This is a genomic window from Pseudoalteromonas obscura (assembly GCF_030135505.1).
Lineage (GTDB): Bacteria > Pseudomonadota > Gammaproteobacteria > Enterobacterales > Alteromonadaceae > Pseudoalteromonas > Pseudoalteromonas obscura.
The window spans coordinates 342,535-457,877 of record NZ_JASJUT010000002.1 but is presented as its reverse complement, the minus strand read 5'-3'; the positions used below and the strand labels follow the sequence as shown (position 1 = coordinate 457,877).

At 43.2% G+C, this 115,343-nt stretch carries 94 protein-coding genes and 2 pseudogenes (2 of these 96 only partly in view); 57 read left to right on the top strand and 39 right to left on the bottom strand.

The window, feature by feature from the left end:
- The 19 genes from QNM18_RS06150 to QNM18_RS06060 all read left to right on the top strand — a co-directional run.
- Window positions 1-587: the 3' portion of a baseplate assembly protein gene (locus QNM18_RS06150; RefSeq protein WP_284136677.1), read on the top strand. It extends 313 nt beyond the left edge of the window; 587 of the gene's 900 nt are visible here — the last part of the coding sequence; its start codon lies off the left edge, out of view; the stop codon is at window positions 585-587.
- Entirely contained in the window at window positions 580-1,794 is a 1,215-nt protein-coding gene (locus tag QNM18_RS06145) for a phage tail protein I (protein ID WP_284136676.1), read from the top strand. Before QNM18_RS06150 ends, QNM18_RS06145 begins: the two co-directional genes overlap by 8 nt.
- Window positions 1,794-2,363: a phage tail-collar fiber domain-containing protein gene (locus QNM18_RS06140; protein WP_211009762.1), complete on the top strand. Its 570-nt coding sequence runs from the start codon at window positions 1,794-1,796 to the stop codon at window positions 2,361-2,363. The genes QNM18_RS06145 and QNM18_RS06140 overlap by 1 nt, the downstream gene beginning before the upstream one ends.
- Before the next feature lie 13 nt (window positions 2,364-2,376).
- On the top strand, window positions 2,377-3,186 hold the full coding sequence (locus QNM18_RS06135; RefSeq protein WP_211009761.1) for a hypothetical protein: 810 nt from the start codon (window positions 2,377-2,379) through the stop codon (window positions 3,184-3,186).
- Between the two features lie 2 nt (window positions 3,187-3,188).
- A complete protein-coding gene (locus QNM18_RS06130; RefSeq protein ID WP_211009760.1) occupies window positions 3,189-3,413 on the top strand; it encodes a phage tail assembly chaperone in 225 nt (74 codons plus the stop codon).
- 62 nt (window positions 3,414-3,475) lie between these two features.
- On the top strand, window positions 3,476-4,261 hold the full coding sequence (locus QNM18_RS06125) for a hypothetical protein (protein WP_284136675.1): 786 nt from the start codon (window positions 3,476-3,478) through the stop codon (window positions 4,259-4,261).
- Window positions 4,262-4,276: 15 nt separating this feature from the next.
- Window positions 4,277-4,558 (top strand): hypothetical protein, encoded by a 282-nt coding sequence (locus tag QNM18_RS06120; RefSeq protein ID WP_211009759.1) that lies wholly within the window; start codon window positions 4,277-4,279, stop codon window positions 4,556-4,558.
- A gap of 88 nt (window positions 4,559-4,646) precedes the next feature.
- Complete coding sequence (locus tag QNM18_RS06115; RefSeq protein WP_284136674.1) at window positions 4,647-5,219, top strand: hypothetical protein; 573 nt, start codon at window positions 4,647-4,649, stop codon at window positions 5,217-5,219.
- 8 nt (window positions 5,220-5,227) lie between these two features.
- The gene (locus QNM18_RS06110; RefSeq protein ID WP_284136673.1) at window positions 5,228-6,082 is read left to right on the top strand and encodes a phage baseplate assembly protein V; all 855 of its coding nucleotides are present in this window, start codon (window positions 5,228-5,230) and stop codon (window positions 6,080-6,082) included.
- 3 nt (window positions 6,083-6,085) lie between these two features.
- Window positions 6,086-6,388 carry a PAAR domain-containing protein gene (locus QNM18_RS06105; RefSeq protein ID WP_284136672.1) on the top strand — a complete coding sequence of 101 codons (303 nt, stop codon included), beginning with the start codon at window positions 6,086-6,088 and terminating at the stop codon, window positions 6,386-6,388.
- On the top strand, window positions 6,388-6,723 hold the full coding sequence (locus QNM18_RS06100) for a GPW/gp25 family protein (RefSeq protein WP_284136671.1): 336 nt from the start codon (window positions 6,388-6,390) through the stop codon (window positions 6,721-6,723). The genes QNM18_RS06105 and QNM18_RS06100 overlap by 1 nt, the downstream gene beginning before the upstream one ends.
- A 166-nt stretch (window positions 6,724-6,889) precedes the next feature.
- Window positions 6,890-8,242 (top strand): phage tail sheath C-terminal domain-containing protein, encoded by a 1,353-nt coding sequence (locus QNM18_RS06095; protein ID WP_284136670.1) that lies wholly within the window; start codon window positions 6,890-6,892, stop codon window positions 8,240-8,242.
- A complete protein-coding gene (locus QNM18_RS06090; RefSeq protein WP_023397066.1) occupies window positions 8,242-8,757 on the top strand; it encodes a phage major tail tube protein in 516 nt (171 codons plus the stop codon). The genes QNM18_RS06095 and QNM18_RS06090 overlap by 1 nt, the downstream gene beginning before the upstream one ends.
- A 3-nt stretch (window positions 8,758-8,760) precedes the next feature.
- A complete protein-coding gene (locus QNM18_RS06085; RefSeq protein ID WP_023397065.1) occupies window positions 8,761-9,018 on the top strand; it encodes a phage tail assembly protein in 258 nt (85 codons plus the stop codon).
- 5 nt (window positions 9,019-9,023) lie between these two features.
- A complete protein-coding gene (locus QNM18_RS06080) occupies window positions 9,024-9,149 on the top strand; it encodes a hypothetical protein (RefSeq protein ID WP_282099480.1) in 126 nt (41 codons plus the stop codon).
- Window positions 9,150-9,295: 146 nt separating this feature from the next.
- The gene (locus QNM18_RS06075; RefSeq protein WP_284136669.1) at window positions 9,296-12,931 is read left to right on the top strand and encodes a phage tail protein; all 3,636 of its coding nucleotides are present in this window, start codon (window positions 9,296-9,298) and stop codon (window positions 12,929-12,931) included.
- 37 nt (window positions 12,932-12,968) lie between these two features.
- Entirely contained in the window at window positions 12,969-13,421 is a 453-nt protein-coding gene (locus QNM18_RS06070; RefSeq protein ID WP_211009753.1) for a phage tail protein, read from the top strand.
- Complete coding sequence (locus QNM18_RS06065) at window positions 13,418-13,633, top strand: tail protein X (protein WP_155250696.1); 216 nt, start codon at window positions 13,418-13,420, stop codon at window positions 13,631-13,633. Before QNM18_RS06070 ends, QNM18_RS06065 begins: the two co-directional genes overlap by 4 nt.
- Window positions 13,634-13,639: 6 nt before the next feature.
- The gene (locus tag QNM18_RS06060; protein ID WP_284136668.1) at window positions 13,640-14,650 is read left to right on the top strand and encodes a phage late control D family protein; all 1,011 of its coding nucleotides are present in this window, start codon (window positions 13,640-13,642) and stop codon (window positions 14,648-14,650) included.
- Window positions 14,651-14,811: 161 nt separating this feature from the next.
- Here QNM18_RS06060 and QNM18_RS06055 read toward each other — a convergent pair whose 3' ends face one another.
- Entirely contained in the window at window positions 14,812-15,705 is an 894-nt protein-coding gene (locus QNM18_RS06055) for a DMT family transporter (RefSeq protein WP_284136667.1), read from the bottom strand.
- 276 nt (window positions 15,706-15,981) lie between these two features.
- Between QNM18_RS06055 and QNM18_RS06050 the strand changes: the two genes are divergently transcribed.
- From QNM18_RS06050 to QNM18_RS05985, 14 genes are all read left to right on the top strand, one after another.
- Window positions 15,982-16,128 (top strand): hypothetical protein, encoded by a 147-nt coding sequence (locus QNM18_RS06050; RefSeq protein WP_284136666.1) that lies wholly within the window; start codon window positions 15,982-15,984, stop codon window positions 16,126-16,128.
- Between the two features lie 390 nt (window positions 16,129-16,518).
- The gene (locus QNM18_RS06045; protein ID WP_284136665.1) at window positions 16,519-17,466 is read left to right on the top strand and encodes a homoserine O-succinyltransferase; all 948 of its coding nucleotides are present in this window, start codon (window positions 16,519-16,521) and stop codon (window positions 17,464-17,466) included.
- A 58-nt stretch (window positions 17,467-17,524) separates the two neighbouring features.
- Window positions 17,525-18,547: a homocysteine S-methyltransferase family protein gene (locus QNM18_RS06040; protein ID WP_417714792.1), complete on the top strand. Its 1,023-nt coding sequence runs from the start codon at window positions 17,525-17,527 to the stop codon at window positions 18,545-18,547.
- A gap of 11 nt (window positions 18,548-18,558) precedes the next feature.
- On the top strand, window positions 18,559-21,186 hold the full coding sequence (metH, locus tag QNM18_RS06035) for a methionine synthase (protein ID WP_284136664.1): 2,628 nt from the start codon (window positions 18,559-18,561) through the stop codon (window positions 21,184-21,186).
- Between the two features lie 248 nt (window positions 21,187-21,434).
- Window positions 21,435-22,130, top strand: a complete 696-nt coding sequence (locus QNM18_RS06030) for an ABC transporter ATP-binding protein (protein ID WP_284136663.1) — start codon at window positions 21,435-21,437, stop codon at window positions 22,128-22,130.
- 600 nt (window positions 22,131-22,730) lie between these two features.
- Window positions 22,731-24,062, top strand: a complete 1,332-nt coding sequence (locus tag QNM18_RS06025) for an ABC transporter permease (RefSeq protein ID WP_284136662.1) — start codon at window positions 22,731-22,733, stop codon at window positions 24,060-24,062.
- Window positions 24,063-24,071: 9 nt separating this feature from the next.
- Window positions 24,072-25,280: an ABC transporter permease gene (locus QNM18_RS06020; protein WP_211009745.1), complete on the top strand. Its 1,209-nt coding sequence runs from the start codon at window positions 24,072-24,074 to the stop codon at window positions 25,278-25,280.
- Window positions 25,281-25,614: 334 nt separating this feature from the next.
- Complete coding sequence (locus QNM18_RS06015; RefSeq protein ID WP_023397052.1) at window positions 25,615-26,298, top strand: ABC transporter ATP-binding protein; 684 nt, start codon at window positions 25,615-25,617, stop codon at window positions 26,296-26,298.
- Between the two features lie 11 nt (window positions 26,299-26,309).
- Window positions 26,310-27,644, top strand: a complete 1,335-nt coding sequence (locus QNM18_RS06010) for an ABC transporter permease (protein ID WP_211009744.1) — start codon at window positions 26,310-26,312, stop codon at window positions 27,642-27,644.
- 9 nt (window positions 27,645-27,653) lie between these two features.
- Window positions 27,654-28,862, top strand: a complete 1,209-nt coding sequence (locus QNM18_RS06005) for an ABC transporter permease (protein WP_284136661.1) — start codon at window positions 27,654-27,656, stop codon at window positions 28,860-28,862.
- A 240-nt stretch (window positions 28,863-29,102) separates the two neighbouring features.
- Window positions 29,103-29,996: a hypothetical protein gene (locus QNM18_RS06000; protein ID WP_211009742.1), complete on the top strand. Its 894-nt coding sequence runs from the start codon at window positions 29,103-29,105 to the stop codon at window positions 29,994-29,996.
- Window positions 29,993-31,846: a tetratricopeptide repeat-containing diguanylate cyclase gene (locus QNM18_RS05995; RefSeq protein ID WP_284136660.1), complete on the top strand. Its 1,854-nt coding sequence runs from the start codon at window positions 29,993-29,995 to the stop codon at window positions 31,844-31,846. Before QNM18_RS06000 ends, QNM18_RS05995 begins: the two co-directional genes overlap by 4 nt.
- A 72-nt stretch (window positions 31,847-31,918) precedes the next feature.
- Entirely contained in the window at window positions 31,919-34,354 is a 2,436-nt protein-coding gene (gene hrpB, locus QNM18_RS05990; RefSeq protein WP_284136659.1) for an ATP-dependent helicase HrpB, read from the top strand.
- Between the two features lie 138 nt (window positions 34,355-34,492).
- A complete protein-coding gene (locus tag QNM18_RS05985; protein WP_284136658.1) occupies window positions 34,493-35,698 on the top strand; it encodes an MFS transporter in 1,206 nt (401 codons plus the stop codon).
- Window positions 35,699-35,755: 57 nt separating this feature from the next.
- Here the strand turns inward: QNM18_RS05985 and QNM18_RS05980 are convergent, their stop codons facing one another.
- Window positions 35,756-37,471: an alkaline phosphatase D family protein gene (locus tag QNM18_RS05980; RefSeq protein WP_284136657.1), complete on the bottom strand. Its 1,716-nt coding sequence runs from the start codon at window positions 37,469-37,471 to the stop codon at window positions 35,756-35,758.
- Between the two features lie 955 nt (window positions 37,472-38,426).
- On the opposite strand from QNM18_RS05980, the gene QNM18_RS05975 reads away from it, so the two are divergent.
- Window positions 38,427-39,071, top strand: a complete 645-nt coding sequence (locus QNM18_RS05975) for a hypothetical protein (RefSeq protein WP_284136656.1) — start codon at window positions 38,427-38,429, stop codon at window positions 39,069-39,071.
- A 402-nt stretch (window positions 39,072-39,473) separates the two neighbouring features.
- Here QNM18_RS05975 and QNM18_RS05970 read toward each other — a convergent pair whose 3' ends face one another.
- Together QNM18_RS05970 and QNM18_RS05965 are read right to left on the bottom strand one after the other, a co-directional pair.
- Window positions 39,474-41,006 (bottom strand): hypothetical protein, encoded by a 1,533-nt coding sequence (locus tag QNM18_RS05970; RefSeq protein ID WP_284136655.1) that lies wholly within the window; start codon window positions 41,004-41,006, stop codon window positions 39,474-39,476.
- A 148-nt stretch (window positions 41,007-41,154) separates the two neighbouring features.
- Window positions 41,155-41,850, bottom strand: a complete 696-nt coding sequence (locus tag QNM18_RS05965) for an SOS response-associated peptidase family protein (RefSeq protein ID WP_284136654.1) — start codon at window positions 41,848-41,850, stop codon at window positions 41,155-41,157.
- Window positions 41,851-41,972: 122 nt separating this feature from the next.
- Here QNM18_RS05965 and imuA point away from each other — a divergent pair, with 122 nt between their 5' ends.
- The 4 genes from imuA to QNM18_RS05945 all read left to right on the top strand — a co-directional run bounded on the left by imuA (window position 41,973) and on the right by QNM18_RS05945 (window position 51,220).
- Window positions 41,973-42,677, top strand: coding sequence for a translesion DNA synthesis-associated protein ImuA (gene imuA / locus QNM18_RS05960; protein ID WP_211009735.1), 705 nt, complete (start codon window positions 41,973-41,975; stop codon window positions 42,675-42,677).
- Window positions 42,678-42,681: 4 nt separating this feature from the next.
- Window positions 42,682-44,097: a Y-family DNA polymerase gene (locus QNM18_RS05955; protein ID WP_284136653.1), complete on the top strand. Its 1,416-nt coding sequence runs from the start codon at window positions 42,682-42,684 to the stop codon at window positions 44,095-44,097.
- The gene (locus tag QNM18_RS05950) at window positions 44,097-47,165 is read left to right on the top strand and encodes an error-prone DNA polymerase (protein WP_284136652.1); all 3,069 of its coding nucleotides are present in this window, start codon (window positions 44,097-44,099) and stop codon (window positions 47,163-47,165) included. Before QNM18_RS05955 ends, QNM18_RS05950 begins: the two co-directional genes overlap by 1 nt.
- A 194-nt stretch (window positions 47,166-47,359) precedes the next feature.
- Window positions 47,360-51,220: a two-component regulator propeller domain-containing protein gene (locus QNM18_RS05945; protein ID WP_284136651.1), complete on the top strand. Its 3,861-nt coding sequence runs from the start codon at window positions 47,360-47,362 to the stop codon at window positions 51,218-51,220.
- 34 nt (window positions 51,221-51,254) lie between these two features.
- On the opposite strand, the pseudogene QNM18_RS05940 reads toward QNM18_RS05945, so the two are convergent.
- From QNM18_RS05940 to QNM18_RS05905, 8 genes and pseudogenes are all read right to left on the bottom strand, one after another.
- Window positions 51,255-51,910, bottom strand: a pseudogene (locus QNM18_RS05940) (hypothetical protein).
- Window positions 51,911-52,032: 122 nt separating this feature from the next.
- Complete coding sequence (locus QNM18_RS05935; protein ID WP_211009730.1) at window positions 52,033-53,070, bottom strand: GGDEF domain-containing protein; 1,038 nt, start codon at window positions 53,068-53,070, stop codon at window positions 52,033-52,035.
- Between the two features lie 275 nt (window positions 53,071-53,345).
- Entirely contained in the window at window positions 53,346-53,876 is a 531-nt protein-coding gene (locus QNM18_RS05930) for a methylated-DNA--[protein]-cysteine S-methyltransferase (protein ID WP_284136650.1), read from the bottom strand.
- A complete protein-coding gene (locus QNM18_RS05925; protein ID WP_284136649.1) occupies window positions 53,873-55,234 on the bottom strand; it encodes an AlkA N-terminal domain-containing protein in 1,362 nt (453 codons plus the stop codon). The genes QNM18_RS05930 and QNM18_RS05925 overlap by 4 nt, the downstream gene beginning before the upstream one ends.
- 151 nt (window positions 55,235-55,385) lie before the next feature.
- Window positions 55,386-56,759: a nicotinate phosphoribosyltransferase gene (locus QNM18_RS05920; RefSeq protein ID WP_247687280.1), complete on the bottom strand. Its 1,374-nt coding sequence runs from the start codon at window positions 56,757-56,759 to the stop codon at window positions 55,386-55,388.
- 58 nt (window positions 56,760-56,817) lie between these two features.
- Window positions 56,818-57,879 carry a bifunctional nicotinamide-nucleotide adenylyltransferase/Nudix hydroxylase gene (locus QNM18_RS05915; RefSeq protein ID WP_284136648.1) on the bottom strand — a complete coding sequence of 354 codons (1,062 nt, stop codon included), beginning with the start codon at window positions 57,877-57,879 and terminating at the stop codon, window positions 56,818-56,820.
- Between the two features lie 116 nt (window positions 57,880-57,995).
- Window positions 57,996-58,448, bottom strand: coding sequence for a hypothetical protein (locus QNM18_RS05910; RefSeq protein ID WP_284136647.1), 453 nt, complete (start codon window positions 58,446-58,448; stop codon window positions 57,996-57,998).
- A gap of 225 nt (window positions 58,449-58,673) precedes the next feature.
- Complete coding sequence (locus QNM18_RS05905) at window positions 58,674-59,045, bottom strand: hypothetical protein (RefSeq protein WP_284136646.1); 372 nt, start codon at window positions 59,043-59,045, stop codon at window positions 58,674-58,676.
- A gap of 334 nt (window positions 59,046-59,379) precedes the next feature.
- Between QNM18_RS05905 and QNM18_RS05900 the strand changes: the two genes are divergently transcribed.
- From QNM18_RS05900 to QNM18_RS05880, 5 genes are all read left to right on the top strand, one after another.
- The gene (locus QNM18_RS05900) at window positions 59,380-60,282 is read left to right on the top strand and encodes a DMT family transporter (RefSeq protein WP_284136645.1); all 903 of its coding nucleotides are present in this window, start codon (window positions 59,380-59,382) and stop codon (window positions 60,280-60,282) included.
- Window positions 60,283-60,456: 174 nt separating this feature from the next.
- Window positions 60,457-60,945, top strand: a complete 489-nt coding sequence (locus QNM18_RS05895) for a winged helix-turn-helix domain-containing protein (protein ID WP_284136644.1) — start codon at window positions 60,457-60,459, stop codon at window positions 60,943-60,945.
- Between the two features lie 276 nt (window positions 60,946-61,221).
- A complete protein-coding gene (locus QNM18_RS05890) occupies window positions 61,222-61,692 on the top strand; it encodes a proteasome subunit alpha (RefSeq protein WP_211009722.1) in 471 nt (156 codons plus the stop codon).
- Window positions 61,693-61,762: 70 nt separating this feature from the next.
- Entirely contained in the window at window positions 61,763-62,494 is a 732-nt protein-coding gene (locus QNM18_RS05885) for an SIR2 family NAD-dependent protein deacylase (protein WP_284136643.1), read from the top strand.
- Window positions 62,472-63,086, top strand: a complete 615-nt coding sequence (locus tag QNM18_RS05880; RefSeq protein ID WP_284136642.1) for a GNAT family N-acetyltransferase — start codon at window positions 62,472-62,474, stop codon at window positions 63,084-63,086. Before QNM18_RS05885 ends, QNM18_RS05880 begins: the two co-directional genes overlap by 23 nt.
- Here the strand turns inward: QNM18_RS05880 and QNM18_RS05875 are convergent.
- Window positions 63,078-63,791, bottom strand: coding sequence for a hypothetical protein (locus QNM18_RS05875; protein ID WP_211009719.1), 714 nt, complete (start codon window positions 63,789-63,791; stop codon window positions 63,078-63,080). The two genes, QNM18_RS05880 and QNM18_RS05875, sit on opposite strands and share 9 nt — an antisense overlap.
- 151 nt (window positions 63,792-63,942) lie before the next feature.
- Here QNM18_RS05875 and QNM18_RS05870 point away from each other — a divergent pair, with 151 nt between their 5' ends.
- Window positions 63,943-64,164, top strand: a complete 222-nt coding sequence (locus QNM18_RS05870) for a hypothetical protein (RefSeq protein WP_284136641.1) — start codon at window positions 63,943-63,945, stop codon at window positions 64,162-64,164.
- Window positions 64,165-64,242: 78 nt separating this feature from the next.
- Window positions 64,243-64,653 (top strand): ACT domain-containing protein, encoded by a 411-nt coding sequence (locus tag QNM18_RS05865; RefSeq protein ID WP_211009718.1) that lies wholly within the window; start codon window positions 64,243-64,245, stop codon window positions 64,651-64,653.
- 65 nt (window positions 64,654-64,718) lie between these two features.
- On the opposite strand, the gene adhP is transcribed toward QNM18_RS05865, so the two are convergent.
- Window positions 64,719-65,732, bottom strand: a complete 1,014-nt coding sequence (gene adhP, locus QNM18_RS05860) for an alcohol dehydrogenase AdhP (RefSeq protein ID WP_284136640.1) — start codon at window positions 65,730-65,732, stop codon at window positions 64,719-64,721.
- Window positions 65,733-66,029: 297 nt separating this feature from the next.
- Here adhP and QNM18_RS05855 point away from each other — a divergent pair, with 297 nt between their 5' ends.
- Window positions 66,030-67,424, top strand: a complete 1,395-nt coding sequence (locus QNM18_RS05855; protein WP_211009716.1) for an MATE family efflux transporter — start codon at window positions 66,030-66,032, stop codon at window positions 67,422-67,424.
- Window positions 67,425-67,442: 18 nt separating this feature from the next.
- On the opposite strand, the gene QNM18_RS05850 is transcribed toward QNM18_RS05855, so the two are convergent.
- From QNM18_RS05850 to QNM18_RS05825, 6 genes are all read right to left on the bottom strand, one after another.
- Window positions 67,443-68,918 carry a sensor histidine kinase gene (locus QNM18_RS05850; protein ID WP_284136639.1) on the bottom strand — a complete coding sequence of 492 codons (1,476 nt, stop codon included), beginning with the start codon at window positions 68,916-68,918 and terminating at the stop codon, window positions 67,443-67,445.
- Entirely contained in the window at window positions 68,915-69,646 is a 732-nt protein-coding gene (locus QNM18_RS05845; protein ID WP_211009714.1) for a response regulator transcription factor, read from the bottom strand. Before QNM18_RS05845 ends, QNM18_RS05850 begins: the two co-directional genes overlap by 4 nt.
- 74 nt (window positions 69,647-69,720) lie before the next feature.
- Window positions 69,721-70,503: a spondin domain-containing protein gene (locus QNM18_RS05840; RefSeq protein ID WP_211009713.1), complete on the bottom strand. Its 783-nt coding sequence runs from the start codon at window positions 70,501-70,503 to the stop codon at window positions 69,721-69,723.
- Between the two features lie 10 nt (window positions 70,504-70,513).
- On the bottom strand, window positions 70,514-71,215 hold the full coding sequence (locus tag QNM18_RS05835; RefSeq protein ID WP_211009712.1) for a spondin domain-containing protein: 702 nt from the start codon (window positions 71,213-71,215) through the stop codon (window positions 70,514-70,516).
- 151 nt (window positions 71,216-71,366) lie between these two features.
- Window positions 71,367-73,157: an alpha-keto acid decarboxylase family protein gene (locus tag QNM18_RS05830; RefSeq protein WP_284136638.1), complete on the bottom strand. Its 1,791-nt coding sequence runs from the start codon at window positions 73,155-73,157 to the stop codon at window positions 71,367-71,369.
- 70 nt (window positions 73,158-73,227) lie between these two features.
- A complete protein-coding gene (locus QNM18_RS05825; RefSeq protein WP_211009710.1) occupies window positions 73,228-75,189 on the bottom strand; it encodes an FAD-dependent L-amino acid oxidase in 1,962 nt (653 codons plus the stop codon).
- Between the two features lie 386 nt (window positions 75,190-75,575).
- Between QNM18_RS05825 and QNM18_RS05820 the strand changes: the two genes are divergently transcribed.
- On the top strand, window positions 75,576-77,210 hold the full coding sequence (locus QNM18_RS05820) for a winged helix-turn-helix domain-containing protein (protein ID WP_284136637.1): 1,635 nt from the start codon (window positions 75,576-75,578) through the stop codon (window positions 77,208-77,210).
- Here the strand turns inward: QNM18_RS05820 and QNM18_RS05815 are convergent.
- From QNM18_RS05815 to QNM18_RS05805, 3 genes are all read right to left on the bottom strand, one after another.
- Window positions 77,207-78,133 (bottom strand): glycoside hydrolase family 16 protein, encoded by a 927-nt coding sequence (locus QNM18_RS05815; RefSeq protein WP_284136636.1) that lies wholly within the window; start codon window positions 78,131-78,133, stop codon window positions 77,207-77,209. The genes QNM18_RS05820 and QNM18_RS05815 overlap by 4 nt on opposite strands.
- Before the next feature lie 183 nt (window positions 78,134-78,316).
- Window positions 78,317-79,402: an efflux RND transporter periplasmic adaptor subunit gene (locus QNM18_RS05810; RefSeq protein WP_284136635.1), complete on the bottom strand. Its 1,086-nt coding sequence runs from the start codon at window positions 79,400-79,402 to the stop codon at window positions 78,317-78,319.
- Between the two features lie 10 nt (window positions 79,403-79,412).
- Window positions 79,413-82,535, bottom strand: a complete 3,123-nt coding sequence (locus QNM18_RS05805; RefSeq protein ID WP_284136634.1) for an efflux RND transporter permease subunit — start codon at window positions 82,533-82,535, stop codon at window positions 79,413-79,415.
- A gap of 563 nt (window positions 82,536-83,098) precedes the next feature.
- Here QNM18_RS05805 and QNM18_RS05800 point away from each other — a divergent pair.
- Window positions 83,099-83,557, top strand: coding sequence for a hypothetical protein (locus QNM18_RS05800; RefSeq protein WP_211009706.1), 459 nt, complete (start codon window positions 83,099-83,101; stop codon window positions 83,555-83,557).
- A gap of 39 nt (window positions 83,558-83,596) precedes the next feature.
- Here QNM18_RS05800 and QNM18_RS05795 read toward each other — a convergent pair whose 3' ends face one another.
- The 7 genes from QNM18_RS05795 to dinG all read right to left on the bottom strand — a co-directional run bounded on the left by QNM18_RS05795 (window position 83,597) and on the right by dinG (window position 89,433).
- Window positions 83,597-84,391 (bottom strand): NPP1 family protein, encoded by a 795-nt coding sequence (locus QNM18_RS05795; protein ID WP_284136633.1) that lies wholly within the window; start codon window positions 84,389-84,391, stop codon window positions 83,597-83,599.
- Window positions 84,392-84,512: 121 nt separating this feature from the next.
- Window positions 84,513-84,686: a YbaM family protein gene (locus QNM18_RS05790; RefSeq protein ID WP_211009704.1), complete on the bottom strand. Its 174-nt coding sequence runs from the start codon at window positions 84,684-84,686 to the stop codon at window positions 84,513-84,515.
- A complete protein-coding gene (locus QNM18_RS05785; protein WP_023397007.1) occupies window positions 84,683-84,955 on the bottom strand; it encodes a late competence development ComFB family protein in 273 nt (90 codons plus the stop codon). Before QNM18_RS05785 ends, QNM18_RS05790 begins: the two co-directional genes overlap by 4 nt.
- Window positions 84,956-85,072: 117 nt before the next feature.
- Window positions 85,073-85,984, bottom strand: coding sequence for a histone deacetylase family protein (locus QNM18_RS05780; RefSeq protein ID WP_284136632.1), 912 nt, complete (start codon window positions 85,982-85,984; stop codon window positions 85,073-85,075).
- A 1-nt stretch (window position 85,985) separates the two neighbouring features.
- Complete coding sequence (locus QNM18_RS05775) at window positions 85,986-86,585, bottom strand: primosomal replication protein (protein ID WP_023397005.1); 600 nt, start codon at window positions 86,583-86,585, stop codon at window positions 85,986-85,988.
- Complete coding sequence (locus QNM18_RS05770) at window positions 86,582-87,361, bottom strand: sulfite exporter TauE/SafE family protein (protein ID WP_211009702.1); 780 nt, start codon at window positions 87,359-87,361, stop codon at window positions 86,582-86,584. Before QNM18_RS05770 ends, QNM18_RS05775 begins: the two co-directional genes overlap by 4 nt.
- A 2-nt stretch (window positions 87,362-87,363) precedes the next feature.
- On the bottom strand, window positions 87,364-89,433 hold the full coding sequence (gene dinG / locus QNM18_RS05765; RefSeq protein ID WP_284136631.1) for an ATP-dependent DNA helicase DinG: 2,070 nt from the start codon (window positions 89,431-89,433) through the stop codon (window positions 87,364-87,366).
- A gap of 23 nt (window positions 89,434-89,456) precedes the next feature.
- Between dinG and QNM18_RS05760 the strand changes: the two genes are divergently transcribed.
- The 6 genes from QNM18_RS05760 to QNM18_RS05735 all read left to right on the top strand — a co-directional run bounded on the left by QNM18_RS05760 (window position 89,457) and on the right by QNM18_RS05735 (window position 102,033).
- Entirely contained in the window at window positions 89,457-91,829 is a 2,373-nt protein-coding gene (locus QNM18_RS05760) for a DNA polymerase II (RefSeq protein ID WP_284136630.1), read from the top strand.
- A gap of 495 nt (window positions 91,830-92,324) precedes the next feature.
- On the top strand, window positions 92,325-94,994 hold the full coding sequence (locus QNM18_RS05755) for a TonB-dependent receptor plug domain-containing protein (protein WP_211009700.1): 2,670 nt from the start codon (window positions 92,325-92,327) through the stop codon (window positions 94,992-94,994).
- Between the two features lie 1,333 nt (window positions 94,995-96,327).
- Window positions 96,328-96,759: a hypothetical protein gene (locus tag QNM18_RS05750; protein ID WP_284136629.1), complete on the top strand. Its 432-nt coding sequence runs from the start codon at window positions 96,328-96,330 to the stop codon at window positions 96,757-96,759.
- A gap of 632 nt (window positions 96,760-97,391) precedes the next feature.
- Window positions 97,392-100,211, top strand: a complete 2,820-nt coding sequence (locus QNM18_RS05745; protein WP_211009698.1) for a TonB-dependent receptor domain-containing protein — start codon at window positions 97,392-97,394, stop codon at window positions 100,209-100,211.
- Between the two features lie 238 nt (window positions 100,212-100,449).
- On the top strand, window positions 100,450-100,689 hold the full coding sequence (locus QNM18_RS05740) for a hypothetical protein (RefSeq protein WP_211009697.1): 240 nt from the start codon (window positions 100,450-100,452) through the stop codon (window positions 100,687-100,689).
- A gap of 1,116 nt (window positions 100,690-101,805) precedes the next feature.
- Window positions 101,806-102,033 carry a hypothetical protein gene (locus QNM18_RS05735; RefSeq protein ID WP_211009696.1) on the top strand — a complete coding sequence of 76 codons (228 nt, stop codon included), beginning with the start codon at window positions 101,806-101,808 and terminating at the stop codon, window positions 102,031-102,033.
- Window positions 102,034-102,290: 257 nt separating this feature from the next.
- Here QNM18_RS05735 and QNM18_RS05730 read toward each other — a convergent pair whose 3' ends face one another.
- On the bottom strand, window positions 102,291-104,621 hold the full coding sequence (locus tag QNM18_RS05730; protein WP_284136628.1) for a DEAD/DEAH box helicase: 2,331 nt from the start codon (window positions 104,619-104,621) through the stop codon (window positions 102,291-102,293).
- Window positions 104,622-104,725: 104 nt separating this feature from the next.
- Between QNM18_RS05730 and QNM18_RS05725 the strand changes: the two are divergent.
- Window positions 104,726-105,562: pseudogene (locus QNM18_RS05725) on the top strand (M90 family metallopeptidase).
- Between the two features lie 61 nt (window positions 105,563-105,623).
- Here QNM18_RS05725 and QNM18_RS05720 read toward each other — a convergent pair.
- The 6 genes from QNM18_RS05720 to olsF all read right to left on the bottom strand — a co-directional run bounded on the left by QNM18_RS05720 (window position 105,624) and on the right by olsF (window position 112,979).
- Window positions 105,624-107,510 carry a DEAD/DEAH box helicase gene (locus QNM18_RS05720; RefSeq protein WP_211009693.1) on the bottom strand — a complete coding sequence of 629 codons (1,887 nt, stop codon included), beginning with the start codon at window positions 107,508-107,510 and terminating at the stop codon, window positions 105,624-105,626.
- Window positions 107,511-107,637: 127 nt separating this feature from the next.
- Window positions 107,638-107,901 (bottom strand): GrxA family glutaredoxin, encoded by a 264-nt coding sequence (locus tag QNM18_RS05715; protein ID WP_211009692.1) that lies wholly within the window; start codon window positions 107,899-107,901, stop codon window positions 107,638-107,640.
- A gap of 128 nt (window positions 107,902-108,029) precedes the next feature.
- Window positions 108,030-108,308 carry a peptidylprolyl isomerase gene (locus QNM18_RS05710; RefSeq protein ID WP_023396993.1) on the bottom strand — a complete coding sequence of 93 codons (279 nt, stop codon included), beginning with the start codon at window positions 108,306-108,308 and terminating at the stop codon, window positions 108,030-108,032.
- A 137-nt stretch (window positions 108,309-108,445) separates the two neighbouring features.
- On the bottom strand, window positions 108,446-110,518 hold the full coding sequence (locus QNM18_RS05705; RefSeq protein WP_284136627.1) for a TonB-dependent receptor plug domain-containing protein: 2,073 nt from the start codon (window positions 110,516-110,518) through the stop codon (window positions 108,446-108,448).
- 112 nt (window positions 110,519-110,630) lie between these two features.
- Window positions 110,631-111,116, bottom strand: a complete 486-nt coding sequence (locus QNM18_RS05700) for a TlpA family protein disulfide reductase (protein ID WP_211009690.1) — start codon at window positions 111,114-111,116, stop codon at window positions 110,631-110,633.
- Between the two features lie 138 nt (window positions 111,117-111,254).
- Entirely contained in the window at window positions 111,255-112,979 is a 1,725-nt protein-coding gene (gene olsF, locus QNM18_RS05695; protein WP_211009689.1) for a bifunctional ornithine lipid synthase OlsF, read from the bottom strand.
- 161 nt (window positions 112,980-113,140) lie between these two features.
- On the opposite strand from olsF, the gene QNM18_RS05690 reads away from it, so the two are divergent.
- Together QNM18_RS05690 and QNM18_RS05685 are read left to right on the top strand one after the other, a co-directional pair.
- Entirely contained in the window at window positions 113,141-114,061 is a 921-nt protein-coding gene (locus QNM18_RS05690; RefSeq protein ID WP_284136626.1) for a 2-hydroxyacid dehydrogenase, read from the top strand.
- Window positions 114,062-114,284: 223 nt separating this feature from the next.
- On the top strand, window positions 114,285-114,419 hold the full coding sequence (locus QNM18_RS05685; protein WP_282099767.1) for a hypothetical protein: 135 nt from the start codon (window positions 114,285-114,287) through the stop codon (window positions 114,417-114,419).
- Between the two features lie 46 nt (window positions 114,420-114,465).
- On the opposite strand, the gene smrA is transcribed toward QNM18_RS05685, so the two are convergent.
- Complete coding sequence (gene smrA, locus QNM18_RS05680; RefSeq protein ID WP_211009687.1) at window positions 114,466-115,047, bottom strand: DNA endonuclease SmrA; 582 nt, start codon at window positions 115,045-115,047, stop codon at window positions 114,466-114,468.
- Window positions 115,048-115,262: 215 nt separating this feature from the next.
- Window positions 115,263-115,343, bottom strand: the end of a protein-coding gene (locus QNM18_RS05675) for a hypothetical protein (RefSeq protein WP_247687276.1). Its footprint extends 159 nt past the window's final position; only the last 81 of its 240 coding nucleotides appear in the window; its start codon lies off the right edge, out of view — the gene reads right to left on this strand; it ends in the stop codon at window positions 115,263-115,265.

The window sequence follows — 115,343 nt, the reverse complement described above, 5'->3', positions numbered from 1 at the left end:
CAGATGCTGCATTTAGACAGCGTATTCAGCTGGCATTCGATGGCTTAAATACGGCAGGAAGTCGCGAATCATATATTTACCATACCATGTCTTGTGATGCGTTGATTAAGGATGTTGCAGTACAAAGTCCAAAACCGTGTGACATAGAGCTGACAATTTTAAGCCAAACAGGCAGTGGTATGCCTGAGAGCGACTTAATCGCCAAAGTTGAACATTATTTTGCGGCGCAAGGAAGCGCGCAATCATCGGTCAATGATATTGCATCAAAAGTGCGTCCACTTGGAGATAGGGTGACGGTACATAAGGCACAAATAGTGCCGTTTGTAGTCAAAGCTGAGTTGTCTATTTTACATGGCCCGTCAGGGCAGGCGCTAGTTTTAGCGGCCGAGAAAGCGGTTGCAGATTACTGCCAATCACGCCATTACCTCGGTAAGAAAGTGACCCGTGCGGGTATTTATGCGGCTTTACATCAATCAGGGGTAGAAGATGTCACTCTACTCAGCCCTGTTGAAGATATTGTGACCGTCGCAACTCAAGCCCCTTTTTGTGAGTCGATTTCTGTGACGATGGAAAATGTCTATGAGTAAGCTTATTCCATCCAATGCAAGTACGCTTGTGCAAGTCATTGGATCCCAGTTTTCATCCAACCAAGTTGTCCGTAATTTACTTTTATCCTTGTTGCAGCTACCAACAAGAAGCGATGCACAATTAGTTTGGCTTGCTAAATTGTGTGAGCAAGTACCCAGCGAAGTGTTGGCAGATCGTAATTGCTTATTGCAGTGTGCGACGACACAGCTTTTGGTTCTAATAGACTATCCGGAATTCTGTGATAGTGAAAAGCTGAATGAATTTGCTGAACAGCTTGGTATTCTGCCCTGGCAACATACTATTTCTGAGGGTGAAAAACGTACTCAAGTTAAATCAGCCTGTGTTTTGAATGACACGCGTTTATTGATCGCAAGTTTGTGGGACCCATTTTTATGTCCAGAGGCCTTACTGCCCTGGTTAGCTTGGTCTGTTTCGGTAGATGAATGGGATGAAGCTTGGAGTGAAAACTTAAAACGCCAAGTTATTAGTGATGCATTTGCTGTTCATCAAGTTAAAGGGACACCCTATGCACTGCAAAAAGCATTGGATAGTTTAAATATAAAAACAGAGATCAGGGAGTGGTGGCAAGGTACTCATTCGGATGAGTTACCGCGTGGTACTGTTCAAGTATGGGCGCTTATTAATAGTAATTTGGATGAGCAACAGCAAGGAATGCTGACCCCTCAAATGTTAAAACGGGTTCGTCGTATTATCGAATCTGTAAAACGGGGTTCAATACATGTCGACGTACAGTTGGGCTTGGCATTTGAAGAGAGTATAGGCTCTATTGGTGTTACTGCTCCAGCCATTGTCCAGCGCTTTGATGCGCCCATAGGGCAGGGCGTTAAACCACCTAAATTTAAAAATAACCTAGGGTGCGTAGGAGCGGCGAATGTACGCCAATCATCACATTTAACGATGGCAGGTGTAGGCATTAAACCTCCTATGGGCAATGCTATATCACAGCTTTCCGGTGCAATGATGAGTAATAAAGCACAGCATTTTTCACTGGGAGGTAAAGGGGTAAAACCAACAGAACTTACCGTGAATTACGGCGCTTTTGGAAACTCCACAAGCTACCTATCAACACATTGCTCCCCTAAAGCTAAGGGGGTTCTGCCAAGTCGTGGTACTGGGAATGAGTATTTAGTGAGCGTAACTCGGCAGATTATATATCAACATTTTAACTTACAAGGAGCCGCTTAATGTCTGCATTAACGTTACAGTTTACCCAAGTTGGGTTGGACGCTTTATTGACAGCTAAAACCAATGGCAAAAAAGCGCAAATTAGCCATATGGCATTTGGTGATGCTAGCTACACTCCTTCGCAAACTCAGACGAGTCTGCGAAGCCTTAAAGAGCTTCAGCCTATTCGAGATGACAATTACGAAACGGACGAAAACCATCAAGTCACAGTAGTTGCTTTGTTTGACAAGGCAATGTCCGCACCGGAATACACTATTCGTGAAGTAGGTGTATATATACAAATCGACGAGCCAGCTGGTAGCGATGAAAATTTGATTCTGCTAGGCGTGTATTCGGAACCGAACCGAACATTGGGCTACCGTACTCCTGATGTAAAAATTCTACAAAGTGTGACGTTAAGTCTTGCTCAGTTGCCATCAGACAGTGTGGAAATCAAGCCTGGTGTAGATAACTTAAATATGCTGTTGGATAACGAGTTGGCCGATTTGACTTTGGTACAACTAGATACAATGCACCGACAATTAAATCAAGAGCTTAGATTGCTCGCTTTAGAAAACGCACAGTCTTAAAAAAGGAGAATTTATGTCAAACGAACATACGACCATAACCGAGCAGCTAGCAGCGGTTGTGACACGTTCTAATGCTTTATGTAACACAGTGCAGGGCCAAATTAACAATATCAATTCGACACTGGATGCTAAAAAGACAGAAGTAGATAACAAAGTTGCACAAACTAAAAGTGAGCTTAATACGCAATTTACAAATTTGAAGAACGGAATTGTAGAAACCGTTAATGGTGTTGACGTATATCAAGAAGGATTAACAAAACGGTTTGCCTTCAAGTCGACGCTTAATGCTGGTGGATATACAGCAGCATCTGATGGCCCGGATCCAAGCTACCGTCATTGTGCTGCACCTCAAGACCCATACTATATCAATCTTATTGAGTTTGATGCGGAAAGCAACGGCAGTCATTTTGGGCATGATGGTGACACATTTAACTGTGATTTTGTAATGTCACACAGGGGGATGGCATCGTATGTCGATCACTTGGTATTCAGTGGCACATCTTCACATGATTGTGTTTCTGCGCACATTGAAGTGAAGAGGGTTATGCATGATGGCGCAATCACATTGTATATATCTGAACCTGATGCCGAGCCTAGGGAAATCGCAATAACGCAAGCAGATGTAGGAAAAACTCTGACTGTGTTCTTTAGAAGTATAAATAAAGGCTATGGAAAAGGGCGTGCACGAGTAACACTAAAAGTCGATACCAGACCACATTGTGGCTCCACGCGTGCGTTTATGGCCAAGTGCGAATATAGCTCGGACAGCGGTCGACCTTGTCTAAATAGAATTACGCAATCTGCACCAACGTGGGGGCAATAAACATGGAAAATATAGTAACAGAAGAACATGGCCAGGATGTCTCTTGGGTAACGGTGCGTTCACAGCGTGACAACTTGTTGGCAGAGTCAGATGTAATGGTGCTAAGGGCATTGGAAGAGTCTCAATCTGTACCTACTGATCTTGTTGCTTATCGACAGGCGCTGCGCGACCTACCAAGTAGTGCTGCTAGCCCTGAGAAAGTGACTTGGCCGACGCTGGCTAAGTAAAGACTAACCAAGCAGTGACTTTAAGGTGTTTTTCGAAGCCACTGCAAACAGTAGGAATGATGATGTCTGACGACAATATGAGCATAACTGAAAGGCTCACCCATGTTGCCGCACGGGCGAATGCAATGAGTGAGACCGTTAACGCGCAGATGGGCGTTATCAATGCGGCGATGGAATCTGCTGAAACTAAATTTGATAATTATATTGGAGGAGCTCGCGCAGAGCTTTCTCATATTCTATTGAGTAATAATCAGCAAATGGAGCCCAATGACAATGGGACTGCTATTAAAGGCTTTAACACGATCAGCTTGCAGCAGTTTGAAGTCACAAAAGAAGCCACAATATATGCCGCGCCAGCAAATGATACAGATCATACCAACAGAGGTGTTGCGCAGGATTTCCGAAACAATGTTTTTAATGGCTATGTAAATGGCGCATTTAATATTGTTCGTATTAAATGGAAACGCAATAGCTCTGACCACCCAGCAAGGTTGGATAATAATTGGAATACACGTTATCAGCAAGGCGCATTATCTAGTGCTTGTTATATAAAGCTGATATCAGGCTCGGTCGGTGGCTCAATGCAGCCGATAAAGGAGTATGGAAATGGTTGGAAGTTAATGGGTTACCGCCAAAAGGCTGATAATACAGCGAAACCATTTTACGCTCCACACTCTAAGTTGGCTTTATCTGATTCAGCTTTGGCAGAAGGGGAAGCCTTGATCTGTTTATTTGGCACCGTGAGTGGCTATGTCGACTTTGAAAAGGTTGGTTGGGGTGTATACCCTGAGTTCGCCAAACCTTCAGATATTTCTATTGCGACTTCACAGCTGAGTGCTCAAGGGTAGCAAGGAGAAAATTTTATGCAAATCAAACATAATGACATGCTGGTTGCGTCAATAGGCGAGGTGTTGACTTCGACACAAGTCGCACAGTTTCTCGCATTGAATGAAATTGATATCCCACTTGATGAATTGACTTTGGTGTACTCCCATGGTGAAGCACTGGAGGCGCGACGTGTTGCATATGTTGTTGAATCTGATCCACTTTATATGGAGTGGCAGTACGATCAAACTGAACAGAGCAAACAAGTGTGGTTAGATAGCGTGGCAAATATTAAAGCGCGTTTTCCATTCCCTGCTTAACATCTTTGGGCATTTCGTCCATCTCGACTCGCCTTTTCCTTCGAGTCACAACCATCACCAGTAATAACTTCAAAGAGTAATAATCCTCATGCAAAGATGTACCTTAATCAATAAGGTGCTTGAATGCTTATCATCTGGACTTCAAGGGGTGGCACAGGTGGCACTATTAAAAGCCGCACAACCCTACCCAGATCTGACGCAGCAAGCCCAACTGACAGTCAAGCTGCTCGGCGAACGTCAAGCCAGTGAACTGCAGGCAAAAGGCGCCGATAAAGGTGTCACATATGGACCGTCGTATAACAAAAACCTCAGTCCAAATTCACTCGATAGAAGAGTGCTGCAGTTGCAGCTAGACATAGAGTTGGAAGACGCCAACAACGCGATGCTGTTACAACGACTTGACCAGCTGATAACCCTGTGTGAGACACTTGTGATGGCGGACGAAATGCCCATCCATTGGCAACATTTTATCGCGCAAAGAAGTGATATGAGCTTTAGTCACCAAGTTAGTTCAACCTTGGCAAAAGCGCAGCTTTTTTGGGACTTTTATTTTCAAGTTGAGTACCCAGATGAGCCCGCTGGGCCCGAGATCACAGAAGTGTATTTGGGCCCTAAAGGCGGTGAGTACAAATTGATAAATAAAGTGCCTACGACCACTTAGGAGCATTTATGTTAGCAAATCAACAGCAGTCTGAACTGGCTGCATCTGACATGCAGCATCGCTTTGCCAAGCTAATTTCAATTGGTACGGTTGAAGAGGTTGATTATGAATTGGCTCGGGTCAAGGTGCGCATTGGAGAGTGGCTCACGGCCAAACTGCCCTGGCTCACTCATCAAGCCGCGCAAGATATGACTTGGCAAGCCCCAGAAGTGGGCGAGCAAGTATTGGTCATAGCACCTAGCGGCGATATGGCGCAAGGCATAATACTAGGCAGTTTATATGCAAATGCCCATGAGCAGCCGCATTTCAAAATGAATCATGTGGTGGATGCAACCAGCGTCACTGGTGATGAGTTGGTGAAAGGTTTAAGTGCAGTGGGCGCAGATTCTCGAGAGCATGTCCAGCGCACCCACTATCAAGATGGCGCCATTGTTCAGTATGACCGAGAAAAACATGCCTATGATATTTTTGTGCCTGAATCACAAGGTGACAATCCTGCCCAGATAAACATTTTTTCGGGTGGTGAAGTGAATATTGAATGCAAGCAAAATGCCAATGTACTGGTTCATGGTGAAACAGATATTAATGGTAAGAAAAATATCTCAATTACCGCAACAGAAGCGCTAAATTTGACCGGGAAATCAGTTCATATCACATCGAAGGAGGAAGGAACCAACATTATCGCAGAGCAAGGCGCGATGGCGATAACGACCAAGCAAGGCGCAATGACATTAGACTCGAAAGCAGATGCGACTATTAAAACCAGTGCATCCATGACAGTTAAATCCGATGCAGCCATGACCATCGACGCTGGCGGGGTATTGAAGCTTGATGGTACTGCAATCAAAGCACAGGAGGGCTAGATTATGCCAGCTATTTCAGTTGATGGAGCAATGACCGATGTACATGGAGGGTATGCGCCGGGAACCATTTCAGCCTCGGGTCCTAAATTTACGGTGGGTGGCGTTGATGTACTGAGAGAAGGCGATAGTATCAGCGACCATGTACTGATATCAGACCCAAAAGTTAAACACTCGGGTATGGTGGTTCAAGCCGGTGCGCCTAACTTTACTATCGGTGGCAAGGCTGTCGCGAGGTTAGGCGATCCGACAAATTGCGGTGGCAAAATTGCCATAGGTGTTGGCAGTTTTACGGTAGGAGATAATTGATGATTGGAATGAATGCAAAAACGGGTAAGCCGTTAGGTGGCGTTGAGCACTTAAAACAGAGTATTCGCGATATTGTCACAACACCACTTGGCAGCCGCGTGATGCGTCGTGACTATGGCTGCGGGTTATTTGAGCTCGTTGATAGGCCATTTTCTCACAATCTTGTTGGCGACATTACTATGTCAATTGCCAACGCGTTAGATAGATGGGAGCCGCGCTTTCGTCTTGAAGGTGTGGCTGTTCACCCCGCAGGGGAAGGTAAGTTAGATATTACCATTGAAGGTCTATACCTTATCAATAATGAGCCGGTCACCATTGAGGGGATTGAGCTTTAACACATGTGTGTTGGCCATACGGTCAACGCTGTAATCACTTATATTTTTCTGTACGTAGTCGTATAGAGACTTATTCAACTTAAGCCATGTTGTCTCACTTGAATCATCAAGTTGAGTCACATGGCTTTTTTATTAGCTAATTGACATACCTTTAAAGGAGATATCTATGTCGGGATTTCTACACGGTGTAGAAGTAATCGAGGCGGATTCAGGTACACGCCCGGTAAGAACAGTAAAAAGCTCAGTAATTGGTGTAATCGGTACAGCACCATTCGCAAATGACGAAGCATTTCCACTAAATACACCGGTATTGGTTGCTGGTAAACGTGCAGATGCGGCATTGCTTTATGATTTTGCTGCAATTAAAAAAGCAAAAGCAGAAGCTGATGTGACAGTCAGCTCTGAGTTGTATAAAAATGCAGAAGCAAAAGCATTGGCTGACAAAGGCTCAGCGCTTACTACTGAAGAAAAAGATGCCATTCTTGCTCAAGTACGTAAAGAGTATGAAGCGACGGTTGAGCAGCATAAAGAAGTAGAGAAAGGTACTCTTGTTTCAGCCATCGACGGTATTTTTGACCAAGCAGGTGCGGTTGTGGTTGTTGTGCGTGTTGCTGACAACAGTGATGAAAATGCTGTTATTTCATCTATGTCTGCTGGCGTTGACGCTCAAGGTGAGTATATCGGTGTTAGTGCATTCCTAGGTGCTGAGTCTATCGTTGGTGTAACACCGCGCATTCTTGTGGCACCTGGTTACTCACATCAGCGTCCAGGCAACAATAGAAACCCAGTTGTTAGCGATATGGTTGGCATTGCTGAGCGTTTACGTGCAGTAGTCATTGCTGATGGTCCTAACACTGATGACGCGGCTGCTAAACAGTATCGTGGTGACTTCGGTTCTCGTCGTGTATTCGTTGTCGACCCACATGTAAAAGTGTTCAAAAACGGTGTAACAGAAGTTGAGCCTGCAAGTGCACGTGTTGCGGGTATGATCGCAAAATCTGACAACGACCGTGGTTTCTGGTGGAGCCCAAGTAATACAAACATGAATGGTATTACAGGTACTGCTCGTGCCATTGACTTCCAGCTTGGTGATAGTAGCGCTCGTGCTAACTTGCTAAATGAGAAGGAAGTTTCAACTATCATCCGTCAGAATGGCTTCAAACTTTGGGGTAACCGTACTTGTTCTGGTGACCCGAAATGGGCATTCCTTTCGGTCGTTCGTACTGCGGATATGATCAACGATTCTCTACTTCGCGCGCACATGTGGGCTGTTGACCGCAACATCACATCAACTTACATCAAAGACGTGACTGAAAGCGTACAAGCTTACCTTGATAGCTTAAAAGCACAGGGCGCTATCTTAGGTGGCCAAATCTGGGCTGATGAAGACCTTAACACACCTGAAAATATTCAAGCAGGTAAAGTGTACTTCAGCTTTGACTTCACACCACCGACGCCTGCTGAGCACATCACGTTCAAGAGCATTCTAACTAACAACTACTTAGAGGAAATCGTATAATGGCAATGTCTCCTAAAATCCTAAAAAAATCAAAGCTGTTTGTAGATGGTAAGGGTTACCTTGGCATTGCAGATGAGATCTCACTACCGAAAGTAACAGTGAAAACTCGCGAAGTAACTTCTGGTTTCCAAGCGCCAATTGAGCTTGATGTTGGTCAACTTGAAAAGCTTGAAGGTTCAATCACCTTACTTGAGTACAACGCAGATGTACTTAAGCTGCTTGGTGATTGGGGCGGTACTGGCAGAACAATCAACTTGACTGCTCGCGGCGCAATCCAAAAGCAAGGCGCTGCACCTGAGCCTGTTGTTGTCACATTACATGGCTTCTTCAAAGAAGTAGACATGGGCAGCTGGAAAGATGGCGAAGAAGCGAAAATGACGCTGCAATACGCTGTTCAAAAGTACAAGTTAGAAGTGAACAACGAAGTTATCTATAACATCGACCTGTACAACGATATCCGCGAAATCGCGGGTGTTGACCACATGGCGAACCTACGCAAGACAATCGGAGCTTAATCTATGACTGAAATCATTAAACTGACTTTCCCTATTACGGTCGATGGGCATGAGTATGCAGAACTAAAAATGAGACGACCTAAAGTGCGCGATCGGTTAATGGTTGATAAAGCGGATATTAGCGAATCAGAGAGCGAAATCCGTTACTTCTCACATTTGTGTGAAGTGTCTCCCGATATTATCGAAGAGTTAGACTGGAGCGACTTTGTTAAGTTGCGTGAGGCACTCCAGGCTTTTCTCGTATCCCGCCCAAGCGTCTAAAAGCAATGGTGATTGCCCTGGCTAAGTACACAGGGTGGGGCTTGCAAGAACTCAACGCGCTGACCGAAGACGAACTTATTGAGTGGTTTGAAGCAGCGGTTGATTACAAAGAAGCAACAGAGGCGGGGTAACCCGCCTTTTTTTCACCAGCGCAAGTTTGATAGCTCAAGGACTTAAGCGCAGTTTTAGGGTCTTGAGCTATCAACCTTGGCACATTGCCGTTCGTTGCAATGTGCAATCAATACATTCCCGCTTATCTCTCTTCCTAGGTATTATTATGAAACATCAAGAATTGTCTGCCAAAGGCCATTCAAAGAACAAAGTAAAGTACCGCCTACCTAAGCAGGATCAGGTTGATCCGAATGTTCAATTAGGCAGTATGCTTGCTAACTTGGTGAAAGCTAAAAAGCCGCTCGATACCAGCTCATTACAGGCTGTGATAGGGCAGTTAGCAAATGTGAATGTCAATGAATTGCTGGGCAATTCCAGCAAAATTATTTCAAGCCATTTAACTCAGTTTTCTGCTGTACAGGCCAAATCTAATCAAGCAGCAGTACACAGTGCTCAAATGCTGCAAGCGGCTCAAAATGAGCAGCAAGCTGAGACATTAAAAGCACAGGTTGATGCAAAAATTGGTGATGGCACTGGCTTAAGCGGTGCAATTAAATCACTGGCACAGCAAGTATCGGCGTTGGATTTTCAGCAATTACAAACGGCTGCTAGTAATGAACTGGCACAGCTGCAAGTTGCATTGCCACAGCTTTACGATGGCTTACCAATCAATGCATTGAGTGAGTCATTGGCAACGGCAAGCGCGCAAGTTAAAAGTGTCGATGCTCAAAACACATTAGAGCTACAACTTGATACATTGCGCCAAGCGGCGCCTGTTATGGTTGATGCGCTTGGTATTGCGCAAATGAGCGGCGATATCATCAGTGCTACGCAGGGAATTGCACAAGGTACTAGCAGTGATACTTTCAATGAAGACCTTCAGGCATTGATCCAAAGTGCGCCACAGGTACTTGAGACGTTTGGTTTTGATAAAGCCAGCGAGGTGGTTAAGCAAACACTGCCTGCAATATCATCAGTTAACTTTAAAGATGTGTTTGAAGGAGATATTACAAGCCTAGCCAGTGCAGCGCCTGAATTGTTAAATGCTTTTGATTTGTCTGAGGCTGCAAAAACACTGGAAGGCGCATTGCCCGTAGTTGAAGCGCTTAATGTTAAAGAGCTTCTCAATGGCGACCTATCGAGCATAGTCGATGCGACTCCTGAAGTATTCAAAGCACTAGATATGTCCAGTGCTGCACAAGCAATTGAACAAGCATTACCAGCACTAGAGCAAGTGGACATTGCGGCAGTAATGCAAGGTGATTTAAGTAGCTTGCAAAGTGCAGCGCCTGAATTACTCAAAGCAATCGACTTGTCAGCTGTTCAACAGTCATTGGCTCAGCATATTCCTGCGTTGTCACAGCTAGATCTTGCAAGTGTGATTGACGGTGATTTAAGTCAGGTTGTTAGTATCGCGCCTGAACTGCTTAAATCAGCTGGGTTTGAACAGGTTTCCAATACTTTAAGTGCAGCCATGCCTGCATTACAGCAGTTAGATCTAAAAGGCATTGCAGGTGGAGACATATCGAGTCTAATGTCTGCGGCGCCTGATTTATTGGCGTCAGTCGGGTTAAATGAGGCCTCTGAAACTCTTGGGGCTGCATTACCTGCGCTACAGCAGCTTGATTTAAAAGGCATTGCTAGCGGTGATGTATCAAGTTTGATGTCGGCGGCACCAGATTTATTGGCGTCAGTCGGACTAAATGAAGCTTCGGAAACTCTTGGGGCTGCATTACCAGCGCTACAACAGCTTGACTTAAAAGGTATCGCTGGTGGTGATGTATCAAGTTTAATGTCGGCGGCCCCTGATTTATTGGCGTCAGTTGGCTTAAGTGAGGCATCCGAAACACTTGGGGCGGCATTACCAGCGCTACAGCAGCTCGACTTAAAAGGCATTGCCAGTGGTGATGTATCAAGCTTAATGTCGGCAGCCCCTGAGCTGTTAAAAGCAGCTGGATTGGGTGAAGCCTCGGAAACGCTCACAGCCGCGTTACCAGCATTGCAACAGCTTGACTTGAAAGGGATTGCCAGTGGCGATGTATCGAGCTTGATGTCGGCAGCCCCAGGGCTATTAAAAGCGGCGGGCTTAGATGAGGTGAGCGCCACATTGGATGCGGCCTTACCTGCACTGCAAAAGCTTGATACCAAGGCTATTTTAGAGGGCGACTTGAGCTCTTTGATGCAGCAAGCGCCTGAATTATTAAACGCATTTGGTTTACAGGACGCGGCGAGCCTTTTCACCAAGCACTCGGCTCTGATTGAGAAGCTCGACTTTAAAGGCATTTTAAATGGTGATTTGTCGTCATTAACGGGGGCTGTACCAGACCTATTGGCGGAATTTGGCTTGGGTGACCTTGGCTTAGATTCATTATTTGACGGAGAAGATGAGCAAGAGGAAAAGTCCAAAAAAGCAAAGAGGAAGCCGAAGAAGCGACGTAAAAAACCAGCTAAGCGCAACAAGTCTAAAGCGAAAAGTGCAGCGAATGATGAAGCTGCACAGCGTAAAGCTGCGAAGTTGAATGAGACTTCAAAAGAGACAAAATATAAACCTAAAAAACCAGCGAAGCCTGCTTTAAAGGTACTTGATGGCGGTAAGGCAAAACCAGCAAAGCGCCCCAAAGTGAAAGCTCCTAAATCATTTAAAGCGCCAGCAGCAAACGATCCGATGTTTTCTAAGTTGGGTCAGTTTTTTGGTAAGAAAGGTGGTGCAATATCTACCTTAACAAAAGGACCAGGTAAATATTTAGGTAAATTGGCCACGCCTTTAACAGTGGCGATGGGGGCGTTGGATGCTTACTCTGCTTTAAGCGACGACTCATTGAGCAAGCAGGAAAAAACCAGTCGAGTCGGTGGCGCTGTTGGTGGCATGGGCGGTGCTATGGCTGGTGCCGCGGCAGGTGCTGCAATAGGCTCCGTTATCCCTGTAGTCGGGACTGCTATCGGAGGTATTGTTGGCGGCGCAATTGGTGCATTTGGTGGCGAATCTGTTGGCTCGTTCTTAGGTGATACCCTTGGCGGTTGGTTCTTTGATGATGAGCCGAAAGAAAACACAGAAAATCCTGAAAAGACGGCAAATGTATCCAATACCATAGCGCAAGGTCAGGCAGAAGTTCAATTTAGTGAAGCAAGTAATTCGACTTCACAACAAACCCAGACACCTCTTCAGTTTGTCAAAGATAATGTCATCAATGAAGCCAATATGGTGATGGGTACGATGGCAGCGGTTGATGGTAAGCCGAATGGAAAGTGGCAAAAAGCGTCGCAGCATGGCCAATTACTTGGTCACGCGTTAAATGGCCATACCATCTATCAAGCGGCAGCCAATGATGAATTATCAACACAGGAAAAAGCACAGACGATTGGTGGCACACTGACAGGGGCATTGAGCTCTGAAGGGGTTTCGCACCTAGTTGGGAAAATTCCTAAATATGGCAAGTTCTTAGCCCCTGTGGCGGGTTACTTGACTAATGCTGTTATGTCTCAAGTAGGAGGAGACTTCTTCGCTAGTCTATTTGGTAGTGATAAGTCTGAGCAATCTGAGGCATCAAAAGCAAAAGGACAGTTATCGACGCCAAAACCAAGTGCACTTGCCGAACCGAGTACATCTCAATCGCAAATAAGCAGTGATATGCATACTCAGGAAGTAGCAGGCAATATTACTGTTAATGCGAATATCACTGTGAATGCGCAAGGTGAGCAGCAAGCTCAAGAGATTGCGCTACAAGTGAAGCAAGTTCTAGAGCAGCAACAGCAACAGGCGATGCGCGATTACCGCGCTCGGTATTATAATGAGGTAGCTTAAGGGGTCATCCCCTTAAGCTTTTTTAAGAGGACTTTCGATGGCAAAGATCAATCATGCCAACTACATGATGCAGCTGGGTGAGTACAAGTTTTCTGTCAGTACAGCGGCATTTCAAAAACTACAGTTTAATACTGAATATCGCTGGAAAGATCTTGAATCACAAACCGACAAAAATAGTCCAGTTAAGCAGTTTATTGGTGTTGGTGAACAAACCTTAGAGTTAGAGGGAACAATTTTCCCACAATTGGTTGAAAATGGTTTAAAGCAACTTGATTTTATGCGTGATGAAGCGACTCAAGGTGTGCCTTTAACTTTGACTTACGTTGAAGAAAGCGGCAAGTCTAGCCCAAGTGTAGGCCGAGTTCTTGGCAAATGGGTTATTAAATCCATTAATGAAACCCGTACCTTGTTTTTGAATGATGGTATTCCAAGAGAAATTCAATTTAGTATGCGATTGTCTCGTTACGATGGCAATGAAGGAGCATCATGATGAGTGCTGTGAGCTACATAACCCGAGATGGAGACTGTCTCGATCTCATCTGTTTTCGACATTATGGACGCAGTGCGGGCATGGTAGAGCGTGTGCTTGAAGCAAACTATGGCCTAGCTGACTTGGGACCGATTTATCCGGAAAACATCAAAATAGTGTTACCTGATGTACCTAAGCCAAAAGTGCAGCGAGAGATTAATATCTGGGAGTAGAAGGCCATGGAATTACAGCCGCAATATTCAGTGAAAGCCAATGGAAATGAAGTCGCTGAACAGCTACGAGATAGAATCGCTGAAGTTAGCGTGACCTTACGCACTGGTTTGTTAAGCGACATGTGCGTTGTTAAATTTGACAACTTAGAAAAAGCGCCGATCACATTGCCGCAACCAACGGATAAGTTGGAGATAGCAATGGGTTATAAGCAGGGAACGGAAGATAGCAAAGCGCCCAGTGTCGTGATGGGTGAGTTTCAAGTTGGTGAATATCAGATCACAGGGCCGGTGAGGGCGCTTGAATTGGTTGGGAATAAGGTCCTATGGGATCAAAACTTAAAAGCCGCCAAACTCAGATCTTGGCCCAGTGAACCTGAAAGTCCACTCACACTTGGCAGTGTGATTTCCGATATTGCCCAGGAATATGGGTTGACCCCTCGGATTGCCCCTGCGTTAGATAGCATTACATTACCGCAAATCGAGCAAAGTGAAAGTGATATGCAGCTGATGAGCAAGCTTGCTCAGCAGCATGATGCAGTAATGAAAATTATCAATGACAACCTTATTTTCATGAAAAAAGGCACTGGTCGTTCTTTATCTGGCCAGCCTTTACCACAGGTCACACTTGAACCAAAGTGGATCATTGATTGGAAGTTCAATACCTTGCACTATCGATTGACTAAAGAGGTCGTGGCTAAGTTTCACGACCTAGGTATTGCACAGTTGCAAACAGTCTCCGCAGGTGGTGGTGCGCCGAGTTTAACGTTACCGTATACGTATGCCGATGAGGCAAGTGCGCAGCATGCTGCAGACAGCAAATTGGCGCAACTTACACGGGCGCATGTCAGTGCAGATATGGTGGTTTATGGTAATCCAGACATCATGGCGGGTGCTGTTGTTGAAGTGCAAGGGACTCAAAGCGCATTAGATAAGCGTTGGTTTGTTAAAGAAGTGCGACACGTAATTAATGGCCATGGTTTCTTGTCTTACTTAAGCTGCGAAACGCTGTCCGAATAATTATTTTTCACCTCATAAATATTAAATATTTCATACCGCACTGCTGATCATGCGGTGCTTTTCCTTCCAAACCTCCTACCTCCAAGGTCGTCTCACCTGTTTGCTCACGTGCATTGCTCTATGCATAAACAGGCTGAGATGGCCTCTTTCCAACTATATAGTCACCCTTTTAATAGTAAAACTATCCCCACCAAAGCTGTTACCCCACCCAATATCATAGCGCGTGTCACATGCTCTCTTCTTATCAAACTCATCGTCATAACCATTAACGGCGCGGCAGAAAAAATGGTTTGTGCTACCGCAGGGTCGGTATTATTGACAGAGACAAGTTGTAGCCATAAACCGATGAAGGTGCCAAAGAAAACCGCTGCAAACAACCAAGCTTTGCCCTCAATTCCTTTGAGTGTAATGGCGCGTGTTAAGCTGCTGTGTTTTATTACTGCAACTATCATTGCCACCACGAGCGTGCCCGCAGCAAGGCGTATCATGGCTGCCCACAAGCTGCTGATGTCATCATTATTTAGTGCACCTTTTGAAAGGACCATGCCGGCGGCTTGGCATGTTGCGGCTCCCAGCGCAAATAATACGCCCTTACGGTAAATGTCTTTATCTAGTTTTGGCAGCTTTTGACTGGGTTTGACTGCAATAACGACGCCTAAAGTAGTAATCAAAATACCGAGCCAAGCAGTGGCAGATAGATATACGCCTAACAGCGCGATATTCAGCAATCCAGCAATGGCTGGCGCGAGTGATTCGATCACCAATGTTCGGGCTGGACCAATATTGCGCAGGGCTGCGAAGTAGGCACTGTCTCCAATTGCAATGCCGACAATACCGCTGGCAATTAACCACCCCCAGCTTATATGACTAGTAGGCAATTGGCTGTCCCAAGTTAAAAGTAATATGACGCCCATCAATGCAGAGGCTATTACCCCTTTAGCGACATTGAGCTCTAGGGGATTTAAATGATGGCTAAAACGTTTATATAATAGGGTTGAAAATGCCCATACTGCGGCTGCACAAAATGCAGCGATTTCTCCTATACCCACAATCATCTTTGTTATTTAGTCGTCTAATCTGGCTGTACTGTAATTATTTTGTGAATTTATGCAATGTAATTGAGCTTAATAGTTACGGTGATAGTGCTTCTCTCTGACGCTCTCCAGCTTCAAAAAATAAACTTTCAGTTTTTATTGAAAGCTTAGAACTTATTTTGTTACACTCTGTTGTGTTGAAATAGTCGTGTGCTTAAATCGGCCTGTGGCCACTTGTTGGAGAACATAATGATCCTCGATGCGATTCAAATTAATTTAATTCTTTTGAGCTTTTGTATGTTTATATCTTGTTTGATCATGGCTATGACTGAGTCAAAGCTGTTTGTCGGAGAGCAACGTCTAAAAGTGAGTATTGAATATGGGATTTTTGCTTCAGCAGGGCTGATAGTAAGTGTCGTATTAGGGTACGGTTATTTCGGTTAATCATCTACTTGCATGACAGGGTGCTATTTGTTCTGGCACCCTTTATCCTTTCACCCTTTATCCTTTCAACCTTTATCCTTTCAACCTTTATCCTTTCAACCTTTATCCTCACACTCCCGCCAAATTTAAATTTCACATTTTTGAGAATTAAATTTACTCAACTCACTGAGTTTCAACCCTTATTTTGTATTCAATTTTCCCTTTCTCATTTTTGACGGTATTGAGACGGTTTCGAGAAATAGAGACTTACCTGCTCGTTTTTGCCAATGGCATATTCGGGAATTCTCTAATTTAGACGTCTGAACATCTAGAAGTTGAAATTTTATGGCGTTCGTTCATAATGTCAGCCAATATATTACAGTTAGTTTTGTCTATTCTGGGGAGGGTCTCATGCCGATCACTGTTAAAGACGAATTACCCGCCATTGCGAGGTTGCGTCACGAAAATGTATTTGTGATGCCGAAAAGTCGCGCGATGTCTCAAGAGATCCGTCCTATGCGGTTGGCAATCTTGAACTTAATGCCCAATAAGGTAGAGACAGAGGTTCAGTTTATTCGTTTATTGGCAAATACGCCGTTGCAAGTAAATGTGGATTTGCTCAGGTTGGACACACATCGCAGTTCAGAAAACTCAGAACAACATTTGAATATGTTTTATCGTTACTTCTCAGAAGTTAAAGACGAAAACTACGATGCTTTGATTGTCACAGGTGCACCTTTGGCGCATTTAGAGTATTCAGATGTGATCTATTGGCAAGAGCTACAAGCATTCTTTGACTGGGCCGAACATCATGTCACTTCAACTCTATTTTCCTGTTGGGCCGCTCATGCAGGCTTATATCACCATCATGGATTGAAACGAGAATTAAAAGAGCAAAAACTTTGTGGCGTATTTAAACACCGAGTTTATTTTGATCACGGCGCACTAACACGTGGGTTTGACGATGAGTTTTTAGTGCCCCATTCCCGATATGGTCATATTGATATTGAGAAAATCAATCGCAAAGAAGATTTAGTGGTATTGGCCGGTTCAGAACAAGTCGGGGCCTATCTACTTAAGAATAATACAGGGAGCCAAGTGTATATTACGGGACATCCAGAGTATGATGCGGATACATTGCAAAAAGAGTACTTGCGAGATCTGCAAAATGGACCAGATGCCCCTATGCCAGACAACTACTTCCCAAACAATGACTCGGGAGTTAAGCCATCGAAAACGTGGCAAAGTCACGCCTTTTTATTATTTTCAAATTGGTTAAACTATTATGTTTACCAAACAACTCCGTACGATATTAATCTCGTTAGCCAAGACGTAAGGACTAACAATTATGCCGAATAACAGTGTGCCATTTGAGCCTGTCGATGGCCAAGCCGTATCTGAAGCGCTGAAAAAGACGATGCAAGAGCGCATCGTTATTTTAGACGGTGCTATGGGAACCATGATCCAAAAACATAAGTTTGAGGAAGAAGATTACCGTGGAGAGCGCTTTAAAGACTGGCATGTATTGATCAAAGGCAACAATGACTTGTTAAGTTTGACTCAGCCTGATGTGATTAAGCAAATTCACCGAGAGTACCTTGAAGCGGGTGCTGACATTATCGAAACCAATACCTTTAACTCGACTACCATTTCAATGGAAGATTATGACATGGCGAGTTTAAGCCGAGAGATTAATTTTGAGTCGGCCAAATTGGCACGTGAAGTCTGTGATGAATTTACCGCCAAAGATCCGAGCAAGCCTCGCTATGTTGGCGGTGTTTTGGGACCAACATCAAAAACCTGCTCTATTTCCCCCGATGTGAATGATCCAGGCTATCGCAACGTGACTTTTGATGCGCTGGTGGAAGCATACATTGAGTCTACCCTTGCCTTAATCGAGGGGGGAGCGCACCTTATTTTGATTGAAACAATATTTGATACCCTTAATGCTAAAGCGGCGGCTTACGGAGTTGAAGAGGCTTTTGAGCAAGCTGGGGTTAGGTTGCCAGTAATGATTTCGGGTACAATTACAGATGCTTCAGGTCGAACTCTATCAGGGCAAACGACAGAAGCATTCTACAATTCAATTCGACATATTAAGCCTATCTCTATTGGGCTTAACTGTGCGTTAGGCCCAGATCTATTGCGCCCATATGTGGAAGAGTTATCTCGGGTATGTGAAACATTCACTTCCGTGCACCCTAATGCTGGATTACCGAACGAATTTGGTGAGTACGACTTAGAAGCTGACGAGATGAGTAAAGAGATTGTTGATTGGGGCAATGAAGGCTTTATTAACATTGTTGGTGGGTGCTGCGGGACGACACCGGAGCATATTAAGGCCTTTGCTGAAGGGTTGAGCCCTGTGTCACCGCGTAAGCTTCCTGAGCTTGAAGTTCGCATGCGTTTGTCAGGTCTTGAAGCCTGTAATCTGAATTAGGAAGTATCATTATGACGCAATCTACCGCTGTATTTACCAATGTGGGTGAAAGAACCAATGTCACAGGTTCAGCACGCTTTAAACGTCTCATTTTAGAAGAAGATTACGAAACGGCCCTAGAAGTTGCGAGAGAGCAAGTGGAGGGAGGCGCGCAGGTGATTGATATCAACATGGATGAAGCCATGTTGGATTCAAAAATGGCGATGGTGAAGTTTTTGAACCTTATTGCTTCTGAACCTGAAATTTCAAAAGTGCCTATCATGGTTGACTCCTCTAAATGGGATGTCATCGTTGCGGGTCTGAAATGTATCCAGGGCAAGGCCATTGTTAACTCTATCTCGCTAAAAGAGGGCAGAGAGCCGTTTGTGCGCCAAGCCAAGATATTAAAACGTTTTGGTGCAGCTGTTGTTGTTATGGCGTTTGACGAAGTCGGTCAAGCTGAAACGGCAGATCGTAAGTTTGAGATTTGTCAGCGCTCGTACAAAATTCTTGTGGATGAGCTGGGGTTTCCACCAGAAGACATCATATTTGATCCGAATATCTTTGCCGTTGCCACCGGTATTGAAGAACATGATAACTATGCCGTTGAATTTATTGAAGGCACGCGCCGCATAAAGCAAAATCTACCCCACTGTAAGGTATCAGGCGGTGTGTCTAACGTGTCGTTCTCGTTTCGAGGCAACAACCCAGTTCGTGAAGCGATCCACTCAGTATTTTTATATCATGCCATAAAAGCGGGTATGGATATGGGGATCGTAAACGCAAGCCAGTTGGCGGTGTATGACGATATTCCACTTGAATTGAGAAATGCTGTTGAGGATGTGATCCTCAACACTGATCCCGGTGCGGGCGAACGCTTAGTTGATATTGCACCTAAGTACTCAGGTATGGCGCAAGCTGAGAAAAAAGAGGACTTAGAGTGGCGTACATGGCCAGTTGCAAAAAGGTTAGAGCATGCCCTTGTTAAGGGGATCACTGAGTATATCGATGAAGATACCGAAGAGTGCCGTCTCAGCTTCGACAAACCTATTCAGGTAATCGAAGGGCCACTCATGGATGGCATGAATGTGGTCGGTGATTTGTTCGGTGCTGGTAAAATGTTCTTGCCTCAGGTAGTCAAGTCAGCCCGTGTAATGAAGCGCGCGGTGGCTTACCTCGACCCATTTATCGAAGCTGAGAAGGAAGAAGGCGCGAGCAACGGAAAAATAGTCATGGCCACTGTGAAAGGCGATGTACACGATATTGGTAAGAACATCGTGGGTGTTGTGTTGCAGTGTAACAACTATGAAGTAGTTGATTTAGGTGTGATGGTGCCTGCTGAAAAAATCCTGCAAACGGCCATCGATGAAAAAGCAGACGCTATTGGCCTGTCTGGTCTTATTACCCCTTCACTGGATGAAATGGTACACGTGGCAAAAGAAATGACACGTCGAGGCTTTGATATTCCACTGTTAATTGGCGGTGCAACCACATCTAAAGCGCATACGGCGGTTAAAATTGAGCCTCAGTACGACAAAGGCGTTATTTATGTAAATAATGCTAGCCGAGCTGTAGGGGTTGTGTCGAGTTTACTAAGTGATACGCAAAAGCCCGCATTTTTGGAAAAAACGGCTAGTGAATACGTTAAGGTTCGTGAGCAGCAAGCGCGTAAAAAACCGCGTTCCAAGCCTGTGACTTTAGCCCGTGCTCGGGACAATGCCACTAAGTTAGACTGGGATAATTACACACCGCCTAAACCTAAAAAGTTGGGGGTGACTGAGTTTAAAGACGTTAGCATCGCCACTTTACGTCAATATATAGATTGGACTCCTTATTTCATGACATGGTCTTTGGCAGGCAAATACCCGCGTATTTTAGAGGATGAAATAGTTGGTGAAGAAGCTAAAAAGCTATTTGCTGATGCCAATGCGATGCTCGATGAATTAGAGCAAACGGGTAAGTTGCAACCGCTAGGCGTAATTGGTTTATTCCCAGCCAACCGAGTAGACGATGATATCGAAATTTACGCCGATGAATCTCGAACAGAGGTGATTGGTAAGTCGTGTCAATTGCGTCAACAAACGGAAAAAACAGATTTTCCAAATTACTGTTTAGCTGATTACGTTGCACCAAAGGGCATTGACGATTATTTTGGCGCATTTGCAGTCACAGGTGGTCTTGAAGAGGATGATCTGGCGGATGCATTTGATGCGCAGCAAGATGATTACAATAAGATCATGGTCAAGGCGGTGGCAGATAGGCTAGCTGAAGCCTTTGCTGAGTACTTACACGAACAGGTTCGCAAGGAGTACTGGGGTTTTGCTGCTGATGAGTCGTTAACTAATGAAGAGCTTATTCGCGAAAACTACCAAGGTATTAGACCCGCACCAGGCTACCCAGCATGTCCTGAGCACACGGAGAAGAAAAAAATCTGGTCGTTGTTAGATGTTGAAAACCGCATCGGTATGAAGCTAACGAGCTCTTATGCAATGTGGCCAGGTGCAGCTGTTTCTGGCTGGTACTTCTCACATCCTGACGCTAAGTATTTTGCAGTTGCTACCATCCAAAAAGATCAAGTTGAAGACTACGCCCGCCGTAGTGATATGACCATAGAAGAGGCTGAGCGTTGGCTGTCTCCTAATCTTGGTTACGATACTTAAACCTATCCAGTGGGCTTGTTAGGGGGTAACTGCTCTAACAAGTCATTTTTGCTGTATTCTTAGTGTTTTTTTAATGAATTTAGCGGGTTGCATACAGCTTTTGCCGTGTTATATTTTTAACTATGCAGTTGCGTATTCATTGCCTTTCAGGCTGTACTTTTTGCAGCCTCTCTCATTATATTGCTGATGGGTGTCGGTTTTTCATCGTAATGAATAGTATAAATTTAGTGGTAAAGTAGTGAGTGTATATGCTTAATTTTTCCAGTGTTACTAAAAATTACGAAGAAAACACCGTGGTTACTCAAGCATTACAACCTTTTAATTTGCAAGTTTCATCGGGGGATTTTATTGCGTTGGTCGGCCCGTCTGGTTCTGGAAAAACGACCTTTTTAAATATTGCTGGTTTATTAGAGTCTCCCAGCTCTGGCGAATATACTTTTTTAGATAAAGACGTAAAGACACTCAGTGATAAACAAAAATCTCGATTACGAAGCTCTGATATTGGGTTTGTTTTTCAGGGCTTCCATCTGCTTCCCGAACTAAATGTCTATGATAATGTGGAGATCCCTTTGCGCTACAGCAGGGTGCCTGCCAAGCAGCGCCGTGCCAGCGTGATGTCATTACTAGAGCAAGTTGGACTGTGTGACAGAATTAACTGTAAACCAAACCAGTTGTCTGGTGGCCAACAGCAAAGGGTAGCCATTGCGCGTGCATTAGTTGGTAAACCCTCACTCATATTAGCTGATGAGCCGACTGGCAATTTAGACTCGCAAAATGCCGCAGATATTATGGCTATTTTATCGTCCCTTAACCAGTGTGGTACCACGATTTTAATGGTCACTCACAGTTTAAAGTTGGCGCAACAAGCCAAACGAGCTATTGAGATCCGCGACGGTGTTTTAAAAGAGCGTTGTATCGAACACTATGCTGCAAGATGGGGTTAAATAAATACTTGGCTAAATAGCCACATTCTAAATATTGATTGCTAGGGCAATCTTGAATTGAAAATCGCCCTATATACGCCCCGTAGAGCAACATTTTCCTATATAATTTTTCTTCTTTTATAACGAAGCTGTTAACTTTGTTGTTTCTGGGTTTTTATTGTGTATCTATTTGGTTTTTGTTAGCCTAACCAGCGAAGAAAAAAATTACCCCTAAATAAACCTCAAATGTTTACGGTTCAGTTCGACGAGTGCTTAACTGCATTACATATGGGCGATGGAAAGCTTAGGTACACACGAAGGAATTTTAGGCGTAATTGTGTTTAGAATATCATTTACCAATAATAATCACATACTTGGGATACTCTATATAACTCACTTATGTCTGAAAGGCTTTAGGCAGCGAGCCAGTTATCATTGTGGATAAATATACTAAGCAACTTGTCGCTAGTAAGTTGGAATCTATAGTGCCTTTCCCCCCTTGGTTAGCTATTTGCTCGATGTGAGTATTTTTAAAAGGGTTTGAGCTTAAGCATGCGTGTCTGAGCAATAGAATTATAAAAATTATGTTAGTGCTACACCCACCGCTGAACAGGAGATAACATGCTGTACTACTATATACGCATGGCGGTATTTAGTCTCAAAAGAACACCTCTGTTAAGTTTCTTAATGATAGCGACTATTTCAATAGGCATTGCTGCGACCATGGTCACATACACTGTTAGCTACATGATGACAAAAGATCCAATCCCCAGTAAAAGTGAGCGGTTATTTACTGTTCATTTAAGCTCATGGGATCCGTCGCGCATGTACAGAATGGTGGATGGAAAAGAAGAAATTCCCATTTTTGTTACTTATCAAGATGCAATGAACTTATACAACGAAAAAAAAGGCAAGCGCCAAACAATTATTGGCAGCCATAAAACAATGAGTCGTTCCCCAAGTCAGCCACCGGGCGAAGCGCTATCAACCTTGTTGCGGGCAACCACATATGAATTTTTTGATATGTTTGAAGTACCGTTTTTATATGGTTCTGGATGGGCAGAGTCCGATGACGAACAAGGTGAACGGGTAGTTGTATTGTCGAAAAAGCGCAATATGAAACTCTTTAACGGTCTAAATTCAGTTGGAGAAGAAGTCTTAATTGGTGGGCTTTTATATCGTGTAGTTGGCGTATTGGATGATTGGGTGGTACTGCCTCGATTTTACCTTGAGAGCCATGATGCATTTATGGATGTCAGAGATATGTTCATTCCATTTCGCTCCAATATTGATAATGAATGGATTGCAGCAAGTGATGTTAGTATGTACTGCTGGGGCGACTTTGAGATGAACAAATTTAGCTCTATGCTCACTTCAGAATGTGTATGGCTGTACTTCTGGGTAGAGCTTGAATCTTTAACTCAGCGCGAAGCGTATTTTGATTTTGTGAATAATTACGCGATGGAGCAACGAGCTTTAGGACGTTTTCAACGTGAGCAAATGAACCGAGTGCTCAATGTACCAGAATTTATAAAACACAATAAAGTTGTGACCGGAGATAGTCGTTTGGCAGTTTGGCTGGCATTGGCTTTTTTAGTCGCCTGTTTACTCAACTGTATGAGTTTAATGATGACAAAGTTTCATGGCAAAGGGGCTGAGATTGGATTAAGAAGAGCGGTTGGTGCAAGTAGGGAAGATATTGCTTGGCAATTTGGTTGTGAAACGATTCTGATAGGTCTTTTAGGCGGAGTTATGGGTTTGTTATTGGCAAATTTGGGTCTGATCATCACAGCTGAAATATACAGTCACTTAAACCCGGCACTCATGACAATGAACGTTGAGTTGATGGTAACCACCTTATTGTCGTCTGTGATTGCGAGTTCGCTTTTTGGCCTGTACCCAATATATAGAGCTTGTAAAATTCAGCCATCAAGCCAATTGAAGAGCTTATAGGTCAATTAAATGAAGGATCTTAAACCAATTCTTAAATCATTGTTGTATGCCAAAACAGCACCTCTTTTGTTGATATTGCAAATTGCAGTTGCATTCACAATACTCGTTAATTCGGTTTTTATGCTTGTACAGAAGCATTCAGAGTTTACTAATCCGAGCGGCTTAGATGAAGATGTTTTATTTTCGTTTCAAATGTCTCTGCATGGCTCACCAGAAGAGCGAGTAGCCAGCATATATCGAGATCTAGATGCTATCAGAGCGTTAGATAGCGTCGAGGAGGTTGTCACGGTTAACTCCATACCGCTGTCCCACCGTGGAGCGGGTATGGAAGTGAGATTAAAACAAGGCACACATGAATATGATTCAAAAGCAGGCCTGTATGCGGGTGGCCATCAAATGATTGAAACCATGGGGTTAAAGCTGATCGCCGGTGAGGGGTTTACCTTGTCTGATGAGCGAGCGTTGAAAGATTTTGGTTTGAGTCAGCCTGTTGGTGTGGTGATCACCAAAGCTTTAGCTCAGGACCTTTATCCAAATGACTGGCGCCAAGCACTAGGTAAAACACTGTATTTGAATGACAAAGAACAATCTGTTAGAGGCATTGTTGAACAGTTAGTTGGCCCTTGGAGTTTCTGGGGGTATAAAAATAACAACTTCTTGGTTCCCACACTATTTATGATGACGGATGCGAGCTTTATTGTGCGTGCGCATAAGGGGTTGCTTGATCAAAGTATTAGAGATGTGAAGGATTTGCTTTTAGTTGATCCCAGTAGAGATATTGACAACTTTATGAAGATCACTGAAACAAGAGCTTGGGCATATCAACCGCAGATAGCGGCTTATAATACGCTTAAAATAGTGATTGTTGGTTTGTCCATTATCATAATGTTGGGTGTATTCGGTCAAACTCGCTATACAATCCTAAAGCGACAAAAACAAATTGGTATTAGGCGAGCGTTAGGAGCTAGCCGGAATGAAATAATCAGATATTTTATGCTGGAGAACCTCTGTATTAATGTGTGTGGTATTTTGTTTGGCTTAGGGTTAACCATTGTCGCGAATAACTTACTGGTAATGCATTTTGGCCTAGTTCCCGTACCTGCGCACTATTTGCTCATTGGTGTGGTTGTTGTACTTTTGGCTGGCGTATTGGCAGTTCTTCAGCCTGTGCTTAAAACAGCGAGTATTTCACCAACTGAAGCGACACGTTCAGCGTGATCTTTTTGCAAGCGCATGTGCAGCAATTGGTTCAATAGCAAACTTTATTTATTTGCTTTTGTTGGCCACTCTTTTATGCATTTATATTTACGATGACAACTTGCCCTGCACTTTATTTTTCGGTAAATATAATATTAATTTTGTGTTTATTTTGTCTTTTTTAGTCTACAATAATTTGAGTGCTCTTTTTGGGTACTTAATTGCTCAGTTTGAGAATGAAATATAATAAATGCTTAAGGAACAGCAAGCTATATTCTTTTTCACGACCCGTTGTAGTCAGTAAGTATAGTGAAATGCTGTAGAATAATAAGTACACAAAGTTAAAGGAAATATCATGCTTAAAATGCGAGGAGTAGCAAAGTCCTTCACCACGGATACGGTTAAGACGCAGGCGCTGCAGCCGTTTGATCTCGACATTCAACAAGGTGAGTTTGTTGCAGTTGTAGGTCCTTCAGGTTCTGGAAAAACAACATTTTTAAATATTGCTGGGTTATTAGAGGAACACTCGCAAGGGCAATACTTATTGGATAACCAAGACACGACCGGATTATCCGACAAGCATAAATCTTCATTGCGAAACCAAAAAATTGGTTTCATTTTTCAGAGCTTTAATCTAATTCCCGAGCTCAACTTATTCGACAATGTTGAAATGCCGTTAAGATATCGAGATTTTAGCGCTAAAGAGCGAACGGAACGTGTGCTCAACGCACTTGAGCAGGTCGGTCTTGCTGGACGAAAGTCGCATTACCCTCAACAGTTGTCTGGTGGTCAACAGCAGCGAGTTGCTATTGCCCGTGCACTTGCGGGTAGTCCCTCCTTCTTACTCGCCGATGAGCCGACTGGTAACCTAGATTCTAAAATGGCCGACGGTATTATGGCGCTACTCAAAGATATTAATAAGCAGGGGACTAGCATTTTAATGGTCACCCACGATATGGAGCAAGCTCAGCAGGCTGGCCGTATCGTAGAGATACGAGATGGAAATCTGAGTGAGCAAAAACACGCTATATCAGCTTAGAGGTGCAGATAATGGGCAAGTATTATTTCAAGCTAGCTTGGCTTAGCTTAAAAAAAACGCCATTGCTGAGTTTGCTGATGATAGGCACGATCGCTATCGGCATAGCTGCTTCTATGACAACAATCACCGTCGGGTACATGATGGGTCAAAATCCATTACCCCATAAAAGTGAGCGTGTAGCAATGGTACATCTAAATTCTTGGGACCCTTCACAGCCAATAGGTTACAGAAAAAACGGTGAGGTAGATATTCCCTCTCTTTTAACGTATCAAGATGCGATGGCTTTATTGGCTGCGAATAAAGCTGATAAGCATGTGCCATTTGTCTCATTTAATTCGGCAGTTAGAGCGGAAAACGAGGATGTTATTGATGCGCAACTACATCAAATACGTTCAACAAGCCGACATTTTTTTAGTGTGTTTGGTGCTCCCTTTATCTATGGCGGTACTTGGAGTGAGGAAGCTGATCAGCAAGGTCAATCAGTCATTGTGTTGTCGAAAAGAGAAAATGATCGTCTGTTTCAAGGGGCAAACTCAGTTGGAGAGCATATTATTGTCGGTACTCATTTGTATCGAGTTGTTGGCGTGATTGATGACTGGCAACCTACGCCTAAGTTTTATGTCAACTATTATGACATGTACAGCCCGACGTTGCCTTTTTTTGTCCCGCTTGAGTCACAAATTCAAAACAACTTTTTTTCTCCAACAACAATGGGATGGTATTGCTGGGGTGACGGCCCAAGCTCAACTTTGCAGGAAGTCATGTTGTCAGAATGCGCATGGATAAGGTTTTGGGTTGAGTTTGAATCTGAAGATAAAAAGCATGAATATTTCAAGTTTATGGAAGACTATACTGAGGAGCAAAGAAAAGTAGGCAGATTTGCGCGACCTGAGCCTAATCGTTTGATGTCTGTTACTGAGTACCTTGAAGAGGAAGGCGCTGTTAGTGAAGAAAATAAGATAGGCATCGGTTTTGCGTTGGCATTTTTATTTGCCTGTCTATGCAATGTAATGAGTTTGATGATGACAAAATTCCATGGAAAAGGTGGCGAAGTTGGCCTGCGCCGGGCCGTGGGGGCGTCTAAGCAAAATATTACAGTGCAATTTGGCTTTGAAGCGGCACTGATTGGCTTTTTTGGTGGTGTGATTGGTTTATTGTTAACTCAGTTAGGGCTCTCAGCTTTGACAGATATGTACCCTGAGTATCATGTCAATGTAATGACGATGGATATAACTTTAATGGTATCTACTGTTGCATTGGCTGTCAGTACTTCGCTGCTATTTGGATTATGGCCAATATATCGGACGAGCCGTGTTCAGCTATCCAGTCAGCTTAAAAGTTTATAGGAGCAGTAGATGAAGGATTTCGCACCCATACTTAAAACGCTGTGGAAAAATAAAACGGGCCCGACATTACTGATCATACAAATCGCGGTGGCATTTACGATTTTGATCAATATCTACTATATGGCCATGTCTAAGTTGCATGAGATAAATTTGCCAAGTGGACTTGGTGAAGATGTACTTTTTTCATTTCGCACTAATTTACCGGTTGAGTCTGAGGCATATGAAGCACTTTTAAAGCAAGATTTGGCGGGTATTAAAGCGCTAAACAGTGTTGAAAGTGTGGTGACAACAAACTCAATACCATTGGCGGGATGGGGATTAGGGTTGCAATTTAATGAGTCTGAAGACCCTGATAGTTTTATCGCCTACGCGGGTATTTACAGTATGTCCGATGAGTTTATGAAGACTCTGAGTTTGGTTGTAATAATGGGCCGAGGGTTTGAAGATAGTGAGATGAAGATTTCTAATCAAGACTACAGTGAACTCTCCAACTCAATTCTCGTCACAAAAGCAATGGCTGAGCACGTGTCGCCTGAAGACTGGTCAGCTGCAGTAGGTGTAATAGTTTATATGAATGGCCGTCCGTACCAAATCGTTGGCGTTATCGACAAGTTAATTGCTACTTGGCCTGATTGGAAAGGAAATGAACGCAGTGTTGTATTCCCTGTATATAGCTTTTCCGGTGAAAATAGATTTTTGGTGAAAGCCAGAGCGGGGCAGCTTGAACAGGCTATGGAAGATGTGCGCAATCTGTTGTTGCAACAGCCGGGTAAGTTCGTAGCAGATCTTCACACGTTCAAATATACTCGCGAAACAGGATACAAAGCCATGAAGTCTTCGTTGAGCATACTGATTGGTGTCACAATTGGACTAGTCATGTTAACTATGTTGGGGGTATTTGGACAGGCACGTTTCACGCTGATGAAACGACGTCGTCAAATTGGTACAAGAAGGGCGCTAGGAGCGAGTAAGTTACATATTATGAGGTTTTATATTATTGAAAACCTTGTTGTTGTTGGGATCGGAGTAGTATTTGGCAGCCTTTTTGCCGTGCTCTTAAATGTCAAACTCATGGAACTTTTCCGCTTAGACTCTGTACCGTTGGAATACTTTTTATATGGTGGTATCAGTGTTTGTATTGCAAGTTTGATAGCTGTTGTCCCCACCGCATACAGCGCTGCAAACATTTCACCCGCAACTGCCACCCGCTCTGTGTAACTCCCTGAAACACTCCTTTTAGGCAAAACCTTTGCTTAATTGGAGTGTACTTTTCTTAAATTAATCTCATTATTCAGAAAGTCCTATGAATACTTTGACTTAGCCGTTTTTACGGGTTTGTTATGGAATATTATTCTTTTTATTAGTGAAAAAAGCTTATTTTTATGTTGGTTTTTAGTTAACATGTCGAGAGTGGTTTTAGTATACTTTGGATTATATTGATTCGAATGCGGGGTAAGCATGAAGCGGCTGATATGGCTGTGGCTCATTTTTTATACTGGTAGCCTGTATGCTCACAATCAACTGGTGGTTGATATTATGAGCAGTGAAAACTTCAGTCAGCGCTATGCCGAATTTCTCAACGGCCGCTCACCGTTGGATGTGCAGTCTTTTTATCCGACGACAAAAGGGTCACATATTGAGATTATTGAAATGGTCCTTTTACAGCAGGCGCTATTTTTAGGGGGAGAGACACGAGAGGTGATCTTCAACCCTAAACCCTCTGTAAATATCGTGGAGTTTTCAGATATGCTTTCGGGTGAAAGCCTGATTTTGGCGCGCAGTGTTTGGCATGAAGATATTATTAACTATAGGGGCTCACTCTATGTGAGTGATGCTGTGGTTGAATTTGGTCAATATGAAGCCGGTCTATACGTTACTAAGCGAAATGTAGCATTGCAAAACTTACCGCAAGAGCAGTTGGAACAGCTAACTGTTGTTGCAAATCCAAGGTGGCGAGTGGACTGGCGGGCACTAAATAATACCGATATAAATATTGTGAGCTTTATCGGACCTTGGGAAACCATGCTCAATATGGTAGAAACCGAAGTGGTTGACGCGATGTTGATCAATTTTAGTGTTAGCCAAAATCTATTGCTAAATTTTGAAGAGCGGGAATACGTTCCTATTCAGAATATTAAAATGATGTTGCCGGACTCACGGCATTTTATTGTCAGTAAAAAACACCCTCAGGGGGAAATGATTTTTGCGGCGCTTAACAGGGGATTAAAAATATTACGGGCTCAGGGTGTGCTCGATAAAGCCTTACACCAATCGGGGTTTATCAATCACCTCGTTAAAGACTGGGAATACGTCAATCAACAAATGCTCTCTTCAAGTCAGGTCGAGCCATGAAAAAAGAGCTGCTTTTAATCGTGAGTTATTGGTTGCTGAGTGTTAGCGCTTGGGCGAATATCAACACCGAAGCAACCCCCTCTCAACGAGAAGATTTATCTAAGATGCTACTGCATTTAACCGATAGCCTAGAAGAAGATTACGATCTCAATTTGTTACCACAAGTACGCGTGTTGAGAGAACAATCTAGGCAGCTTGGGGAAAAACACTTACAGGCGCGCTCACTATTGCTGGAAGGGTTGATCCGACAACACTTTGGTGATTACAAACACAGCCTAGTACTCCACAACGATGCGCTGGCCATCGCGAAAAATCTGGATTCCCCCATACTTGAAGTACAAATCTATCTTGCTCTGGCACAATTGGAAATGGATTTGGAACGTTTCCGGTATGCGCAGCAGTTACTCTCTCGTGCTTATACGTTGATCACAACCCGCATTGATGCAGAGCAATCAAAAAAATTAATGGGGGAATATGTGTTGTGGCAAGGTTCGCTGTATTTGCTTAAAGGAAGTTACCGTCAAGCACTCGCGACTTTAAGCAAACATTCACTGTCAGAATTTAGAGGGCTATCGAGTAAACTCGCACTAGCCAGGGCATGGGCTTATTTGAGTATCGGGGCGTATCCAAAGGCGCGTCTGCTGATGAATTCAAACTATATAAACAAATCAGAATTGAGCCAAAATTTACACCTGAGAGTACGTTATCAGCTTATGAATGCGACTGCTTATTTGCAGGCTGGTGAATTTACCTCTGCGATACATACTGCCAAGCTGGCGTTAAATGAAACCTTCGGCACGCGCTTTTTAACGGAGCAGTCCAAGCTGCAAAAAGTGTTGGCTGGTGCCTATGCGCAATTGGGAGATTTTGAGCAGGCGCATTTGTATCTCAAGCGTTTTGCGCTTTCTCAGCAAGCGCTTAACTTGCAAAAGCGCAACAACAAACTCCTGCAACTAGAGGCGCAATATTCTCTCGCGGCACAAAAACAACAATTAAGTGTGTTGGAAAAAGACAATGCGTTACAAGCGCAACAATTGATCCAGCACCAGCAACAGATCGACAATGCACATCTTGCGCAACAGCGTGGTGTGTTGGGGCTTTTACTCATTGCTTTGGTTTTAGGGTTTGGTTATTGGAGATGGCAAAACAAACGCTATTTAATAACGTTAAAGCAGCAGGTTGCAGAGCGTACAGCGGAACTTGCAGAGCGCAATAAAAGACTGCAAGCACTGAGCTTTACAGACAGCTTAACTGGATTAAATAATCGTCACTACTTTTTCAGTGTCATTGACGCACAGATAAAACCTCAATCTTCGCCACAAAGCGAAAAGCAAGAGATGATATTTTGTTTATTGGACATAGATCACTTCAAAAAGGTGAATGACACCTATGGACATGCCGCTGGCGACCTTGTGCTACAAACTGTGGCTGATATTTTAAAACAGTGTACGCGTGAAGGTGATTTGGTGATCCGTTGGGGTGGGGAAGAGTTTTTAATTGTAATGCCAAATATGACCCACAATGAAGCAATTGAGGCTGTAGAGCGAGTGCGAAGACAAGTAGAGTGTTTCCCGTTTGTCGTGAATGAACAGGCTATTCAGGTGACTTGCTCGATAGGTTTTGCTCCTTACCCTTTGACCAATGGTGCAAATAAATCATTAAGTTGGGAACAAGTGATAGAATTGGCAGACAATGGGCTATACATGGCTAAAAAAGAGCATCGAAATGCTTGGGTAGGCCTTCATAGCCTTAATCATCCGCTAAACTGCTCTATAAAGCATTTAAACAAAGATTATAGAAGTCTTATTAATAGTGGTCAGGTGACTGCATCTGTCAGTTATCAAACTTAAAGTACTGGCAGAAAATGGCATTCAACATGATAGAATGGCAAGCATCTGTATTTATATTTGCTTGAATTCACTGTGCTCCCAATTGAAGAAGTTTTTCCAAAGTTAGTTAAACAACTCGAACATCACGAAACGGTTCTCTTACAAGCGCCTCCGGGGGCTGGTAAGTCTACTTGGCTACCATTAAATTTAATGAAATCAGGCCAGTATCAGCGTATTGTGATGTTAGAGCCTCGCCGATTAGCGGCGCGTAATATTGCCCGCTATCTTGCAAGCCAAATTGGTGAGCCGCTAGGCCAGAGTATTGGTTTACGGATCCGTCAAGAAGTCAAAGTGTCGGCGCAAACTCGATTGGAAATTGTGACTGAGGGCATGTTGACTCGTATGATTCAGCAGGATCCGGAGTTGACGGGGATTGACTTACTCATTTTTGATGAATTTCATGAACGTTCTTTGTCTGCTGACACCGCATTGGCATTTGCACTGGAAACTCAGGCAGCACTGAGAGACGATTTAAAGATACTGGTGATGTCCGCAACCCTTGATAGCGAGCGCTATCAGGCATTTTTGCAATGTCCCATCATATGCTCTGAAGGGCGCAGTTTTCCTATCACGCATAAGTATGTACCACTAAAAGATGAAAGCCAGTGGTTGATGCAAATAGCCCCGGTGGTTCGCCAAGCAATTCAGGAAGAAAGTGGCAGTATTTTGGTCTTTTTACCTGGCCAAAAAGAAATCAGACAGGTAGCCAATACACTACATAGTGCCTTTGAAGGTGAGCCGAGCATTCATATTGCGGCTCTCTTTGGAGAGCAGGATAAATCTGCTCAGCAAGCGGCAATTGCCCCCGCACCAATTGGGGGGCGAAAAATCGTACTCACAACAAATGTGGCAGAGACATCTCTTACCATTGAAGGGATCCGTATTGTTATAGATTCTGGAAAACGTCGAGCAGCGGTATTTAACCTGAAAACAGGGGTAACGGAGCTTAAAACTGTGTCGATTTCGCGTGCATCAGCGGTACAGCGCGCAGGCCGGGCTGGGCGCATTGCGTCCGGAGTGGTATATCGGCTAGGTAGCCAAGCCCTATTTGAACGACGTGACGCCCATGATAAGCCTGATATTTTGAGCTCAGATATCAGTGGGCTGGTTTTAGAGTCTAAAGTGTGGGGAACCCAAGTATCAGAGTTGCCTTTGTTGGATATGCCAAGCGAGGCGCAGCTTAAGCAAGCACAGCAACTTTTAATGAACTTAGAGGCACTTGATAACCAAGGAAAACTGCAGCCGCTAGGGCAGCAAATGCAGCGTCTTGGTAGTGAACCGCGATTTGCACACATGTTGCTTAAAGTGAAGTCACTTGAAACTGAGTTACCAGGCATAACTCTATTGGCTTGTTACTTTATGGCGCTGCAAGATAGTCGGGTTAAGAGTGTACCAGAGCTGAGCTTAGCGCTTGGTCAGATGCATCATAATGCCCCAGCGGCATTCACTAAACAGTTAAAGTATTGGTGTAAACGGGCTGATATTTCTCATCAATCCGATGACTTAGCCGTTGAACACTTAGCAGTAGTAGTGGCATTGGCATACCCAGATAGGTTGGCAAAAAAACGCGGCAATGGGTTTGTACTGGCAAATGGTGCTGGCGTCAATGCACATAGTGAGTTTTGGCAAAGTGCTCCTTACCTTGCCATTGCTGAGCTGGGAGGGCATCAAGGGCAAAGTATTTTTAGCGCAACAGCCTTTGAACCTGACGAACTTGCTGACATTTTGCCCTATTTATTCTCACAAAAAACGGTGTGCGAATTTGACCAAAAGCAAGCCCAGTTTTTACATCAAGATAGAGTCTATTTGGGCCAGTGGATATTCAGTGCAAAACCAAGTAAATCGCCCCTTGATGAGGTTGCGAGAACTCAGGCATGGTGTTCAATCATAACTGAAAATGGCCTGTCCATATTTACCGGCTACTCCGACTGTGCTCAATTTATGATCCGTATGCAGTTGGCTGCAAAGTATTACCCAGAAGAGTTTCCAGCAAGTAGGGAAGAGGATTTAACAGCAGAATTATCCCAGTGGTTGGAGCCATTTTTAAGTGAGGTAAAGCAGTTTAGTCAATTGAAAAAGTTGGATTTAAAAAACGCGTTGTTGACACGCCTAGACTGGCAAAAACAGCAGCGCTTAAATGCACTTTTGCCTGAGCGTATTGCGGTTCCAAGCGGTTCACAGATCCGAGTGCAATATCAATTGGCAGGGCCAGCTCGCCTCGCGGTCAAAATGCAAGAAGTCTTTGGCATGCTGCAAAGCCCGCTGCTGTGTGAGGGCAACGTGCCTGTCTTGATGGAACTGCTATCTCCTGCGCAAAGGCCCTTGCAGCTGACGCAAGATTTAGCACATTTTTGGCAATCGAGTTATAAAGAGGTGCAAAAAGAAATGAAAGGGCGATACCCAAAACATTATTGGCCGGATGATCCTGCGACTGCGCAAGCGACCAATAAAGTAAAAAGCCGAATGTAGATGCTTGAAGCTTTAGCTGAGTGGCTCGAGGTAGGTGGAGTTGGTTTTGATATAAATAACAAAAACATCTTGACCTAAACCTAGCTTGAGGTTTTAGGCTGACCTGAAAAAGATACATAATAAAAACAGGATATTTAGATGGAACTCACTCAATTCTCTTCTCAGATCAGCCGGTTTACCCCGCTTGTATGGACTATGTTGCTAGGCAACTTTTTTGTCAGGGCTAGCTACTACATGGTATGGCCCTTTTTAGCGGTGATCCTGTATAACAAGTTTGCTTTGACAGCCACAGAGGTCGGAGTCCTGCTGACTGGTTCTGCCGTATTTGCCGTTTTACTTGGATTTTATACAGGCAACTTAGCAGATAGATTTGGCCGTTTTACCTTATTATACAGTGCTGTAGTCGTTGGCATTTTAGCATTTACAGCTCTGGCTTTGGCTGAGCAACTGTGGACTTTTTGCATTGCGGTCTTTTTTGCCTGCATGCCACGCACGTTATGGGATGCGCCGAGTAAAGCGTTGCTCAGTGATGAATTGAGTGACAGTCAAGACCGGGAGTTGGCACTGCACTTACTCTATTTTCTGGTGAATGTTGGTGCAGCAATTGGCCCTTTATTTGGTTTATGGGCAGGCCTTAACGGCGAGCAGTTTAGTTTTATCTACACTGCTTTTGCTTATCTCGTGCTGCTCTTAGCATTAATAGTGAAACAAGCTAGTGCCATGAAAGTTGAGCGAGATAGCGCACAAAACTCAGTACCTAGTTTTGGTGCATGGCTGCGTATTTTACGCCAGGATACGCGGTTTTTATGGGTATTGTTAGCAACATTTTTAGTTTACTTAGTATTTGGTCAAGGTGATTCGAGCCTAGTGCAATATTTAACACGTGCACAGGTGCCTGAGTTAGCAGTACTTATTTCTAGCCTGATCATTACTAACTCGCTGATCATTGTTATTTTTCAGTTCCCTTTGTTGCATGTGATGCGTGATTGGTCGATTCAATCTCGGCTTTACTGCGGAGGCTGGATTTTAATTCTGTCTCAGTTAATGATGGCGTTTAACCCTGTGAGCAGCTTTTGGGGATGGATTGGTGCTGTTGCGGTGTTGAGTTTTAGTGAAGCGATTATGTTTTCAAACATCAATATCTATATTGACCGAATGGCTCCTTCGCATTTAAAAGCCAGCTATTTCGGGGCCGCTGGTCTGTGCTCATTGGGATTTGCATTTGCACCTTTGTTGGGTGGTGTGCTGCTAGATTGGGGCAGTGGAACCACGCTGTTTATTGCTATGGCGATAGCGAGTTTAAAAGCCATCTATTTATACCGTTTGGCTGCTCGTAGCAATTAAAAGGCAGGCGACATTGAAAAGTAAAAGCGCGCTGTTGGCGCTTTTACTTTATGCATTTTAGAAGTTGATTATGGTGGACACCGCTTCTTCTTCTGTGGTTTGAATTGACAGTTTGATTTGCTTATTCTGCCAGTCAATATCGACCATTCCGTAATTACTACCTGATTTATTGATCAGGTGTCTATCGCTGGTGGTTAAATTGCTTACATTGCTGCTGACAATACCTACTTGCCCACTAGGTATGCTTGCACCGCTTGGTGCACAATTCCCCCACTCACCTGCAATCCCTTTGCCATTGTCATCCACTTTAGTGTAACACCAAGGTTGATCATGATCTTTGCTGGTGCAGCCTCTATAAGTGGTAATGCCGTAAGTGAATGGGAATTGACATTGCTGATTGTATTGTCCATTCCCCTTCGTGTCCGCGTAAACAGGTAAGCGTAATGGATTTTCAATATGGTATGGCCAATTTTGACCAAAGCCAGATGCGGTTACTTCATAGACCGTGACTGCTGAGCCATATTCGGTGCTAGCTGGAATAGTTTTTTGTAGTAGCTCACCCCAGTGTTGATCGCCGGAGAGGAATATCACAGCTTTAGTTTTACCTGAGTTAACCGACTTTTGTACAAGGCGAAGCAGTCGATTCCGCTCCATAGGGACTTCAGCCCACGATTCATAGCTGGTACCAGACATACCTGTCTCATTAAGCTCGGCAATAGCCTGCTCAAACTTTTTACCATCGCCATAGGCACAGTATTTGTCTCTACTTCTACCTTGATAGAGTGGTGGTAAAAATTGAATACCGCTGGCGATCAGCTTGATCTCAGAGGGTGTATCAAGCTGTTGCTCAAGCCACTGCCATTGCTGCTCTCCTAAAATGGTTGTTTTATCTCCTTCACAGGCTCCGTAGTTGTCAAATGTAGGCGAGCGAAAATAGCGAGCGTCTAATGTGATCACGTGGGTCCTTTCATTGCTGGGACCGAGCATCTTGGCTTCATAAATACCAGCTTGGGCATTGTGCCTTGGATCCTGTGAAGGAGCATCAAAGTGTCGAAGATATTCTTTTTGACTATTCACCCGTTGCGGGTAGTGTTTACCATCATTATTCGCGCCATAATCATGGTCATCCCAAGTGGCCATCACTGGGATTTTGGCCGCTAAAAACTTTTGGTAGTCAATATTACGCTTCTTGTCATCGTACTTCTGACGCATGGTGCTCATGTCAGTGGTATCAGCGTAAATATTATCGCCCAACCAAAGAAATAAATCGGGTTGGTGAGAAATAAGCTTTGCCAGTGCCTGTGGCATATCCCCTTTAGTTTTAAAGCAGGAGCCCAGTGCTACTCTGTCGAGTCTTTTACTTTGCTGAGGGTGGGTGTGTGTCAGTAGAGGTTCATTTTCGATGGTTGCACAGTTTTCCCAATTACCTTGGTCATCTATATAGCACCAAGGCGTATCTTGGTTGATAGTTGCGCAGCCAAAAAACTTTTCCCCTTGATACTGTGAAGGTGTTTGACACAGCTTTCCTGAAATTGTTTTGAATTTGGGAATAGTCTCGGTGCGTACATGCCCCCAAGTTTGTCCATCAACGGCTTGTTTTAAATAACACCATTGGCTGTTGCTGTTGTTTTTATCGGTTGTGCCTTGATAGTGGGTAGTTTGATAACTAAACGAAGACTGACATTGTTCGTAAGGGACTTCTGGCGCAGCGTATGTGTGATATGCGGTACCACTTAACAGAGCTGCTGTTAGTATATAGCTTGTTTGTTTCATTGGTATTCCTATTATTTCTTACTGTTCCTCCCTGTGAATTGTGCCTTTTGCGTAACTGGGCGAGTGTGCTTCCTGCTGAACGAAAGCAGTGTATTTCCTATAAATGAAACGCAGTTGTCAAAAGCATGGCAAAATTATGTCTAATGTCACTGTCGCGCCGTAATTGGCTGGGTTTTTAAGAAGAGTTTGGTTTATAAGTTAATGAAATAAGAGGTTTTTATTATTATATTTATATTCTTTCTCAATTTCCTAATTTATCCACAGTTTACTTGCACTTGTACCTGATATTGGCTATTTTGAACTGGTAATTGTATTTTCCGCATACAACTACAAGGCTACGGACAAAAAGGATTTTGCAATGAAGTTAAAACTAAAAACCATAAAGCTCACGTAATAGAGCAACAGGAGAGTTGACTTGCCAGCTAACGGTAAACGTTCGCTTGGCAGAGGCGTTAGTTGCACAATTTATGTCGGTAGTTGTGGCATGGAGCATTCAAAATAAGTTGATCTCCGGCGACAATATTTGAAATTTGCTAAGTAAAAAGCGGAGCCTATGGCTCCGCTTTTTGTTTTATTACACCGTCATAAATAAGTGATTTTGAGCTATGTGATATTTGCCAATTATTTAATGCTATTTCAATACATTAATAAGAAATTATCAACATTGACCGTTGCGGAGGCATAGCTTGGGTTATGTAAAGTGATATAGGTATTTCGATAGCGCGGGGTTGAGCGAGCAATAAGTAATCTGTCTTGTTGAGTCTAGGCGCGTAATGGTTATTATTATCGGAGTTAGTTTTTGCTGCATATTGGCACATGCTCAAGATACTCAAAGTACAGAAGAAATGAACAATATAAACATGCGCAACTTTTATGGTTCTTAACGACACTGAATTAGTCTTTTGAATGGTTTATTGAGGACTGCAAGGTTTTTTCAATTATCAAGGAGTTTTTTATGAAGGGAATAGTCATCACTATTTCAATTGCTTTTGCGATAACGTCTTTTGTTTTTATTTATAACTCAACGCCTGAGGCTACTCCCCAGCAATACACAGAGGATGCTACTGGTGAGAGCTTGAAACAACAAATCACACACTCTGTTGATGATATGGCTGTGGTTGCTTCTTCACCCCAAACCCCAAACATAAATGACAATGAAGCGATTGATCATGATGAAGTAAGCAGTCAAGACCTAAAAGCAACCGTATTTGATCAACGCTTTCTAATTGGTGAACATCAATTTCCAGCTGTTTCAAAACAAACGATTGATGATGTTTTTGCAAACGATTTTCAGGAATTATTCAATGAAATGCGCAACGTTGAATACACAGAGCAAGCTGAAGAAAGGAAAATAGCTTTGGAAAACAAACTGCTGACAGTAGAGAGTATAACGAGTTATGAACTGGAGTGTGCGGCCAGTGTGTGTGCCCTAGAGTTTTCATATAGTGGCGATGACTCAGAAAACCAATTTGCTCACATCGCTGAGTTTGCCAAAAACTATAGCTTCGAACAATATAAGAACGTACCGGATAACGAAGATAAAGTGAGGGCAGTCTATATTGCAACTGATGATCCATCAAAGTTACAGTTCTCATTTTAAAACAGTATTTTAAAATGTTGAGTAGGTAGGGACGCGGTGCCCTGCCAAAACTGAATGTGGTCAGTCTCATAAGTACCAAATCCCTAGAATGATTGAATAGACTCTGTGGCTCGATTGATCATGACTTAGGCAGTCACCTCAATCACATTTGTTACTTATTTGCGCTTAGTACAGCTGGTTTGACGGAGGTGTAACTTCGGTACAACCTATCTTGGTACTTTCTAACTTAGCACATAATCATATATCTGTTTGTGGGAGCGTCATGCCAGCGCAATTGGAGTGAATACAGCTTGCAGAGGTGCGCCAGCCTCTGAAATCGCGTTTGCTAAACAAAAAGTGGAGCCTATGGCTCCGCTTTTTGTTTTTTCACATCGTGATAGTAAGTGATGTGATATTTGCCAATTATTTAATGCTATTCCAATATTTTAATGAGAAGTTATCAACATTGACTGTTGCGGAGGCATTACTAAATGACCTTACTCGGACTAAAAAGCGATAGAGTTGCTTGTTGTCATCAAGTGGGTATATTTCATCCACTTGGAAGCTGCCTTTACCTAAAGTCCGAGTTTCACAAAATGACTCAAGTTCGCCACCTCGGTAGTAGACATCGGTACATACTTGGAGTGGTTCACCATATTCAGCCTCAGTGACATTGAGATCTAACATAGTATGAATTTGTGTCGCGTAGGCATCATAGCTCCAAGGGAAAAAGTAAGAATAGCTTGCTTGGCGCCAAGGAGAAATGGCCATCTTTAGGCTTTGCTCACCGTACAGAGGAGTATCTTGATTGAGAGAAATCGAGACTTGATCAGGGTAACGCGTGGTAAATTCGACATTGCCTGACTCATAATCATTACGTACTTGATAAGCTGCACCTTCGACTTCTGTAGCCGCACTATACATGTCTATATTGTCAATCAATATGACACCGCTTGCCTCAATATCAAAAGCGATAGAAGTGATCAGTGCTGTGTAGTAGTCATCGCTGAAATCTAACATCAGCGGGACAAGCTTACGCTCGTTCGGAGCTAATACTAGAGTGTTGTAGTTGGCAATTGTATTAGCTGCGCCCGAAAGCTCTTTGGTGAAGTCAGTGCGGCCTGAGAATGTGATTGTACGAGGCTCACTACTTGGGTTATGCAATGTGACATAGGTTGCAAGGTAGTTATGTGTAGAGTGAGCCATGAAAAGGCCGCTCGTTTTGTTGAATTTCAGTCTGTGGCGCCCAGAATCATCGGCATTGACCTGTATTGCATATTGTCCACTGTCAGTGTGATGATTTACCACAGAAGGGTTGCCAGAAAAGTACCGGTCAAGCTCAGTTTGGGTTGCTGAATCAGAGCTGCCATCGATTGTTAAGTGTGTAATTGCCGTGCTTGCTTCGCCTTTATTTTCACCGAGTGATGCTTCTATATTGTCAAAAATAACAGGCATTTCCTCAAGCAAATGGGTACTCCACTGAGCCGTCACATTGGTGATTTTTTTGCCCTTTGGCAGGGTCGTTTTGAAATCAAATGAATGTATGCTGTCGGCTTGTGGTGGTACTATGTGGCCGTCCGAGTTGTACACGACCATTTGGCTGCCGTCATCGAACTCAATTAAGAATGATGTATAGAAATAGAGGTTTTGCGCATATTGTGCATGAGCAAGCTCAGGTAGCTTGATATCATAACTGACTTTGAAAGGGGTTGATTGAGAAAATGTTTGATTGATTGCGAATGTGCGTTGGATCTCAAAGTGGCTTTGCGCATTCACTTGTAGACTGTAATTTCCCGATATTGGATATTGATTGCTTTGTCCTATGGAAGTGATATCGCCGTAATTGATCTCAATTCCCTCAGATGAGCGTTCAAAATCTAGCTGTGCGATTGGCTGAGCATAGGCTTGACTTGCAAATAGGCCTGCCAAAGCAAGTACTAAAGACTTAACTTTCATATTCCTTTCCTTATTTAGTTGTAATTTCGCTGTTTTTGTCGGTAGGTTGAATAAAATATTTAGCTCTATTTTTAATAAAACAATAAAATACTAATTTAGTATTAAGTTTTTTACTGTGCTTGCCTATTTCATGAGCTGTTTGTAACAGCTACTGATCTTGCGGAATAATCACTTCTGGTCCTATGGGGCTATAACGGCTCGGTTTATCAATTTGTTGTGCAATTAATGTTTGGGGCAAATATGGCGTCAGTAAGGGCGTGAAGTGTGCCACGTTATGGTAAGTATCATCCAACCATTGATCTAGTAACCTCGGCTGTTGAGGTAAAATAAATGGGCTGGCTTTATCGTGGTATGGCGCAAGCTTTGGGTGCGGCGAAAGCGTAATGATTGAGCAGGAAAATATCTGCTCTTTGGTAACTGGATGATGCCACTTTTTATACAGACCTGCGAAACACAGTGCCGCATTGTGTGCATGAAAATCATAATAATGTAATGGCTTTCCATTTTTATATTGTGTCTCTCCAAACCCTTTTGCAACCACAATACAGCGCTGGTGTCGAAATGGGTGATATGCGGCACTGGTTGTGACATTGAGTTTGTCGTAGCGGCTATTGAACGAGGTATATTTAGAGGGCTTAAAGCCCGTTTCAGTTTGTGCTAGTAACAACCACCAAGTTGCGCCAGTTACTTTACGCTGATTATTTTCTTGATAGATGATACTCACTTTATCTGTTGCTCGTTTAAAGCGTGAGAACTGCATTTTCTCTATTGGGTTTTCGATGCCCAAGTCTAATAAAATTTGGATCACAAAGGGGTCATCTGTGATGTTAAGTCTGCCACACATATGCTTGTCACCTACATTAATGTATCCGCTATGACAAATATAGTTCAGCCAATACGGACGATAAACTTGCACTTTTGAAATCGATCAATGATACTGTATATATATACAGTGAATTGTGTGATATGGCTAATTTAATCGATTTCTTACAGCATCAGAACCTTGTTTGGCAAGGGACTGATAATGCACCGCTGACTCAGCGCTTAGTTGAAAAAGTAAGTACTGGGTATGATGTGCTTGATGCACACCTTGATGGTGGTTTCCCTATGCCTGGTGTGGTGGATATAAAAAGCCACACGGGAGTGGGGGAAGTGCGTTTACTGCTACCTTATATTCGCTCGCAATCGCGCCTATGCGTCATGATAAACCCGCCAGCTTGTATCAATGCCCATGCGCTTGTACATCAGGATGTTATGACTGAACTTGTATGGGTGATCTCGACTAGCACTTGCCAAGAAGCACTATGGGCGGCAGAGCAGTGTTTAAAGAGTGGAGCTTGCGGCAGCGTATTGTTATGGCATCGAGATCTGCAAGTACATCAGGTGAAACGTTTATTACTGAGCGCTCAAACGGGAAAAAGTTTGTGTTGTTTGTTACGTAACGATGTTTCTCAATTTGGTTCTCTGCCTGTGAGTTTATGCTTGCAGCTCGAGCCTGGTATTGACGGGCTTAAAATTAAGGTGAATAAATTACGCGGTGGTTGGGCGAAACCCCAATTAACCCTACCTTGGAGATTATTATGGCCCCTTGTGATAGCGCAGACTGAGCAAAAGGCTCCTGAAGCCCAAGTGTTACCTTTTTTACAGCCACAGCGCCGCGCGAGCAGGTAGGGTTATGGCTCTTTGGCTCTATTTACACTTTCCTCAGCTGCAATTGGACAACCTGCATGCTCAAGGTATGCAAGTGCCCCCGACCATTATCGTTTCAGGTAAAAATCACAGCGTCATACAGTTGAATCGGTCAGCTCAGCAGCTTGGGGTGCGCAAAGGTATGGGATTAGGTGCTGCTGCGGCGATGAGTTCGTCGTTATGTGTGCATGAATACAGTGAGGTATATACGCAAAAGCGTTTAATTGAGTTGGCTCAATGGCTCTATTTAGACACTGCTGAAATACACTTATCAGAACCTGAAGGACTATTGCTAAAAGTGTCGAGTATGCTGTCTTTACATCAAGACTTAGGCCGTTACTGGCAAGTTATTCAAACTCGACTTGAAACACAGCATGTGCATTATCATTTTAGCTTAGGCTATTCGCCTATTGCGGCACAGCTGCTGGCACAGAATCAGTTTGACAGCTTGAGTCAGAACCGTGAACAACTCATGAAGCAGTTAGGCAAGCTGCCAATCAATACTTTGGCGTTGACGAATCAGCAACAACAAAAGCTAACGCGTGTAGGCGTGAAAACAGTACAGGCCTTATTAGATATTCCATTGGTGGAGCTCGGTAAACGATTCGATACGGCATTAGTACATTATGTTGGGCGTTTACAGGGTAAGCTGCATCACCCGATCACCTTTTATCAGCCGCCTGAAGTATTTGAACGTCATGTAACCTTATTGTATGAAATAGAGAACCTCGACTTTTTAGCCCGCCCATTACTCAAACTGCTTGTGCAACTAGAACAGTTTTTGCGGCTGCGCAATAAGCTGACTCAGGCCATAGAGTTAACATTTTATCAGCGTGATTGTGACGCATTGCAATTGAGTGTAGGGAGCGCACAAGGGGAGTATCGAGCAGATAAATGGCAAGCTTTGTGTCAGCTTGTACTAGAGCGCACTCAGCTCTCAGCTCCTTTACAAGCTGTGGCATTAAAAGTGCCGATACTCTGTGAACCGCAAACATTGGCAGATGATTTATTCTCTGAACGTATTGGCACAATGACAGCTGCGGGTTTATTGAGTACTTTACAGGCAAAATTAGGCGAAGAGGCCGTGCAAGGGATCCAACCAATGGCCGATGCTCGTCCCGAGCACGCAACAGGTCGAGTTGAGCCATTAGTGCACGCTAAACGCACAACAGTACCAGAGCAAAAACCACCGTTATGTAGGCCTAATCTGTTGTTACCTCGCGTGCAGCCTTTACAGTGCAAAGTGATACTACTACAAGGCCCTGAGAGAATCGCAACAGGGTGGTGGGATGGTCATGAAGTTGAGCGCGATTATTTTGTGGCACAAGATGAAAACTATCGGCGCCTATGGGTTTTTAGAGATCGGCAGCAGCGTTGGTTCATGCATGGGATATTTAGTTAATGCAGTACGCAGAGCTTTTTTGCCAGAGCAATTTTTCATTTTTGACAGGGGCGTCACACCCAGAAGAGTTGGTTAAACAAGCCCACTTTTTTGGCTACTCAGCACTGGCTATTACCGATGAGTGCTCTCTTGCTGGTATTGTGCGTGCGCATACCTTGATAAAAGATGAAGAGCTGGACTTAAAATTGATTGTCGGCAGCGTTTTTCGTTTGGAGTCTCTACAAGTGGTTTTACTTTGCCCAAATAAAAAGGCTTATAGCGAATTGTGTCGCGTGATCAGCAATGCCCGACGGCGGGCTGACAAAGGTGAGTATGCTCTTGAAAAGTGGGATTTGTTATCTGTAAAACACTGTTTGATAATTTGGTTACCGCAGGGGGAAGTTGAGGATGAAAACTGGGGGACTTGGCTCTCTCGACATCATGCCTCACGTGTTTGGATAGGGATACAGCGAAATTTAAGTAATCAAGAAAAACAATACCTGCATCATTGTGAAACATTGGCTCAGCAGCTGCATTTTCCAATTTGTGCCGTGGGCGCAGTGCTTATGCACAGTGCTCAGCGTATCCGTCTCCAGCATGTACTGACTGCCATCAGTCAGAATCAAAGTGTTGAGCAAGTTAAAGCCCAGTTGCTGAGCAATTGTGAGCGAGCAATGCGCTCAAAAGATAAAGTCAGCAAAATATTTAAGCCACCTTGGGTCACAGAGTCATTGAAGATTGCAAAGCTGTGCACCTTTAATTTAGATGAGTTGCGTTACCAATACCCCAGTGAGTTAGTGCCACAAGGCCAAACAGCAATGCAATATTTAAGATCTTTGGTAGCAAAAGGCATACAGCGCCGTTTTACTGAAGGAGTCCCTGATGATATAGCCAAGACTATCGAAAAGGAGTTGAGCTTAATTGAAGAGCTGGACTATCCCTACTTTTTTTTGACAATTTACGACATTGTGATGTTTGCCAAAAAGCAGGGAATTCTCTATCAAGGAAGAGGTTCCGCGGCCAATTCTGTGGTGTGTTACTGCCTAGAAATTACAGCTGTTGATCCTCGTCAAGTTGCCGTTTTGTTTGAACGCTTTATCAGTCGAGAGCGCAACGAACCGCCTGATATCGACGTTGACTTCGAACATCAAAGGCGCGAAGAGGTGATCCAATATATTTATCAAAAGTATGGCCGCAAACGCGCTGCATTGGCTGCTACGGTAATTACCTATCGTTTTAAAAGTGCGGTGCGCGATGTGGGAAAGGCGCTTGGGATCAGTGAGTCGCAATTGGTCTACTTTATTAAAAACGTAAATCGACGTGATCGAGGTTTGAACTGGCAAGCGCAAATTGTTGAGTTGGGCTTAGAGCCCGGTTCCTTAAAAGGTGCGCAGTTTATCGAGTTGGTCAATGAAGTCATGGGGTTCCCGCGTCATTTGTCGCAGCATGTCGGTGGTTTTGTGATTTCAGCAGGGCCGCTACATGACTTAGTGCCAGTTGAAAATGCCGCAATGCCAGAGCGTACAGTGATCCAGTGGGATAAAGACGATTTAGAAAGCCTTGCTCTGCTAAAAGTGGATGTGCTGGCTTTGGGTATGCTCAGTGCTATTCGTAAAACATTTGAACTGGTTGAGCAACATACGGGGCGAAGCTTGAGCATTGCGCAGTTAACCCGATTACAAGATGACCCAAAAGTGTACGACATGATTCAAAAAGCAGATACTGTGGGGGTATTTCAAATTGAGTCTCGTGCACAAATGAGCATGCTACCTCGTTTAAAACCTCAGTGTTATTATGATTTGGTTATTCAAATAGCCATTGTGAGACCGGGACCAATTCAAGGTGATATGGTGCATCCATTTTTGAAGCGGCGCAGTGGTGAGGAGCCTGTTACCTACCCTTCCGAGGCTGTGAAGTCAGTACTGGAGCGCACCTTAGGGGTGCCAATATTTCAAGAGCAGGTCATTAAGCTGGCGATGGTTGCTGCTGGGTTTTCGGGAGGGGAAGCCGATAAACTCAGACGTGCGATGGCGTCTTGGAAAAAGACCGGTGAGTTGATGCAATTTAAAGAAAAGCTACTCAACGGCATGACTCAAAGAGGGTACGATAGTCAATTTGCAGAGCGTATTTTTGAGCAGATCTGTGGGTTTGGAGAGTATGGCTTTCCCGAGAGTCACTCCGCTTCATTTGCCGTATTAGCGTATGCATCGTCTTGGCTTAAGTACTATTATCCGGCGATGTTTTACACCGCATTACTCAATAGTTTACCTATGGGGTTTTACAGTGCTTCACAGCTACTTCAAGATGCTAGGCGCCACAATGTGCCTGTCTTACCTGTATGTGTGAACCACTCTCGCTATGAGCATTTCATATGCCAAGTTGAAGGGCTGTGGGCTATTCAGTTAGGCTTTAGGATTATTAAGGGACTTAATCAAAATACCGCAATACTCATAGCTGATAAACGTCCTGAGCAGGGGTTTGCAAGTGTACGGTGTTTGTCTGAATTAGGTGTGGAGAAAGCGGCACTCGAACGCTTGGCATCTGCAAATGCGCTGTCTTGTTTTAGCGATGATAGATATGCAGCTCGCTGGCAGCTGATGGAACAAGAGTCTACTTTGCCCCTTTTTAATGCGCTGCCATATGATCAGGTGCCCTCTATTCAATCGCCAGATGCGTTTGAAGATTTATTAGAGGACTACGCCGCGACAGGGGTTACGCTTAACCAACACCCGATCTCCTTGCTTGATGAGGCCGAAATGCTTGGTGCATTTACACGGATGACAGATTTAAGTAAAAAAACACACAAAAGTTTGGTGACGGTGATAGGTGTTGTGACGGGGAAGCAATCCCCTGGAACAGCTGCAGGCGTGACGTTTTTCACGCTAGAGGATGACACAGGCAATATTAACGTGGTGGTATGGGCAGGCACTGCTAGAGCACAAAAGCAGGCTTACCTAGGCGCGACATTATTAGAAGTAAAAGGGATTATTGAAAAAGAAGGGGATGTAATCCATGTTATTGCTGGACGCTTAATTGACCGCAGTGAGTTGCTACGAGGGTTTGATGCTAAATCACGAAACTTTCATTAAATGGCAGTGTTAGGCTAGAGCATTCTAAACGCACTTGAGTGCTGTCGCTTACTGTAACTGTGCTAATCCCGGTTGTGTTTACCTCACTTCGCAGGTACGCTCTGGTTTCTTTCCAAGTTTTCATCCCTTACCTATACTGAAAGCCTAGATGCACTTTATTTGTTTGAACTTTTTAATCGGATATCGTAGTGAACATGTCTTTGCTCATTCGGTTTATCGCTTATTTAATTGCTGCACTGTGTTTGTATGTGCCGCTTCAAGGGATAGCGAATCATCACGCAGAATCTAAACACCGCTTTTTTGAATTAGGGGAACTCATCTTTCAGCATGTCGGCGACAGTGAAAAAATACCCAAAGGGGTTGTCACAGCTATGGTGCAGGATCAGCAAGGGTTTATTTGGATAGGCACACAATTTGGTTTAGTACGTTATGATGGCTATCGTTTTAAACGCTTTGAGCACACCCCAGATAATCCTTATTCACTACCGGGCAATTTTATTCGCGCATTATGGGTAGGTGCAAAAGGGCGGATTTGGATTGGCACATTTTCCGATGGCATGACGGTATTTGACCCAACGACCAACCAGTTTCAGCACTTCAAACACCATGTGGACAAGACAAATAGTCTGTCTAACAACAATATTCGAGCAGTTACAGGAGATAAAGATGGCAACATCTTTGTGGCAAGCAATGATGGGTTAAATCATATAAATAGTCATACTGGCGAGGTAACAAGGTTAAACAATATTTCCGGGTGTGATTTGCCTTTTCAAACCGCGCGAATACGCTCACTACTTATTGAGCAAAAACAGGTTCTTTGGGTTGGTACTCAGTTGGGCTTATGCCGCATAACACTACCAGATGCACAATTGAACCAGAAATCTCTGTTATCCGGAAAAACATACTCACAGTTCAATGACAAAAACGTGTACCGCCTCTATCTAGCTCAAGATAAGGCTGTTTGGGTTGGTACAACAGATCATGGTGCAGCACGTATTGATCAAGAAACTTTTCAGATTAATTGGCTAGAACATCAACCAAACAATGAGAAATCACTGAGTCATCATTGGGTCAATGGGATAGTGCAGCCAAGTGCTGATGAAATTTGGCTCGCTACATCCGGCGGAGGTATTACCGTTGTTGATGCGACATCAACCGATGTAATACGTCATATTCGCCATGAACCTTTAAATGAATATAGCATTGCACTAGATACAATGGGAGCGATGTTAGTAGATGATTCGGGCGTGGTGTGGGTGGGCACTTGGGGCGCAGGCGTGAGCCGATACAACCCGAAAAATGGTGCATTCAGAACATTTGTGCGTCATCTTGAACGACCTAATTCATTGAGCCATAGCGATATAAAAGGTTTTGCTGAGCTGGACAATGGTCAAATTTGGGTGGGCAATGCTCAATCAGGCATCGATATTATAGATCCTAGTGTTGGCGTCATTGGCGGGTTTCGTCCCGAGCCAGACAACCCGCAGGCACTGGCTGATGGCTATGTCAGAGTGATGCTGCAAACCCGAGATGGCAGTGTATGGGCAGGGACTACCAACAAAGGATTACACCGATTTGATTTTACAAAGGGGCGCTTCTACCGCTACATGATACCGGAAGGGTTGCCTAGTATTCAGATCGTAACCCTGTTCGAAACGCCACAAAATAGGCTATGGGTTGGCACCGGAGAAGGGGTTGCCCTAGTAAACACATTAACTCAAAAAGTAGAGACCCTGTCGGCGTTTAGTGGGCACGAATTGCTCATGGGTAAATCGATATTAAACTTTGCTTATGACCATGCGAATCGCCTTTGGGTTGGTACACGTAATGGCCTATTAGTCATTTTTCTTGACGATAAAAAAGTGATTGAAGTGAGTGCTGAGGCTGGTACAACAGACAGTTTATCTGATAACTATATCAATAGCTTATTGATAGATAACAAGCAAAGGTTAGTGGTTGCCACACCTCATGGACTAGATCGTTTAGTGCATTTTGACGGACTTTACGCCGAGTTTGAGTCTCTTAATGAGTTGGCTGGTAGACCTGCCGGTACGGCGGGAAATCTACTGGAAGATGCGCAGGGGAGGTTGTGGAATGGCTATGGTTGGCTGGATCCCGAGAAGCGCACATGGCAGAACCTCACAAATGCTGATGATTGGGATATAGGCACTATGTGGACAGGTTCATATACTAAATTGCGCGACGGTACCATGTTGTATGGGGGAACCAAAGGGATCCTAATACTGCGCCCTGATCGTTGGCAAAGTTGGCAGTATCAGCCAAAACTGGTGATCAGTGAGCTGGAAGTTGACAACCTAACAGTGCCAGTTCCTAATCAGTTGCAGTTACCGGCATCGACCAAAAGCTTTTCCATAGAGTTTTCAGCATTGGATTTTACCTTTCCAGAACGAAACCAGTATGCGTACAAACTTCAAGGTTATGACGAAGATTGGATTTATACAGATGCGTCAAAGCGACGTATCACTTATACACGGCTTCCTCCGGGTCGTTATCATTTGCATATAAAGGGAACTAATCGCAAAGGGGTTTGGAGCCAGCATCAAATAGATTTAAGCATTGTGCAACAGCCTAAGTGGTTTGAAACAACCTGGTTTAAACTGTCGTTACTGCTACTTATTATCGGTGCTTTTTATGGCTTTTATCGCTGGCGAGTACGAGGCTTGAAGACGCAGCAAGTGGCATTGGACAGGCTTGTGCAATCACGTACCGAAAATATTTCTATGTTGGGCACTATAGGCCAAGAGATCACCTCGACATTGCAGTTAGACTCGGTGCTAGAGCGGGTGTATAAACACGTCAATGAGTTAATGAATGCGGATGTTTTTGTGATCGGTATTTTGGATCCACCTCGTCAGCGCATACTTTGCCAATTGGCCATAGAGCAAGGAAAAAAATTACCTTCATTTGAATATGTGCTGACAGATAAACGTCGCCCTGCGGTGTGGTGTATCAACAACCAAAAGGAACTGGTAATCAATCAAATCGAAGAGCTAAATCGCTATGTTGAGGATTTGGCTCCACCTGTAAGTGGTGCCAGTACAGAGTCCCTGATCTACTTACCCTTGATTATTGATAAGCAAGTGTTGGGCTGTCTTACCGTACAGAGCTTTAAGCCATCAGCTTTTAATGACAACGATGTACAAATGCTTCGCACCATTGCCAACTACACAGCCATTGCGCTTGCCAATGCGGAGTCTGTAGAAAAGTTGGCGTCTACATTCGAGCAGCTTAAAGATGCTCATGACAACCTTAAACAGACACAAGAACAATTAATACAACAAGAGAAAATGGCGGGTCTTGGGCGTCTTGTATCAGGTGTTGCACATGAAATAAATACCCCTCTAGGGATCGGAATTACGGCGAGTTCTCATGCCGTGAAAGAATTAAAGGAGTGTCACGATTTGTTTGATAGTAACAAGCTTACAAAAACCAAACTGCAGTCATTTATTGAAGTAATGACAGAGAGTTTACTGCTGTTAGAATCGAATCTGACACGGGCCGCACAGTTGGTTAAAAACTTTAAACAAGTCGCTGTAGATCAGTCAATTGAGGAGCTAGGTGAGGTTAACCTTGGACAATATTTAGAGGATATTCTGATGAGCTTAAAACCAAAGTGGAAGCACACAGATATCACTCTCAATACGCAATTTTCCGATGACATTGTATTTTCAACTTATCCTGGAGCCATTGCACAGATCCTCACAAACTTGGTTGAAAACGCAGTAAAACATGGTTTTGATGAAGGAAAGCAGGCGGGAGTGATTGAAATCAGTTTGGTGCGTACAGACACTCATATCGAATGGACCTTCACCGATAGTGGTAAAGGCATGAATAACGAAACACTCAAAAAGGTGTTTGACCCGTTTTACACCACTCGGCGCAGCGCTGGTGGTACAGGGTTAGGCATGCATATAGTCTACAATATTGTTACTCAGAAGCTGCAAGGCGAGATTAGTTGTTTCAGCGAGCCAGAGCAGGGTTGTCGATTTACTATTCGACTGCCCATTCATGGCTCGGTAGAAAAGAAGGATTGATAGTCAATAAAAGAGTTAACGATGCTGCTCTTGATCAGCGAAAGTCTTCAGTTTCGAAGTAAAGCTGTTTCAATGTCCCACAATTAACAAACTTATATACTAACTCAGACAATTTAGGGACGCGCTTTGAGGTTCTGAATTTCTGCATGCACGCATTGGTTAAGTCGACAAAAATCAAGTGGTTAAAGCTAGGTGTTTTAGTTATCTTGTGAACAAAAATGCGTTCGGTTTTATTGAGTTCAATGCTGGCGTATTCTTGCCATTGTGAGGCTGCGGACAGATCTTTTAGCTTTCTCGCGTAAAGCTTTTTGCTAAAGACAATCGTTCTGTCACTATACACTTTAAAGCCATCGCGTTTGTAGTGACCTTCGTACACGTCGGCGACAATACTGACTTCTTCACCTCTTTCTAAACGCTGTAAATTAAATGGCTTGGGCTTAATCGTTATGAAGTCTGAATCTCGAACTAGGTTTAAAAATGCAACGTCAGGATTGTCGATCTTATAAACAATTTGAATGTCGCTGGGCAACTTATAAGATGCAAAATTTGTCGCATATATTTTTGAACCGCGGTTCATTAAAACCATGCCATGCTCACTGGGTTGAGTGGAGGTAGCTCTTTTTTTTCTTTTTCGGCAGTGGCCAAAAAGCTGATAGTACAAAAGAGGGTAAACAAAATAATTCTTTTCATAGTGGTTCCTTTGCGCAGCAAGCTTGGTCTGAGTATAGCAACTGGTCGGTTAAGTGCTACGCAATAGCGCTTGGTATTAGATTTTACTTATTTTTCTCTAAATGTATGGCTTAATAAAGCGTTTATGCAGCAACATCTTCAATGCGATTTTGGTTCAAATTGTATAAACACACTCTATCTCGCCCGCGTTGCTTAGCTGCATATAGCGCTTTGTCAGCACAGCTCATCCACTTTGTTTGTGTCAAGCCATTCCCTGTCGCACAGAGTCCGAGACTGACTGTTATAGTGCGGTTATCCAGTAGTGCTGACGTTTTGATGTTTGCCCTGAGCTTTTGTGCTACTTTTTCAGCCGTTTTAAGCTGTGTATTGGGGAGCAGTACTACAAACTCTTCCCCGCCAACACGAAATAGAAGGTCTGACTCTCTGATCTGAGCGCGTATATCTGATACTAAATTAATGAGAACTTCATCGCCTTTGGCGTGTCCATATATATCGTTGATCTGTTTGAAGTGGTCAACATCTATCATGATGAGGGTTGAGTCGTTATGGTAGTGAATTTTGTTGGCCAGTGCATCACTTAAAAACAAGTTGAGTTGGCGTCTATTCAATGCGCCAGTTAATGCATCCTTGCTGGATTCTTCTTTGAGCAAAGTATGCAATGCATCAATTTGCCTTAAGAGTAAGTGCACTGCACATGCTGTCAGTAAAAAGGCAAAGAAAAATCGCAATGAATCTGCAACATCATAATTTAAAAAGACATAGGTAGTAGCTGTGAGTAGCAACAGACTATTGAAGATGATGGATGTTATCAGCGGAAATGAAAAACTTATAATGATACTGACGGGAAAGATCCAGAAAATAGTGCCTGCGCCAAGTGTGAACAAGGTTAAACTCACGCAGCTAATGGCGAGTATAGCGATGATATTTTCATTAATCGGCAGTGCTCTGCCTTTGAGCAGTGCATTGCTATCAGCAAGAAAAGCGCAGATAAAAATTGCAATAAGTAACCCTAAAGCATATTCGCCAATGATGAGGTTTTTAACTGCCAAAGGGGCAAATATCACCATAATGATCAAAGACAAAGCAGGAAAAACTTTGCCCTGACCATCAAAATAGGTGTTTAAACGAAGTGAATATTTAGCGTTATATTTAGCTGGCACGCGACATACTCTCTACCATAAATTATGCACTGTCACAGCTATTAATATATATAATTTATTCGTACTTTAAAGGTTTTTTGTGTTAATTATTTGATAATTCTTTGTGCTTTGATTGATTTAAAATAGGCCTTCTAAGTATTGTGTCTAAAGTTATTGGCCTTTAAACCCCTGACCGATTATTGCGTATTACTATAAAATGGCGATTGAATCTAATGTGTTGATCCTATGAACGGTGGTTTTTGTGCTGATGCTCAATGTTTTTGTCGTGGGTGTTTTTATTGTAAAAATTCAGTTTTCGCTTGGCGCTGAGAAATAAGAGCTGCTAATTCCTGATCACTGGGTTGATTGTCGATTAATCCTTCATGTGCAAGTAGCCATTGCTTTCTAAGTACGCCACCTGCATATCCAGTCATTTTGCCGTTAGCACCAATAACACGATGGCAAGGGACAATTAAAGTAATAGGATTTCGTCCATTTGCTCCGCCAACAGCGCGCACAGCTTTGGGGTTATTGAGATGCTCCGCGAGTTCAAGATAGGACATACTTTGGCCAAAGGGTATCGATATCAGGGCTTGCCAGACTTGCTGTTGAAAAGGCGTACCTTGCCAATCTAAATCGAGATCGAATTGAGTCAATTGCTTAGCGAAATATGCTGACAATTGCTGTTTGCATTCTTTCAAGAGCGCACTACTTTTCACCTCTGTCGTTTGGTCTCCACAAAATATCAGTTGTCGGATCCCAAGATTTGATGCTTTAACTTCAATGAGTCCCAATGGGCTTTGAAAGTAATCGGTAAATAGGTTCATAATTGACTCCATAATTGAAAAGTGAGGTAGCTACGCCATGGTGAGAGTTGCGTTTCAAGGAACTTACGTTGTGTTTTGAGCGCTTTAATCACCCCTAAATCGGAAGCTAAGAAAATATCAGGATCACTTTGCCCACGCATTTTTGCATAGGCCACAGTCCAAGGACCAATCCCCTTTATATCGAGCCACTCGTCTGGTTGTTCAGCGGAGTCTGCAAGGCAACAGTACTCGGCAAATCGGCGTAATGTTTGCCTTCGCGCATTGGGCATTTTTAAAAATTCGAGGTCGCTGTCAGCAGTAGCCTCTGGAGTGGGGAAGTAATACCCGGTATCTTTTGGCTGACCAAGTGTGTGTACTAACTGAGCTACGAGGTTTTTTGCTGCTTGTACGGACACTTGTTGGCCAAGAATAGCGCGTATACCTGCTTCAAATAAACTCCAGATACCAGGTAACCTTAATCCAGGTACTAACTTAAATTCATTTGGCAATGCACGCGTTAAATCATTTTCTATTTGCAAGAGATCCGCATCTAAATCTAATATCCGACGAATATTGTTCACGACAGGTTTCAGTGACTTGAGTTCGTCAATGTCAATTTCGACGTTAAAGCAATGCTTTTCTGGGCTGTGCACTGCGGTAAATTTCCCCTGACTGCCGTGCCACTGAAATGTTCTACCGTAGCTTTGCGGTGTTGTCCACTCCAGTCCTTCAATCAATCTTTTCGCCAAAAACTGCTGCATATGTTGCCAATTGAAGGGGGGCCGATAGTACAGTTCAAGGACAATATTTGAATTTGCTTTCTTTTGTTGTTGTCGCATTTGAGTGGGTGTGAACTGCAATTGGCTTTTAAAGCAATCGTTAAATCGACGAATGCTATCAAAGCCACTTGCCAATGCGACTTCTGTTATAGGTAAACGGGTTTGATGGAGAAGTTTTTTGGCAAATAAACACTGTTGGTACAAGGCGTATTTCTTTGGGGATACACCGAGATATTGGTTGAATAGTTTACGTACATAGCGGTCACTGACACCAAGCCGACAGGCCAATTGGGGCAAGGTACCGTCTTGTAACGCCCCTTGATCAATGAGTGCAATCGCTCTGTCCAGTGTCGCACCAACCCCTTTCCAAGGTGCTGAGCCCGGAGCACTGTCGGGCCTGCAACGCAGGCATGGGCGAAACCCAGCCTGAGCCGCTGACAGCGCACTAACAAAATATTGTACATTTTCTTCTTTTGGCGGATGCACAGGGCAAGTTGTTCGGCAGTATATCCCTGTGGTTTTTACGGCAATAAAAAACTTGCCATCAAATCGGGGATCTCTTGAAAGCCGTGCTTTTTTGCATACTTCTACATCTAACATCAAACTTGTCCTTCTTGGTCTATCTGGGTAATTATACGCAACCGCGCGATGATTACTGGCCAGATCCGGAACTCATTGTTGAAATGTAAGACCTGTGATGTAACGTAATACCATGCGGCGCAGTTAATTTCGCCGCATGTGTTACTTCTGTTTAGCTGATGTTGGCTTTAATTTCATCAAAGCTTTGCTCTATGAGTAATTGGCCGTTCTTAAATACTGTTTTTAATAGGTTTTCTCTGCCACCTAAATCATTTTCACGGACTGTTCTGACGCCCTTCACTGGATCGTTAACTACAGCCAAACGCCCTTTTTTACTGCGCTTGCCATGATCTGTTACAGGGTCCTTAAAGACGTCATGCCAAAGGCCTTTTACTTTGACAGCGCTGGCTTTCATGGCAAATTGCATGGTATCACGATCAAGTTTTTGGAGTAATGCTCCGCCCATGCCAAATGCGATATTTTCCGCACTTTGCTGTTTAGTTTTCATCGCGCTTAGAATCTCTTCGATTGCGTTTTCTGCGATACCATCTCCTTGAATAACTCGCACGCAATCAGGTAACACCCGGTACCCTTTGCTATTTGTGCGGTAGCCAAATTTGTCCATCAGTTTTTCTATTGTGGTGGTGACAACTTCAACAGGTTCACCACTATCTGGTCTAATAACCAATGTACCACCACTATTTTCAACTAGGCTTTTAAGCTCTTCGCCCCAAATGTGATCAATGGCGTGCCATAAGTCATAAGAGTCACTTACTACAGCAACCAGTTTCCCTGGGCCCGAAAACTGCTTTAGCATATTCTCATAAGCTGCTTTTTCACCACTTTTCCCCCACGCGGTGATCGTACTATGCTCAGCGGCAGGAATAGAAAATCCGGGCATTGTAGCTGCGTAATTGCGTCTCGCGGCCATAATTGCACTGAGAGTGTCAGTGCCCATAAAGTTGAGTAAATGCGCAGCACCACCAATTGCAGCAGCTTCTTCAGTCGTCGCACCACGTGCACCAAAATCGTGTAGTTTGAATTCAAGTCCATCGAGGGAGTCGGCAGTTTCTCCAAGGTATCGTTTAATGATGCACTTACAGTGGTACGAGACTGTAGCAACGGTCGTTGGGTACCAAATGGCACGTAGCAATGCGGTTTCAACATAACTGGTTAGCCAAGCACATTTGGGATCGGTATTGATAACTTGCACTAAAGCATTGCTAATTGGTACCACGGATCCTTCAGGTAGCGCTTGTATTTTTATGGGTAAAAAACCTTGGTGTGTATCGACGATATGACGCCAACCCGCTTCATTAAACGGGACACCATGCGCTTCTAAAATTTCTTTGGCTTCATCGACGTCTTGGTGTGTGAGTGGTGTAGTCAAATAACTTTTGATGAACATCTGCAAACCAAAAAACAGCGCTTTATCATATTGTCCCCCGCGAGGTTCGATATAACTTGATACCTGGCTGGTGCCTTCTGGGTATTGTCTGTAATGAGATGCTTTATAACTGTCCGCATTTAGGATGATGTTTGTCATGATGGAGTTCCTCCTATCTAAAATACTCAGTAGGGTCTATCCCTACTGGATTTGGCATTTACATGCCTGTTAATTCTTGAATAATAAAGTAGTGATCTTCGAATAATTTACATGGTTCAAGCTCTGCTAGTGGCACCCACATGGCATGCTTTGCATCGTCAGCGCCTTTGACCTTTGGCAGCGCATTATTTGGTGCCAAGTCAAAATAAAATGCATGGGTGATTGTACGCCCACGCGCCGAACGATGTGGATCGTCGAACACTCTTTGTTGCTTGATTGAACCTTTTAGCACTGGCGCAGGCACTTTTAATTTTGTCTCTTCTCTGAGTTCTCTCAAACAGGCATCAATGAGCTTTTCACTGCCATCAATAAACCCGCCAGGTAGTGCCCATAGCCCTTTTCCTGGGCGAGCTTTACGTTCTATTAGAAGTACATGTCCGCTTTGAACCACAACCGCATCCACAGTAACAAAGGTGGGAGGGTATGGCGCGCTTTGCCACGCTTGGCGATATTTTTCGATGAACTCATGCTCGTTCCGGATCGCATGATAGTCAGCGGTGCACATAAATTTGTCTAACATACCGCGTACGTGAAGAGGCAATTTTTGCGCATCTTCTGAACTTAAAAAGTCTTCGCTTTGTGCTGAAAATAGGCGCTTTCTTAACGGCGTAGCAGAGATAGCTTGATAGTTTTCTACAGGTACAGACTGCCACTGTGGGAACATATTGAGATAATATGAAGACTGATCTTTACTATGACCGATCAGGCCAATAAGTGGTGTTTTATGCGGCACTCTATGCTGTGCAGTGACAATACCCTTAACCGTTGTCTGCACATTGCGCACCCAAGCGTCATCGTTGTAGACGGTATCCATTAGTGGTGCAGTGTGAACTCGGCTATTTTCTTCTGCGGAAAGTGTGCCACGTATCATTAGCTCTCTTTCTGAGCTGGTCCACGGGTTTCTAACGGTTCTTGGTTGGTGGGCTGAGCCACATAATATTATTACTTGTGAAGCGCGCTTTAAACCTTCTTTGACCACACGAAGATGACCTTGGTGAAAAGGTTGAAAACGGCCTATGAATACGAGGAAATCGTATTGTTGCTCGTTACATAATGTCATTGCAGCAAACCCCTTGCTGTTATTTAAAAGCGCTATGCAGGTCTATCCCGCTCACGATAATGTCACCAGATGAATCCCATCTGATGTACCTACAATGGCATATTGTTGGCTAAATATCAAACTTTAATATTGAGAAAGGAGTGTTCTTCGGATATGCCGAGTTTATGTTTAAAGTCATTTAATTGCGTTTGTATTTGCTCGTTACTGAGTTGTTCAGTGCTGTGCTCGGCCAAGGTATCACTCAAAAAAGTGACGACTTGTTTTAAGTTTACCTCTGCTGGCGGTTTCCCCTTATGTTGTCTATCCGGTTCAGGTACTCCGGCTAGCTCACCAACTGCTTTCGCATCAAAGCCAAGTTCAGCCATTTTTACAGACAATGCGTGCGAGGGTTTTATGCCCGCTTCACGGAAGCTATCTACAATGGTTATGGCATCATTTTCGGATAGTGTTTCGGCTTCAAATTGCTGCAAAATATCTGCGACTGTATCCGATTGCTGCTCAGACAGAGTGGAGCTAGCAGGTGTGAATTGCACGTTTTGCTGATTTGAATTGGGGAGTGGAGTGACCATAATGAGTGATCCCATGTAATATTGAAAAACATAGTTTGGATGCTAATTGCGCAAATAATGTGAAAGAGGGTTGGTGTATTTTGTTCGTGTGCAAACAGTGAAATTATTTAGAGTGAAGCAAATCAGTTGATATGTAGATTACGGGATAAAAAATGCTGTTTAGATAAAACTGGTGAGGCAATGTGTATGTGTAGGCCGGTTAGTGAGCGCTTAATCATCTCAATCTCATTTTGTCTGCGGGATATTTGTAGTGCGGCGGTGATCCATATAAATCCGCAAAGCCAAAAATACGGAGACACCTGCAATGGCAGCACAAAGTGCATGATGTAATATTAAGTGGCTGACAATAAAAGTTGGTATATCTTCGATACCATCGATTAGCAATGCTTTTAAAAGCAACGCGATGTAGGCGCTCAGGTGGCCCCACAAGGCGATTTTAAATAAGCGCTTAAATTTTAACCTGTGTGACTTAGATATACCGAGTGATGTAAGTTTAATTACCAAGAGCGACAACGCTGCAATGACAATACTGATCCCACCTAGCCCTAACAGCGAAGATTTGACTAATACAATCACTAAAATAAACGGTAATAACATCTTTGAAAATTACATAATTTAAAGGGGCGCGATGCTACGACAGTTCAGTCAAATTTGTCTATCTGAAATTCTCTGAGCAGTTGTCAATTTTTCTTTGTTATTCGTGTTGACTCAAGCAGTGGAAGGGTACATAGTAGACATTCTACTTTGCAGGATAATAAGAAATTACAATGAACAAGCTAACTAATACATTACTAAATCTATCGTGGCTCCCTGTCACGTGGCTTTGTGTGTAGCGGTTAAGCAACTTCTTCTAACCGCGACGATAAATGCGGTTAGCCCTTCAAAAAGCGTTTCTCCCATTTATCGTCCTTGTCATAAAGGATAAAAAGAAATGCCCGCGCAACTGTCTTATGCTTTTGTCGTATTAATTTGGTCTACTACACCGCTGGCAATTGTCTGGAGTAGTGCTTCTATGGCTCCCACTACCAGCGTACTATTAAGAATGCTGCTGGCTTTAGTGTTAGCTGCTGTGGTGGTGACTTTCAGTAAAATCAGAATGCAATGGACGAAAAAAGCATGGCTCCTTTACACTTATTCTGGTGGCGGGATCTTGGTCGGAATGATGTTTGCGTATTTAGCGTCCCTAACAGTACCCTCAGGGGTGATTTCTTTGGTATTTGGATTAGCGCCAATAATATCGGGCATTCTAGCGCAAAAGCTGCTGGGCGAGGAAAAGTTCACAGCAATCAAAAAGTGTGCGCTTGCTTTGGCTCTGCTTGGCATGGTATTGGTATGTTTTGCACAGTTGCAACAGTTAAACATCGAGCCAATTGGGCTGATATATGTTTTATGTGCAGTTGTTAACTTTAGTCTAAGTGGTGTGTTAGTAAAGCGTGTGAAAATAGCGATCCACCCTATGGCCACAACATATGGGTCTTTGCTTTTTGCCACCCCTGGTTTTGCAATAATTTGGCTCTTAGCAGGCGCGCCTTTTGAGGTGGAAAGCTGGAGCGAGAAATCAATGTGGTCCACTTTTTATCTCGGTATTTTTGGTTCTTTCTTTGGTTTTCTTGCTTACTTTCATATTTTGCAGCATATGAAAGCGAGTACGGTAGCATTAACTACTTTAATTACGCCGGGGTTTGCAATGACTTTAGGGGCACTGATTAACAACGAGGAGATCACGATGTTGTTATTGATAGGCGCCATTACCATTATTCTGAGTCTAGCGCTCTACCAATTTGGTGGGCAGTTAAACAATTGGCTTCGCTTTAAGGCCAAACCAGTTGATTAAAAGTTAATTATGCGCGGTAAAACGGATGTGACCGCGCAGCCGCATTTGCAGTGCAATTTAATGGGCAAATGAATTGAAATTAAAACCATATATAAATAACAGGTTTAATTCATATCCTTTTTTGTGGTAAAAATAGTAACATCGGTGAAAATTATAATTATAAGTTTAGGGACAATGAAACTAGCATTCGACGACTTTCAGTTTGATATTCAAGCACTCACATTATCTAAAGACGGGCGAAAAATTTCGTTAAAAGAAAAACCAGCACAAATACTCGCGTTATTGATCACACAACCGGATAAAATCCACAGCAAAGTTGAAATCCTTGAAGAGGTTTGGCCTGGTCGAACCGTCACAGAACAAGTTGTATTTCAGAATATTGGTCACTTAAGAGCACTATTTGGTGATGAAGCGATCAAAACATTTTCAAAAAAAGGCTATCAGTGGCAATTACCTTGCGATCCTGTGGATGGTAAAGCTCCCGCTGTGCCCGAGTCCTTGGCGCCAGATAGTGCACCGATTTCAGCGGATCCATCCGTAAATACCTTGGGTGAGGATTCTGCGCAAAATACCGCAAATGCCTCAGCGAAGTTGCCTTGGCAGGTAATAGTCCCTGTACTGGTTGCAGCAGCCGCTATAACAGGATACTTCGCACTAACTTAAACTTGTACAAATGAAATAATTCCCGTGGTGTGAGTGTGTATTCAAGTGCAGCATGGTTGAAGGCATATCCAAATAATATGCCTTTGCAAGTTGGCAAGCAAAGCTAAGGTAGCTGCATTAAATCGCAAACAATAAATTGAATATTTGAACTCATGAAAAGAGTTATTGTCAAAATTTAAGCCTAATACCCCTCTTTTAGGGCATACTTGACCTGTTTTTATTGGCGCTTTTAGGTTAGCCTTCCTGCGAGGCTATTTTGACCAAAAGGAGTATTGTTTGACTACGATAGCATATCATCACTCGACACAAATCATTTGTGTTGATAGTTTAACCACAACCTCTCACAGTATCGTGACAGATCAAGCACAGAAGTGCCAACGTGTGTACAATGGCTTTGTTTTTGCGTCTGGCAATTGCACAGAGATATATCATTTGCTGAGCAATTGGCAGAAAAACTGCTTTGAAGCGATCAGTTGCACTTTTTTCTTTATTAATAAGCAAGACCAAGTTTTTTACGGAGAAATACGTCATGGCAAACGGTTTTTAGAACCTTTGCAAGTGAATTGGGCCATAGGCTCTGGTGCTAATTGGGCGATTGCAGCGATGGATTTTGGTAAGAGCGCTTTAGAAGCTGTACAGTATGCGTGTAAAAGGGATAAGTCAACGGGCGGAAAAGTACATACTTTTAGTTTAAGTAATACGGCAAAGTGGTTGTCTCTTGGCGCCGCATTAAAAATACAAGCGTAAAAGGTTTGATTTGTTGGTGCAGAGCGTATCCATCTTTATAGGTTTTTTCATTTAAAATGAGTAGCTTGATATGACAACACTGTATATTACTGGCGCGGGGGTGAGTGCCGAGAGTGGTATTCCTACTTTTCGTGGCGAGGATGGATTTTGGTCAATCGGTAGTCGCAATTATACGCCGCAGCAAATGGCGACACGTGCGATGTATGAGCAAAACCCAGCTGAGTTTTTGAAGTGGTATTATCATAGGTTTGTGACTTATCGCCACCATGGACCAAATGCTGCGCACTATTGGTTGGCTGACAAGCAGCTAATTACTCAAAATATAGATGGTTTGGATGGTAAAGCAGGTAATGAACAATTTATTTCTATCCATGGGCGAATTGATAAAGTCACTCCTTTTCATATTCAAGGTGAGGACGTAGAAGTAGATATGGCCCCTTGGGACGAGGTTGATGAAAACAATTTAACTATGTCACTGCTCGACTTATTCAAAATCTCTAGTAAAGGGCCTGAATTAAACGTTTCACTGAAACCTCTTGTTCTATTATTCGATGAGTTTTACACCGATTTGTACGGTATAGACTGTGCGCAAAAGCGGATGTGGGATGCCAGTAAAATGGTCTTTATGGGCACTTCTTTCAGTGTCAATATTACGCAAATGGCGCTTGATATTGCACGTCAAAAAGGAATACCTATAGAAGTGGTAGACCCCGAACCCACACATATTATGCATGCAAACGTTGAATATTTTGCGATGACGGCAAAAGAGTACATTGACCGTGACAAACGCTCCCAGCTATAAAGGCTTAGCGCAGCTCACTACCAAACGTTTAATACTTAGACAGTGGCAAGGTGCAGATAAACCTATCTTTGCTCAAATGGGTACAGATCCAGATGTGATGCGTTATTTCCCCAATCAGTTGGATAAACGCAGCAGTGATACACTGAGTGATAAAATTTCGAGCCTGATTGCTGAGCGTGGCTATGGTTTTTGGGCTGTGGCATTACAAGATGGTGAGGCGCATCGGCTGGGCTACACGCAGCCTAGTCGGTTTATAGGCTTTGTTGGCTTACACTGGCAAACGACTATAAAGCCAGAACAGCCATTTATGGAAGTTGGGTGGCGTTTACATCGGGATTACTGGGGGCGGGGTTATGCTTTAGAAGCCGCATTAGCTGCGCTAAAATTTGCTTTTAATACCTTACATTTGGATCAAGTTTACGCGTTTACTGCGATACAAAATACGCCATCCCAGCAATTAATGAAACGCTTAGGCATGCATAATACTGGCCGTGATTTTGCTCACCCTGACTTACCCAGTGGACACGCTTTGCAAACGCACTGCTTGTACCGGATCTCCTGCGAAGAGTTCAGTGCACAATCATCAATGTAAGTGATATAACGTGCTGACGTCGATCTGATAGTAACTGGCGATAATCAGTAAAACTTGACTGTCTTGTGAAAGCGCAATGTTTCTTTTTACTAAGCTGGCTTTAACATGGCTTAAGTTTGCATTTTGAGGGACAAAGTTATCTGTTTGTTCGGCTTCGATTAAAGCAAACAGTGCCGTCAGTTCATGCTCGGGTAGCTTATGGTCTTCAAGGTTGTATATAAAGTAACATTCCAAAGGTGTTAAGCCGTGCTGGTTACGTATTCTCAGCGCTTTAGCGAGCGATTCGTTGCGCTCAAACAGCAGCAATGAGCGAATAAAGTTAAAGGGTGGGGGAGATTGCTCTTCGTTGGCAAATAATGCATGTAAAAACGTATTACCTTGATGATTTGTGTGTGTGAAGGCATCTGATGCTTGCAGTGCAGGCATAAAGAAATTGATCCTATCACTATTATTTAGGCCAGCAATAATCCCCGTGGGCAGTCCATGTGCAGCGATACATTGTGCGGCGATATTTTGGTAATTGGCATAACTACTTACTTGTGATTCACCGGTTTCAAAACAAAATTTGAGTTGCGCAGCTCGCCCAGTTTCATTTTGCTGGCGGTACGCAGACAATATTTTAGCTAAGTCTTTGCTACGGATCGCTAGAATGAGCTCTGCAATGGCTTGTTCATTCGGATTGTTATTGTTTTGTTCCTGTGCCATTGACCTACCCTTATTAGATATCTGCTTTATATATATCATAAACTTACTCTTGGAGCCGTGCTATAGAAAATTCTCTCAAATTCAGTGATGCTTGAAATGTGAATGAAGCGACCTTATAGCATAGAAACAATGTAAGGATAGAGGGGCAAGCATGAATTGGGTCTATATGTGTGCGTTCATAGCTGGTGCAATTGTATTGCTCATATTGATGTATCGCATGGTTGTCTGGGCTAAAAAAATGCCCAAAGGCGCATTTTTATTTATGGCACTCATGCCATTAATCGCATTATTTCCAATCCCACCGCCGCAGTTTAAAAATATTGCTAAGGCGAAACAAGAACAACGTAAAAAACAACGTTCAGAAGAAGATTAATAGCATCAGTGACAATAGTGTTTGCCAAGATGAATTAAAATTCAAAAACAGTAATTTATACAAAAAGAGGGACTAGTCATGTCTGGGGAAACAAATTTAGCGGTATTGCTCGCTAGTATGGAACCTTTACTGTCGGCAGAATTATATGTTTATGCGGTAGTGTCGGAGCAGCAGTTAACTAGCTTAACACTGAATAACATCTTTGGTCTGGTTCGTGAGCAAGAAGGCATCACAGTGATTACTAGTTTGGCGTATGCACAAGAACGCGGTTTAACCTATCAGGGAGATTATCGCTGCATAACTCTCAACGTGCACTCGAGTTTAGAGGCAGTAGGTTTAACCGCTGCTTTTGCAACGGCACTGGGAGAAGACAATATCAGTGCCAATGTTGTGGCTGGGTATTATCACGACCATATATTTGTTCAAAATAACTGTGCAGACAAAGCATTATGTTGCTTACAACAACTGTCTAAAAAACATCAAGCGTAAATATTTATAAAGCTAAAAAAGGCTGCCAGTGCAGCCTAACAAGTTGGGATGAGGGAGTGTTTAAATCAGTCCATAGTTAACACAATGCGGCCTTGGATATCATTGTCTTGCATTTGTGCGAACACCTGGTTGATATTGGCCAGAGGCTGCGTCGTCACGATGGCTCGTACCTTACCTGCGGCTGCAAATTCTAAGCATTCAATCAAATCTTGACGGGTTCCTACTATACTGCCTATGACACTAATTCCCTTTAACACAGTGTCAAATATCGGGATCGGCAAGGCATCATTTGGCAAGCCCACTAAAACACATTTACCACCACGTTTCACACTTTGATAAGCACTGTCAAAGGCTGCTTTGGATGTGGCTGTGCAAATAACAGCTTGCACACCGCCGAATTGCGACTGGATATGCTGCGCTGGATCTAAAGTCTGATAGTCAATGCAGTGATCAGCGCCTAGCTCTTTGGCCAGTGCAAGTTTACTATCACCACTGTCTACCGCGATCACATTTAGGCCCATGGCTTTTGCGTACTGAATTGCAAGATGGCCAAGACCTCCCACACCAACAATAGACACCCACTGTCCAGGCTTTGCCTCGCTCACTTTGAGCGCCTTATAGGTCGTGACCCCCGCGCAAAATAGGGGTGCAGTCTCTACGAAGCCTAAATTATCGGGAATTTTAACCACATAATTGGCATCGGCTAAGCAATACTCAGCGTAGCCGCCATCTACCGAGTAACCACTATTTTGTTGACTGGGGCACAGGTTCTCATCGCCTTGAAGGCAGTGTTCACAGTGACCACATGCAGAGTGAAGCCAAGGGATCCCGACCTTATCTCCGATAGATAAATGGACGACATTATCCGCTTTACTTACTATAGTGCCGACGCCCTCGTGACCAGGAATGAGTGGCATTTTCGGTTTTACTGGCCAGTCACCATGGCACGCATGTAGATCGGTGTGACACACACCACATGCTGCTATTTTCACTAAAACAGTACCGGGTTTCACATTAGGCTGTGCGACAGTCTCAACGCACAGCGGTGCTTTAAATTCATGGGCAACAGCTGCTTTCATTGTCAATCCTTGTTGTCGTGGAGGTTATTGATTGTGTTTAAAAGCCAGTGTAGCGGGTTATTTGCTGGTGCAATTGATCGGGCGCAATAAACCGCTGTATAATCGAATCTCAAACTAGCGGCACCCTTTTCTTAACCGCTCGTTCAATAATATTAATAATAGCGCCACCATGGCAGTATCACTGGATCATCAACTGAACAAAATCACATTGACTTCGTCATAGATTAAAGGCGTGATTTGTCATATGACAATATCATGTCTTCAGCATATGGATGCGCCAGTGAAATAGGGATAAAAATGAAAGATTTAACGCAAGGGCCTATTTATAAACACCTGATTTTTATGAGCATACCAATTATGATTGGTATGTTTGTACAAACCCTCTACTTTTTGGTTGATTTATATTTTATTGGTCAATTAGGTGATGTGGCGTTAGCTGGGGTGAGCAGTGCAGGGACTTTGTTTTTCTTTGTGATGGCATTGACTCAGGTGCTCAATGTCGGTGTGGGCACGTTGGTTTCTCATGCTGTCGGAAGAAAAGACCCGCAAAAAGCTAATCTTATATTTAACCAAGGCCTGTGTATAAGCATCTTTTGTATGCTCATACTGGCCATGGTTGGTGTGAGCGCTGGACCTGTATTTTTTTCCAATATGGCCCCGGATAAGGCAACATTTGAGGCTGGGATCAGTTACTTTTATTGGTTTTTGCCGACCCTGTTGCTGCAATTTCCAATGACAGTTATTGTTGCTGCGCTGCGTGGTGCGGGAGTGGTAAAGCAGCCTATGATGATCAGCATGCTCGCGGTCGTTATTAATATCGTGTTGTCTCCGATGCTTATTACTGGTTGGGGATTCGGTATTGAGATGGGCGTTGCGGGCGCAGCTTTGGCGAGTTCACTGGCTACCACGCTTGGATTGCTGGCATTGTGCTGGTATTTTCATTTTAAAGAAAGTTACTTGCACTTTTCTATCCGCAAATGCATGCCAAAAGTAGCTGAGATAAAAGGCATTATTGGACTTGGGTTGCCCGCAGGTGGAGAGTTTTTGTTGTCGTTTGCTTATATGTCGATCATCTATTGGGTGCTTAGAGAATTTGATGCCTCAGCACAAGCTGGTTTTGGCGTCGGTGTGCGTGTAATGCAAGCTTTGTTTTTACCTGTGATGGCGGTCGCGTTTGCAGCACCAGCTGTTGCTGGCCAAAACTTTGCGGCAGGAAATACGCACCGAGTTTATCAAACCTACCATCAGACCGCGTTGCTGACCTGTGGATGTATGCTGGTTTTAAACGTGATATGTTTGTTTTACGCAGAACATTTCTTGGCTCCATTTTCAAATGATCAGAGTGTAATTCTCGTAGCAACGATATTTTTAAGTTATGTATGCTTCAATTTTATACCTGCTGGATATGTATTTGCAGCATCAGGTATGTTCCAAGCTTTAGGGAATACTTGGCCTGCTTTGATAAGCACAGCAACCAGACTGGGGTTGTTTGCATTACCGGTGATTTGGTTATCAATGCAGCCAGGCTTTAATATGGAAGTGATTTGGGTATTTTCTGTGGCAACTGTGTATGTACAAGCTTTGGTGAGTTTTATTTTGCTAAGAAAAGAGTTACGTAAAAAGTTGTCTGGCATTTCGGCTCGAACAGAGGCAGACCTTGAAGGCGAATCGCAACAACCAAGCAATGCTTGATTGTTGCGCCGGTAGGTCTTATTGCGAAGTGTCGGCACTTCTTATTTGAAATACAAACTCACTGCCTTGACCTAGTCGGCTGTTGACTTTGATTTCGGACTTGATTAACTCAATCAGCCTTGCGGTAATGGCCAGCCCTAATCCTGCATGAGATTTCTTGCATCCTCGGGTATTACTTGCTTGATACCTCGCCTCGAAAATATAGGGCAATTCTTTGGGGCTGATCCCTACACCTGTATCTTGCACCGCAATGCTATATGATTTATCTGTGGCGCAAATAGAGATGCAAATATTGCCTTTGGCTGGCGTATGGCGCAACGCGTTTTCTATCAAGTTGCTGAGAATGCGTTCAAGTTTTGCGATATCTGAGTACACAGTAAAATCGCAATTGGCAGGGTACACGCTCAATGAAATATCCGCTTTTTGTGCTTTTAATGCAAACTTAGCCAATATGTCGTAGATCAGTTCCCCTAAATTAAACACTTCAAAGCTGACATTGGACTGTCCTGACTCTAAATGAGCGAGTTCAAATATTTGATCGATTAAACTTTTTAGTTGGTTGCAGTTTTTTAGCGCGATAGCGAGGTACTCCTGTTCGTTAATTCCTTTGGGCGGCTGCTTTTCAATAAGCTCTAAATAGCCTTGCAATGACGCAAGAGGGGTGCGCAAATCGTGCGACAGGTGAGCCAGTAATTTTCGGCGTTGCTCGTCAATGGCTGTTAATTGAGACATTTGCTGGTTAATCGTCTCTAGCATACTGTTGACGCTTTGGCCGACTAGGTGGATCTCATTGTGTTTTGACGGCCAATTAATTTTATCGACGGACTGAATGTCGAAGTCGTTTTGCTCTACCGTTTGAATAAATTGGCTAAGTCGTTTTAAAGGCCGGGTCATAGTACGAAATAGCAATAATAAAATCGCAAATAGAAATACTGCCATGGCAATTAACCAAGCCGTACTTTGCGCCAGTTGTTCAGAGCTTTTAATTTGCGCACTGATGGAGTCTGCAATAGAAGAGCCTATTATCACATAGAGGTAGCCCTGCAATGTGTCTCCGTTATACACAGGTGACACGGAGAATATTTTGTTTTGCTCTACTGAGCGAGGATCTTCTCCATAGACGGGCAGTTTATCTGGTTCATTGATCAGTTGAATAAGAGGTCTTAAATCAATCGATTGCCTTTTTACTTCACCGGATTTTGCAGAGTAGGTGAGGAGTTTGCCACTCGGATCTACAAAATAAAATTCAAATGCGGGCCCCAACACCATGAGAGTGTGAAATAAGTTTTCCAGCGCTTTGTAATCGTATACCCCTTGTTTGAGCAGTGGGTTGTCTTGTGCTAGATGCTCTGCCAATCCTAAATGCAACTGTTGCTCTGCTTGAGAGCGTGAAATAGAAGACAGGTTTTGTGTCCAAAATACAAACGCAGATGCGGTGAGCATAAATACGCCGGTGATGGTCAAAGCGAGCCTGTGATAAAGTGAAAAGGTCATAACCGTTCCTGCTGCAAAGGCTTGGAATTAAGCTTATATCCAACTCCCCAAACGGTTTCGATGATCGCTTGGTCAGTGAGCTTCTCAAGTTTGGTTCGAATACGATTTATGTGAGAGTTTACAGTATGTTCGTAACCTAAGTGATCATAGCCCCAGACTGATTCTAGTAACTGTGCGCGAGAGAAAACTTGATTTGGGTGTTTGGCAAAAAATAGCATTAGCTCAAATTCGGTCGCCGTTAGGTCTAATTGCTTCTGGTGCAATGATACCTCGTGACAGTGCGGGTCCACTTGTAAATCTCCGAGTGTGATAGGTACCGATTTACTAGAAGGTACGTCATTGCACTGTTGCGCTTCCAATAATTTGATATGCCTAAGTTGCGCTTTAATACGGGCTTGAAACTCTCGATAACTACAGGGTTTACAGATGTAGTCATCTGCGCCCATTTCTAAGCCTATGACACGATCCATTTCGCTACTTTTAGAAGTCAGCATAACAACGCTGACTTTTGGATGTAGCGTTTTAATTTCGCGGCATAAAGTTAACCCATCGACTTGTGGCAGCATGATATCTAATAACACAATCGCGTAACTTTGATTAGATAGCTGAGACATAACACCTTCTCCGGTTGCAAGGTGATCAACTTCAAGGTCAAGTTCGTTCAAATGAACTTGAAGTAAACGAGCAATGTCTAAATCGTCTTCGACAATAAGCACACGTTGATGCATAGACTAACCTCCTGCTTGTATAAAATCACAAGCAAACTCGCCCCGACTACTCGAGTACCGGGGCGAGTAGGAGGCTACTTCATTCTCATTATGGTTACTGACATCAGTGGGTTGTCAAACTTGTGGGCACTTGTTAACACAGAGTTAGTAAGGCCATCGTCTTGACCGACAACACCAGGGTGCATAGCAACCTTGTTCAGTGCTTCTCGTTCGGCATTAAACCCTTCACCACCATCGGCAGGTCCTGGTATTGTGCCACTGACCTCTGAATTAGCTTCAGTGCCAGCGTCATACGCATAGGTGACTAACGAAAGTTCTTCACCTACAGCCATAGAAGACACATCTAGGGCATTAAGACCGGTAAAACCGTCATTTGTATTCACCATCATGGTAAATAATGACAATTTTTGTTCATCAAGCGATGATTGGCTAAGCATTAACTCTGCTTTTGCTCCCGGTAGTAAAACCCCTTCTCCTGATACTTTACCTTGCACCACTCCTAAGGCTAGAAGGTCACTGTTGTCACCACTTTCTGCCATCTTCTCAAGTGCTTCACTGGCTGGTTGGCCAATTTCCCAAAGCTGCCCTTCTTTGTGTAGTACCACTCCAACAGGTGATAAAGGTTGGGCATAGGTCATATTTGTGACTGTTACTTTTAACATAGCCTCGCTAGGTTCTGGGTCCGGTGTTGGGTCCGGAGTCGGATCCGGTGTTGGATCAGGCGTTGGGTCTGGTGTTGGATCCGGAGTTGGTGCCGGTGCAGGTGTCTCTACAATAGGGGTCGGATCATCGTCATTATCGCTACACGCCACTAAAGTAAGGCAAGCAATAGGAATAAGTATGTTAGACAGTTTCATAGTGGTCACCTTATTTAACAGTGATAGTTACTTTAGCAACCGGGTTTAACCAGCGGTGAACTGTATTGTGTAAATCACTTTTACCGCCTGAAGCATCATCATCACCTAGGTTACCGCGGTGAATGTGGATCATCTCATTTGCTTCGTCTTCGGTTACGCCAGTGCCTAGAGTGCCTGGCGCAGCACCAGGTGATGCAGGAATACCAAGTACACCTGGTGCGCCTGAGCCATCTACCACAAGTTCATTGTTTGCTTCGGTGCCCGCATCATAAGCATTTAGATACACATGATAGGTGCCAGCTTCAGAGGGGATCTGCCAGCTATTCAGACCGATAAAACCGTCATTAGTGGGTAGCATCATAGCGACGATAGACAATTTGTCATTGCCATCACTGGTTTCAAGGTCCGCCATTGTGCTGGTCACAGGGGCAAGTAGGCCTTCAGCAGGGTTGCTGACCGTGTTTGCATTGATACCGGTTAAGATGGTGTTGAGGCCATCTAAGCTACCACCTTCGGCCATCGCCTGAAGTGCTTCGGAAGCCTTTTCCCCAGTTTTAAACAGCATGGCATCGCCAGTATGTGCACTAATAAGTATCGGGGTGAAGTATATCCCTTGAGTTAGGTTTGTAACCTTAACTTCAAGAGAAGCTGCATGTGCTGCGCCTGAGCTAAGAAGTGTGCCTGCGATGAGTGATAGAATACGTGTTTTCATAATTGGCTCTTGTTGATTGTAATTGACATCAATAAGCATGCAGGGCAATTATCGCGAAAGCCTCTCCTAATTATCACAAATTTATCACAGCAAGATCATTTTTTAATATTGAGTGAAAAAGGCAGAACCAGCCCGCAGGCTGGTTTAGGGATTAAAACTTATTGGCTGGTGGCCATTGCGGGTTACTGATTTCATCTTCACCGACCGCAGTTGGCGCTTCAGCGGTAATGGTTGAGGGCGTATCTTCTTTTGGAATGCACACTTCAACAACATAGTTGATCATGTCGTTTTGGCGGATCTCTTCCAGCGCCCCTAAAAGTTGCTCGACACTGGTTACTTTAATACCTTTGCCGCCAAATGCGTCGGGCAATTTGGCAATTTGCCAAGAGGGTAGATCATTATAGCTATATACTTGATTGAGAAGTTTGTCCTGATAATCCACAGGGGGCTTGCGAAAGGGGTTGGGGTTTACCAAGTATTGTTCAATACCGTAAATGCCATTTGCCAATACAAAAACCACGGTATTTTGCCCGTAAGCATGTTGATCGGCTACCGCTTGGCAAGTTTCGTGAAATGCCCCGTCGCCGACAACAACAATTGAGCGCTTATCTGGGTACGCACATTTTACCCCAGTGCCCGCAGGCACAGAGTAACCGATTGAGAGCCAAGCTGCTTGTGCCACAAAACCGCCACGAGCAGGGACTTTAACACGTTGAGCACCAATCAGAGGGAACCCTGCGTCGACAATTAGCACGTCATCTTCAGCCAGCCAACTGCTAATGGCTGCGAAGAAACTGTCATAACCGAGTTGATTATCGGTATTTGGAAAGCTGCAAACAGGGTTTGGTTTACGCAGTCCAGCTAGCTGTGCGGGGGCATGCTTTGCCAATACTTCAAATGCTTCGGTTAGATAGAGCAAGTAATCTTTGAGCATGACGGATGGATAAAAATCGGCGCCCACATAAACACCTTTATGTGCGGATAGTACGGTATTGCTACTGCGGATATCTTGGTTCCCGGTATCTTTGCCTGTTGTCCATGCGCCTAATCCAACGAGGACGCCATCTTCACCAACGAGATCTTGTACTTCTGATGGTGTAAGTGTTACACACCCTTCAAACCACGGATGTGTTTCCGCGATAACTGATTTGCTAAGTGCAGAGGTTACGAAGTGGATTTGACCATCAGGCATTGTATGGTGACGGTTAATGACCTCTAGCAAGTTTAAAAACTCATCTTGCAGGCCAAAACGTTGCAATTCGATCCCTGCCCAAAATATGCTTTTTGGTTTTGAAAGCATAAGTTTCAAGGTTGCCTCAGCCGCTTGTTTGGCACAGCTGACGGTGAGGGTATCGTTTTGCCGCTCTCTTATCCGTCCTTGTGGCCTTTGACACGGACTACGCCAAATATCTTCAGTCACTTCAAAGTAAATAGGGCGTTGTTCACTCAGTAAGGCGGTCAAAGCTGAATCAATTTGATATGGAGCTTGAAGCGCGTTATTGACTCGCTCAGCAGCTACAGTAACTGGGCGAAACATATGAATATCGACAAATTCGTAGCCAGTAGTATGGGAATACAGCAAACCAGCACATTTTGATATCTGGTCTTCTTTATTAGTGGGAGCACCATTGATTAGTATAACAGGTACCTGTTCGACATAGGAGCCAGCTATGGTATTGAGTAAGCTAAATGCCCCCACACTGTATGTCACATATAGTGCACTTGGTCCCTTTAATCGCGCATAAGCATCTGCTGCAAAACCCGCACAGATCTCATTCGCATTGCCTTTAATCGTGATAGGTGATTGGCTATCGGCTAGGATCGTATCTAGCAAACCTGCTGTGTAATTACCAGCGACACCAAACATATGGTCGACGCCGATCTCTTCTAGCCTATCTTTAAAGTAGTCGGCAACCGTGTATTCTTTAAAATTTGTACTCATAAATCTTTCTCTGTTGAGTTCACAAAAAGCGGTTTAGCATGTCGCCCAACCGCCACTTTAGTGTGTTCGCTTACTTGGTATCGAAGTAGCTGAGATCGACCCCAATGACACTTTCAAAGTTTTGGTTGCGATCTATGGGAGCAGCACTGGCAGAGAAGTTAGATTCAATGTACTGGTTGATAAGTTTGCTGGAGTTTTCTTCATAGATAGCCTTGATGGCATCAGATGCGTGAATATTCGTCGCCTCAAAGTACACTTGGCTGAAAGGTTTTAAGCCAAAACCTTTTTCTAGTGCCAAGTCTGTAGAGCGTAATGCACCTTCAACCCATCCTTGGTAATCAGAGAATGCTTCACCACAGGTATAAAGGTTAGGTAGGGGTTCACTGAGCGTTGCCATAACCTCTTTATCATTGGCGCCCACAGCCCATTGGTGTACACCATAACCAAATTGGCGGCTCGCTGGGATATCAAACTTAGTACTGCCTTCCCAAATGCGCGCACTTGTTAAAATGGGCGCAGGAACATAATGCGTGTTGAAAATTTCTTTAAAAAATTTGGTTGCTTGTGCGACAACGGCGGTTGAGGCCGGGTAAATATCATCGGGTACTTCTTGAATGTAATGTGCTTGGTCTGGGTGATGATAGGTTTCACCAATATTTTGTAAGTTACTCCAAAAGTTAATATTTAAGTAATCGCAGTATATTGTTAAAGCTGCTGGACGTTCGTACTTATCATTGCCAATTCGATCTAGTTTTGCCTCTATGTCTTTGGATGGGGTTGTAGTGCGTTCTTGATACATAAGCGCTGCGGCCAACTCATCATTGACTGCATAAAAAGGGTATACTGATCCGGTTGGTAAGTCGGCAAAGTTTGGACCAAACTCAACTGCGGGTCTGCCAGTCGTGCCGCGACCCCACCAAGCAGAGTCATAATAGAGGTTAATCTTCAAAAGAGGCTGATTGCTGGCCGTTTGTAAGGTATTCCAAAGTTGCTCTGAACGTGCTTTATCCAGTTGATTGAACGCATTTGAGCGAACAAATAGCTTTTCCAGCGCAAGTCTGGGCAAACCTAGAATAACCTTTTCTGCTTGCACAGCGCCTTGATGAATTCGGCCGTGTTCGTCTTTATGCGTGTAATGTAAGGTATAAAGCCCTGACTCTTCAGCGTAATCTATCTCATCGATGTTGGTTTGCAGGTGGATATTGTCGGTGCCGACCTCTTCAACCAGTGTATTGGGCAGCGTACTAAACCCATCTTTAAAGGTTTTAAACTGCACATTGGCTGGAAAGTCTTCCAATAATTGATAAGCAACACCTGCGTTCATTTGTGACAGAAAAGTACCGTTAAAGCCAAGCACCCGATACAGCATGTTGATGCACTCTTGTGAGTACCCCATATCCGTGTATAGATCCCACAATGTCCACTCATTGAGGCTTTGCCCTTGCCACTGGCATTCGAGTCTAAATGCTTGCCAAAATTCTGGGCCTCGTACTTCTGGGCGTTGTTGAAATTGAGGGTTTGCTTCTAAAATTCGGTTAAATACGACATTCACGATGTCTTTCGGGTTAACACCTTGCTCAGACTGGTCCAAATTGTATAAATGTGACCAAATAGCATAATTATCCTGCTGTGCATCCGATACGCTAAAGCTCTCTCCTCGGAAAAATAAACGATTATTTCCGCCACTGTTCATTGGAAAGGGCACAATGTCGTTTTGCAAATTAAGCTTTAAAAAGAGTGCCATTAAGTCGTCCATGCCATCAAACAAAAAGCGCATGCCACCTTGCTCTTCTTTTACTGTGATGGTTTTAGGTTCGTTTGAACGTAGGTTGTTAAATTTGATTAGATCTGAATCTAAACGGCCACCGGTTCTGTTTGACCGTTCAAAGATTGCGAGATCTTGGCATTGTGCTTCTTGCTGTAAACGCCATGCGCTATATAGTCCTGACATACCTGCGCCGACAATGGCGACTTTTACTTTAGAAGGGAGGGGTTTATCCGTTATCTCTTTGCCAAATGTGAAATGTGTCATAGTTTTTCCTTAGCCTCAATGGTTAAGTCTACTCTGGCAGACGACTACTCCTATAAAACGACTACTGCGACTGTGCTGCAAAAGCAGATCATTAAATCTGCGATATACATCAAACCTTGCTGGTATTTGTACAAGTTCGTAAAGGCACCTTGGCACGGCTGTTTATGGTGCATTTGAACGAATTCAATTAAATGTAGCACAAAGGTTAAATTTGTGGGTTTGAAGTGAAAGACAGGTGGTTTTTATAAGTACCTTGAAGTATATCAATTAAATTGCCTCTGAAGATTATCTTATGGAGCTTGAGTGGAGTAAGGCATTGAGGCAAACTATATGTAAAACATATGGTTATAATTCACAGCTGTGAAACCTATTTAATGGTGTGAGTGATGCGCTTTAAAGTTGATAACAAGGAAGTCGATCTTGTCCGTGGTGTTGTTGTTTGTACATTGGACACACAGCAAAAACCCATTGATATACGTGCTAAGACATTGCAAGTTTTAACCTTATTAGTTGAAAACTCAGACCGAGTTGTGACCAAGCAAGAGCTACTTGAGCAAATATGGCGTGACCTAGTTGTACAAGATCAAGTACTTGTACAATCTATCAAAGAGATCCGGGATTTGCTCGGGGCAAATACGATAAAAACCTTTCCGAAAAAAGGTTACCGCTGGGTAGCAGATATAGAGTTGGTGCAAAAGGCGGGTCAACCAAAACGCTACTTTGAAGCTAGATTTCTGGCACTAGGCTTTTTGGCTGTTACCCTGCTACTGGGGCTGAGCTACATTGTGTTCGTTAAAAAAAATACCGCCCAATTGCCAACCATAGCCTTTTTGCCTGTCGAAAATCATATGCCAGATAAGCTGCATGAGTGGGTACCTATTAAAGGGATGGATCAATTAACGCATGCACTTGCAAAACAAACCGATTTGCCCGTGAGCAATACGGATAATGTGCTACTCGCGATAGAGCACCTCCAGCAGCGAAAGATAAAAGAGCGACGATCTATCGCACAATTTGTCTTTAAACTTCAACAAAAACTAGACGCTCAATTGATAGTGCAAACAAGGCTGACAGGTTACCCTCAAGATCTGCAATTACACTACACGTTGCACGCACAACAAGGCCCCGAGCAAGGGGTGATTCTCTCGCAAAGTGTCGATGATGCATTCAATCAGCTTATTTCTGTATTGGCACAAAGGTTTGGTCAACGTGAGAGAATGAGTGACCAAAGCTACTACAGTGCCTTTAGCAACCAAGCTTTTGCCAAAGGAGTAAATGCTTACTTGCAACGTAATTTTGATGCGGCTATCACGCTGTTTCGTGGGGCATTAATTGAAGAGCCAAACATGCTAGCAGCAAGGCGGTATTTGGCAGGAAGTTTAGCTAATACGTATCAATTAGAGCAGGCAATTGCTTTGTTGCAAGGGAGTTTAGCTCTGGAAGACCTATCGATGGGCCAAAAAGAACACTTGCGGGCAAATTTGATGATTGGGTACCTGCTTATCCATTGGCCCACAGGTGAAGACAGGGAGCAAGAGTTAGATATGGCAGAGCGATATATTGCTAATGCGAAAGGGCTTGCACAATCGAGCCAAGACAAGCTTTTTATTGCCTACTCTTACGAAGAGTTGGGAAAAATCAAGCGATTACAAGGCCATTATAGCGAGGCGACTCGTTGGCTATTGGCTGCGCTTGAGTATCATCAGAGTTTTCATGGCCAATATGGACAAACAGCTGCCTTAATTGAGTTGGCAAAAATCGCTATTGCGCAACAGGAGATCAGTGAAGCTAAGCACTATTTTGCCAGAGCAAAGCAGGTCGCTGACGAAAGCAACGCTCACCCAAATCAAATTTGGGTGTTACTTGCTCAGGCGGATATGCACCGTGATTTAGGGGATAAAACACGAGCTAGTACTTTGGCACAACAGGCCCTTGATATCGCACACCTTGCAGATAACCCTCACCTTATCGCGCGGGTGCAGGCATGGTTCGCACAAGTGCCTATTCATACAGTGAATTAGAGACTACAGTAGTCAGGTTGTTTTGGCTTCCAGTCAGGAACTGTGTCTCGTTGAGCTACATTGCTCTTTCTTAATTGCTCAACGGCTTTGACAACAGCGGTAGGTTCTACGACTTCATTTTTGACGAAATAGACCCAATCTACATCCTGATAATATTGGCGCATTTCGGTAGACTGGACCAGCTTATTTGGGTCAAACCACTGATTAAAGTTGATTGACATAGGAACCTCTGGGTAGACATCAGCACCGTGTTGGGCAAATAGATAGCCGTTTACATAGTACTTAAGGGTATTGTCAGCAACTTGGAGCACAAGGGTATTCCAACCTTGCAGAGACTCAATGTGATAATCGTATGCGTTGACTTTGGTCCACGGCGTCAGCTGAAAAGTTTCCCAAGAAGTGGCAAAGAGTGCGAGCCGCTCCGTACCCCAACCACCATTAGGTAAATATTCGAAATCCATTTCACTGTAGTTTTTGTCCATTGGCGCTTTGAGCGGGCTGATGGCATAAAATGTTTGTATTACTGCGTCACCGTCCGGGCCATATTGTGGTGCATCGTTAAAATAAACACGTGCAGCGTAGGTGCCTTCTTTGAATTTGCGGCTGTGACACACTTGGGTATGGCGAGTATTTTGAGCTGAGCCATCGGTTTTTGCAGTGATGCGCATCACCGTATTGTTATGGTTGATGGGGTCGGGATGAAATGTGACACCCTCTCGCCACCAAGTCGCATTTTTAATACCAGGATGACCGACTTCATCTCTAATTTGCCAACCATTTTTTTCTGCGTCAGAAAACTGGCTGTAACTAAAGTCATCAAACATGATTTGAGGTGATTTGGCATTGGCGGTTGCACAGATACCAACTGTGCCGGCTACCAATAAGCACGCTTGAGTTTTTATTAGAATTTTATTTATCAGCATGTGTAATTACTCCGTTGTTGGGGACAAGGAGTAGCTTGTTTGAGGTTGCTAAAAAGTGCTAATTAAACTTGCTGAAATATCGAGGTTTTGTTGGTTAAATTATATTAAATTATTGATAATAAACAATATAAAAATGAGTCATACTCATCCATAAGCAGACTCATTGGGCTAGTATTTGATTGTTTAATTGCTAGCTTGTACCTCAACCTCTTGTCCATCGGTTAGACGCTCGGCGCCTCGTACCGCAATACGATCACCAACAAGCAATTGGCGCTCATCATCTGACGGTATGATCTCGACCAATTTACCTTCGCCTTTTCCGACGGTGACAGGTATTTGCTGAACGGTATTATCTTGTGACACTTTGACTATATGGATCCCTGTTTGGCGAATAATTAAAGCGTCTCTATTAATTAGCATAACTGGTTTTTTCGACTGTAGCGGCACCGTGACGTCCACCAACTGCCCAACCGCAAAGGTATGTTGGTCTGCAATTAGTTTAGCCCGCACCTCCACCGTTTGAGAGCGAGGATCTGTGGCTGGGATCACGCTGGTAATGGTGGCTGTGCTTATAGTCGGCTTGTCCAAATCACCGCTTTGTATGGGTAAAGAGATACCCGGTTTTAAGTAGTGTAGATATTTGACTGGCACATATAATCTGGTTTCTAGATTATGGATATCAACAAAGTTGAGCAATTCACTTGCGCGGCTCACTTCTCTGCCTGCACGCTTGAAACGCTCGCTGACGACTCCTGTAAATGGCGCACGAATGGTCGCTCTGGTGAGTTGATCTGCTATTACGCGCAATTCAATTTCTGCCAGCGCGATATCAGACAAAGCTAAATCGTGTTGGTTCTGAACACTATCAACTTGTGTTGCCGCTGCACTGTTGGTTTTCGCCAATTTTTTCAATCGGCTAAGTTCCTGCTTGTGAAACCTGAGGTTCACTTTGGCACGGTTTAACATTTCTTGCTGGCGTGCTCGTTCTAGCTCGAGAGGGAGAGTATCCATACGGACCAGCACTTCTCCTTCGTTTACCTGCTGACCGGGCTCTGCAACAAACAGCAGCCTGCCAGCTAATCCGGCTGTCAATACGACATCTTGCTTGCCATATAGGGTACCGTTGACTGCCAAAGAGCTAGTCAATGGCGCTTGCGTAACGGACTCCACGGCAATTGGCAGTGCGGCGGTACTGATTGAGCTATACATGAATGTGCTGCATGCCAAGGCCAATGAGAAAAATTTAACGGTGAAAGGTGTTTTACGCATTGTTACTTCCTTATTGGTTTGACACTAGATTGAGTGAGGGTTTGTGTTCACTATTTTGCTCTGGGCGAGAGTATTTACCTTTACCTAGCTGTAATAAGCTCGGCATGAGGAGTAGTGTGAACAGGGCGCTTATCGCCATTCCGCCGACTATCACTGTGGCTAGACCGCGGTAAATCTCTGCTCCTACACCTGGTACTAACGTCAGTGGCAACATACCAAACAGACTGGTTAACGTACTCAAGTAGACCGGCCTTGCTCGCAACAGAACAGCTTGACGCACTGCATTTTGCCTAGGCATACCCGCCGCTTCTGCGATGCGAGTCTGATCGACCAACAAAATGGCATTATTCACGACCAAACCAAGCAAGATGATAAAGCCGATCATGGTCAGCAAGTCGAGCGATTGAAAAGTGAATAAGTTGAGAATATAGAGTGCTATTACGCCACCGGCCGCTGCCAATGGCATAACCATGAGCACCAATAAGCTATCTTTAGCCGATTTAAACAGCGCACTCATCAACAAAAATAAAATAAACAGAGCCAGCACAAAGTTAATGGCCATCTCTTGAATTGCAGAGTTCATTTTTTGCGCATTGCCGGAAAGAATCACACCAGCGGTTTCTGGCAGTACTTCTTTGACTTTAGGGATCACCTGTGTGCTTAAAATTTGTTGCGCTTGCTCCAAAGACATGTCTGCTGGTGGCGTTACGACCACGCTAACCGTTCTACGACCATTGACACGACGCAGCTGGCTAGGACCAACAGTACGTTCGACATGCGCCAACTCTCCAACTGTCTGAATACCAGCGTCTGGGGTGACGATAGGGAGTGATTTTAAGGCTTCTGGCGAGTCCCAGCTCGAAGCGCGTAAAATAACGTTCATGCGGTCATTTCCGTTAAAGTATTCGTTGATGAATAGTCCGCCAGTAAATGCTTGTATGGCCTGAGAGACGTCTTGACGAGAGAGTCCGGCTTGCGTGATTCGACGATCATTGGGGTGCAATCTCAATTCAGGCTCAGCCATATCTAAGCGTGGTTGTGGTTGTGCGGTTGCCTGTGGAATGGCCTCCTTGACCGCAGATAAAGCCGTTTTAGCACCAGTGATAAGATCATCCATATTTGGACCGGTGATTTCGATATCAATATTACGGCCATCTCCCCCATTGGACACTTGAATCATAGAACCGCGGAATAGGAACACCTGTGTATCGGGCAGGTCGACAAGTATTTCCTCGCGAGTCACTTTCATCAACTCTTCAACCCGTTGAGGATCTGCGGAATAAATAAACCCACCAGCGTTTGTGCCAAATAAGTAAAAATTGAAATCCTTTATGCCCGGCTGCTTTTCCCCAGTGTAATGGGGCATTAGGCGAGCTTTAACGCGTTTTAGCAATTCTTCTTCCATATAGTTTATGTTTCCGCCAGGTGGTGTAACGAGCGAAAAGAAGAAGCCATCTGTAGGTGCTTGGGGCATGAAGTCTGTTTTTGGTAACATGGTAAATGTGATTAGCATGGAACATCCCAATAGACCCACTATCCAGCCTGTTTGTTTCGCGCGTGAGTTGGTTAACTTCATAATAAAATTAGTGAGCTTATGCCAGTATGCTTGATAGGGGTCTTGTTTTGCTTTTCTATCAGGTATGTAACGATTGGCAATTGGAATGATGGTTAATGCGCTGACAAGGGATGCAATAACGGCAATTGAAAGGGTTAGGGCTAAATCAGAAAACAGTTGGCCTTCAATTCCGGCCATAAATAAAATAGGTAAAAAGATGGCTACGCTGGTCGCTGTCGAAGCAAAGAGCGCGCCGGCTACCTGAGTCGCTCCCTTTAGAGCCGCCTTGCCATTTTCGAAGCCTTCCGATTTTAGCCGAGCTATATTTTCTTGCACTATGATAGCTGCGTCGAGGACTAACCCTACAGCGAACGCGAGTCCTGCTAAAGAGATAACATTGATACTGCGATCAAATATATTGAGCGCCAAAAATGCGACCATTAAAGACACGGGTATCGTTGCGGCAATGACCATCGTTGTTTTAACACCGCGAAAGAACAGCCATAAAATGATGCAAGATAGTAGAACACCTAAACCTAAGTTGCTTTTCACTAGCAGTAGGGCGTTTCGAATATGTACAGACGCATCAAAGCTGAGCTCAATACTTAAACCTGCTTCGCTTAGCGGGCCCGCGTTGAGTTCTTTGATGGCGAGGTTAATATCATCTAACAGTGCAACGGTATTGGCGTCGTTAACGCGTGAAATACGGATATAGTAAGCGGGCTGTCCATTCCTACCACTCATACCAAGCCGATCAGAGAAAGTCTCTTTCACGGTGGCAATATCGCCTAAATAAATGGGTCGATCATTGGAGTATCCGACGCGCATTTGCAGCATATCTTGTAAGTCATATTGCCCTGTAAAACGCACTGTGTACTGTCTACGGCCAACATTGGCGAGCCCCGAAGATGTGTCTTGGGAGGCACGTAGCGTTTGCCGAATTTGATTGATACTGATCCCCAGCGCTGCCGCCTTGTGTGGGTCAAATGTTACTCGTAATTCACGGTCTCGTTCACTGGCCAAATCAACTCGAGATACCCCTTGGATTTGCGATAGCCGAGGTTCAATGATCTCGTCTATTTGCTTTTGGTATTGCGCCATATCAAAGCTTAAGCCTTGTTCACCAGCATCGAGCGGTGTAACCAGCAAGGTGGCTGCAGCAGTTCCGCCGCCTCCACCAAAGCCGCCGCCAGCCGAGACAACTGGATCTAATGCATCCAGTGGCAGAGGAGGAGCTTGATTCAGGTTAGTTAAGACATCCAACATTGCCTGTTGCATATCGGTGCCAATGGCGAAAGTGAGCGAAATAAAACCGTTTCCGCGATTGATTACGGTATCAACTTCCAGTGCTCCTGGTGTATTTTTTACTGCGTTTTCTAGCGGCTCAATAATGACGGATTCTATTTCTTCAGGGGCAGCTTGTCGCCAGCCAGAAAAAATGGTGATTTGAGGTTGTTCGATATCTGGTGTAAGTTGAATTGGTAGTTTAAATATACTTAACAATCCAAACACCATGACTAAAGCCAGAATGACTATCACACTGGCTGGGTTTTTTAGGGAACTGCGCGTTAAATTCATCACAACATCCAAGTTTAACAGTACATGATGGAGTGTAACGATTGAGGGAAAAACTGCCAGTACCAAAAAATCAGCGGCTGACAAATGACACGATAAAAGGTACTTTTCTCGCGTTTGATTGCAATTTTGCAATAAGCTGTAACAATTTTTCATTGATTGAAACGTATTGCGTTGACACGCAATTTAAGAAGACTATGAGCTTACTACTAAATCGGTGAAGTTTAGGTCATACCTAGTGGGACTGAATATGTGTGTTTAGGAAGTGAAAACTCGTAGTGTATAAAAAAATTCATACTTAAAATGTATGCAGCTTATAAACTGACTTGAGATTGATGTAGGTTAAGAATATCGCCATATTTCAAAGTTTATCTGTATATGTTTTGGACGCTGAATTAGAATCGCGTCATAAGTTTAGGGACGGCCTTTTGAGGTGTATTCATGCATGACTGAACGCATTGGGATGCGGATTAGGTTAATGCGAGATAACTGCTTTTCAAAGGAAAAAGTTTAAGGACAAACAGCCTAGCACTTGATGTTTTAATACAGTTAAAAGGAGTATCGTCATGTTTGTTGCCTTGAAATGGGATCATCAAATAGGGGCGCATTTTGTATCTTGGGTTGTCGTAGAGTGCTCTGCGGTTAGAGATAAATTTGGTTTGCCTCAAGCAGTACCGCCACGTCGAGATGTCGCTTACTTTGTCAATCCGCACACCGCTGAGCAAGATGCAAAAGCATTTGCGGATCATAAAAACGGTGTGACCAGTGTGTCATATAAACCGGAATACTCACCCTATCTATCTGATCATCATGGCTTTGTGCATTACCAATGGGATCATACGTACCTTGAAGAATTGATAAAACATGCGGTGTTGTATTGGGAGGATGGTTTGCATGTCAAAAACCAGCCGTTTAGGGATGATATTGCGTATTTTATTTGCCCATTAGAATCCGAGTCGGATAGCCGGTTTTTCGCCCAATATAAATTAATGCTAGAAGGGCAGTGTTTGTTGCACAGTGCTTAAGGGTTGTTGAGTGAGGGTGGAGTGGGCACCCTCAATTAATTATTGTGCTGACAACACATCTTGTGCTGAAAAGGTCGGGAATTGACTGGGCTTAAAGCGATTAATGTTATTCAAAAATCGACTGTCTTTTACTGGTAAGGTGGCGGATCCATAGTCATATTGATTGAGTTTATCACGCAGTGCTTGGTTAGTTAGCCCGTCACCGTGCATATGGTACCAACTGATGATAGGAGGCGTGACAAAGCGACCATAATCATTTTCGGCAATTTCATTACTTTTTGCAAATCTCAATGCGTGAGTGAGTAGCCCATCTTTGTGATATACGATTTTTAAGTGTCCGTTTTCAAAAGGTAGCTGATCTTTTGATTTGGTGAAAAGGTCACCGTGTGCACTATAACTCCCATGAGTGACCATACCATCAAGAGTCCATACGGCAGCATATTCCCAGTCATGACGGTGTCCGCCGCCTAAATAGGGAATGACTTGGTCTTTCTTAAAATATAGTGCATAGAAATGCGCGCAAAATCGACCTGTATCAGTTTCTTTGCAGGCATACCTGTGTACAGTATTTGAAGTCGACAGAAACTGTCCATCACGGCAACTTCCGCCAAGAGCACCAGATGTTTTTAGTCCTGAATTTTGTTGTCCAGTTCGGCTAATGCCAGCACTTGGCAAGCAGCCATCTGTGTCAAAATCAAATACTGGTTCGGTGTTATTGATAATATAGCTAGGCGGTAATGCAGGATCTAAGGCTGCAAAGTTGTTTGCCATTGTGCTGTTGGTGAATACAGCACAACTTATAATGAATGCGCTAGATGCAATCTTGTTAGTCATAATATTCCTTGTTTTTAGAGATTAAAAGATTACTTATGTCATTAAGCATGACATGAAGAAAAATGCTTCGAAACTAAATACTAGGCAGTGATTATGACGAATTGTATATTAAATGTTAAGTTTAGTTTTTTTGTTCTATTTCAGCGTGTGCTTTTTTTAGATAGTCTTGTTTTACAATCTCGAGTGCATCAAGCACTTGTTGGGGAGGAACCTGGTTTTGTTCTAATAACATAATTAAGTCAACGGCGAGTTTTACATGTTGCGGTGCTTGTTCAACCGTGGTGGGCTTATTCATTCTTTAAATTGTCTCTTTTTAGATACTTGCTCTATGGCAACTTCAATGGCGACCTCGACCCGTTCTTCCATTTGCTGTCGTTCAGATTGTGGTAGGTAAAATTCCATATCGACATCGTAACGGATGTAGCGAGCTGGTAACTGATTGAGGACGGTACAACAAAAGTCAGCCATTACGTTTTCGTCGTACTTTTCGTGTAGCTTGCGCTCCACAATTTGTTCGAGCATAACTTTCTCATAATAATTATGCAAATCATCATGCAGTTTCATAGTGTTAACTCCCTCATGATCCCCCTTAGTATCATTTAAAGTCTATATCATAAAAGTTGAGTACGCGACTTACCAAGTCGGTTAAATTTGTCTTAAATAGAGTCGATGTTTAGGACATCAATTTTGGCTTGATATATATGGGGATGCTGTTAAAGCATTAAAAAGTTGTTGATGGACGGTGACCAATGCATCTGTATCGCGTTGATAACCGCCGCCAAGAGCGCACATTAACGGGATTTGGTGCTCATAACAATAGTCTAAAATAAACGTCTCGCGGTTGAAAACGCCTTGCAAGGAAATATTGAAATGACCGAGTTCGTCTTTGTCGAATATATCCGCTCCGGCATTGTATAAGATGATATCGGGCCGGTGCATACGCACGCATAAGTCCATTGCTTGTTTGAGTGTGGTTAAATAATCGCTATCTTGAGTACCTGACGGTAGCGCAAAGTCATAGTCGGAGGATTCTTTTAATCTTGGAAAGTTTTGTTCACAGTGTAGTGAACAGGTCACAATATTGGCATGTGATTGCAGTATTGACGCTGTACCATCGCCTTGGTGCACATCGCAATCTAGGATCAACACAGAGTCGACTTGGCCTGTTTCAAGGAGTTCGCAGGCGGCGATGGCTAAATCATTAAAAATACAAAACCCGCTGGCCCTGTCACCAAATGCGTGATGATAACCGCCGGCTAAATTGGCTGCAAAACCATGTTTTAGTGCGTGATTTGAAGCTGCGATGCTGGCCCCAACAGAGGTTAAGGTGCGTTCAACGAGTTGTTTTGACCAGGGAAACCCCATACGTTTTATCTCGGCGCTAGTCATCGTGCCATGGCAAAATGCTTTGATATAATCTTGGCTATGGCAACGACTCAGCTGCTGATGGGACGCTTTTTGGGGCACAGGTTTAATATGAGACTCTAGCTCTGAATTAGCTAAGCGAGTTTTGAGTTTGTGGTATTTGCTGATAGGGAATCGATGTCGAGATGGAAGTTCTAAGCTACTATAAATCGGGTCGTAAAACAGCATGTCAGCGATTGCCTTGCTTTTCTAATTGCTGGATTTTTTCTTCTGTTGCTGATATTGCTTTACGGCAACGCCCTAAACGCGTGTGCAACGCTAAAATTTCGGCATTCAGTTTGGTATTTTGCTCTGCGTTAGCACCGTCCAGCTGGGCACGACGAATATCTATCATTTCCTGTAATCGACGTTCAAACTCATGGTTTTGAGATAGCTCTTGGTACAGTTCGTGGGAGGATTGCATGATCCGTTGTACAGCTTTTTTGTAAACCTTGGCTTTTTTCGGTTGACTGAGCTTATTTTCTTTTGCCCATACAGGAGTCGATTTTAATACCTTGATGATGGCCTGCATCTGCTCGCCAATTTGTTCAACCGCAAATTGGTATGCATGACGATTTTGCTCTGGCGGTAAGTGTTTGAGTGCCTGTTGTATTTCATCGACATAATCGGTGAGTAGCAAGCTTTTGGTGTGGAATAAATGACTGTCAAACAAACTCGGTTGATTTTGAATGTAACGGTTTTTGTCAAACCATTTTGCTTTGTCAAACTGATGAGCCTGAGTAGCAAGCTGTTCAAGTTTACTTTTGAGCTTTAGAAAAGCCTGGCTCATGACATATATGCCTCAAATATTAACTTGCCAGCTAAGACTATGACCACAGTATTAAAGATAGGTTTAATTAGCTTACTGCCAAATTTTATTGCTGAATGAGCACCTATCCATGCGCCAAGCATTAAAAAAGCCCCCATGGTGACGCCAAGTAAAAAGTTTACATGGCCAAGTGCAACAAACGTGATGAGCGAAATAAAATTCGACACAAAGTTCATTGAACGCGCCAGGCCACAATTTAGCAACAAACTCATTTTATACAGTAAGCTGTTGGATGCGGTCCAAAAAGTGCCCGTCCCCGGACCTGCAAGGCCATCGAAAAAGCCAAGAGACAGACCTTGCAACCACTGTTTAATTTTCAGAGCTGGGGTCTTCTTGGGTAGTGTGTTTAATTCCGTAGAACTCAGGCTACCAAATAAGCTGTAGAGTGCGACCACGATGATGATTATGGGCAGTAGCTTATTAAGTACTTCGATACTTAGTTTGTCCACAAGTAGCGTGCCGAGGATTGCGCCGATGGCTGTGGCGAGTGTGGAAGCTGCCCAAAATCTTGGGTTAAATAGCTGTTTTTTATAGTAGGTGAAGCTCGCTGTCAGTGAGCCAAAGCTGGCTGCTAACTTATTAGTTCCCAATGTAACATGAGGCGGTAGCCCAGCTGTTAACAATGCAGGTACAGTCAACATGCCACCGCCACCGGCGACAGCATCGATAAATCCAGCAGCCAAAGCAACCGCACATAAAAGTGCCCAAGTTAGCGGGTCAAAAGCGAGTTCAAGCATTATTAATCTATTTGTCTAGCAAAGGGTGGCAGCGTGTCTAGCATGGCTTTTCCGTAACGTTTGGTTACGAGACGCCTATCAAGTATCGTGATGCGACCAGAATCAGTTTCCTTGCGCAGAAGTCTACCACAGCTTTGCACTAATTTCTTTGCAGCATCCGGTACAGTAATAGATAAAAACGGATTTCCGCCCTTTGATTGAATAAATTCAGCTTGTGCTTCTTCGACTGGTGAAGTCGGCACCGCAAATGGTATTTTAGTAATTATTAGATTTTCAAGGTATTTTCCTGGCAGATCGAGACCTTCCGACAGGCTTTGTGTGCCAAACAAGATACTTCCAGCGCCTAAGTCTACGGCGGCTTTATGACGGCTGAGTAGGGCCTCTCGAGACATTTCACCCTGCACTAAGATATTTAGTTTTTGCTTACGTAGGGCAGAAACAACATGGTCCATTTGCCAGTAGGAGGCAAATAGCACTAAATTTGCTTTCTTTTTATCCAAATACTCAGGCAAGGCCTCGGCCAAAAAGTCACTAAATGTTTTGTCAGTGGGTTCGACTGTGGTTTTGGGTAGATGTAACGTCGCTTGCTTTTGGTACGCAAATGGAGAGTCTGCTTTGATAAATTTGACCCCATCTTCACCAACTAAACCGCTTTCTTTGGAGAAGTGATCAAAGCTGCCAAGTGCGGTTAAGGTCGCTGAACATAACACTGCACCAGCGCACTCTCGCCAAAGTTTGTCTTTTAAATAAAACCCAACTTCAATAGGGCAATCACATAATAAGTAGTCGTGATGGTTTTTGTATTCCATCCTTTTTATCCAGCGCGCATGCGGGGTACTTTCCCCCTTGGCGGCATAGCTAAACCATAACTTATTGAGTTGTTCTAGTCGATTAATGTACAGCCCACTTTCAACTAAAAGCGGATCCGCTAAAAATGGTTGCACGTCGCCATCGGATACATCTGTCGTGAGTGCATCATGCATTTTGTTTAATGCCCTTAGCGCATCTAGCGTCGCATCTGCGATATCTTTGGCTTGTGTTGTTAAAGACTCTGGTACGTCGCCATGAACAAATCGATAGGTGTCATTGTCGTTGTATTCAAAATTAGCCTGATCCAAACTATCACGCACAATTCTGAGAAATTTTCCAGCATCATTGACTGCATCGTTAAGTTTGAAGTTTTGACCGATCGCTTTTTGTGACACTATGGTGTTGGCCATTTTGCCACTGAACTTGAGTAACTTCTCAAGCCACTCTATGGTGCCTTTGATAGTCGCAGCCGCTGACGAAAAGTCACGGGTGATATGTGGTAGATGATGCGCTTCATCAATCACGTAAAAAGTGTCTTCCGGTTCAGGTAAAATTGTACCACCGCCAAGTTCAAGGTCCGCTAATAGCAGAGCATGGTTAATAACCAGTACGTCCATTTGCGCTATTTTTTGTCGTGCCAAATGAAAAGGGCATAAATGGTGTGATTTCATTTGCCTTTGACAAGCGTGTTTGTCGCAGGCAATCAGGTTCCATACTTTGTCTGGAATAGTGTCTTCCCAGCTATCTCGGTCTCCGGCCCACTGTTTGTTTTGATATGCATTGGCCAGCTCGCGCAAGCATTTTTGCTCCATATCGGTCAGTGGTGAAGAAGTAGTCGGTACCAAAGACATTTGCGTGTCATCTTCGTTCACTGCTGCTATCAACTTTTGCACACAGATATAACGCTGACGGCCTTTGACTAAATCGAATTTAAAGTCGATACCACTGTGCTCTTTAAAAAAGGGCAGCTCTTTTTCGATTAGCTGCTCTTGTAATGCAACTGTTGCGGTAGATATGACTAGCTTTTTCTTTTTTGCTAACGCTAAAGGCAGCGCACCGAGACAGTATGCGAGAGATTTTCCCGTGCCCGTACCCGCTTCTATGACACATATACGCTGTGATTTGTGGTACTCACCAGCAAGAGTTTTGGCGATTTCAGCGACAAGGTAGTTTTGGCTACTGCGCGGGCGGTAGTCCGTCAATTGCTGGGCGATATTCTGATGGGCATGACGTACGGTTTTTTTTAATGAGTCTGACAACATGTGGATCGCCTAAGCAAAAAAGTATGGATATAATTACAGGGGTGTATTTTAGGCGGGGTTCACAATTGGCACAAGCAGTATATCCGGGCTTTATTTTGTCTCGGCAGCAAACTTCATATAAAGGTAAGACGCGCTTGTGTTATTGGTTAAAGACACAACAGGGTGCAACTAAGGCGTTTGTTGAACATGAAAAAAGTGTGTTTTTTGTTAAGCAAATACACCAAGACATTGTAAAAACGCGTTTAAATCAGGTTAATTGCCAATTTCAACTTGCTCAAGTGCCACTTAAACATTTTGATCAGTCCCAAGTTGTAGCGCTATATTTTTCAAGTTTAAGCGACTTTTATTTAGCCAAAGAAACGCTTAACGGACATGTGCCATTATATGAAGAAGATATTCGCCATGCCGATAGGTATTTAATGGAGCGTTATATCAAAGGTAGTGTTTGGGTTACAGGCGTATCAAAACAAGGTAACGGCTACCTTGAATTACACAATGCTAAATTAAAAGCACATCCTTCCTTTATACCACAGTTAAATATGTTGTCTTTGGATATTGAGTGTAGTGGAGATGGCGTTTTATTTTCTGTCGGCCTTGTAACGCAGTCGGAAAAAGTCGTGATTATGATTGGAGTTCCCGAACCGAGTGATATCAATATTATTTGGGTTGAAGATGAAATATCACTGCTGAATACGCTGCAAGAGCTTATCAATCAGCTAAACCCTGATGTACTGATTGGCTGGAACGTCATTGATTTTGATTGTGTGGTACTACACGAGCGAGCACAGGCGTTAGGTGTCTCTTTAAATATTGGCCGCGATGGTGATGCTATGCAAGTATCAAGCGGTAATTTCACCCGAGTGCTGATCCCCGGGCGGGTAGTTATCGATGGTATTGATACTATGAAAAATGCAACATACCACTTTGAAACCTTTAAATTAAGCTTTGTTGCTAAGTCAGTTTTAGGTCGAGAAAAGCTGATTGGTCAAGATGACCGATTAGAAGAGATCGTTAGGCAATTTCACGAAGATAAGACCAGCCTAGCCAAATATAATTTAGAAGACTGCATTCTTGTATGGGATATTTTCCAACAACAGTCTTTACTGGACTTTGCGATAGCCAGAACGCGATTAACCGGCCTCGAGCTTGAGCGCATGGGCGGGTCGGTCGCGGCTTTCACCAACCTATATTTACCCCCATTACATCGTAGTGGTTACATTGCGCCAAACCTCGGCGAGCACGGGTTGAATTTCGATAGCCCAGGTGGTTATGTGATGGATTCAAAGCCAGGGCTTTACCAAAATGTTTTAGTGCTTGATTTTAAAAGCCTATATCCATCCATCATTCGCACATTTTGTATTGACCCAATGGGACTTATTGAAGGAGGCCGAAACACTTACGATGCTATTCCCGGTTTCAATAAAGGGCTGTTCTCCCGGGTACACCATCATTTACCAGAGTTGGTCGAGCAGCTTTGGGCTGCCCGCCACCGCGCCAAACAAGATGGTGAGCATATGTTGCAACAGGCCATTAAGATTATTATGAATAGTTTATATGGTGTGCTTGGCTCAAAGGGGTGTCGTTTTTATGACCCTCGGCTGTCTAGTTCAATTACGATGCGCGGTCATGAAATAATGCAAACAACACGGCGTTGGATCGAAGAGTTGGGCTACGAAGTCATATATGGCGATACAGACTCGACCTTTGTTCAAGCACCAGACACATTTTCACACCAAGCTTGCCTAGATCTGGGGAAAAGCTTGATGCATGAGATAAACACGCGCTGGGAAAAAGAGTTAAGTGAAAAATATCATTTACAGAGCTTTTTGGAGATTGAGTTTGAAACTCATTATCACCCATTCTTTATGCCAACTATTCGTGGCCAAGAGACAGGGTCAAAGAAGCGCTATGTGGGTCAAATTGAAAAAAATGGTGAGCATGAACTTGTTTTTAAAGGTATGGAAACAGTGCGTAGTGACTGGACAACCATTTCTAAAGAGTATCAGCAAGCGGTGATAAGGGCATTATTTGATGGTCAAAGTGTGACAGAGGTGACCGAGCATTACATTGCTTTGATCACGTCAGGTAGTGTTGATGATAAGCTCATTTATAAAAAACGTTTAGGCAAACCTCTGGATGCCTATGTTAAAAATATACCTCCTCATGTTCGAGCTGCGAAAGAGGCGACGAGGCTAGGATATGTCAACGGTCTTGGTAAAGGCAGCCAAATAGCTTATTTCATCAGCCAATCAGGTCCACAGTTGTACATTAAAGAACTTAAATTGCTCGATTATACCCACTATATAGAAAAGCAAATATTACCAATCTACAAAATGTTGCCGAACGTTGATGAGAATACCATTAATTTGGCAGGGCAGCGCTCTCTTGATTTGTAAATCTCAAGAAGCAACTTTTTATTGCTTTGTAATATTCGAGATTTTACCGCACAACAGTTAGTCAATCGATAAAATTGCTTTTGCAGCGATGTAAATTTCAAGTCCGATTTATGCAAACTAATTGTATTGTTTTGATTTTTCAGATTAATTATTAGGCATTTAAAATAAAAATAAAAATATTTTTTTTAACGTGATTCGCGCTTGCTTTTTTTGCCTCAAGCCAAAGTTGTTTTTTTATTGCACGCTTGGGCTGTGAAATTAATTAAAAAATTAATTCATATTGGAGTAAGTGTTTATTAACTTCAAAACATTATTAAAAATAGAGGTCTTGCTGTTTAAATCTTGTTAGTGAGTGTTAACTCTCTCTTGTTTGACGTTTAACATGCGTGGCGATTAGTATCCCTGCCGAAATTTCAAAACAGGCCACTTAGAGCCAGAAATAAAGACTTATAAAACTCAAGCTTACCAAGACAAGGTAGGCCCAGGGAGAATCACATGTTGAACACTAAAGTAACTAAGGCAGTGCGTATCGCACTAGCATTGGGTGCTGCTTCTTCAGCTGCTTTTGCAGCGAATGCAGTAGCTGCAGAAGGTGCAGAAAAAGTAGAGCGTATTGAAGTCACAGGCTCACGTATCAAGCGCGTTGATATGGAAGGTGCAAGCCCAGTTGAAGTAATCACGACAGCTGATTTTGAAAATCAAGGCCGTGTATCTGTTGCTGAAGCACTACAAAGTGTTACCTCTAACAGCTTTGGCTCTGTTGCTCCAAGTTCAGGTAACAGTGGACAGTCACAAAGTACTGTTAGCCTTTTAGGTGCTGGTGCAGGTCGTACGCTAGTGTTGGTAGATGGCAAGCGTCTTGGTGGTTCTCCATCACTTAATGCCGGTGGTGCAAACCTAAGCTCAATCCCTATGGCGGCGGTAGAGCGTATTGAAATTCTTAAAGACGGCGCATCTGCTATTTATGGTTCTGACGCAATTGCAGGTGTTATCAACGTAATTCTTAAGAAAGACTTTGAAGGTGCGGCATTTGATATTCAAGTAGGTCGCCCAGAAGCTGATGGCGGCGAGACTAAGCAAATGTCACTGTCGTTTGGTGTAAGTTCAGACAAAGGTAACATTACATTTGTATATGACCACCAAGAGCGTCGCGCTATCTTCGACCGCGACCGTGACTACACCAAAGCAACATGGGAAGATAAAAACGGTGACGGTGTAATTTCACTTGGTGATGAAACGACAGGTATTAGCGTTTTTGGTGCGACTGTTGTAGATAGTAAAGGCAACCATCACGCATCACCAAAGTGTAATGAGTTGAAGAACACTGTACCTGGTTTCGTTGGTATCCTTGACCAAGGTACAGGCAATGGCGGTATCGGTAACGGCGAAGTATGTGGTTATGCATTTGCAGATGTATCAGCAAACATGGCGTCGACAAAGCGTGACTCAATCATGACTAGCCTTGCGTATGAACTAACTGATGATATCGAGCTTTACGCACGTGGTATGTTCAGCCGCAATGACTCTTTTGGTCGTTATGCACCAGCCGCGGCACCGTGGGCAAATATGTCGGCAGACAATGAACACAACCCACTTGATGAAACTGCTAAGGGTAAGTTCCGCTGGTACCAACTGGGCAACCGTGATGGTGAAGTAACCGATTATCAGCAAGACTACTTATTAGGCCTTAAAGGTATGTTTGGTGATACAGCTGAGTGGGAAGTGTCATATCACAAAGCACGCCTTGACTACCGTACTGCGGGTCGTTACTACTTAAGCTATGCAGGCCTAGCATATAATGCGCAAGAAAATATTGATATGGGTTCTGAGCAAGGTATCAATAACATGCGTGCGACAACGTATGTCGAAAGTCAAAGCGACCTAGATCACTTCTTCGCTGGTCTTGGTTTCGAGTTTGGTGAGCTTCCTGGCGGTATGATCAGTCACTATGTTGGTGGTGAGTACTTTGAAGAAGTTTTAGACTCAAAGTTTGATGCACAAAGTGATGCGAAACTAGTTGGTGGTAACGCGGGTGCTTCAGGTATGGGTGAGCGTGATGTGACTGCTTTATTCTACGAAGTAGCCTTCCCAATTCTTGATAACCTAATTGTAAGTGCGGCATACCGTTATGACGACTACAGTGACTTTGGTAGTGTAGGTAACCCAAGTGTTAAACTTGAGTACCGTCCATTTGATGACCTACTAGTTCGTGGTTCATACTCAGAAGGTTTCCGTGCGCCAACGCTTAAAGAGCTATATGGTGCTGAATCAGAGGGTAGCCCAACGACTACTGATTATGTAGCATGTAAAAATGGTCTACCGGCTGGTGCAAGTGAAGACCAAGTTCGCGAAGCGTATCTAAACTGCCCGCAAAGTGCATATAATGAGTTAAGAAAGAGTAATGAAAACCTAGGCGCAGAAGAATCTACGTATATCAACTTAGGTGTTGTGTATTCTGGTTTTGAAGATGTTGCGATTAAGGTGGATTACTTTGAGCTTGAAATTGACAATGTAATTTCATTAATCACAATCCAAGACCTTGTTCATATTGAAAACGGCAACAAACTTGATGAAGTTTATGCTAAGTTCCCTGAGGTGAAATTAAGCCGTGCTGCGAATGGCGCGATAGAAGGCTACTCTCACACACAATATGCAAATGGCTCATTCATGTCACGTAAAGGTTTTGACATTGACTTGTCTTACAACCTAGACACAAGCTTCGGTGAGTTTAAGTTTAAGAAAGTAACAACGCTATTAACAGAAGTTGGTGAAGACGTATACTTCTCTGGCCCTATGAGTGACCAAAAAGGTGCTCCAGATCAGCCAGATTGGCGTTCTCAGCTTTCAGTTAACTACTCTGCTGATAGCTTCTCTGTAAACTGGACAACTGATATTATCGCTGGCACTCATGAGAGCGATGTGGTTCAAGTTGATTCAACAGGCAACCCTTACATCGTTTACTCAGGTGACGTACCTACTTATGTTACACATAACTTGAATGTGAAATACTTCACTGAGAGCTACGGTACATTCACAGTAGGCGCACGTAACCTATTCGATAAGGGTGTTTTACTAGATAGTAAAGGCAAATGGATTGATGACGCAATGTACAATGCGGGCCATATCGGTCGCGAATTGTTTGCAGGTTACAGCATCAGCTTCTAAGTTGCTTAGTTAATTTAATCAAGCCCCGCTTTATGCGGGGCTTTTTTGTACTTGGCTGCTTAAATGTTGAGTTTCCCCTATTAAGTCTGCGTTCTGAACAAACGAGCACTGGTTCTTTCACATTGATTTTCAGCAAGTTAAAATCCATCTATGAGTCGCTTACTTGATCGCAAGGGTTTTTCTTACTGATAAGGCAGGCTCAACAATACTGACTTTTGTTAAAAATCAGGTCCATGCATGTTTTTTGTATCCACTTTGAGCGCAAAGCTCATTTCGGCATATCAATAGCGTGTTGAGTGCTCTCTAATGACCCTTTTCGAATTAAGACTCGTCTATTTGTTATAGTTTCAATTTGTTTTTCTATTTGATTAAAAATAAAAGCGCTTTAGATGCATTAGCTTGACGCTTTTGCAGAATTTTTTTGACAACTGTTGGCGCGCTTCTAACGAGGAAGTAAGGCATCAGTTCGTACCTTTAATATAATTAAAACCATTTAACAGAGTTGGTGAAGGAAAGTGCTAAGGGCCGCGTTACTGGGTACGCTAACGAAATAGATGAGCTGACCGTAAAAATGTGCAGCCAGTTACCATCATCGACGCAGCTGATATCGCTATGTCAGGCGTAACCTGAATGCGGTGGGGGAATCTACTAGTGGTGGTGCTATTCAAGCTGCTGTGCAACCTGATTCGGTGCTAACAACACACTTTTACTAGTGACAAGCAGTTGCATAGTGTCTTAAGGCTCTGTTCTAGTATTGATATCAGCTCAATTTCTCCGCCGTTAGTCAAGCGTGTTGAGGCGCTTAAAAGGCGGCACAGAAAAACAACTTTTTGTCGTGATACAGGCGGCTAAAGCGTACGAAGATTTATAAGGTTCATGCCTATATAAATTCAGCTTTAGAAAATGTGTCAGCTCAACTACAGCGGCACACCAGAGTTGCTGTGTTGGAGTGAGCGTAACAACTTGTTCATCCAAGGTAGTATAGTATCTGCAAATGGTGATATAGAAGCAGTATGCAACTGCATCATAGTTTTGTATAGGACTGGTTGAAAAATAGCAACAATGAGCAAAGTCACGGCGCTTAATCTTGAGTTTGGAGTAATGGCTTCAACAAGCCGTCTTGGGAGAGAATTCGCAGACGCTGTGATTCCGGCTAGCTTCAGTGTGACGTATTCAGTAATGTAATCCAAACCAGTAAACGGTGGGTTTCTTGGGTTATATGGTCGAGGCAAAAGTTTTAGTGTTGCTACTACTCAGGCAATAGGAACTTTGTCTTCACTTCAGGTTTTTTATTTCGGTATATTTGCGCCTCTGTTAATAAGGGCTTGTATGTTTGAAAGTGACAATCTATGTGCAGTTTAATGATAATATTTGTTTGGGTAGAGTTGCACATATCGAAACGGTTACTTACCATCGCATCGTTAACTTCAACAGTGCGTTTATACATAATGACTTCATCCACGGCTTAAACGTCGAAGTTCGCAGTGGTTGTACAGGTGAAGCGGTAGACGTAGGTCTCTACGTTAATACAATTGGCGACCGGACTGGCACACTTAATGGTCGTGTTATTCAAAAGCATGCTCCTGTTTTACAGCCCCCACCTTTATCACTGAATCAAGTTATTAGTCATAAGATTGGTTGCGAGCCTTGCTATGCTGACATGTACACCCGTAGCTGCTACTCACAAGCTGATTACACTCCAAAATTTCAAAGACTTGGCTCTGATTGGGTTAAAGCCTGTTACTTATTTACAAGAACGTACTAACAAATGGCCTCTTTTATGACCTTATTCATAAGTAGCCTTACCTGTTTTGTGTAAAAAAAATAGATGTCTTGTAGCTTAAGTATCTACTTGAAATAAATTTGTCTAAAAAAACCTGTATAAGGAGGTTTTTTTTCATTTGTTTTGTTGTGTTTTTTGGGATTGTTAGTTCCTTTTTTGTTTTTTTTGTTTCTATTTTGTTTTTGTGGTTGTTTGTTTTCTGGTCTTCACTCCTGTTTGATTTCATGTTGTTGGAATATTTTATTTGTAAATTGCTGTTTGCTTTTGAAATGTTTCTTTTGGTTTTGCTTTGTTTATGTGGTTGTTTTTTAGTTGCCTTTTTGTTTTATTTTGGTTTTTCTACATGCTTCATCTTGATTGTTGGTTGGGCTTTCCAGAGTTACCCAAAAGGATACGCTTGCTTTCTATTTTTATTTTGTGTTATTTTTTAATTGTAGTTATTGCAATTGTTGCTCGTATTAACTGGTTTTTACAAGCTTGCATGAGTATTTACTTTGTGGTTACTATACTTGCGTTGTTACATATGAGGTACACAAAATAGTAACGTGTTTAACCTCGTATTGAAGGCAAGATTAAAATAATAGCTTTTCCAAAAAAGCCCAGGGAGAAATTGAATGTTAAATAGTAAGATCTCAAAAGCAGTTCGCTTAGCGATCGCTTTTGGTGCTGTTTCAGCGACAGCTATTGCGACAAACGCTAACGCAGCTGACGGCGAAGAAATTGAAAAAATTGAAATCACAGGTTCTAGTATCAAAGGTTCTGACCTTGCTGGTGCTCTACCTATCAACGTGATCACAGCTGAAGATATCAAAGCGACAGGTGTAACGTCTGTTCCTGATCTTGTAGCTCAAATCCCATCAATGCAGGGTTTCACAACTCCTGTATCATCTGTTGGTGGCGGCGGTGGCGGTACGTCAACTGCATCACTAAGAGGTATTGGTGAGCAATATACTCTAGTATTATTAAATGGTCGTCGTCTTGCTCCATCTGGTTCAGGCAACTCAATCGACTTAAACACAATTCCACTTGCTGCGATCGAGCGTGTTGACGTTCTAACTGATGGTGCATCAGCACTATACGGTTCAGATGCAATCGCTGGTGTAATCAACTTCATCACTAAAAAAGAAGTTGACGGTACAACAATCGCTGCACGTACTGACCGTCCAAAAGATGGCGCTGAATCAGTTAACCTAAGTGTTGTAACTGGTTTTGGTGACCTAGATTCTGACGGCTTCACAATCGTTGCTTCACTAAGCCACGACACACGTGAATCTCTACGTTCAAAAGACCGTGACTTCGCGAAGACTGGTCTACTTGAGTTCACTCATAACGGCAATCAGTACTATGACGTTCAGGGTTCTTCAAACGCTATCCCTGGTAACGCTTTTGTTGGTTTAAATGACGGTTCAAACGTTGCATTTACTCCATATGCACTTTCAAATGGTAACAAGTGTGCGCCAGATAACGCATTCGCACCAGGTAGCAACTTCTGTTCATTTGACTACACTAGTACTCTAGAAATCGTTCCAGAAGACGAGCGTACGTCACTAATGCTTCAAGGTGATTTCATCTTAACTGATGACATGAACTTATTCTCTACAGTTGCATTTACAAACTACCTAATGACGCCACGTATCGCGCCAAACCCTACTGGTAACATTAATATCGGTACAGAGAGTGTTCTATACGACAAGTACGTTGTTCCTAACTTAACTGCAGAGCAGCTTGCATCAGGTGTTGATACATTCCGTGGTCGTTGGAGAGCACTTCCAGGTGGTAACCGTACTACTGAGTGGGAAACTGATTCACTTAACACTATCGTTGGTTTAGAAGGCACAATTGCTGATACTATCGATTTCAACACAGCTGTTGTTTACTCTCGTTCAGAAAGAACTCAGACGCTAACTAACGGTTACTACAACGCTGAGAAGTTTGTTGAGAACATCCGTAGTGGTCTAATTGATATCTTCCTTACTCCTGAAGACTTTGCTCAAAATGAAGCAGCTGTAGCAGCGCTAGAAGATTCACAGTACCGTGCACTTGAAGATACAACGACTACTGAGTCTCTATCTTTTGACTTCAAAGCGTCTCAAGCTATTTTTGAACTACCTGCTGGTGAAGCTTACATCGGTTACGGTGCAGACTACCGTACAAACTCATACAAAGTTGTTCGTTCAGAAGCAAACATCAGCAACGCACGTTTTGGTGACGGCGGTGGTGACTTCGACTATGAACTAGAGCGTTCTACTTACGGTGTGTTTGCAGAATTACAAATCCCTGTTCTTGATGAGCTAAGCGCAAACGTTGCAGTTCGTTACGATAACATCGGTGCTGTTGAAGACACAATGAACGGTGGTAAAGTTAACGATTCTGAAAATGACACTACGTACAAAATCAGCTTACGTTACTCACCAACTGATAGCCTAGTATTCCGTGCTTCATACGGTACTGGTTTCAAAGCTGCATCATTACTACAGATTGCTGAGCCTGAGACATCTTTCGGTGTAACAACTGCTCCGTACAGCTGTCCACTACCAGCATCTGATTCACGTGCTCAGTTCTGTCCTCCGGGCGCACTACAGTATCAACGTTTCAACCTAGGTAGTAGCACTCTATCTCCTGAGACGTCTAAGCAAAGCTCAATTGGTTTTGTTTACTCACCAACTACTGATTTCACGTTTGAGCTAGACTACTGGCAAGTAAACATTGAAGACATGGTTCAGCGTCCTGACCAGAACTACATGTTTGCAAACCCACAACTATTTGACGAGCGTTTCGTTCTTAGAACAGACCGTTCTGACCCAACTAACACGCTTCTAAGTGTTATCACTGCACCAATCAACATTGGTGAAAGTAAGAGTGCTGGTTTTGACTGGAAAGTCATGCTAACAAATGACCTTTCATTCGGTGAACTGAAGACTATGGTTCAGGGTACTTACATGGATAAGTCAGAGTACACTCTTGCAGGTGTATTCCCGTACGAGTGGGCTAGCAGCTTAGGTCGTTACGGTGTTGACCAAGATGTTGTTTTCCGTAACATCATCAATATCCAAAATGTACTTACACACGGTGACTTCGCTCACACATTACGTATGAAGTACAGATCTGGCTGGCATGACCAAGCATCTACTGTTGGTGTAGGTACAATTGCTAATGCAGAAACTGAAGTTGTTTACAATGACCAAGGTGTAGGTTCAACTCAGTTCGTTACTGCTGACGTTCAGTTCAAAGTTCCTTCACACATGACTGTTGATTACAAAATCGACTACCGTGGTTTCGAGAACATGAACATCACTGTTGGTGTTAACAACCTATTTGATAAAGAGCCTCCAATGTCACTTGGTGATGCAGAAGGTCACTTAGTAGGTTATGAAGGTCGTTACTATGACCAGTACCTTCGTACTTACTACCTAAGCCTAGACTACACATTCTAATCTAGTGTAATTTAGAATAATAAGCCCGCTCTCAAAAGAGAGCGGGCTTTTTTATTTCTCCTGCCATTATATCAATTCAAGTAAGTCTTTATTTTATATATTAATATTAATGTATTGCTCTTTTTTATTATAAATCAATTTATATGATTAATTAGTATTGGATTTTATATTGACAAATAACAGTATTAGTAATACTTTAAAATGGTTAACTATAATTAAATAAATATGGAGTGTTATAATGAAAGTGTTAGCATTAGTAATGGCGGTAACTCTTGCAGGCTGCGCAAGTAGTGGCGACACAACAGCTAAAAAAGATGATGGGTATCGTTGTGAACAGGTGAGCTCATTAGGCTCTATCATTCCTAAAAAGCGTTGTACAACATCGAAACAAAGAAAACTAATCCGAGAAGAGTCTAAAGAGTCTTTAAGGCAGCATCAGCGTAACGGGACGCTTTCTGGCGGTGGTGATGGAAGGTAAACTTTATGAATTTGTGAGGTCTTAATGGACCTCTCTGTTCTGCATTTGGCTCATTCCCTTCTCTGTTCTACACTCGGCTCATACCCATCTCTATAAAGCTTTTGTGGCCTAGCTATTTCACTTATTTAAATTCATTTCACAAACGTTAGGTAATAAAATTATCTCTTAACTAGTCACTTTTATTTCATAACCAAAGAAAAGAATTAAGCGTTCCTTTTGTATGTAACCCCTTTCAGGTTGTGGCTTTTTATGGAATATGTGAAAGAAAAAATATCATTTTTTCTGAACTCAAGATGTTAGATATATTTGATCTTTAGTCATTAGGTGAAAATATAGTTTAGGCTTGCTTAAAGGTGGAGGTTATGTTGTTAATATTAAAGGGTATATATAATAACATATGAAAGTTTTAATATTTTGTGTAGTTCTTTAAGTTTATTTTATATCAGCGGCTTTACTCTTTTTTTCCTCAGCTGCCAAAACTCTCCAAAAGGAGAGGCGATAAGTCGAACTTGCTTTCAGCTATTCATCTCCAGGAAGCTAAAATATTGAATTTTAATTACTTAAATACTTTACATTGACTTAGTTCGAGCTAAATTAACTTTCGTCTTGATGAGTCGTTTAGTGTAACCAAGTAATCAAAACAGCGGTTCTTGAATCTCTATAACTTTACTTACTGGACGCAGAGGTATCTTGGTATCCTTTGCTCACAATTACCAACATACAGTTCAAGGTTGCTGCTACAAAACCGACTAATTTAGCTTTGAGGGTATACGCATCACTGTTGTTATTAGCAGTGTGTTTTACAAAGATCGGCTAAACGTTACTTCGTGGTGCAGAAGGCTGCGTGGTGGCCTATGAAGGTACGTATTCTGATCAAGGCTTTAGTTCCGCTTAACTTAGCACCTGCGTGCATTAGAGAGCTGGTTTTTCTCATATATTCGCCTGTGTTTATCAATCACAGCAAGCTTTTGTTTTTATTTATTAATGTTTAATTCAGCATGCTTTTTATTAACTAATTTATATAATTTAATGGTGTCGGTTTTTTTGTTGACAGGGAATAGTGTTAGTAATAATTTTAAATGGTTAACTGTAATCGAATAAATAAGGAGTGTTATAATGAAAGTGTTAGCATTAGTAATGGCTGCAACCCTCGCAGGCTGTGCAAGTAGTGGTGACACCACTAAGAAAGGCGATGGGTATCGCTGTGAACAAGTGAGCTCTCTCGGCTCTATTATTCCTAAAAAGCGTTGCACTACCTCCAAAGAGCGAAAGTTAATCCATGATGAATCTCAAGAGTCATTGAGGCAGCATCAACGCAATGGTGTTCTTACAGGTGGTGGTTGATTGTAAGTCAGTGAGGCCAAAATAGGCCTCGATAATTCTACATTCGATTATATCCCATCTTCAAAGCTATCGTTTTTTCAATTAAAATTCATATCATAAAAGTGAGGCAATAAAGTCCTTTTGCAGGTAGGTCATAGACTTTCTTTTAGAAAACAAAAGCTCTAATTTGTTCTGAGAAAGTCATGTCTTTATGTGGTTAATATTAAATAGGTTAAAGGCGTAAATATAATCTTTTTAATATTTAACTTGAACTTGTTTTATTTAATATCAACAACTTTGCTTGCTTTTTTATATTGAACTTTAAAGCCAGAGAAATTTGGCAGCTCCCATTTTTTGGGGGCATCTTTTCTTTTTCCTTCAAGGTGTTCTAATAGCACACGCTTTGCTTTAAAAAAATAGGTTACCTGCATTCTTAACTCAGGGATCGTAACATTGAGAGGGTGTTTTTCAATAAACCTATCTAGTTCCCAGCTATCTACTTCCTGAAAGCTAAAGTCTTCAGCTTCAATAAGTTGTATATCTTCCTGTGATTCAACACCTAGTTCGACTAGTTTAGCCCTGATGAATTCGCACGCAGTCGGTAGATTATTTGGCCTCGCTAAGTAATCGAAGTACAGTTGGTGTGACGCAATATTTTTACTTAACTGATAATAAAGGCCCTCAAATAACTCACCTTTTTTAATCAGATAGGTACATGCATCGATGAGCATCTCGCCTTTAGCAACGCTTGAGAAGACAGAGAGCTCGACACCTGCATACTGTCTAGCTGTAGTCGTAAAAATTGTACCTTGATCAATATAAGCCTCTAAAAAAATAAGCTCGCCGATCTCCTGTGAGGCTAACATTTTGATTGGCAACGGTGCAGCCAATGTTGCCATTGTCATGGCTTGTTTGCTGCCTTTTCCGGCGAGAGCGAACGTATCGAGAACTAACATGGCTTTGGTATTTTCATTAATACGTGAGGTATTGGAAGGAGAAACTTCAATTTTACCATTACCGAAGCCACCTCTGCGGTTTTGCCGCTTCACAAAGACCCATTCTGGGCGTGCTTTAGCAATTGCGGTGATGAGGGCATTACGGTCATAACTAGCTGCTTTTTCGAGACTTGGTAGTGAAAAAGCCTCTCTAAGTTGTTCACTAAACTGCTTCGCTTCCATCAGTGCTTCTGATTCGACATGGACAATGCCATCTACTTGATCTCTAACAATAGCAATGGCCAGCTCAATATCACAATGGTTTGGCAACAGGAGGTTTAGTTGCTCTATTTGTTCGAGATGCGTGGGCAGTTGATATACTCGCGCAGGCACAGAGATAACAGCAATCAGATCGATAATAGCTTGTTTGAGCGCCCCTGAGGGCATATTCGCAATCAAAAAGCCCAGTTCTGCATCTACCGGAAGTGGATAGAGAAGCTTACCAAGCTCAGTGGCACATTGTTTGCTGTCTATTGCGCCGATATTATGTAAAGTCGTGAGAGCTCGTTGTTTAGATGCATCAGGTAATGAGTCGATAAATGGCAACGAATCTACGCCTTGTGCTGCGCACCCAGCGGCTAACACCAGCTCTGTGAGTGATTCGCGTTGAATTTCAGGAGGAGTACGTTCAATAAGTGGGGCAAATTGGCCGTATAGCCGGATGCAAATACCAGCTTGTGTTCGGCCTGCACGACCTAAGCGTTGTTTTGCAGAGTCACGCCCAATTGCGTCTAAGCCTAAAACAGTTTTACCATTTCTAAGATGTGTACGTCGTTCTAGGCCTGAATCTATGACACAGGTAACATTAGGTATGGTCAAGGAAGTCTCGGCTACATTGGTGGCTAATATAATACGCTGTGACATTTGTTTCGACAGTGCGAGTTGTTGATTTTGCTTTGAGCAACCGCTGTAGAGTTGCACCACTACCGCATCAAAAGACTTTAGTGCAGACGCACAGGCTATGATCTCCCCTTTTCCTGGCAAAAAAACTAAAATATCACCGTCAGTGTCTTCTTGTGCTTGTTGGCATGCTGTAACTACACGTTCTGTTAGCCTGTCTTTTGTTGGCATTGCACGTTGGTCTTTTGCTATAAAGTCCTCTTCAACGGGGTACATGTTTCCTTCGCTGTGTAGGATTGGTGCATTTAAATATCGGCTCAGGCTGTGTGCATTAAGCGTGGCAGAAGTGAGGATAAGCCGGTGTTGGGCATGCTGCTTGAGCAGTGCAAGTAGCAGATCCATGTCCCAACGTCGCTCATGAAATTCATCTAATACGATATGTGAATAGGCGGCCAGTTTGTCTTCAAAATACCACCTAAGTGCAACGCCAGGGGTTACAAAGACGATATCTGTATGTGTATCGAATACAGTTTCAAAACGAATTGCGTAGCCTACTTTTCCCCCAAGTTCTGTTTTGCATAAATGAGCGACATATTCCGCAAGTGATGTACAAGCGATACGTCTTGGCTCAACAACGAGTACTTTGCCCTGGGAGGCCGCCCAAATGGGGAGCTGAGTCGATTTTCCAGATCCCGTGGCTGCGGTGACAATGACATCTTGTTCGGAAATAGTGGTTAAAAAATCGGACTGTATAGATTCAATCGGCAGTGACATAGCAATTTATATTCGATGTTTTATTTATCGATTTTATCAAAGAATGATTGAAAAGGGACAAAGGTGCACACACTTAAATAAAAAAGCACAGTAAATGAGCAAATATGATAAATCTTATGTTAATTGCCTTTTTAGTCGTGTTCGTGGTTGTCTATTGGTACCTCAACGACATAAAGCGCTATTTTTGGCACAAAAAATACCATCCACAAAAACTGTCACCAGCGGATAAAGAAGTGTTGCTTAACTACATGCCTATCTATCGCAACATGACAGACGCTGACCGCGATAGGCTTGAGCAGCATATTATTTGGTTTTTAGGTGAAAAGCGGGTGATTGGCCGTGATGGCTTAAAAGTAACAAGGCCAATGTCACTGATCATTGCAGCTGATGCATGTCTGCTGGTCTTAAACCAAGTGTGGCCATTATATCCGAATGTTAAAGAAGTACTGTTGTATCCAAGTCAGTACTACGCACCGCAATCCAATAAAGACAGCGCGGGACTGGTGAGCTATCACACAGCGGTTAGGTAAGGCGAGTCATGGCCTGGTGGGACCTTGGTACTCAGTTGGCACGATGTTTTAGAAGGAAACCGCCTTCCAGGTGATGGGCATAACTTAGTGTTTCATGAGTTTGCGCATCAGTTAGATCAACAAGCTGGCAATACGAATGGTACACCCGAGTTACCAAAGGAAATCAGCTATCAGCATTGGGCTGATGTGTTGAGTCGAGCCTATCGCCAACTTAAAACTCAACTTGCGTATCAAATGCCCCATGTGATCCATGAATATGGGGCGACCAATGAAGCCGAGTATTTCGCAGTATTAACCGAAACCTTTATTGAAAAGCCTGTAGAGCTGAAACAAGAGAATCCAGAGCTGTTTAACCTGATGGTAGCCTATTTTAGATTTGACCCCAGAGACTGGTTGGGAAGAACGATTTAGGACGGATCATAAAATACAAAAAAGCCGCTAAGGTAGCGGCTTTTTTAGATATGTTTACAACTTATGAAAAGTTGATTTCGTTACGTTCACCACGCTCTTTGCGTCTGTTGTCACGGTTACCATCTCTGTTACCGTCACGGCGCTTGTCGCTACGTGGATCTCTGAAGCTGCGCTTACCACCGTCACGACGGTCACCACGCTCTTCGAAGCGTCTGCCACCATCACGGCGCTCACCACGCTCTTCAAAACGTCTACCACCTTCACGGCGATTACCATTGCCGCGTGCCTGATCTGCTGGGTGAGTGCTCTTAGTCATCTTCATTGGACGCTGACAAATGTGAACGCCTTGGAAGTGTGTTAGAGTCTCAGCTGGCATATCCTGAGGAAGTTGAACTGTGCTGTGCTCATCAAATAAGCGGATTTCACCGATAAACTTACTTGAGATATCGGCTTCGTTTGCAATCGCACCAACAATGTTCTTAACCTGAACACCGTGCTCACGACCAACTTCAATACGATATGTATCCATTGGACCTGTGTTACGACGGCCTTTTTTATCACCACGGTCACCACGTCTGTCATCTCGGCGATCACGATTGCCATCACGGTCACGACGCTCACGCTGTTGAACTTTAATTTCTTCAACTTTAAGTGGAGACTGTTGCTGTGCAAGGCAAAGAAGTGCGGCAGCAAGTTGTTCTTGGCTCAGTTCAAGTTTTTCACCTAGACCTTGAGCTACTTCACTGAAGAACTCGATGTCTTTGTGATCAAGTGACATGCTTAGCTTATTCTGCAGTGCTTCGATACGCTTTTGCTCAACGATTTTCGCACTTGGTAGCTCTACTTGATCAATGTCTGAACGAGTATGGCGCATGATGTTACGTAACAAGTAACGCTCGTTACCTTTGACGAACAAGATAGCTTTACCTTTACGACCTGCACGACCAGTACGGCCAATACGGTGAACGTAAGCTTCGCTGTCTTGTGGAATATCGTAGTTGATAACTAGGCTTAGGCGGTCAACATCTAGACCACGTGCAGCAACGTCTGTTGCGATAACGATGTCTAGTAAACCACTTTTCAGTCTTTCAACTGTGCGCTCACGAGCCTGTTGGTTCATGTCACCATTTAACGGTGCAGCAGAGAAACCTTCACGCTCAAGCAGTTCAGCAAGCTGAACAGTATCATTACGAGTACGTACAAACACGATAGAAGCATCGTAATCTTCAGCTTCTAAGAAACGTACAATTGCTTTGTTTTTATGTGTCGTTGCACGCCAGTAAACTTGCTCAATAGTGTCAACAGTTGAGTTACGTGGCGTGATTTTTACTTGCTCTGCGTTATCTAAGTACTTAGAACAAATAGATTGGATCTGCTTTGGCATAGTTGCAGAGAAAAGACATGTTTGCTTTTCTTCTGGTGTTTTTTCCATGATGCTTTCAACATCATCGATAAAGCCCATGCGTAGCATTTCATCGGCTTCATCTAATACCAATGCATTTAGGTTAGATAGATCAATGGTCTTACGGTTGATATGGTCGATTAAACGCCCCGGAGTTGCCACGATGATCTGTGCGCCACGGCGAAGTGCACTTAATTGCACGCCATAGCTTTGTCCACCATATAGCGCAAGTACTTCTACGCCTCTGGTGTACTTAGCATACTGCTCGAATGCCTCTGCAACTTGCAGTGCAAGTTCACGAGTCGGAGTCAGTACTAAAATTTGTGGTTGCTTAACGGATGCGTCAACATTGTTTAATAGCGGCAGTGCGAAAGCTGCCGTCTTGCCCGTACCCGTTTGCGCTAGTCCCAGCACGTCCTTTCTTTCTAGCAATAACGGTATACATTGAGCCTGGATCTCAGAAGGTGATTGATACCCTAGCTCTTCGACTGCTTTAAGGATTGCAGGAGAAAGATCTAAAGATTCAAACGTTACTGGTTCTGACATTAATGCGCCTCAACAATTTAAAAGAGGCGGCATTGTACAGTAAAGAAAAGATAATTGCTTGTATAAATTGGCACTAAATTTGTAGGTGGTTGAAATTGGTCAAAAAATAAACTGTATTTTTTTAGGGTTATTGATATAACCCTAAATTTGCCTTGGCATAGGCCTCAAAATCATCAAATCCACCGATGTGAGATTGGTCGACAAATATTTGTGGAACTGTGTTACAAGGCTTGCCTGCTGACTTTTCCAGATCGGCTTTACTGATCCCTTCTTTATTTATGTCAATGTATCGAAAATTAAAGTCATTACGCTCTTCTTTTAAACGTGTTGCCAATTCTTTTGCACGTACACAGTAAGGACAGCCTTCACGACCAAAAATAACAGTAAACATAGTAATAACTCTCTTAGTGATTTCAATGCCACTCAGTATAGTTGAGTGAGGCAAAATTAAAATTGATTAAAAGCTATTAACGTAATCTGTTTTTTCGATTGAAATAGGCTTCAAACTATTAGTGTTCTCTAACTTCGATACACCGTTTTAATTAAGTGGTAACCAAACTTCGTTTTAACTGGTCCATGTACTTCATACAGTGGCTTTTTAAACACGACGTCATCGAAGGCTTTAACCATATCTCCTTTGCTAAATTCTCCTAGGTCACCACCTCGCTTTTTCGAAGGGCAGGTTGAATGCTGTTTTGCCAATTTATTAAAGTCGCCACCTTTTGCTAATTTGGTTTTGATGGCTAAGCATTCTTTTTCTGTTTTAACTAAGATGTGATATGCACAGGCTTTAGGCATGATAATACTCCGAGGGTGTTTAACGGACGGATCATGCAAGGCAATGGCGAAAAACGCAAGTGGCAATTACTTACTCGCCATGCCTTATAGGGAAGGTTAACACCACTTGTGCTTATCAGCGCAAGTGGCTAGGGGAATTAAAATGTCACGCTAAAACCGATTGAAGGGCGCATTTCAAAATCATCATTTTCTTCTTTTATATGAAGGTCACTAACAGACTTAATTTTGTCGTAATCCAAATCGATGTAGGCCACATTGTCTTGGCCATAAGCATTCATAAGTTCGAATACTAACTTACCATCTAACCCAAATACGGAGGTTTTTCTTTCAAAGCGCACATCAAGACGATGGTAGGTTTTGAAGCGCTCTGAAAATGGATCACCATATACAGGTAAAAAGCGACCAGCGTGATCCGGGTTTTCTCGCACACCAACAATTGGTGTATATGCTTGGCCACTTCGTGCGGTGAAGTTAAAGCCACCTTGCCACAACTCATTAATGTCGTAGTTGAGCACTGCATTGAAGACCAACGGTGTATCGGCGTAATAATCTCGTGTGACATTGCGTCTTAAATCAGTACGTTCGCTTTTTGCGTAACTCAGCGCGACCCAGCCGTACCAGTTATCGGTTTTATTTTTGTTGACTAATATGTCAACACCATAAGCACGCCCCTCAACTTGGTTGCTGTACAAAAGGTGTGCATCACTACCGGAATCAATAGCAAGCGGCAGGTCTTCCATTGTTTTGTAATAGCCTTCGATTGACCATGACCATTCGTTTTCTAATTCTTGTCTAAAGCCTAGTGTGCTGTGAGTCGCAACTTGAGATTTTAATTTGGGGTTTCCAATTTCAGGCAAGATGTACTCGACATCTTGCATGCGATTGTAACGACCAACTTTTGCACTGATCACGCTGTTAGGTGAAACATAGTAATTAACCGCAAGACGAGGCGAGGTGAAGGTCTCATCTGTATAACGGTTGTGTTGGCTTTGCAAGCCAAGCTCTGTCTGCCAGTCTTCATGTGGCTGCCAGATATGAGTGATACCAACAAAACCTGAGTCCAAATCAATGGTACGTTTACCGTTGATCCGATCGCCTTTTTTCAAATCACAGTCAGGATCTATTTCAGTACAAAGATACTGAAAAGTATCGTATTCATAAGTTGTTTCATTATCGAAGTACGCAGCATCTAAAACGAAACGATGTTGATTATTGACGGTATAGTTTAAGCGCGCCTTGTAGGTATATTGTTTTTCCCCTTCTTGTTCGTAAAAGCCTGCAAGGTTCGTGGGTTGTTTACCATATTCGAGTCTGCCAGAGTGATCCAATGCACCTACACCTACTTTTAGATGAAACTTCTTATTGTAATGATCCCATAGGATACTTTGGCTGTTAAATTCTCTAATAAATCGAGCATCACCCTGAAATTCAGGTGTTTTCTGTGCGAGTTCCGCCCGCTCACTAAACCCAGCAGCGGCTGAATCTTCTGCACCCGTAAAATTAAAGGTGAGGGTATTGTTATCATTGATGTCCCATAAAAACTTGCCTTGATAGTCGTGGTCATCAGGAGCGTCGTTGATAGTGACACCGCTAGGCTCTCCATCATCATCTTCCAGCTCTTCACCTTCGCTAAAAAATAGTGGCAAGGTACTTTTTCTGCCAGATACATAAAACGCGGTATTCTCAGTAGCTTGACCCTCGACAAAAAATCCAGCATTAAACATGGAGAAATCTAGCGTGGTCGTGATGGGCTGGTATTTGGGGTTTCTCAAGGTAACGTCAAAAACAGCGCCAGTTGCATTACTGTATCCGGCACCGTAACCAGCAGAATATAATTGAAAATCTTGAATTATGTGGCGGTTAAAAATAGAGCTGCCAAAATCATGAAATATATAACCTGCGGGCATGAAATCGACTTCAAACATGTTATCGCTAGGTGAAGAACCTCGCACTGCAGGCTCACTCATGGAGCCTCCCGCAGCAACAACACCGGGCAGGGCAAAAACGGCACGTAGCGGATCTCCCAAAGCACCAGGCATTTCAATCAGTTTTTCTGTGTCTTCGGTAATTTCTGAAGTAATTGAGCTGCGTTTATAGATAACTTCAATGTGTTCTATGTCATCTTTTTTGGTTTGAGCATTGGCGGCCATCGCCATACACAAAACCACAGGAGATAAAGTAAAACGTTTAAGAGTATGCTGAGCAAACATCGTCGAGTCCCTTTGGCAGTGAGGAGAATTAATTTGAGGGACAGTGTACGGACTAAAAGCGTTGATTTATTGCGGGTTTGGGTAAGAAAGTGTACTAAGTAGATACACTTTCTTACAAGCGTAAGCGTATTCCAAGCTCACTAGAATAGCCAATTGAGCGTTCAATTATTTTCAGTTTTGGATCCATAACATAATAAGTTGGATAGGCTTTAACTTTGTAATCCTGTGCTGTTTTTTGATTGCCTAACAAGATTGGCATAGACAGGTTTAAGTCTTGGCTAAACTTGGTGATTTCTTCCGTACTTTGGAAGTCTAGAGCAATGGCAACAGCATTAACTTTACCTTGGCGGTGCAATTTATCTATATTGGGCATGCTATAGCGGCATATGTTGCACCACGGGGCGAAAAAGTAAATTACCGAACGCTCACCTTGCAGCGCGCTGATATTGTATCGCTCTGAGGGATCTGCCAATGTTGGCAAAGAAAAGTAGGGCGCGGACTGTTTCCCATCGTCTTCTAGCATCCCTAATTCTTGATATGCCAAGGCTGCGGCGAGTACGACTACAAAAATAATAATATTAAAGAGGGACTTAATCATTATTGGCGCTTAATCTACGTTGTTAAATATGGAGACCGAGCGCCAGTATAAAAAATTGCAACAAGGTTGCAAGGGATTTATTAATTCATACAACTTCATTGCCTGGTTGTATAGCAAAGGCGTCAATCGTTATGATACTCACGATTGATAAATGTTTTCACCGAGATAACGTTTGGCTTTATTTGCTTTTAACTTAGTAAGGTCAACCAATACAAGGCCATCAATACAGTTATTGAAATCAGGGTCGGTACTGAAACTTAAGAAGTTAACACCACTTTGTTCGCACAATTCAGTATATTGTTTAAACAGTGTTGGCACTTGCGCACCCATATTTGCCAAAATATGTTTTAGCTCTGCAAAGTCTTCTTTTATATCATCACCACAAAACAGGCTTTTGCATGTATCAAGTTGTGACTGGGACAGCTTAAACTCATTGTTGGGTTGGGCTAGATTATCGAGATCTGAAAAGTAATGTTGATAATGATATACCAGCATGGCTTTTGCTTTATCTGGCAAGGTGTTGGATAAACTGACTGGGCCAAACAAGTACCTGTGTTCGGGGTATCGCTTAATAAAAGCACCGATGCCATACCAGAGGTAATCCAAGCTCTTACGGCCCCAGTATTTAGGCTGTACAAAACTTCTGCCTAGTTCCAAGCCTTGTTCAAAATAAGGGGTCATAGCGTCATTATACGAGAATAAGCTACTGGTATATAACCCACTAGGACCATGTTGTTTGATGACCTGTTGTGCACTGGCTAAGCGGTACGCGCCAACTAACTCTAGTTGTGTGGCGTCCCATAGCACAAGCTGTTGATAGTACATGTCATATTTGTCGGTGTCTCGCCTTTTTCCGCTGCCTTCACCAACGGCTCTAAAAGCAATTTCTCTCAATCTGCCAAGTTCTCTAAATATCGGAGAGCTCCCAGCATATTGATAGAGGTAAATTTGCATTCCATCTGATGTTTCGCCAAGGCGCTCGCATTGTTCAATGGCTTTTTTTAGCTCTTTTTTGCATTCAGGTACAGCGATGGGGGTTTGCGTTTTTAACGGCAATGTTTTTTTGCTGTTTAGCCTGTAAAGCTGTTTGCGTATAAGTGCAACGATCTCTTTGTCTTTTAAATTATCTAGGCGATATGACTCTGGAGGGATACTGGCACCAATCTCAAACTCTAGTGACTTTTGCCGTTGTTTAAACATTTCCTTAACTAATAAAAGACTCGCTAATGGCTTGTAGATCATAGAGGTGCCATAAAAGAGGGGACTATTTTTAGCCTTGATGTAAATTGGCAAAATTGGACAGTTGGCTTTTTTCGCCATACGTAAAAAGCCTGTATTCCATTTACAATCTTTTATTCCAGTGGGGCTAAGGCGGGATACTTCTCCGGCTGGAAAAATTAACAGCGCGCCTTCTGCTTTTAAATGTTTTTGAATATTCGCGAGCTCTTGTTTGCGACTGGCATTAGATAAGTTGTCAACGGGCAATAGCAAAGAGTGCATTGGAGTAATTGACATTAGCATGCGGTTGGCGACAACCTTTAGATCTGGTCTTGCTTTTGCCAGTACTTTTATTAGCGCCAGTGCGTCCAATGATCCAATTGGGTGATTTGCGACGATAACGACGCTACCCTCACTCGGAATGTGTTCAATTTGTTTGGGTTTGAAGCGTGCGTCAAAGTCTAACTCCTCCAGTACTTGCTCAACAAACTCCAACCCTTCTAAATGTGGGTAAGTGTCGGCAAATGCAACAAATTCCTGTTCATGCAACAAGTAACCTAGGCCTTTTTTTACCAACCCTTTTACTTTAGGTGAGTTCTCCAACTGAGGCAGGTTTGCTTCGATCACTTTATCGACGCTGATCATAAATATTTCTCTACGGCTGTGTTTATAGCAGATTAAAAAGCAAGTGTGACAGCCATGTTGCAAGGGTATGTCAGTTTTATGGTGATATTGCTCTATCAACAATTTACCAGTGGCAGGTATACTGTGTGTGTCTTGTAACAAGCGTAATGAAGGGAGAAGAAATGTCTGTACTAGTCTGTATTACGGGTCGAAACAATGACAAGTTGATGGCAAAGCTTAAGGGAGCTTTACCAAATGTTGATATATACCAGTGGCCGCATTGTGATAATTTGGCCGATATCGAATTTGTACTTGTTTGGAAAGCGCCTGAAGAGTTATGGCAACAGTTACCAAATTTGAAAGTGGTACAGTCATTTGGGGCTGGGGTAGATGGGATCCCAGTCGATAAACTACCTTCCGGAGTTGAAGTCGCGAGGATAGTTGATAAGCAATTGAGCCAGGATATGGCTGAGTATGTGCTTTCAAATGTTCTCGCCTACAAACTTAGGTCTCAGGAGTACTGTTCAAATCAATCAACATCATTTTGGAAGCCCCGAAGAGCGAGACAAGGTAAGACTGCGGGTATACTGGGAATGGGTGAACTGGGCGCGGTAGTGGCGAAACGTTTGTCGGTAAATGGGTTAAATGTCAGAGGATGGTCTCGGACAGCAAAACAGTTAGATAATATTAGGTGTTTTCACGGTGAAGAGCAGCTGAGCGATTTCCTATCTCAGCTGGATTACTTAGTGTGTTTATTGCCTTTGACGGAGGCAACGGCAGGCATATTAAGCCGCACGCTGTTCAGTATGGTGTCAAGTGACTGCTTGCTGATTAACGTTGCCAGAGGGCAGCACTTAAATGAGCATGATCTTATCGAAGCATTGGATAGCGGTGAGCTTGGCCATGCTGTACTGGACGTGTTTGCAACTGAGCCTTTGCCTAAAGATCATGCGTTTTGGTCACATCCAAAAGTGACAGTGACTCCGCATGTTGCAGCGGTTACCAACTTGGATACGGTTGTTGCACAAATTACCGATAATATAAATGCCTGTTTAGAAAGAAAACCGATTAAAAATACAGTGAATACAAGTGTTGGGTACTAACTGGCATATGTGGTGTGGACCTTTCGAGTTCTGACTGAATTTATCTCAAGTGACGGTAATTAATGAATAATTTAATAGAGATAAAAAATAACTACATGATTTGTAAGTAAATGTAATTAAGAGTTATTCTAATTTACATAATTACTGTATATAAAAACATATTGAGACATCTATTTATATTCAGTATGTTAGAAAAAAAACAATAATAAAACAGGAAAAGACAATGAAAAACGGGCAAGGTGGTGTGAAACTTTCTTTTGTCGTTATTTCAGTACTCGCGTTAGGCGTGTCGGCTTGGTTTAATCAGGCACAGGCGGCTGAATCGCAACCCTGTACGTATTCTCTTCAGCAAAGATAAGAATCGTTAAATTAAGATGGGGCTGTAGCAGCCCCATTTATATTGTTTACCTTTTGGCGTGTATCTCTCTGTTTTCTAACTTTTTCTCTTCGCTTTTCTTTAGCAGTGTGTATGTTGAACCACTGCCACCATGGCAAGTTAGAGCCGAATGAAATGCCAGCACACAGGGTATTTCTTGCAACCATTTATTACAATAGCTTTTTAAGATAGCGGGAAATGGTTTGCTTTTAAGCCCAATACCGTGGCGGATCAGCAAAACTCGGATATTTCTTTTCTGACAATCTACTACGAATTCAAATAGCGCCTGTCGAGCTTCAACGAATGATTTGCCATGCAGGTCAAGTGTTGCATCTATTTGGTATTTACCGAGCCTCAAATTTTTATATACACCTTCCTGAACGCCGTCTTTTTTATAACCAAGTTGATCGTGGGGGTCTAGCAGATCAACATATTCAGTAGAGAGAAAGTTAGGATCAAAGTCTAATTCTTTTTGAGCAGCTTCCCGCCTAGCGAGTTGTGCCTCTGTTGGTTGGCTTTTTTGTTTCTCTAGTTGTGCGCGATTGTCTTGTGCCAGCGGTACAACATCGCCCATGGAAGCTAAAAATAACTCTTCATCTGTCATGGCCATGACAATCCTCCAATAAGGGACATTTTTCCCGATTCTAGCTTATCAAAGATTTCTTGGATAGCCTTGAGGCAATGAATATTTGTTTGCCCGATTGGCATGTGAAAGTAGTAAATAAGCGCTTTATAGAATGCAAAAATGAATAGTTATTAATTTTTATTCAATAGATATTATTAATGAAAAATTTCTGAAGCGTTGAGCGCTTCAGAATTTGGCTATCAATTTGTATCGTAGTGCTCAAGTGTAAATACTTTGAACAAATAAAATGAGTTGATCAGTATCAAGCCAAGATTAGAAAT

Excerpts from the sequence above, each read along its gene's own strand:
- QNM18_RS05850 (WP_284136639.1), bottom strand. The coding sequence starts at position 68,918 with ATGACCTTTTCACTTTATCACAGGCTCGCTTTGACCATCACCGGCGTA.
- QNM18_RS06080 (WP_282099480.1), top strand. The coding sequence starts at position 9,024 with ATGGTGATTGCCCTGGCTAAGTACACAGGGTGGGGCTTGCAAGAACTC.
- dinG (WP_284136631.1), bottom strand. The coding sequence starts at position 89,433 with ATGTTGTCAGACTCATTAAAAAAAACCGTACGTCATGCCCATCAGAAT.
- QNM18_RS05835 (WP_211009712.1), bottom strand. The coding sequence starts at position 71,215 with ATGAAAACACGTATTCTATCACTCATCGCAGGCACACTTCTTAGCTCA.
- QNM18_RS05930 (WP_284136650.1), bottom strand. The coding sequence starts at position 53,876 with ATGAACCTATTTACCGATTACTTTCAAAGCCCATTGGGACTCATTGAA.
- olsF (WP_211009689.1), bottom strand. The coding sequence starts at position 112,979 with ATGATCAGCGTCGATAAAGTGATCGAAGCAAACCTGCCTCAGTTGGAG.
- adhP (WP_284136640.1), bottom strand. The coding sequence starts at position 65,732 with ATGAAAGCAGCTGTTGCCCATGAATTTAAAGCACCGCTGTGCGTTGAG.
- QNM18_RS05865 (WP_211009718.1), top strand. The coding sequence starts at position 64,243 with ATGTCTGGGGAAACAAATTTAGCGGTATTGCTCGCTAGTATGGAACCT.
- QNM18_RS06020 (WP_211009745.1), top strand. The coding sequence starts at position 24,072 with ATGAAGGATCTTAAACCAATTCTTAAATCATTGTTGTATGCCAAAACA.
- QNM18_RS05715 (WP_211009692.1), bottom strand. The coding sequence starts at position 107,901 with ATGTTTACTGTTATTTTTGGTCGTGAAGGCTGTCCTTACTGTGTACGT.
- QNM18_RS05795 (WP_284136633.1), bottom strand. The coding sequence starts at position 84,391 with ATGACTAACAAGATTGCATCTAGCGCATTCATTATAAGTTGTGCTGTA.
- QNM18_RS06125 (WP_284136675.1), top strand. The coding sequence starts at position 3,476 with ATGTCTGACGACAATATGAGCATAACTGAAAGGCTCACCCATGTTGCC.
- QNM18_RS06075 (WP_284136669.1), top strand. The coding sequence starts at position 9,296 with ATGAAACATCAAGAATTGTCTGCCAAAGGCCATTCAAAGAACAAAGTA.
- QNM18_RS05820 (WP_284136637.1), top strand. The coding sequence starts at position 75,576 with ATGCGCTTTAAAGTTGATAACAAGGAAGTCGATCTTGTCCGTGGTGTT.
- metH (WP_284136664.1), top strand. The coding sequence starts at position 18,559 with ATGACGCAATCTACCGCTGTATTTACCAATGTGGGTGAAAGAACCAAT.
- QNM18_RS05685 (WP_282099767.1), top strand. The coding sequence starts at position 114,285 with ATGAAAAACGGGCAAGGTGGTGTGAAACTTTCTTTTGTCGTTATTTCA.
- QNM18_RS06050 (WP_284136666.1), top strand. The coding sequence starts at position 15,982 with ATGTTTATATCTTGTTTGATCATGGCTATGACTGAGTCAAAGCTGTTT.
- QNM18_RS06060 (WP_284136668.1), top strand. The coding sequence starts at position 13,640 with ATGGAATTACAGCCGCAATATTCAGTGAAAGCCAATGGAAATGAAGTC.
- QNM18_RS06030 (WP_284136663.1), top strand. The coding sequence starts at position 21,435 with ATGCTTAATTTTTCCAGTGTTACTAAAAATTACGAAGAAAACACCGTG.
- QNM18_RS05920 (WP_247687280.1), bottom strand. The coding sequence starts at position 56,759 with ATGACAAACATCATCCTAAATGCGGACAGTTATAAAGCATCTCATTAC.
- QNM18_RS05985 (WP_284136658.1), top strand. The coding sequence starts at position 34,493 with ATGGAACTCACTCAATTCTCTTCTCAGATCAGCCGGTTTACCCCGCTT.
- QNM18_RS05915 (WP_284136648.1), bottom strand. The coding sequence starts at position 57,879 with ATGACATTATGTAACGAGCAACAATACGATTTCCTCGTATTCATAGGC.
- QNM18_RS06000 (WP_211009742.1), top strand. The coding sequence starts at position 29,103 with ATGAAGCGGCTGATATGGCTGTGGCTCATTTTTTATACTGGTAGCCTG.
- QNM18_RS05815 (WP_284136636.1), bottom strand. The coding sequence starts at position 78,133 with ATGCTGATAAATAAAATTCTAATAAAAACTCAAGCGTGCTTATTGGTA.
- QNM18_RS05895 (WP_284136644.1), top strand. The coding sequence starts at position 60,457 with ATGAAACTAGCATTCGACGACTTTCAGTTTGATATTCAAGCACTCACA.
- QNM18_RS05720 (WP_211009693.1), bottom strand. The coding sequence starts at position 107,510 with ATGTCAGAACCAGTAACGTTTGAATCTTTAGATCTTTCTCCTGCAATC.
- QNM18_RS05945 (WP_284136651.1), top strand. The coding sequence starts at position 47,360 with ATGTCTTTGCTCATTCGGTTTATCGCTTATTTAATTGCTGCACTGTGT.
- QNM18_RS05755 (WP_211009700.1), top strand. The coding sequence starts at position 92,325 with ATGTTGAACACTAAAGTAACTAAGGCAGTGCGTATCGCACTAGCATTG.
- QNM18_RS05970 (WP_284136655.1), bottom strand. The coding sequence starts at position 41,006 with ATGAAAGTTAAGTCTTTAGTACTTGCTTTGGCAGGCCTATTTGCAAGT.
- QNM18_RS06135 (WP_211009761.1), top strand. The coding sequence starts at position 2,377 with ATGTCAAACGAACATACGACCATAACCGAGCAGCTAGCAGCGGTTGTG.
- QNM18_RS05830 (WP_284136638.1), bottom strand. The coding sequence starts at position 73,157 with ATGAGTACAAATTTTAAAGAATACACGGTTGCCGACTACTTTAAAGAT.
- QNM18_RS05775 (WP_023397005.1), bottom strand. The coding sequence starts at position 86,585 with ATGAGCCAGGCTTTTCTAAAGCTCAAAAGTAAACTTGAACAGCTTGCT.
- QNM18_RS05900 (WP_284136645.1), top strand. The coding sequence starts at position 59,380 with ATGCCCGCGCAACTGTCTTATGCTTTTGTCGTATTAATTTGGTCTACT.
- QNM18_RS06005 (WP_284136661.1), top strand. The coding sequence starts at position 27,654 with ATGAAGGATTTCGCACCCATACTTAAAACGCTGTGGAAAAATAAAACG.
- QNM18_RS05845 (WP_211009714.1), bottom strand. The coding sequence starts at position 69,646 with ATGCATCAACGTGTGCTTATTGTCGAAGACGATTTAGACATTGCTCGT.
- QNM18_RS06105 (WP_284136672.1), top strand. The coding sequence starts at position 6,086 with ATGCCAGCTATTTCAGTTGATGGAGCAATGACCGATGTACATGGAGGG.
- QNM18_RS05690 (WP_284136626.1), top strand. The coding sequence starts at position 113,141 with ATGTCTGTACTAGTCTGTATTACGGGTCGAAACAATGACAAGTTGATG.
- QNM18_RS05870 (WP_284136641.1), top strand. The coding sequence starts at position 63,943 with ATGAATTGGGTCTATATGTGTGCGTTCATAGCTGGTGCAATTGTATTG.
- QNM18_RS06085 (WP_023397065.1), top strand. The coding sequence starts at position 8,761 with ATGACTGAAATCATTAAACTGACTTTCCCTATTACGGTCGATGGGCAT.
- QNM18_RS06010 (WP_211009744.1), top strand. The coding sequence starts at position 26,310 with ATGGGCAAGTATTATTTCAAGCTAGCTTGGCTTAGCTTAAAAAAAACG.
- QNM18_RS06115 (WP_284136674.1), top strand. The coding sequence starts at position 4,647 with ATGCAAAGATGTACCTTAATCAATAAGGTGCTTGAATGCTTATCATCT.
- QNM18_RS05810 (WP_284136635.1), bottom strand. The coding sequence starts at position 79,402 with ATGCGTAAAACACCTTTCACCGTTAAATTTTTCTCATTGGCCTTGGCA.
- QNM18_RS05785 (WP_023397007.1), bottom strand. The coding sequence starts at position 84,955 with ATGAAACTGCATGATGATTTGCATAATTATTATGAGAAAGTTATGCTC.
- QNM18_RS05800 (WP_211009706.1), top strand. The coding sequence starts at position 83,099 with ATGTTTGTTGCCTTGAAATGGGATCATCAAATAGGGGCGCATTTTGTA.
- QNM18_RS05875 (WP_211009719.1), bottom strand. The coding sequence starts at position 63,791 with ATGGCACAGGAACAAAACAATAACAATCCGAATGAACAAGCCATTGCA.
- QNM18_RS05710 (WP_023396993.1), bottom strand. The coding sequence starts at position 108,308 with ATGCCTAAAGCCTGTGCATATCACATCTTAGTTAAAACAGAAAAAGAA.
- QNM18_RS05760 (WP_284136630.1), top strand. The coding sequence starts at position 89,457 with ATGGATATAATTACAGGGGTGTATTTTAGGCGGGGTTCACAATTGGCA.
- QNM18_RS05735 (WP_211009696.1), top strand. The coding sequence starts at position 101,806 with ATGAAAGTGTTAGCATTAGTAATGGCTGCAACCCTCGCAGGCTGTGCA.
- QNM18_RS06120 (WP_211009759.1), top strand. The coding sequence starts at position 4,277 with ATGCAAATCAAACATAATGACATGCTGGTTGCGTCAATAGGCGAGGTG.
- QNM18_RS05885 (WP_284136643.1), top strand. The coding sequence starts at position 61,763 with ATGACAACACTGTATATTACTGGCGCGGGGGTGAGTGCCGAGAGTGGT.
- QNM18_RS05925 (WP_284136649.1), bottom strand. The coding sequence starts at position 55,234 with ATGTTAGATGTAGAAGTATGCAAAAAAGCACGGCTTTCAAGAGATCCC.
- QNM18_RS06025 (WP_284136662.1), top strand. The coding sequence starts at position 22,731 with ATGCTGTACTACTATATACGCATGGCGGTATTTAGTCTCAAAAGAACA.
- QNM18_RS06100 (WP_284136671.1), top strand. The coding sequence starts at position 6,388 with ATGATTGGAATGAATGCAAAAACGGGTAAGCCGTTAGGTGGCGTTGAG.
- QNM18_RS06055 (WP_284136667.1), bottom strand. The coding sequence starts at position 15,705 with ATGATTGTGGGTATAGGAGAAATCGCTGCATTTTGTGCAGCCGCAGTA.
- QNM18_RS05780 (WP_284136632.1), bottom strand. The coding sequence starts at position 85,984 with ATGCTGTTTTACGACCCGATTTATAGTAGCTTAGAACTTCCATCTCGA.
- QNM18_RS06065 (WP_155250696.1), top strand. The coding sequence starts at position 13,418 with ATGATGAGTGCTGTGAGCTACATAACCCGAGATGGAGACTGTCTCGAT.
- QNM18_RS06130 (WP_211009760.1), top strand. The coding sequence starts at position 3,189 with ATGGAAAATATAGTAACAGAAGAACATGGCCAGGATGTCTCTTGGGTA.
- QNM18_RS06015 (WP_023397052.1), top strand. The coding sequence starts at position 25,615 with ATGCTTAAAATGCGAGGAGTAGCAAAGTCCTTCACCACGGATACGGTT.
- imuA (WP_211009735.1), top strand. The coding sequence starts at position 41,973 with ATGGCTAATTTAATCGATTTCTTACAGCATCAGAACCTTGTTTGGCAA.
- QNM18_RS06140 (WP_211009762.1), top strand. The coding sequence starts at position 1,794 with ATGTCTGCATTAACGTTACAGTTTACCCAAGTTGGGTTGGACGCTTTA.
- QNM18_RS05770 (WP_211009702.1), bottom strand. The coding sequence starts at position 87,361 with ATGCTTGAACTCGCTTTTGACCCGCTAACTTGGGCACTTTTATGTGCG.
- QNM18_RS05730 (WP_284136628.1), bottom strand. The coding sequence starts at position 104,621 with ATGTCACTGCCGATTGAATCTATACAGTCCGATTTTTTAACCACTATT.
- QNM18_RS05955 (WP_284136653.1), top strand. The coding sequence starts at position 42,682 with ATGGCTCTTTGGCTCTATTTACACTTTCCTCAGCTGCAATTGGACAAC.
- QNM18_RS05965 (WP_284136654.1), bottom strand. The coding sequence starts at position 41,850 with ATGTGTGGCAGACTTAACATCACAGATGACCCCTTTGTGATCCAAATT.
- QNM18_RS06090 (WP_023397066.1), top strand. The coding sequence starts at position 8,242 with ATGGCAATGTCTCCTAAAATCCTAAAAAAATCAAAGCTGTTTGTAGAT.
- QNM18_RS06045 (WP_284136665.1), top strand. The coding sequence starts at position 16,519 with ATGCCGATCACTGTTAAAGACGAATTACCCGCCATTGCGAGGTTGCGT.
- QNM18_RS05855 (WP_211009716.1), top strand. The coding sequence starts at position 66,030 with ATGAAAGATTTAACGCAAGGGCCTATTTATAAACACCTGATTTTTATG.
- QNM18_RS05740 (WP_211009697.1), top strand. The coding sequence starts at position 100,450 with ATGAAAGTGTTAGCATTAGTAATGGCGGTAACTCTTGCAGGCTGCGCA.
- QNM18_RS05745 (WP_211009698.1), top strand. The coding sequence starts at position 97,392 with ATGTTAAATAGTAAGATCTCAAAAGCAGTTCGCTTAGCGATCGCTTTT.
- QNM18_RS05700 (WP_211009690.1), bottom strand. The coding sequence starts at position 111,116 with ATGATTAAGTCCCTCTTTAATATTATTATTTTTGTAGTCGTACTCGCC.
- QNM18_RS06110 (WP_284136673.1), top strand. The coding sequence starts at position 5,228 with ATGTTAGCAAATCAACAGCAGTCTGAACTGGCTGCATCTGACATGCAG.
- QNM18_RS06095 (WP_284136670.1), top strand. The coding sequence starts at position 6,890 with ATGTCGGGATTTCTACACGGTGTAGAAGTAATCGAGGCGGATTCAGGT.
- QNM18_RS05805 (WP_284136634.1), bottom strand. The coding sequence starts at position 82,535 with ATGAATTTAACGCGCAGTTCCCTAAAAAACCCAGCCAGTGTGATAGTC.
- QNM18_RS05950 (WP_284136652.1), top strand. The coding sequence starts at position 44,097 with ATGCAGTACGCAGAGCTTTTTTGCCAGAGCAATTTTTCATTTTTGACA.
- QNM18_RS05980 (WP_284136657.1), bottom strand. The coding sequence starts at position 37,471 with ATGAAACAAACAAGCTATATACTAACAGCAGCTCTGTTAAGTGGTACC.
- QNM18_RS06040 (WP_417714792.1), top strand. The coding sequence starts at position 17,525 with ATGCAAGAGCGCATCGTTATTTTAGACGGTGCTATGGGAACCATGATC.
- QNM18_RS05975 (WP_284136656.1), top strand. The coding sequence starts at position 38,427 with ATGAAGGGAATAGTCATCACTATTTCAATTGCTTTTGCGATAACGTCT.
- smrA (WP_211009687.1), bottom strand. The coding sequence starts at position 115,047 with ATGGCCATGACAGATGAAGAGTTATTTTTAGCTTCCATGGGCGATGTT.
- QNM18_RS05910 (WP_284136647.1), bottom strand. The coding sequence starts at position 58,448 with ATGGTCACTCCACTCCCCAATTCAAATCAGCAAAACGTGCAATTCACA.
- QNM18_RS06070 (WP_211009753.1), top strand. The coding sequence starts at position 12,969 with ATGGCAAAGATCAATCATGCCAACTACATGATGCAGCTGGGTGAGTAC.
- QNM18_RS06145 (WP_284136676.1), top strand. The coding sequence starts at position 580 with ATGAGTAAGCTTATTCCATCCAATGCAAGTACGCTTGTGCAAGTCATT.
- QNM18_RS05825 (WP_211009710.1), bottom strand. The coding sequence starts at position 75,189 with ATGACACATTTCACATTTGGCAAAGAGATAACGGATAAACCCCTCCCT.
- QNM18_RS05905 (WP_284136646.1), bottom strand. The coding sequence starts at position 59,045 with ATGTTATTACCGTTTATTTTAGTGATTGTATTAGTCAAATCTTCGCTG.
- QNM18_RS05995 (WP_284136660.1), top strand. The coding sequence starts at position 29,993 with ATGAAAAAAGAGCTGCTTTTAATCGTGAGTTATTGGTTGCTGAGTGTT.
- QNM18_RS05705 (WP_284136627.1), bottom strand. The coding sequence starts at position 110,518 with ATGTTTGCTCAGCATACTCTTAAACGTTTTACTTTATCTCCTGTGGTT.
- QNM18_RS05790 (WP_211009704.1), bottom strand. The coding sequence starts at position 84,686 with ATGAATAAGCCCACCACGGTTGAACAAGCACCGCAACATGTAAAACTC.
- QNM18_RS05840 (WP_211009713.1), bottom strand. The coding sequence starts at position 70,503 with ATGAAACTGTCTAACATACTTATTCCTATTGCTTGCCTTACTTTAGTG.